We start from the raw sequence: 112,964 nt of genomic DNA, 5'->3' as shown, positions 1-112,964 counted from the left end.
TGCAAGGCTTGCTCGAGTGCCTGGGCATTCCCTACACCGGCAGCGGCATCCTTGCCTCGGCACTGGCCATGGACAAGCTGCGCACCAAGCAGGTGTGGCAGAGCCTGGGTATCCCGACCCCGCGTCACGCCGTGCTGGCCAGCGAAAGCGACTGTGTCGAGGCTGGCAAGGAACTGGGCTTCCCGCTGATCGTCAAACCGGCCCATGAAGGTTCCAGCATCGGCATGGCCAAGGTGAACAGTGTCGAAGAGCTTGTTGCCGCCTGGCAGGACGCCGCCCGCTACGACTCGCAGGTGCTGGTCGAGCAGTGGATCCATGGCCCGGAGTTCACCATTGCGGTGCTGCGCGGGCAGGTGCTGCCACCGATCGCACTGGGTACGCCGCACGTGTTCTACGACTACGACGCCAAGTACATCGCCAACGACACCCAGTACCGCATTCCCTGCGGCCTGGACGCCGGCAAGGAACAGGAACTGATGGACCTGACTGCACGCGCCTGCGATGCCATCGGCATCGAGGGCTGGGGCCGTCTGGATGTAATGCAGGACGAGCAGGGCCGGTTCTGGCTGCTCGAAGTCAACACCGCACCTGGCATGACTGATCATAGCCTGGTGCCCATGGCGGCCCGCGCGGCCGGTCTGGACTTCCAGCAACTGGTGCTGGCGATCCTGGCCGAAAGCGTAGCGACGCGAGGTTAAGAGCCATGCAAGGCGCGATGATACGTCAGCAGCAACCCGTTACCGGCCGTAGCAAGCCGGTGCCACGTGGTGCCAGCCGACTGGTGGCCGACGAGCCCGTATCGGCGCGCCTGCCACGACCCAGTTTCGGTGGGTTGAAACGCCTGCTGTGGCCGGTGCTGCTGGTCGCTGCCGGCTTCGGTGCCTATGAAGGCGCGATCCGCTTGATGCCTTACGCCGACCGGCCGATCACCAAGATCGCCGTGCAGGGTGATCTGAGCTACATCAGCCAGCAGGCGGTGCAGCAGCGTATCGCGCCTTATGTCGCCGCGAGCTTCTTCAGTGTCGACCTGCCGGCGATGCGTGCGGAGCTCGAGCAGATGCCATGGATCGCCCACGCCGAAGTGCGTCGGGTATGGCCGGACGAGGTGGTGATCCGCCTCGAGGAACAACTGCCGGTCGCGCGCTGGGGCGATGAGGCCTTGCTCAACAACCAGGGCCAGGCGTTCACCCCGCGCGAGCTGGCCAACTATGAGCATTTGCCGCAGCTGTTCGGGCCGCAGCGCGCTCAGCAACAAGTCATGCAGCAGTATCAGGTATTGAGCCAGATGCTGCGCCCCATGGGCTTCTCCATCGCTCGCCTGGAGCTGCGCGAGCGAGGCAGCTGGTTCCTGACCACTGGCGCGGGTAGCGCCGGTCCTGGCGTCGAGCTGCTGTTGGGGCGCGATCATCTGGTGGAGAAGATGCGCCGGTTCATTGCCATTTACGACAAGACACTCAAAGAGCAGATCACCAACATCGCCCGCATCGATCTGCGATACGCCAACGGATTAGCGGTTGGCTGGCGGGAACCGAATGCACCGACGACGGCCCAACCCGCCGTTGCGAAGAATTAGAGAGAGGCAGGACCATGGCAAACGCGCATAGCGGCAAAATGATCGTCGGGCTGGACATTGGCACCTCCAAGGTGGTGGCGCTGGTGGGCGAAGTGGCGGCGGACGGCACCCTGGAGATCGTCGGGATCGGGACGCATCCCTCCCGCGGCCTGAAGAAAGGCGTGGTGGTGAATATCGAGTCGACCGTGCAGTCGATCCAGCGCGCGGTGGAAGAAGCGCAGCTGATGGCCGGCTGCCGTATCCACTCGGCGTTCGTCGGTGTTGCCGGCAACCACATTCGCAGCCTGAACTCCCATGGCATCGTCGCCATCCGCGACCGTGAGGTCAGCGTCGCCGACCTCGAGCGCGTGCTCGACGCCGCCCAGGCCGTGGCCATCCCGGCCGACCAGCGCGTGCTGCACACCCTGCCGCAGGACTACGTGATCGACAATCAGGAAGGTGTGCGTGAGCCACTGGGCATGTCTGGCGTGCGTCTGGAGGCGAAAGTCCATGTGGTCACCTGCGCGGTCAACGCCGCCCAGAACATCGAGAAGTGCGTGCGCCGCTGCGGCCTCGAGATTGACGACATCATTCTCGAACAACTGGCCTCGGCTTACTCGGTGTTGACCGATGACGAGAAAGAACTGGGCGTGTGCCTGGTGGATATCGGCGGCGGCACCACCGACATCGCCATCTTCACCGAAGGCGCGATCCGCCACACCGCGGTGATCCCGATTGCTGGCGACCAGGTCACCAACGACATCGCCATGGCCCTGCGCACGCCCACGCAGTACGCCGAGGAAATCAAGATCCGCTACGCCTGCGCCCTGGCCAAGCTGGCCGGTGCCGGCGAGACCATCAAGGTGCCGAGTGTCGGCGATCGTCCGCCGCGCGAACTGTCGCGCCAGGCCCTGGCAGAAGTGGTCGAGCCGCGTTACGACGAACTCTTCACCCTGATCCAGGCCGAGTTGCGTCGCAGCGGCTACGAGGACCTGGTGCCGGCCGGCATCGTCCTTACCGGCGGTACTTCGAAGATGGAAGGCGCGGTGGAACTGGCCGAAGAAATCTTCCACATGCCGGTACGCCTCGGCGTGCCGCACAGCGTTCGGGGGCTGAGCGACGTGGTGCGCAACCCGATCTATTCAACCGGCGTGGGACTGCTCACCTACGGCCTGCAAAAGCAGACCGAGGACCTGCCCCTGACCGGCAACAGCAGCAGCAACAGCTATGGCGATGAACCTAAGGCCCCGGTGCTTGAGCGCTTCAAGCGCTGGGTCCAAGGCAACTTCTAAGTTTCAAAGCAGTAGTGGTAGGCGCAAAAACTAGAGAACTGTAAGGAGAGGGAAAATGTTCGAGCTCGTAGACAACGTCCCGCAAAGCCCGGTCATCAAAGTGATCGGTGTCGGTGGTGGTGGTGGCAACGCCGTCAACCACATGGTCAAAAGCAGCATCGAAGGTGTGGAATTCATCTGCGCCAACACCGATGCCCAGGCGCTGAAGAACATTGGCGCACGCACCATCCTGCAACTGGGGACCGGTGTGACCAAGGGCCTGGGTGCCGGTGCCAATCCGGAAGTCGGTCGTCAGGCCGCGCTGGAAGACCGTGAGCGCATCGCCGAAGTGCTGCAAGGCACCAACATGGTGTTCATCACCACCGGCATGGGCGGCGGTACCGGTACCGGTGCTGCGCCGATCATCGCCGAAGTGGCCAAGGAAATGGGCATCCTCACCGTTGCGGTGGTGACCCGTCCGTTCCCGTTCGAGGGTCGCAAGCGCATGCAGATCGCCGACGAAGGCATCCGCATGCTGGCTGAAAGCGTCGACTCGCTGATCACCATCCCCAACGAGAAGCTGCTGACCATCCTGGGCAAGGATGCAAGCCTGCTGTCTGCCTTCGCCAAGGCCGACGACGTGCTGGCTGGCGCCGTGCGCGGTATCTCCGACATCATCAAGCGTCCGGGCATGATCAACGTCGACTTCGCCGACGTACGCACCGTGATGGGCGAGATGGGCATGGCGATGATGGGCACTGGCTGCGCCAGCGGTCCGAACCGCGCTCGCGAAGCCACCGAAGCGGCGATTCGCAACCCGCTGCTCGAAGACGTCAACCTGCAGGGTGCCCGCGGTATTCTGGTAAACATCACCGCAGGTCCTGACCTGTCGCTGGGTGAGTACTCCGATGTGGGTAGCATCATCGAGGCCTTCGCCTCCGACCACGCAATGGTCAAGGTCGGCACCGTGATCGATCCTGACATGCGCGACGAGCTGCACGTCACCGTGGTTGCCACTGGCCTGGGTGCGCGCATCGAGAAGCCGGTCAAGGTCGTCGACAATACCCTGCAGACCGCACAGCAGGTGTACGAGTCCTCCAATCCGGCCCCGGTTCGCCAGGAGCAGTCGGCGGTGAACTACCGTGACCTGGAGCGTCCGACCGTGATGCGCAACCAGGCGCATGCAGGCGCTGCGGCCGCGGCTAAACTCAACCCACAGGACGATCTGGACTACCTTGACATCCCGGCCTTCCTGCGTCGCCAGGCCGATTGATGGAATTTATCAGGGGTATAAGGGTGATTGGTGTTCAGCAAAGGCCGGGTCTGCTATCATTCTCAGCCTTTGTTGATACCAATTCGCAATTAGCGCTAAAGCGGCCAATGCCATGATTAGACAACGCACCCTGAAGAATACCATTCGTGCCACAGGTGTCGGCCTGCATTCCGGAGAGAAGGTCTACCTGACTCTCAAGCCAGCACCCGTGGATACCGGCATCGTTTTCCGCCGCGCCGACCTCGACCCTGTGGTCGAAATCCCGGCGCGTGCGGCCAACGTCGGCGAGACAACCATGTCGACGACGCTGGTCAACGGTGACGTCAAGGTCGATACGGTAGAGCACCTGCTCTCCGCCATGGCGGGCCTGGGCATCGATAACGCCTACGTCGAGCTCTCCGCCTCGGAAGTGCCGATCATGGATGGCAGCGCCGGACCCTTTGTATTCCTGATTCAGTCCGCCGGCCTGGAAGAACAGGACGCCGCGAAAAAGTTCATCCGCATCCTGCGCGAAGTGAGCGTGGAGGAGGGCGACAAGCGCGCCACCTTCCTGCCTTTCGACGGGTTCAAGGTGAGCTTCGAGATCGACTTCGATCATCCGGTCCTCAAGGGCCAGACCCAGAGTGCAGTGGTTGATTTCTCCAGCACGTCGTTCGTGAAGGAAGTCAGCCGAGCACGCACCTTCGGTTTCATGCGTGACATCGAGTACCTGCGCAAGCACAACCTTGCGTTGGGCGGCAGTGTCGAGAACGCCATCGTGGTCGACGAGACCGGTGTGCTCAACGAAGACGGACTTCGCTCCGATGACGAATTCGTCAAGCACAAGATCCTCGACGCCATCGGCGACCTCTATCTGCTGGGCAACAGCCTGATCGGCGAGTTCAAGGGCTACAAGTCCGGACACGCGCTGAACAACCAGTTGCTGCGCAAGCTGATCGCGGAAACGGACGCCTGGGAAGTGGTCACTTTCGAAGATGCCAGTACGGCACCGATCTCCTACATGCGCCCTGTTGCGGCCGTGTAAGTTCGAACACTCTCTAGTTCATTGAGGCCACCTTCGGGTGGCCTTTTTTATTGGCGCGCCCATGGCAGAGCAGTGTTTGGCACTTTCGGAAATAGCGCCGGGAACTTCAGGTCTTGTCGTGGGCGTGTGCAGCAAGCCGCTCCAGCGCGGCCCGCAGTTTTTCGTCACCAATGCCTTGCGCTGTCTCGCGCAGGCTTTGTGCCGCCTGTTGCGACAACTCGGTGGTCTGTGTCGGGCGGGCGGGGGCGCCGACGGGTGGTTGCACCTGGAATCTGATGCGCTGCAGGTTGGCGAAGGCGTCCATGGCGCGCAGCGTGGTCAGCAGGCGCTTCTGCTGGTAGCGCAGACGGGTGGCCCAATGGCCGTCGGTCACCACCAGGAGCAAACAGCCATCGCGCCAGGAGGCCACATGACAGTGTGCCCGGGCAGCGGGCTGCAACTGGCTTTCCAGCAAACGCTGCAGATGCTCGAGGCGCTCGGCCTGGTTGAGCAGCAGGCGCAGCGGCCTGGCCTGGCGCAGCAAGGCGGCGGGTGGCTGGGCGGAAGGGGGTTTGTAGGCCATCTGAGTACGCATGAGGTTACAAGATTGGCAGTCTAACAGATGCCACCAGGGCCGTTGCCTGTGCCGGACGCTTTGCCGGCAGCCCGCTGCTGAGGACGGTGCAGCGCGTGTGCGCGCAGGCCTGCGCGCGAGGCGGCCCAACACGTTTCATGTCTGGCTGCCTTGAACTTGGTGAAAATGTCCCTATGTTAGAGAAGCCCCGTTAAAAGCGCTGTGCCAGCATCGTGGAAATCCACCACTTTCCTCACCAACGTTTCCGGGTAGAATGCTCGTTCGCATGCGGCCCAAGGGCTGCACGGGCGACTCACGGGGCCGCCCTCCATCCCTAAGTGTGGAAGATCCTGCCGATATGTTTGCGCCTTTGTTAAAAAAACTTTTTGGAAGCAAGAACGAGCGTGAAATCAAGCGCATGCTCAAGACGGTCAGCACCGTCAATGCCTTCGAAGAGAAGATGGTGGCCCTCTCCGACGAGCAACTGCGTGGCAAGACCGCAGAGTTCAAAGAGCGCCTGGCCAAAGGCGAAACCCTCGACCAGCTGTTGCCCGAAGCCTTCGCCGTGGCCCGTGAGGCCGGCAAGCGTGTCATGGGCATGCGCCACTTCGATGTCCAGCTCATAGGCGGCATGACCCTGCACGAGGGCATGATCGCAGAAATGCGTACCGGTGAAGGCAAGACCTTGGTCGGTACTCTGGCGGTATACCTGAACGCGCTGTCCGGCAAGGGCGTGCACGTGGTCACGGTCAACGACTACCTGGCTCGCCGTGACGCCAACTGGATGCGTCCGCTTTACGAATTCCTCGGCCTCAAGGTGGGCATCGTCTCGGCCTTCCAGCCGCCGGAGGAAAAGCGCGCCGCCTATGCTGCCGACATCACCTACGGCACCAACAACGAATTCGGTTTCGACTACCTGCGCGACAACATGGCGTTCAGCCAGGACGAGAAGTTCCAGCGTGAGCTGAACTTCGCCGTGATCGACGAAGTCGACTCCATCCTCATCGACGAAGCGCGTACCCCGCTGATCATCTCGGGCCAGGCCGAAGACAGCTCCAAGCTGTACATCGAGATCAATCGCCTGATCCCGCGCCTGAAGCAGCACATCGAAGAAGTCGAAGGCCAGGTGACTCAAGAGGGTCACTTCACCATCGACGAGAAGAGCCGCCAGGTCGAGCTCAACGAGGCAGGTCACCAGTTCATCGAAGAGATGCTCACCCAGTCCGGCCTGCTGGCCGAAGGCGAGAGCCTCTACTCGGCCCACAACCTGGGCCTGCTCACCCATGTCTACGCGGGCCTGCGTGCGCACAAGCTGTTCCACCGCAACGTCGAGTACATCGTCCAGGACGGTCAGATCCTGCTGATCGACGAGCATACCGGCCGCACCATGCCAGGCCGTCGCCTGTCCGAGGGCCTGCACCAGGCCATCGAGGCGAAGGAAAACCTGAACATCCAGGCCGAAAGCCAGACCCTGGCCTCGACCACCTTCCAGAACTACTTCCGTCTCTACACCAAGCTGTCCGGCATGACCGGTACCGCCGACACCGAAGCGTTCGAGTTTGCCCAGATCTACAGCCTCAACGTGATGGTCATTCCGCCGAACAAGCCGCTGGCTCGGAAAGACTTCAACGACCTGGTCTACCTCACCGCCGACGAGAAGTACGCAGCGATCATCGCCGACATCAAGGAAAGCATGGCCCAGGGCCGTCCTGTCCTGGTGGGTACCGCGACCATCGAGACCTCCGAGCACATGTCCAACCTTCTGCAGAAGGAAGGCATCGACCACAAGGTCCTGAACGCCAAGTATCACGAAAAGGAAGCCGAGATCATCGCCCAGGCCGGTGCGCCGGGCGCCCTGACCATCGCCACCAACATGGCCGGTCGTGGTACCGACATCCTGCTGGGCGGTAACTGGGAAGCCGAAGTCGCCGCACTGGAGAACCCGACCAGCGAGCAGATCGCGCAGATCAAGGCCGACTGGCAGAAGCGCCACCAGCAGGTTCTGGAAGCCGGTGGCCTGCACGTGATCGCCTCTGAGCGTCACGAGTCGCGTCGTATCGACAACCAGTTGCGCGGTCGTGCCGGCCGTCAGGGCGATGCCGGTTCGAGCCGTTTCTACCTGTCGCTGGAAGACAGCCTGATGCGTATCTTCGCCTCCGACCGGGTGAAGAACTTCATGAAGGCGCTGGGCATGCAATCCGGCGAGGCCATCGAGCACCGCATGGTCACCAACGCCATCGAAAAGGCGCAGCGCAAGGTCGAAGGTCGCAACTTCGACATCCGCAAGCAGCTGCTCGAATACGACGACGTGGCCAACGAGCAGCGCAAGGTGATCTACCACATGCGCAACAGCCTGCTGGCTGCCGAGAACATCGGCGACACCATCGCCGAGTTCCGCAAGGAAGTGCTCGACGCCACCATCAGCCAGCACATTCCGCCGCAGTCGCTGCCCGAGCAGTGGGACGTGGCCGGTCTTGAGGCTTCGCTGTCCAGCGACTTTGCCATGAAGCTGCCGATCCAGCAGTGGCTCGACGAGGACGATCACCTCTACGAGGAAACCCTGCGCGAGAAGCTGCTGAACGAGATCACCACCGCCTACACCGAGAAGGAAGACCAGGCCGGCATCGACGCCCTGCGCACCTTCGAGAAGCAGATTCTGCTGCGTGTGGTGGACGACCTGTGGAAAGACCACCTGTCGACCATGGACCACCTGCGTCACGGTATCCACCTGCGCGGCTACGCCCAGAAGAACCCGAAGCAGGAGTACAAGCGCGAGTCGTTCACCCTGTTCCAGGAGCTGCTGGAGTCGATCAAGCGCGACACCATCCGTGTGCTGTCGCACGTCCAGGTCCGCCGCGAAGACCCTGCCGAAGAAGAAGCCCGCCTGCGCCGCGAGGCCGAGGCGCTGGCCAGCCGCATGCAGTTCCAGCACGCCGCTGCCCCAGGTCTGGAAGGCGAGCAACTGAGCGAGGAGGGCGCCGATGTGGCAGTTGCCTCTGCGCCGGTTCGCAACGAACAGAAGCTGGGCCGCAACGAGCCGTGCTGGTGTGGTTCGGGCAAGAAATTCAAGCATTGCCATGGTCAGATCGAGTGATTCGATCCGTCACCTGACATCTACAGGGCCGCTTGACGGCCCATCGCGGCACAAGGCCGCTCCTGCAGGCATCGCACAGAACCTGTAGGAGCGGCCTTGTGCCGCGATGGGGCGCAAAGCGGCCCCGCTTTTCGCAAACCATTCATTTTCTAGGAGCGCTTCAATGGCTGTCGGTCTCGGTCCCCTGCCTACCCTGCACCCGGTTCCCGGTTTCGAACTCGGCATCGCTTCGGCGGGCATCAAGCGCCCTGGGCGCAAGGACGTGGTGGTGATGCGCTGCGCCGAAGGCTCCAGCGTTGCTGGCGTGTTCACCCTCAACGCCTTCTGCGCCGCTCCCGTGATCCTCTCCAAGCAGCGCGTGCAGGGGACCGTGCGCTACCTGCTGACCAACACCGGTAATGCCAACGCTGGTACCGGTGCGCCGGGCCTGGCCGCCGCCGAGCGCACCTGCGCCAAGCTGGCCGAGCTGACGGGCGTGCCTGCCGAGTCCGTGCTGCCATTCTCCACCGGCGTGATCGGCGAGCCGCTGCCGGTCGAGAAGATCGAAGGTGCGCTGCAGGCTGCGTTGGACAACCTTTCGGAAAACCACTGGGCCGAAGCCGCTACTGGCATCATGACCACCGACACCCTGCCCAAGGGGGCCAGCCGCCAGTTCCAGCACGACGGCGTCACCGTCACCGTCACCGGTATCAGCAAGGGTGCGGGCATGATCCGTCCGAACATGGCCACCATGCTCGGCTACATCGCCACCGACGCCAAGGTCGCCCCGGCTGTGCTCAAGGACCTGATGCTCGACGGCGCCAACAAGTCGTTCAATCGCATCACCATCGACGGCGACACTTCGACCAACGACTGCTGCATGCTGATCGCCACCGGCAAGGCCAACCTGCCGGAGGTGACCGAAGCGAGCGGCGCGCTGTTCGAGGCGCTGAAGAAGGCCGTGTTCGAGGTGTGCATGGAAGTGGCCCAGGCCATCGTCCGTGACGGCGAAGGCGCGACCAAGTTCGTCACCGTGCAGGTCAACGGTGGTGGTAATCACCAGGAATGCCTGGACGTCGGCTATGCCGTCGCTCATTCGCCGCTGATCAAGACTGCGCTGTTCGCCTCCGATCCCAACTGGGGCCGCATCCTGGCCGCTGTCGGCCGTGCAGGCGTGCCGGAGCTGGACGTCAGCCTGATCGATGTGTACCTGGACAGCGTGTGCATCGCCAGCAAGGGCGGTCGCAGCCCGAGCTACACCGAAGAGCAAGGCTCGGCGGTGATGGCCCAGGAAGAGATCACCATCCGTATCGAGCTGGGTCGCGGCCAGTGCAGCGAAACCATCTGGACCACCGACCTGTCCCACGAGTACGTAAAGATCAACGCTGAGTACCGTACCTGATCCACCCAAGGCCGCTCCCACACGCTCGCAGGCCTGTGGGAGCGGCCTTGTGCCGCGATGGGCTGCGCAGCAGCCCCGAATCCCAAGATTTAACGGAGCCGAACCATGAGCTATCACCTGATCATCGGCGACAAGCTGTATTCCTCCTGGTCGCTGCGCGGTGCCCTGGCCCTGGAGCTGGCAGGCGTCGGTTATGACGAGACACTGATCAAGCTCAACCAGCCCGATACTCGCAAGCGCCTCCTCGAATTCTCGGCCACCGGCAAGGTTCCGCTGCTCAAGACCGAGCACGGTGTGATCGCCGACTCCCTGGCCATCGCCGAATACCTCAACGAACAGCATCCCGAGGCGCAGCTGTGGCCGGCGGATGTCGCTGCGCGTGCCCAGGCGCGATCGGCTTGTGCGCAGATGCACAGCGGTTTCTTCGCCTTGCGTGGTGCGATGCCGTTCGATCTGTCGCGCGACCAGGCCCTGGACAGCGTGCCGCTCGAAGTGCAGGTCGATATCGATCGCATCGTCGCCTTGTGGGCGGAGTGCCGTCTGATGGCCAAGGACGGCGGCCCGTTCCTGTTCGGACGACCCACACTGGCCGATGCCTTCTTCGCCCCGGTGGCAGTGCGTTTGCGTACCTATCGTGTGCAAGTGCCTGCGGATGCCGCGGCCTACATCGAAACGATCTACAACTGGCAAGCCTTCCAGGCTTGGCAGAAGGCGGGCCTGCTGGAGCGTAAAGGGTGAAGCGGATTCATGTAGTTGCAGCGGTCATTCGCGGCGCCGACGGGCGCATCCTGATCGCACGTCGCGCCGACACCCAGCACCAGGGCGGCCTGTGGGAGTTCCCCGGCGGCAAGGTGGAAGAGGGCGAGGGCGTCGAGGCCGCGCTGGCCCGTGAGCTGCACGAGGAGTTGGGTATCGCCGTCAGCGCCTCTCGGCCGCTGATCAAGGTCAGCCATGACTACCCGGACAAGCAGGTGCTGCTGGACGTGCGTGAGGTGTCGGCCTTCAGCGGCGAGCCCCACGGCGCCGAGGGCCAGCCATTGGCGTGGGTTGCGCCGCGAGATCTGGAGCAGTATGCGTTTCCCGAGGCCAACAAACCGATCGTGGCGGCTACGCGCCTGCCGGACCAGTACCTGATCACCCCGGATGGGCTCGATACCCCCGTGTTGCTGCGGGGCATCCAGCAGGCAGTGGCCTCGGGTATCAGGCTTATCCAGTTGCGTGCGCCAGACATGTACGACCCCAAGTACCGCGATGTGGCGGTGGATGCGGTCGGCCTCTGTGCGGGCAAGGCCCTGCTGATGCTCAAGGGGCCACTGGAGTGGCTGGGTGACTTCCCGTCCGCGGGTTGGCACCTGACGGCGGCGCAATTGCGCAAGTACGCTGCCAAGGGGCGACCGTTTCCGCAGAATCGCTGGCTGGCGGCGTCCTGCCATGGCGCCGAGGAACTGGAGCTGGCACGGCAGATGGGCGTGGATTTTGTCACCCTGTCGCCAGTGCAGCCGACCCAGACCCACCCCGAGGCCACGCCGATGGGCTGGGAGGAGGCGCAGCGGTTGATCGCAGGCTTCAACCAGCCGGTGTTCCTGCTGGGCGGGGTCGGGCCGGGTGAGCGTGAGCGTGCCTGGGAGGCTGGCGCGCAAGGTGTTGCAGGGATTCGGGCGTTCTGGCCCGAAGTCTGAATATCTGGGGCCGCTTTGCGGCCCCGATAATTTCAGCCCTGCGGTTTCTCGGCAGGCTGCCACAGCACCTCGGCTATCCCCTGGCGTCGCCCGATGATCCGCGATGCGACAAACAGCAGGTCCGACAGCCGGTTGATGTAGGCCAACCCCACCCCTTCAAGCGGTTCGATGGCATTCAACTGCTGGCAGCGCCGCTCCGCCCCCCGCGCCTGGGCGCGGCACACATGGGCCTGGGCCACCAGTGCCGAGCCGCTGGGCAGAATGAAATTCTTCAGCGGCCCTAGCTCCTCGTTCCACCTATCGATGGCCGCTTCCAGGCGTTGTACCTCCGCTTGGTCCAGCGCCTGGTAGCTGGGCATCGCCAGCTCGCCGCCGAGGTCGAACAGACGATGCTGACAAGGCGCCAGCACCTCGCTCAGTTCATCCAGGCCGTGCTCGGCCAGCCCCGCGAGCAGCACGCCCAACTGGCTGTTGAGCATGTCCACCTCGCCGATGGCTTCGATGCGCGGATGATCCTTGGGGACGCGGCGACCGTCGCCAAGGCCGGTCTCGCCCTTGTCGCCGGTGCGGGTGTAGATCTTCGACAGGCGATAGCCCATGTCATGCCTCCGTCTTGGCCGAGGGCATGGCCCCCAGCGGGCTCAAGGGCAGGCGCAAGGTGAAGCAGGTGCCCTGGCCTGGGGTGGAATGCACCTCCATCTGCCCTTTGTGGTTGTTGGTGATGATGAAGTACGAGACCGAAAGGCCCAGGCCGGTGCCCTGGCCAATCTCCTTGGTGGTGAAGAACGGCTCGAAGGTGCGCTTGCGCACCGATTCGGGCATGCCGATGCCGTTGTCTTCCACCTGGATTTCGGCCCACGGCGGATTGAGGCGAGTGCGCAGGGTGATGCGACCGGGTTCGCTGGGTGCCGGGCGCTGATGGATGGCCTGGGCCGCGTTCTTCAGCAGGTTGAGCAGCACTTGTTCCAGCTCGTTGGCGGTGCAGGGCACGGGGCCGAGTTCGGGGTCGAACTGGCGGACGATGGCCTGGCCCTTGAAGTCGAAGCCCTCCGTCAGGTCGAAGTCGTTGCCGGCGATTTCCACCGCCTGGTCGATCAAGGCGGGCAGGTTGCAAGGCGCCAGTTGGCGGTTGCTGCGGCGGCTGAAACTGAGCATGTGGGTGACGATCTTCGCGGCCCGCGCGCCGGCTTGCTGGATGCCGTCGAGCAGTTGCGGCACTTCGCGGCCGTCCAGGTAGCGGTTGATGCTGGCCAGGTCGATGCCCAGTTCCTCGGCCTGTTCCTGATTGCGCGGTAGTTCCGGCGACAGGCGTCGACGAATGTTCTGCACGTTGTGCAGGATCGCGCCCAGCGGGTTGTTGATCTCGTGGGCCATGCCTGCCGCCAGCCCGCCGACCGAGAGCATCTTTTCCGACTGCACCATCATTTCTTCCAGCGACAGGCGCTGGGTGATGTCGTCGATGCGGATCACCACCCCGCGCCCGCCGCCGCCGGTCAGCGGGTAGAACGTGAGCGCGTAGTGGCGTGGCTCGTCGTCCTTGGGCCAAGTGACCCGCTCGACCTTCGCTACCCGGTGTTTTTCCACCGTCTCCTTGAGCTGTGGCAGGAATGGCTTGAGTGGCTCGAAAGCGATGAAGATGGGTTGGTTCAGCGCCTCGTCCAGCGGCGTTCCGGAAAGTACGGTGGCTTCCTGGTTCCATTGCGTGACGTAGAGCTGCTCGTCGAGGGCGATGAGTGCCGAAGGCATGGAGTCGATGATGCTGTTCAGGTAATTCTGGAAGCCTGTCAGCTTTTTCTCGATCTTGCTGCGTACCTGGACTTCCAGCTCCAGCTTGCGGTTGGTGTGGCGGGTCTCCTCGGCCAGGCCCTGGGCTTGGTCGAAGGCCGACTGGAACTCGTCGCGGGCACGCTTGAGCTGGTCTTCGCGCGCTTCGATACGCGACAGCATGGTGTTGAACGCCTCGGCAAGGCTGCCGATTTCGTCGTCGTTGCCACGTTGCGCACGCAGGGCGTAGCTCTCCTCGCGGGTCACCTGGCGCGAGAGCTCCTCGAGGCGGTTGATCGGCTGGGTGATCAGGCGCTTGATCTGGCGGGCGATGATCAGCCACAGCAGGATGCTGAACACCAGGATCGCCAGGCTGGCAGACAGGGTGCCGGTATAGAACGCGACCGGCAATTCGCTGCTGGCCACCAGCAGCAGGTGCGCGGGCGGGCTGCCTGGACGGGGCAGGGCGATCAGCTGGGTGCTGCGAAACTCGGTGAGGCGCCAGCCGTCGATGTTGCGGAAGCGCTTGGGCATGCTCAGTGGCTGGCCATGTTGCAGTTGGGCCAGCAGGCGCCCGTCGCTGGCATACACGGCGGCGGCGCGCAGCGGTGAATAGCTGTCGAGCTCCTTGAGCAAGGCACTGGCGGTTTCCGGGGTGTCGCTGGCGCGCGCGGAAAGCTGCGGGTTGGCGACCAATCGGCCGATGGTCTGCAGCGCCTGGGGAGCCATGCTTTCCTGGGTGATCCAGTAGGCGGCGCTGATGAAGGCCAGGTTGGCCACCAGCAGGATGGTGACCAGCAGCACCAGCAGGGCGGCCAGCAGTTTTTGCCCGACCGGGAGGTTTTCCAGGCGTTGGCGCAGGGTCATGGGCGAGGTGATGTCCGTGTCGGTGGGTGGGCAGCGTCAGTCGCTGGGCAGGTTGCGTGCCTGCAGGTTATCGACCAGGCGTTGGCGCAGGTGTTCCAGGCCAGGTGTCGCCAGGCCATGCCGGGCGGCAACGTCGCAGGCATGGCCAAGCAGGTAGTGCAGCTCGGTACGTCGGCCTGCGCGCACGTCCTGGTACATCGAAGAGTAGTTGGCCGCGGTCGCCACGATCACCCGTTGGACGTCATCGGCCAGGTTTTCGGCGGCTTGGGCTTGCCCGGCACTGCGCAGGAGGGCGGTCAGTTCCAGGCACAGCTGGTCGACTTCAAGCAGGTGACCAAGCAGCCCGCCATTCTGGCAGTCGTAAAGCACCGTCAGCGGGTTGATCGCGCAATTGAGTGCAAGCTTGCGCCACAGGCGGGTGAGTATGTCCAACGACCACTCGGCCGGGATGCCGGCCTCGCTCAGATCGCCGAACCATTCGGGGACGCCAGGATTGCCCGGATCGCCCAGCCAGTTGAAGCCCTGGCCGGCGAACCGCACCTGCCAGTCGCGCTCGCGAAACGCACCTTCGGTGCTGGAGGCGAAGATACAGCGGGCGTGGGGAGCCTGCTCGGCCACTTCATCCTGGCTGCCGAGACCGTTCTGCAGCAGGATCAGCTCAGCACCTTCGGCCAGCCGCGACGCCAGGCGCGCGACGGCAGGCCCGGCGTCGTAGGCCTTGCACGCCACCAGCAGGCGGTGGATGGGGCCTTCGCCCTCGCAGGTCTGTGCCGGGATGGCGAATTGCGTTGCCTGGTGCTGTTCGATCAGGGTCAGGCCGCCTTCGGCTTCATAATCTGACAGGCGCTGTTCGTCGCGCAGCACCAGGCGCACGGCCTTGCCCGCCCGTGCCAGGCGACAGGCCCAGAGGCTGCCGAGGCTGCCGGCGCCGAGAATATGCCAGGTGCTGCTCATCTGCGTTTCGCAACCCGTTATAATGAGCCCGCATTTTAACCATCAAACCCGACGCGCTCCATCTTCAAGCCGAGCGCGCTTTTATTTTATGGAGAACAACCATGCCTTCGTTCGACGTGGTATCGGAACTGGACAAGCACGAAGTGCAGAACGCGGTCGAAAACGCCATCAAGGAGCTCGATCGCCGCTACGACCTCAAGGGCAAGGGCAGCTTCGAGTTCAAGGACAAGGAGCAGACCGTGATGCTAACTGCCGAAGCCGAATTCCAGCTCGAGGCGATGATCGAAATCCTGCGCCTGGCGCTGGTCAAGCGCAAGATCGACGTCAAGTGCCTGGAAACCAAGGATCCCTATGCTTCCGGCAAGGAAATGAAACAGGAAGCCAAGTTCCGCGAGGGCATCGACAAGGAGCTGGCGAAGAAGATCGTCGCCCACATCAAGGATGCCAAGCTCAAGGTCCAGGCCGCCATTCAGGGCGAACAGGTGCGGGTCACCGGCAAGAAGCGCGATGACCTGCAGGAAGCCATCGCGGCCCTGCGCGCCAAGGAATTTGACATGCCGCTGCAGTTCAACAACTTCCGCGACTGATTCTGCGGGGCAGGAACCTTGATGGCACACCAATGTCCATCGCTTCCTGCGGCCGCTGAATGTCCGGCGGTCTGCTTTACTGTGCACGTGTCGTTCGACATCAGGAGATGAACATGGATTTGAACGCTGAAGTCGATCAACTGGTACGCCAGTCCGAGACTTGGATTCCCTTGATCATGGCGTACGGCAGTCGTTTGTTGCTGGCGCTGCTGACCCTGGCGATCGGCTGGTGGATCACCAACAAGATCAGTGATCGATTGGCCAGGCTCGTCGGCTTGCGGGTAGCTGACCCGGCGTTGCAGGGTTTCATCCGCACGCTATCCAACATCGTGCTCAAGGTGATGCTGGCGATCAGCGTGGCGTCGATGATCGGCATCGAAACCACCTCGTTCGTCGCGGCCATGGGTGGTGCCGTGCTGGCCATCGGCCTGGCCTTGCAGGGCAGCCTGGCAAACTTTGCCGGTGGCGTGCTGATCCTGCTGTTCCGCCCGTTCCGCATCGGCGACTGGATCGAGGCCCAGGGTGTGAGCGGCACCGTCGACAGCATCCAGATCTTCCACACCGTGCTGCGTAGCGGTGATAACAAGACGGTCATTCTGCCTAACGGCACCTTGTCCAACGGCATCATCGTCAACACCAACCGCCAGCCGACGCGCAAGGTCGTGTTCGACGTGGGCGTGGACTACGAGGCCGACCTGCAGAAGGCGCGCAACGTGCTGCTGGAGCTGGCGCAGGATCCTCGGGTGCTGCCCGACCCAGCGCCTCAGGCGGTGGTTGCAACGCTTGGTGACAGTTCGATCACCGTGTCGCTGCGCCTGTGGACCAAGACTGCCGACTACTGGGACGTGATGTTCATGCTCAATGAGCAGGCGCGGGATCGCCTGAAGGCCGAGGGGATCGACATTCCCTTCCCGCAGCGGGTGATTCGCGTGGTGCAGGAGACTGCCGCGCAGTAACCTGCACTGCAAAACAGGGCCCCTACAGGGGCCCTTGTTTTTTACGCCTTACACTTGTTCACAGCCAAAGCCGACGATTTCTGGCATATAGCCTGACCCCTCCTGTCTGCACCCGAAACGCCATCATGAAGCCATTGTTGTATATCACCCCTCTGCGGGCCCTGTTGTTTGGTCTGACCCTCGCCCTGTTCGAACTGCTGACCTACCTGGCCAGCGATGCCGTCATGCCGGCTATGCCGGTGGTGGTCGACGATCTCAGGGCCAGCCCTGAATTCATTCCCCATGCCCTGAACCTCTACCTGCTCGGTGGCGTAGTGCTGCAGTGGCTGATCGGCCCGCTGGCCGACCGCTATGGCCGCCGTCCACTGCTGCTGACCGGCTGCGCCTTCTTTGGTGTGGCATGCCTTGCGACCTTCTGGGTGCATGACATCGGCCTGTTCAATCTGCTGCGCCTGCTGCAGGGCATTGGCCTGGGCTTCGTGGTGACGGTGAGCTATCCGGCGCTCAACGAGGCGTTCAGCGAGGCCGACGCGGTGCGCATGATGGCGCTGCTGGCAAACATTGCGTTGCTTTCGCCGTTGCTCGGGCCGCTGGTGGGGACGTTGATGCTGCAGTGGCTCGACTGGCGCTGGCTGTTCGTCGCCTTCGCAGTGGGCGCGGTGCTGTGCTGGGGGCTGCTGTATCGCCTGATGCCTGAAACCCTCGGGGTCGAGCGCCGTGATGGCTCGCGCCTGGCCTTCACGCCCATTCACCTGTTGCCCTTGCTGGCCGGTTACGCGCAGTTGCTGGGCAACCGTCGTTTTGTGGCTGGCAGCGCGGCGTTGGGTTTGGTGGGCTTGCCACTGATCGGCTGGATTGGCCTGTCGCCGGTCCTGCTGATCCATGACGAGGGGCTGAGCACCCTGGAATACGCGCTGTGGCAGCTGCCGGTGTTCGGCGGGCTGATCCTCGGCAACCTGATCATCAACCGCATTGCGGATCGTTATCCGCTGCCCGCGCTGGTGCGCGGTGCCCTGTGGCCGTATCTGGCCGGGTTGTGCCTGATGGTGCTGGTGACCTGGCTGTATCCGACCGTGACCAGCGTGGTTGCCGGGATGTCGCTCTATGCAATGGGCCTGGGTGTTGCCAACGCGGTGCTGTACCGCATGACGCTGTTCTCCAGCGAGCAGAGCAAGGGGTTGGTGTCGGCGATGCTGGGGATGATCACCATCGCGCTGCTGGGGCTGGGTGGCGCGGTGTTGGCGATGTTGGGCGCAGGGGCGAGCCTGTTGCATTTTGCCTTGGGCGCAGGGATTGCCGGGGCGCTGGCGCTATGGCCGTTGTGGTTTGTGGTGGGCGGCCGGCCAGGGGAAGGGGCTATCGTTCAGTAGGCTTGAAAACGGCGTCGCTCTTTTCGCGGGCTTGCCCGCGAAAAGGACGACTCGATTGTCAGGGCTGCTCGGTCACCGAGCTTTCCGCCTGCGCCTGCTTGCCCCGTCCCACTTCCTGGCGCCAGTGCAGGGCGATCAGGATCAGTGTGGGGACACCTAGCAGGGCGGTGATCATGAAGAAGTTGTGATAGCCGAATTTCTCCACCATCACCCCCGAATAGCCGCCGATCAGCCGCGGCAGCAACAGCATGATCGAGCTGAGCAGCGCGTACTGGGTCGCCGAGAACTTCAGGTTGGTCAGGCTCGACAGGTAGGCGACGAACGCTGAGGTCGCCATGCCCGAGCTGAAGTTGTCCAGCGAGATGGTCACCACCAGCATTTCCAGGTTCGGCCCCATGTCGGCCAGCATCACGAACAGGATGTTGGTGGCCGCAGAGGCCACGCCGCCGATGAACAGGATCGGCAGTATACCGAAGCGCACGATCAGCAGACCGCCAACACCGGCGCCGACCAGGGTCATGATCAGGCCGAAGATCTTGCTGACGCTGGCGATCTGGTCCTTGGTGAAGCCCATGTCGATATAGAACACGTTGGCCATCACGCCCATCACGGTGTCCGACATCCGGTAGGTGGCAATCAGCCCCAGCAGCAGCAAGGCCTGCCAGCGGTAGCGGACGATGAAGTCGTTGACCGGCGTGAGCACCGGCGCCAGGCCGCGACGGCCCATGGAAGACAGGCAGGCCCAGGTCAGCAGTGCATAGAGGATCAGGCGCAGGAAGGCGCGGTCCTCGAGCAGCAGGTCGAGCATGGTCGAGTCGCCGAACACCACGCTGGCCCAGTCGGTGTTGAACATCTGGGTGAAGCTGGCAGGCACCGAGACCAGCAGGACGATCAGCACGAACACTGACACCAGTTGGTGCATCAGCCCGTAGCGTGCCGCTGACAGTTGGGTGCGCAGCGGCACCGCGGGCTCGCGCATCACCAGCGTGGTGAACAATGCCGGCAACATGAGGATGCCGAACAGCACGTAGGTGCCGGTCCAGGCCTTGTGCAGGTAGCTGAAACCGGTGGAACCGAACCATTCGGCGAAGAACAGTGCACCTGCAGTAGCGAGCAGCGCGGCAACCCGGTAGCCAGCCATGTAGCTGGCGGCCAGGGCGGCCTGGCGCTGGTCGTCGGCGATTTCCAGGCGATAGGCGTCGACGGCGATGTCCTGGGTGGCCGAGGCGAAGGCTACCAGCACCGCGAGGGCGATCAGCCACGACAGGTGTTTCTGTGGGTCGCACAGCCCCATGCCGATCAGCCCGATGACGACCAGGACCTGCGACAGCAGCAGCCACGAGCGACGCCGTCCCATGCCGCCGAGCAGTGGCAGGCGCCATTGGTCGAGCAGGGGCGACCAGACCCATTTGAACGCGTAGGCCAGACCGATCAGGCTGGCGTAGCCGATGGTCTCACGGGCTACACCCGCCTCGCGCAACCAGACCGAGAGCGTGGAGAACACCAGCATGTAGGGCATGCCGGCGGCGAAGCCGAGCAACAAAAGCACCAGGGTAGACGGGCTGGCATAGGCAGCGAGCGCAGCGCGCCAGGTTTTACGGGGCATGGGCCAACATCTGCCTCAAGTTTGCGAAAACAAAGCGCGCACTCTAACCGCTGTGCTCCATTGCGCGCCAGCCATGGCGCGACATATCCACTCGATTATTGGCCACATTCACGCCCTCCGCGCGCAGCCTGGCGCGTTGTTCGTCGCCCGACGGCGTACCCAGTGGCAGGCTCAGGCGGCCACCGGCCCCGAGCACCCGATGCCACGGCAGGCGCGTGTCGGCCGGCAATTGCCCCAGGGTGCGGCCGACCCAGCGTGCGGCGCGGCCAAGACCCGCCAGTTCGGCGAGCTGGCCATAGCTGACGACCTTGCCTTCCGGAATCTGGCCCAGGACCGAATAAAGCGCCATTCGTCGGGCTTCGGGATCGTCCGGGTGCGGAATCGATTGATCAGACATCAGGCAATTCCTGATCTGAAGGTGGAGATAGACAAGTTGTTGTACGAAATGAGAATTGAACTCGTAGGCATAGGCCCGGTCTGTCCTTGCTCTGGTCGTGGGTATCCGGATAATGCCCGACTTTTTTTGTCCAACCGAACGCAAATTCTGCCTATGTATTCTAGAGCCTTGCTGTGCCTGTTCGCTGCTTCCCTCTCTGCGCCCGCGCTGGCTGACACCGTCTGGATGAAGAACGGTGATCGTCTGAGTGGCAAGATCAAGGTCTTCGACGGCGGCAAGCTGCTGCTGGAAACTCCCTATGGCGGCAGTATCGCGCTGGACTGGAAACAGGTTCAGACACTCGAGAGCGATCAGGAACTGCTGGTCAAACAGGATGCCTACTCGGGCGAGAAGGCCAAGTCGCTCAAGGCCGCCGAGCCTGGCAAGGTGACCCTGGCCAACGGTGAGGCGCCCAAGACCGTGGAGCTTGCCAGCATCGAGCAGATCATGAAGCCGCGCCCGCTGGTCGAGGACTTCCTGTGGAAAGGTAATGTCGACCTGGCGCTGGACTACAAGCGTGCCGAAAACGACACCGATGACTACGATGTCAGCTTCAAGACCACCGCACGTCACGGTCGCTGGCGGCACAACGCCGAAGGCGAGTACAACCGCGAAACCAAGGATGACGTCACCACCACCAACAACTGGAGCGCCGAGTACGCGCTGGACCGTTTCCTCACCGAAAAATGGTTCTGGCAGGGACGTCTGGAATACAAGCGTGACCAGATCGAGAATCTGGCGCGCCAGCGTACCGTCGGTACTGGCCCGGGCTATCAGTTCTGGGACGACGAGCTGGGCGCGTTCTCGCTTGGTTCGCTGATCAACCGCACCGACTACGAATACCGCGACGGCGGCAAGGATAACTTCTATTCGGCAGCGGTGAAGTGGGACTACAACCGCTACCTGATCGGCAAGAAGGTCGAGTTCTTCACCACCGGGGAGCTGGGCAAGCCCTTCGGTTCGGTCGCCGATTACTCGCTGGATGCCGAGATGGGCCTGCGCTACAAGGTGACCGAGTGGGCCTCGCTCAACCTCAAGGCCGAGAAGGACCTGATCAAGGGCACCAGCGACAGCGACCTGGACAAGACCCGCTACACCGCAGGTTTCGGTGTGGCCTGGTAAGACCGCTCGGGTGGGGCTGTACAGCGCTCCTGTGGCAGGCGGCGGTGATAATGATTATCTTGTCACCCATCCAGTCCGCTGCCCCAGGAGTTTCCCGTGAGTACCAACGCCATCCGCCCCGCCCGGGAACTGCTGCTCGAAGAATACCGCGGCGTGCTCTCGACCCTGTCCAAGTCCATGCCCGGCTTCCCCTTCGGTTCGGTGGTGCCTTATTGCCTGGACGCCCACGGGCACCCGCTGATCCTCATCAGCCGTATCGCCCAGCACACCCATAACCTGCAGAAAGACCCCAAGTGCTCGCTGCTGGTGGGCGAGCGTGACGCCGAAGACGTGCAGGCGGTGGGCCGCCTGACAGTGATGGCCGAGGCGCGCAAGCTGACCGACCAAGCCGCCATCGAAGCGGCTGCTGCGCGCTACTACCGATACTTCCCGGATGCCAGCAACTACCACAAGGCCCACGATTTCGATTTCTGGGTGCTGGAACCTGTGCGCCATCGCTACATCGGTGGTTTCGGCGCAATCCACTGGCTCGATGAGGTCACCTTGGCCAACCCATTCGCCGGAGGCGCAGAAGCCAGCATGATCGAGCACATGAACAGCGATCATGCCAACGCCATCGCCCATTACGTCGAGCTCACCGGTCTGCCGCGCAGTGCACCGGCCGAGATGGTCGGCATCGACAGCGAGGGCATGCACCTGCGCATCGGCCAGGCAATTCACTGGCTGGCCTTCCCGAATACTTGCAATACGCCGACACAAGTGCGCGAGGCCTTGGTATTGCTGGCGCGCGCCGACCAGTGGCCGGCTGCGGCGAAAGTCGAGGGTTGAAATCGCGAGCAGTTGCATCCATCTGAGGTCTTATTGGAAGGTTCTCTTCCGTCGAGGAATCCTTGATGCGTGCTTTTCTACTGCTGTTCCTGATTTTTCCGGTGCTGGAGTTGTTCGTCTTCGTCAAAGTCAGCGCCGCCATCGGTTTCTTCCCGGCGCTGCTGCTGATTATCGCCGGTTCCGCCCTCGGCCTGCTGGTCATGCGCCTGGCAGGTCTTGCAACGGCGCTGCGCGCCCGTGAAAGCCTGCAGCGCGGCGAACTGCCCGCCGAGGACATGTTCCAGGGGCTGATGCTGGCTGTGGGTGGTGGCCTGCTGCTGCTGCCGGGTTTCATCAGCGACGTGCTGGGCCTGCTGTGCCTGTTGCCATTCACCCGTCATCTGGTGGCGCGCAAGTTGCGCCAACGGGCCGAGGCCCAGGCCACGCGCCAACGGGCGTTCCAGGATGATCCGTTCAACGGGCAGCCGCGCGATGGCGGCCATCGTCCGAACGTGATTGAGGGCGAGTACGAGCGCCGCGATAAATGATCGATAAATGACCCAGGGGGGCCGCTATGCGGCCCCTGCTTTTTTTCGGCCTGTGTACACAGATTAAAAAAATTCCATGGCAAGCCTTGTAATCGAATCGGGCGGCCTCATGTATGTGTCACCGCAAGGTTTCTGGTGGCGACACCAGACATGACACGCGGGGTTCGCAGGCCGCGAGCCCCCACCGGCAACGCCGGATAGCCTCAACCCGCCGGTGTCGACACCGGCCGATGAAAACCACAATTTGGGAGAGATCGACAATGAAGCTTCGTCCTCTGCATGACCGCGTCGTCATCCGTCGCAGCGAAGAAGAATCGAAAACCGCTGGCGGTATCGTCCTGCCGGGTTCGGCCGCTGAAAAACCAAACCGCGGCGAAGTCGTCGCCGTTGGCACCGGTCGCGTCCTGGACAACGGCGAAGTGCGCGCGCTGGCCGTGAAAGTGGGTGACAAAGTGGTTTTCGGCCCTTACTCGGGCAGCAACACCGTGAAAGTCGATGGCGAAGACCTGCTGGTGATGGCCGAGAACGAAATCCTCGCCGTCATCGAAGGCTGATTTCCCCGATTTCCCTGCTAAAGAATTCCAAGGATTAAACGATCATGGCTGCTAAAGACGTAAAATTCGGCGATTCCGCCCGCAAGAAAATGCTCGTTGGTGTCAACGTTCTGGCTGACGCTGTCAAGGCTACCCTCGGCCCGAAAGGCCGTAACGTTGTCCTGGCCAAGAGCTTCGGCGCTCCAACCATCACCAAAGACGGTGTTTCGGTTGCCAAGGAAATCGAACTGAAGGACGCCTTCGAGAACATGGGCGCCCAGCTGGTCAAGGAAGTTGCTTCCAAGGCCAACGATGCTGCCGGCGACGGCACCACCACCGCTACCGTTCTGGCTCAGGCCATCGTCAACGAAGGCCTGAAGGCCGTCGCTGCCGGCATGAACCCGATGGACCTCAAGCGCGGTATCGACAAGGCCACCGCTGCCGTCGTCGCCGAGCTGAAGAACCTGTCCAAGCCATGCGCCGACTCCAAGGCCATCGCTCAGGTCGGCACCATCTCTGCCAACTCCGACAGCTCCATCGGTGAAATCATCGCCGAAGCCATGGAAAAAGTCGGTAAAGAAGGCGTGATCACCGTTGAAGAAGGCTCGGGCCTGGAAAACGAACTGTCCGTCGTAGAAGGCATGCAGTTCGACCGTGGTTACCTGTCGCCGTACTTCATCAACAAGCCTGACACCATGGTTGCCGAGCTCGAAAGCCCGCTGCTGCTGCTGGTCGACAAGAAGATCTCGAACATCCGCGAACTGCTGCCGGTTCTCGAAGCCGTCGCCAAGTCGGGCCGTCCGCTGCTGATCGTCGCCGAAGACGTCGAAGGCGAAGCCCTGGCTACTCTGGTGGTCAACAACATGCGCGGCATCGTCAAGGTTGCTGCGGTCAAGGCCCCAGGCTTTGGCGACCGCCGCAAGGCCATGCTGCAGGACATCGCCGTCCTGACCGGCGGCCAGGTCATCTCCGAGGAAATCGGCCTGACCCTGGAAACCACCACCCTGGAGCACCTGGGCAACGCCAAGCGCGTCATCCTGTCCAAGGAAAACACCACCATCATCGACGGTGCTGGCGTTGACGCCGACATCGAAGCACGCGTCAAGCAGATCCGTGCCCAGATCGAAGAGACTTCCTCGGACTACGACCGTGAGAAGCTGCAAGAGCGTCTGGCCAAGCTGGCTGGCGGTGTTGCCGTGATCAAGGTCGGTGCTGGCACCGAAGTCGAGATGAAAGAGAAGAAAGCCCGCGTTGAAGACGCCCTGCACGCTACCCGTGCAGCCGTTGAAGAAGGCGTGGTGCCTGGCGGTGGTGTTGCCCTGGTTCGCGCCCTGGCAGCCATTGCCGAGCTCAAAGGCGACAACGAAGACCAGAACGTCGGTATCTCCCTGCTGCGTCGCGCTGTCGAAGCGCCGCTGCGTCAGATCACTGCCAACGCCGGCGACGAGCCAAGCGTTGTGGCCGACAAGGTCAAGCAGGGTTCGGGCAACTACGGCTACAACGCCGCGACCGGCGAGTACGGCGACATGATCGAGATGGGCATCCTGGACCCAGCCAAGGTTACCCGTTCGGCGCTGCAAGCCGCTGCTTCGATCGGTGGTCTGATGATCACCACCGAGGCCATGGTTGCTGACCTGCCGGAAGACAAGCCAGCTGCTGGCGGCATGCCAGACATGGGCGGCATGGGTGGCATGGGCGGCATGATGTAAGCCAGCCCTGGCCCCTAGCTGCATGAAAAAGCCCCGCCTTGTGCGGGGCTTTTTCATGGGCGCTTGTCAGACCTGCGTCGACTCAGGCAATGCCGCGCTCAGCCACGGTCACCCGCGCCATTCCCCTGCGATAGAGCACCAGGTAATAGCAGCCCAATCCGATCAACCAGCAGAACACTGCGGTCCAGACGTTGTGCGAGAGAAAGTGCGCACCCTGCATCATCCGGCCTATCGACAGCACCACCCCGACACCCGCCGCGAGGGCAAACACACCTCGCGCCAGGCGAGGCTTGCGGTCACGCAGCACGAAGAACAATGCGAACAGGCTGAAACCGGTCGCTGCATGGCCGCCGGGCCAGCAGAGCCCTGGTTTGTCGGTCGCTGGTCGTGCTTCGAGCAGCTTGCTGTAGGTTTCCTTGCCGCCAAACTGGGTCAGGCTCCAAGGGCACTGTACTGCAGTCAGTTGCTTTAGCGGCGTGACAAAACCCGTGGACAGGCCCAGGGCCAGCACCAGGCAACCCAGTTCGCGACGCCAGTTACCCAGCCGTGACCAGAAGAAACTGGCGATGAACGCCACCACCGCCAGCAGCCCGACACCGATCACCGCCTGCTTGACGCGGTCATGCAGGATGGTCTCGAGGAAGTAGCTATGGCGCCCGATGAACTGACCCACCGACGGATCGAACATCAGGTTGGCCACGTCCATGTCCAGCGATGTGGCCTCGAGCAGCAGCAGAACCAGCGCGGTAGCCAGGGGGATGCCAAGGTACAGCCAGGGGTTGATCGGGCGGGGGCGGGCGGTGTGCATGAAGGCTCCACAGGCAAGGGGAAGGCATGAAGGATCGGGCATTTTCGGTCCGTTGCTATGCTGTGTGCGTGAAGGATCAGTGAAAAAAGCGTCAGTTGCGCTGTTTTTCCACCAAGGCTGGCGATGCCTGGCCAATGGCCGTAAGCTGCGCCTGCCGCGCACAGCGAAGCGCCGCACAGGAGACCCCGATGCGCATTCTACTGGTTGAAGACAACCGCGATATCCTCGCCAACCTGGCTGATTACCTGGGCATGAAAGGCTATACCGTCGACTGTGCCCAGGACGGCCTGTCGGGTCTGCACCTGGCCGCGACCGAACACTATGACCTGATCGTCCTCGATATCATGCTGCCCGGTATCGATGGCTACACCCTGTGCAAGCGCCTGCGCGAAGACGCCCGCCGCGACACCCCGGTGATCATGCTGACCGCCCGCGACCAGCTTGACGATCGCCTGCAGGGCTTCCGCTCGGGGGCCGACGATTACCTGCTCAAGCCTTTCGCCCTGTCCGAGTTGGCCGCGCGCATCGAGGCGGTACTGCGTCGCGCTCAGGGCGGTGGTCGGCGTACGCTGCAGGTGGCAGACCTGAGCTACGACCTCGACACGCTGGAAGTCACCCGTCAGGGCAAACTGCTCAAACTCAACCCGGTCGGCCTGAAGTTGCTGGCGGTGCTGATGCAGAAGAGCCCGCACGTGCTGCGCCGCGAAGTGCTCGAGGAAGCCCTGTGGGGCGACGACTGCCCCGACAGCGACAGCTTGCGCAGCCATGTCCATCAACTGCGCCAGGTGATCGACAAACCGTTCGAAAAGCCCCTGCTGCATACCGTCCATGGCGTCGGCTATCGCCTCGCCGAGGGTCGCGATGGAGTTTAAGCAGAGCCTTGCCCAACGCATCATCATTGCCTTTGCACTGATGAGCGCACTGGTTGCCGGTGCGTTTGCCTTCGGTATCGTCGCCACTGTTCACCTGGTCGAAGAGCGTCTGATTTCCTCGGTGCTGGGGGGCGATCTGCAGCGCCTGCTGCGCATGGACAGCGTCAGTGACTGGAGCCATCGCCCGCGCCCTGACCAGTTGTTCTACTTCAGCGGTGGTCGCGATGATTTCGAGTTGCCCAAGGACCTGCGGCATCTCGATGCCGGGTTCCACGAAGTGTTCCGTGACCAGCTCTCCTACCACGCCATGGTCGAGGTCGTGGACGGTCGTCACTATGTACTGTTGCAGGACCAGAGCGATTTCGAGGAGCGCGAGCGGGTGCTGTTCGCCGTGGTGGTCGTGGGCTTCCTGCTCAGCCTGGTGCTGGCGGCCTTCCTCGGCTGGTTGCTGGCGCGACGGGTCATGGCGCCAGTGATTCGCCTGGCGCGGCAAGTCCGCCATCGTGACCAGTTGCTCGGGTTGGCGCCGCCGCTGGCGCCGGACTATGCCGCCGACGAAGTGGGGCAGTTGGCGGTGGCTTTCGACGACACCCTGGGCCGCTTGCGCGATGCGCTGACCCGCGAGCGACTGTTCACCAGCGATGTCAGCCATGAACTGCGCACCCCACTGATGGTGCTGGCAACCTCCTGCGAACTGCTGATGGAGAACACCGGCCTGGACAGCCGGTCACGTGCCCAGGTGGAACGGATCGCCCGCGCCACCGAGGAGATGCGCGAGCTGGTCAAGACCTTCCTCATGCTGGCCCGGGCCCAGCGTGACGAAGGCGCGGTGGCCTCGAGGGCCAGCCTGCGCGAGGTGGCTGATGACCTGATCGGCGTCTGGCGCGATACCATCGAGCAGAAGGGCCTGACGCTTTACTACGATGGCCGTGTCAGTGCCAGCCCGACCTTGTACAACGCCACCTTCCTGCAATCGGTGATGGGCAACCTGCTGCGCAACGCAGCGCATTACACCGATACCGGTTATATCCGCCTGAGCCTGGAGGCCCATGGTTTCAGTGTCGAGGACAGTGGCGTGGGCATTCCCGAGGAACAGCGCGAGGCAATGTTCAAACCTTTCGTGCGCGGTGACGAGCGGCGTGGCGAAGGGCTCGGCCTGGGGCTTTCGCTGGTGCAGCGGATCTGTGACGACCAAGGCTGGCGCGTGACCCTGACCGCCACCTCGCCCCACGGCTGCCGCTTCCAGGTGGACCTGAGCCAGGGCACCGCGCTGTCGCATGAGCAGGAAACCGATGCCACGTTGCAGTAGAAATCGGGGCAGTACTACGGCCCCGATACAGAATGTTGTGTAATGCTTCGTAAGAATTAACCCTTTCGTGTGACAGTTTTTTCACATGGCGATGACCTGATGCCAACGCTTGCCCACCTAATGTGGTCGGCATTGAGTCAGGAGATGTCCCATGCGTAGCCCTATCAAACTCGAGTTTTCCGAAAAGTACGATCAGCAGCACGCTCGTGAGTACTTCATCAAGCATCAGGATGGTCTGGCCCGTCGCCTTTCCCACACCCGTGACGAGCAGCTTGCTCGCCGCGCCCTGACGCTCGCCGGTGAGCCGGGCCTGGTACTCGACCTGCCATGCGGCGCCGGCCGTTTCTGGCCTTTGCTGGCAGAAAAACCCAACCGCGTGATCATTGGCGCCGACAATTCCGCCGCGATGATCGAGACAGCCTGTGCGTCGCAACCGCCAGCCGTGGTCGAGCGGGTACGCCCCTTGCAGACCTCAGCCTTTGCCATCGACCTGCCGGACAACTCGGTAGACAGCATTTTCTGCATGCGGTTGTTCCACCATATCGGTGATCCGGCTCATCGCAAGACAATTCTTTCGGAATTTCAAAGGGTTAGCAGAGATAGCGTTATCCTGTCGTTGTGGGTGGATGGCAATTTCAAGGCATGGCGGCGCAAGAAGCTCGAACAACGACGCAGCGCCAAGGCGGAGCAGGACAGTTACCAGAATCGCTTTGTGTTACCTGCTGCTACGGTTGAAGAAGAATTTGTGACAGCAGGCTTCAGGATTCAGGAACGTCTCGACTTCCTGCCGTTCTATGCCATGTGGCGAGTCTATGTATTGCGAAAGGGGTGAGGGATCCATGGCAACAACTCAGGGGCAGGTGTCGCAATTCGACTTCTACTGGCAACAGCAGGGGGAATGGGTCGAGGCGCCCAATCAGCGACGTGGCGGCGAAAGTGGCGTGCAACGCCTGGATGATGGCAACGGCCACCTGCTCTATGCCAAGCGCCAGGTCGGGCACATCTACCGCAGCCTGCTGCATCCCTTCGGTCGTCCCACGGTGTTGCGAGAGCTGGACGCCCTGAACAGTTTCGAGCAGTTGGGGGTTCGGGTGCCGCGCATCGTCTTTGCTGGTGCCGAGCGCGACGCCGAGCACCAATGGCGGGCACTGCTGGTCAGTGAAGCGCTGGATGGATTCGTCGATCTCGACACCTGGCACGCCCAGGGCGCCCGTGAGCATTACCCGCAGGTGCTGCATGAGCGCATGCTCAAGGACCTGGCTGACAATCTGGCGCGGATGCATCTGGGCCACTGGCAGCACGGCTGCCTGTACGGCAAGCATGTGTTCGTCAAGGTGAGCGGCGAAGGCGAGCAGGCGCGGGCCGAAGTGGCTCTGCTGGACCTGGAGAAGTGCCGCCGCCGCATCAGTTGCCAGCGCGCGGCCTACAACGACCTGCGCCAGCTGCGCCGCCATTCGTCGTTCAATGAAGCGGAGTGGCAAACCTTGCTCTACTTTTATGAGAGGGCGTTTGGCAGCGCTGTCAAAGGGTTAGGTCGATGAAACTAGAAATAGCTCGAGCTTTGTTCCTGGTGGCCGCGCTTGGCGTGACCAGCGTGGCCGTGGCGGCCTGGGAGGTGCCACGGCCGACCGTGTTCAGCAAGAGCGACGCGGCGGGGCAGTGTGCCACACCGCGGGTGACAAAGCCGGAGCAGGCGCAGGCCCAGGCTCAGCCGGATCATGACCTGCTGTTGTTCCTGTTTGGGATGCGCCAGGGGCTGCGGCCGTTTGGTTGAGCCATCGAACACAAGGCCCCGCAGAAGCGGGGCCTTGTTGTTTCTGGCTAATGGGTTTGTGGTCTTTCCGGGCGTGGGGTTGTGCCGTCCATCCCTTGGCGCTCGTCCGCCACCGTCCGATGCGCCAGCAAGGTGTACACGCAGGGCAGTACGAACAAGGTAAACAGCGTGCCGATCGACATGCCGGTGGCAATCACGATACCGATGTCGAACCGGCTCACTGCGCCGGCACCCGTCGCCAGGATCAGTGGCACCATGCCGAATACCATTGCTGCGGTGGTCATCAGCACCGGCCGTAGACGGATCGCCGCGGCTTCCTCGATCGCCTCGCGCACCCCCAGGGCCTTTTCCTCGCGCAGCTGGTTGGCGAACTCGACGATCAGGATGCCGTGCTTGCTGATCAGTCCGATCAATGTCACCAGCCCGACCTGGGTGTAGATGTTCATGCTCGAGACGCCGAGAAACAGCGGCAGCAGTGCGCCACAGATCGACAGCGGCACGGTCACCAGAATCACCAGTGGATCGCGGAAGCTTTCGAACTGTGCGGCCAGCACCAGGAAGATGATCGCCAGGGCCAGACCGAAGGTCACCCACAGGGCACTGCCTTCCTGGACGAACTGCCGCGCGGCGCCGGCATAGTCGAAGGCAAAGCCCTCCGGCGCCTCCTCGCGGGCGATGCTGCGGATGGTATCCAGCGCCTCGCCCATGCTGACCATAGGTACGCCCTGGATGATCGCCGAGTTCAACTGCTGGAACTGGTTGAGCTGGCGTGGTCGGGCACGTTCGCTGAGGGTGATCAGGGTCGACAGGGGCAATAACTGGCCCTGATCGTTCTTCACGTAATAGTTGTTCAGCCAGCCGGCGTTGTCGCGGTAGGCCCGTTCGACCTGGGCGATCACCTTGTAGCTGCGCCCTTCGAGGGTGAAACGGTTGATCTCCGCCTCGCCCAGCAGGGTGGCCAGCGTTCCCCCGAGGGTGTCCATCGACACCCCCATCTGCGCCGCCTTGGCCCGGTCGATATCGACCACCACTTCGGGCTTGTCGAAGGCCAGGTCGATGTCGAGGAAGGCGAACTTGCCCGAGGCCTGGGCGCGCTCCTTGACGCGCTGGGCCACCTCCAGCAGGGCAGGATAGTCGCCTGCGGTGTTGAGCACGAACTGGAACGGCAGGCCTTCGCCAGTACCCGGCAACGATGGCAGGTTGAAGCCGAAGATCTGCAGCCCGCCGATGTCCTCGAGCTTGGCCTGCACCAGCGGCAGCAGTTGCATCTGCGTACGTTCGCGCTCGTTCCAGGGCTTGAGCAGAAAGCCGCCAATGCCGCTTTGTACCCCATTGAAACCGTTGATCTGGAACGAGGAGTAATACTCGGGGAAGGTCTTGAACAGCGGTGTGAAACGGTCGGTGTAGGCGTTGAGGTAATCCAGGTTGGCCGGCTGCGGCGAGCTGCTCATCATGAAGATCACCCCCTGGTCTTCGTTGGGCGCCAGCTCGTTCTGGGTGAACTTGAGCAGTACCGGGATCAGGCACAGGATGATCACGGCGAAGACGATGACCACCGGGCGGCTGTCGAGGGTGCCGTGCAGCAGGCGCTGGTAACGCACTTTCAGGCGCTCGAAGATCTGGTCCAGGCGATGGGCCAGGCCTTTCTCGCTCTGCTCGGGGCGCAGCAGCAGGGCGCACATCATCGGTGACAGGGTCAGGGCCACGATTCCGGAGATCACCACCGCACCCGCCAGGGTCAGGGCGAACTCCTTGAACAGCGCGCCGGTCAGCCCGGTGAGGAAGCCGATCGGTGCGTACACCGCCGCAAGGGTGATGGTCATCGACACCACCGGCATGGCGATTTCCCGCGCGCCTTCGAGGGCGGCTTCGAACGGCGTCTTGCCCTCCTCGATATGGCGGTGGATGTTCTCCACCACGACGATCGCGTCGTCCACCACCAGGCCGATGGCCAGCACCATGGCCAGCAAGGTCAGCAGGTTCAGCGAATACCCCATCATCTGCATGAAGAACAGCACGCCGATCATCGACAGCGGGATGGTGATCACCGGGATCAGCACCGAGCGCAGCGCACCGAGGAACAGGAACACCACGACGATGACGATCAGCACCGCTTCGCCGAGGGTCTTGATCACTTCATCGATGGAGGCCTGAATGAACAGCGTGGCGTCGTAGGCGATGGAGACTTTCAGTGCCGAGGGCAACTGGCTTTGCAGGTCCGGCATGATTCGCCGCACCTCCTTGATCACCTCCAGCGGGTTGGCCGAAGGCGTGGCCTTGATGCCGATATAGACAGACGGGATGCCGTCGAAGGAACTGACCGTGTCGTAGTTCTCCGCGCCCATCTCGATGCGCGCCACATCGCCGAGCAGCACACGACTGTCGCCGACGGTCTTGACCGGCAGGGCGGCGAAGGCTTCGGCGGACTTCAGTTCGGTGGTGGCATTGACGCTGGTGACCACGTATTCGCCTTTCACCTCGCCGGCGGCAGCCAGGAAGTTGTAGCGGCGCACCGCGCTGGTGACATCGGTGGCCGAAAGGCCGAACCCGGCCAGCTTCACCGGGTCGACCCAGATGCGCATGGCGAACACCTGGTTGCCGAGGATTTCGGCTTCGGCCATGCCTGGCAGGGTCGCAAGCTTGGGCTGGATGACCCGTGACAGGTAGTCGGTGATCTGCGGGTTGCTCATCTCGCTGCTGTAGAAGCTGATGTACATCAGCGCCGAGGCATCGGCGGCTTCCTTGCTCAGGACCGGGTCTTCGGAGTCCTGCGGCAGCTTGTTGCGCACCTCGTTGGCCTTGGCCAGCAGTTGGGTGAACAGGCGATCCGTGTCGGCACCGATGCGCGCGTAGACCGAGATCACCGAAAAGTTCTGACGGCTCACCGAGGTCATGTAGTCGATGCCGTCGGCGCTGGCCAGGCTCTGCTGCAGCGGTTGGGTGATGTAGCCCTGAATGGTCTCGGCGTTGGCACCGGGGTAGGCGGTGGTTACCGTGATCAGGGCGTTTTCCATCTGCGGGTACTGGCGGATCTGTAGCTTGCTCCAGGCCTGGAAGCCGAGCAGCAGGATCAGCAGGCTGACCACGCTGGCGAGCACGGGGCGGCGGATGAACGGGTCGGTGAATGCCATGCCAGCCTCCGCGTCAATGGGTGGCAGCCGCGCCTTGGGCGTCGGCGGGCGACAGGGGCGGGTCCTGGCTGATGCGTATCGCAGCGCCGGGGCTGAGTTTGAGCTGTCCGGCAGTGACCACCTGCTCGCCGGCCTGCAGCCCCTTGCGCACCACCACCACGCCATCGCGGCGCTCGCCGGTCTGTACGGTGCGCTGTTCGGCAACCAGTTGTGTCTGGCCATCGTCGGCCTTCTTCTCGCCGACCACATACACCGAGTTGCCGTAGAGGGTGTAGGTGATCGCGCTCTCCGGCACCACCACCTGCAATTGCGGGTCGGGCAGCAGCACCAACAGGCTGGCGAACATGCCCGGTAGCAGCTTGCCGTCCGGGTTGGCCAGAGTGGCGCGCAGCAGCAGGTTGCGCGTACTTTCCTCGACCTTGGGATTGATCGCGCTGAGGCGGGCGGGGAAGGTCTGGCCGGGGAAGGCCGCCACCTGCACCAGCACCTGCTGGTCGAGGGACAACTGTGGCAGTGCCTGTTCGGGCACGTTGAAGTCGACGTAGAGGCTGGAAAGGTCCTGCAGCGTGGCAATCACCGTGCCGCTGGCCAGATAGTCGCCGACATCCACCTGGCGAATGCCGATGGTGCCGCTGAACGGCGCCTTCATGCTTTTTTTGGCCAGCGAGGCCTTGAGCTGTTCGACCACGGCCTGGTTGCGCCGGTACTGGGCGGTGAGGCGGTCGAACTCACCGCGGGAGATGGCCGAGTCGCCTACCAACTGGCTGCCGCGGCCGAAATCGACCTTGGCCAGGCCCAGGTCGGCCTGGGCGGTGCCCAGCAGCGCGGCCTCCTGTTCGCTGTCCAGTTCGAGCAGCAGTTGCCCGACCTTGACCTGTTGCCCGGAATCGAAAAGCAGGCGCTTGACCGTTCCGGCCACTTCCAGGCTGAGCTCGACGCCCTGCAGCGCCTTGAGGCTGCCGACCGCGGGCAGGCGCTCCTGCCACTGGCGTTGTTCGGCCTTGGCGGCGGCGACGCTGATCGCGGGTTTGGGAGCGGAAAAGACCTGGATCTGGCGGTAGATCGAAAAGGCCTTGATGCCCCCCAGGGCGAGCACGATCAGCAGCACCACGGCCAACATGATCAGCATGCGGCGGCGTAGCATGGTCCGGTTCCTTGGATGTGATTGTTATGGGTATGGCACGAACACGGGCGATCCTGCCCACGTGCGGATGAAGGGAAGTATTGACTGTTTTTCGGGAAGTGGGAGATGTATCGGCTGAGCTGGCCCTATCGCAGGGCGAGCCTGCTCCCACCACCCGTGGATGCCGGGCCTGTGGGAGCGGGCTCGTCCCGCGATAGGGCCGGTGTGGCCAGTGCTGAATCAGACCAGATGCAGGTGATTGTCCCAAAGCCCGGATGGCAGATTCATGGGCTGCCCGACCAGCTCTGCCTTGCGGCAGTCGTAATAGCGGCAGCGCCCCTGCCCGGAGGTGACGACGAAGCCGTCCTTGACCGCGCCGACCCCGGCGCAGTCGGGCATCGGTGCATCGAGTTTCACCGCGCCGCTGTCCAGGTCCCAGATGAACAGGCGGTTGGCCCGCGGTGCAGTCAGTGCCACCAGGCGCAGGTCACTGTGCACGGCGACGCTGGCGGTGTACTGGGCCATGGACTGCAACTGATGCTCCGGCACCGGGAACGGCTTGAATGCCTCGCCCGGGCGTTTGATCGCGAGCAGTTCGGCGGTTTCTTCAGAACCTCCCATGAACTGCTGGCAGGCAAGGACGGTGCCGTCGTTGCCCACCGCGAGATGGCGCACGCTGTTCATCTGCTGGGCCAGCGTCTCCTTGCTAAGCAGCGTGCCATCACGCTGCATCAGCACCAGGCTGGGCTCCATGGCGTCGAGGTTCATCTCTACCCGGCTTTCCGCCTCGGTGCGGATGCCACCGTTGGCCACCACCAGGGTTTCGCCGTCGGGCATCCAGGCCACCTCATGGGGGCCGACGCCATGGGTGGAGATCTCTCCGCTGTGTACCAGGCGCTGACCCTCGAAGCGGTAGACGCCGAGCACCCCGCGCCCGGGGTCGGTGGTGTCGTTTTCGGTGGCGTATAGCCATTCGCCATCCTTGTGGATGACCGCATGGCCGTAGAAGTGCCGGTTCGGTTGCGAGGTGAGCGTCTGCAGCAGACGCCCGTCGCGCAGGTCGATCAGGTAGCTTTCGGTACCCGGGCGACGGGCGACGAACAGGGCGATCGGCTGCTCGGGGTGATGGATGATCGCATGGCAACGCTGGGCCACCTGGGTGGCGAACACCTGGGTACCGTCGAGGCGGTAGCCTACGGCATGGTGGCCGCCATCGGCATCGTCACGCGCCGACAGCAGCAGGGGCTCGCTGCCCTTGTTGCGCAGCAGGGTCCAGCCGCCGAGCGTCAGGGCGCTGAGCAGCACGCTACCGAGTTTGAGGGCCTGGCGTCGCAGCATGATCAGTCACCGTCGTTGGCATTGAAGCCCAGCTGGATGTTCAACGCCTTGGCCAGCTCACCTTCGTGCAGGCGATGGACGACGTTGAGGCTGTCGTAGATCTGGTTGAGGGTCTGTTTGCCGGCATCGTCGGCGAGCAGTTCGCCCAGGGTCTTCTGGTTGTCGGCCAGCAGTTTGGCAGCGGTGGCGTAGGCATCGTCGATCTTTTGCGCCAGCGCGCTCTGATCCTTGCCCAGCAAACCGCGCAGGCCTTTGTTGTCGACGCCGGTCCAGACGGCTTCGGCAGCCTTGAGCGAAGCCTCCAGGCTCTTGAGCGAGGAGTGGCTGCGCCAGGCTTCGGCCTGCAGGGGCTGAGGGATGCCCTTGCTCTGACGGCCCATGGGGGCGCCGAGTTTCTTCTTCAGCGTGTCCAGGGCGGTAACCTGCGCGCGCAGCAGGTCGGCGATCGCTTCATGCGAATCGGCGTAGCGCTGGTTGGGGAACTTGGTCATCTGCGACAGCATGCCATCGGTGCTGTTCCAGCTCTTGAGAATGTCTTCGGCCAGGGCTTTCTGGTGTTCGGCGATGGCCACCAGCAGCGGGCAGTAGCGGGCTTTCTGCTCGGCGGTGGCGATGTCCGGCTTGCTGTCGAAGAGGATGTACTCGTAGGCCGACAGGCCACGGACCACGACGCTGGCCTTGCCGAGAGCATCGGCATCGACCGGCTTGTCGCCGCTGACCAGTTGCTCGACCTGGCGACCGACCAGGTTCTTCTTGTCGGGCCAGAACTGCACCTGCCAGGCGCGGTTGCCTTCGGCCAATGGGCCGACCAGCAGCGGCTGCAGTTCGGCCCAGGCCTTCTGCGCGTTGAGGAAGTCGGCGCGGGCGGTGTCCAGGCTCTGCTTGCCTTCGCAATAGGCCAGGGCGCTGGCGGCCAGTTGGCGGTCGGCCTCGACCCAGCGGCTGTAGGTCGGCAGGATCACCTGCTGGGCGATGGCGGCGGAGGTCACCGCCTGCTGGTCCTGCGGCGAGCAGGCGCCCAGGGCGATGGCGGCGAGGCTGGTGAACAACAGTTTGGGTCGGAACATGCCCGGCTCCTTGCGCGTTTAAAGTGAGTTCAGGAAAGCCAGCAGCGCGGCGCGTTGCTCGGCATTGAAGGTCAGTACGTGACGGCGTGCAGCCTCGGCTTCGCCACCGTGCCAGAGCACGGCCTCGAGCAGGTTGCGGGCGCGACCGTCATGGAGGAACTGGGTGTGGCCGCTGACGGTTTCGGTCAGGCCGATGCCCCACAGCGGCGGGGTCCGCCAATCCTGGCCACCGGCGGCGAACTCGCTGCGGTTGTCGGCCAGGCCCGGGCCCATGTCGTGTAACAGCAGGTCGCTGTAGGGGCGGATCACCTGGTTGGCCAGTTCTGGCTCGACGTTGTCGTTACCGGTGGTGAACTGCGGTGTGTGGCAGCCCTGGCAGCCCGCCTGGAAGAACAGGTTCTTGCCGGCCAGCACCTGCGGCGAATTCACCTCGCGGCGTGCAGGCACCGCCAGGTTGCGGGTGTAGAACGTCACCAGGCGCAGGATGTTGTCGCTGACTTCCTTTTCGCCGTTGTCACCGTCACCGTTGGGCGCGGCGCGACATTCGACCTGCGCCGGCGTGCAATCGTCCTCGGGCTTGAGGGTGCTGGTCAGGCCCATGTCGCCAGCGAAGGCGTGGACGTTCTGCTGGTTGACGTTGGGCTGCCCGGCTTTCCAGCCGAAGCGGCCGACCACGGTCTTGCCCTGGGCATCGTCCCAGACCCGGTTGGCGCGGCCGCGGATGCCGTCGTTGTTGCGATCATCCGGGTCTTCGTTGGCCAAAAGCGCAGCCTCCGGGATGGCCTCGAGCAGTCCGAGGCCGATCATGGGCGGGGCGACGCGGGCGGAGATGCGTGTGTCCGGGTGCATCGGGCCGTAGCCGAGCTGGGTGATCTCCACGGTCGGGCGGCGCAGTTCGACCTGGTGGCCATCGTTGAACCTGACCGTTTCGTGCTCATAGCTGACCCGCACCTTGCCTTCCGGCGGCACGCCTGGGATCGACATGTCTTGCAGTTGCGTGCCGTAGACCGGCTCGGGAACCACGCCGAGGCGCTCGATTTCCTTGACGAACTGCGGCTGGTCGGGGATCGACAGGCGCACCAGCATGGAGACGGCATTGCGGGCGTCGGCCTCAGGCGGATGACCACGGCCGTCGCGGATGTGGCAGTTCTGGCAGGCGTTGGTGTTGAACAGCGGGCCCAGGCCATCGCGGGCAGTGGTGGTCGAAGGCGCGATCACCCAGGGGCTGCGGAAGAAGCTGTTGCCGACGCTGAAATCCAGGCGTCGCTCGGGCGTGAGGTTGGCCGAGGGCATCGAGAAGGCGTTGCGGTCGCTGCGCAGGATCGTCGCCTTGCCGCCGGACAGCGCTTCGCCGGGCTCGGCCTGGGTGAAACGCGGAGCGTCGTCACAGGCGGCCAGGACGGTGACCAGTAGCAGAAGTGGGAGTCGGGACAGCGACGAGGACATCGAGAATCCTGGGCGTGAGCGAAAAACCGGCGTGCAAGCTTAGCAAAATGGGGATGTTTGAATAAGAGCAATTTGCAATTGCCTGCTGAATCCGCTGGCGACCCCTTCGCGGGCAAGCCCGCTCCCACAGGTACCAGTGGGAATGGGCTTGCCCGCGAAGGGGCGGGTTTGGTCAGCGCAAAGCCCGGACATGAAAAAGGCGACCCGAAGGCCGCCCCTTTCAACCCTTCACCCTGGCATCAGAACTCGTGGTCTGCGGTGTCCGGGTTCAGGTTGTCGATGCCCAGCTTGCCGGCGGCCTGCTCGATGGCACCGGTCTGCTTGACCAGTGCGGCGATGGCGTCGCGCACCACCTGGTTGCCTGCAGCGTTGTCGGCAGCGATCAGCTGGTCGTAGTGCTCGCCCTTGAGGGCGTGGTCGACGATCACCTGGATCTTCGCTTCGGTGTCCTGCAGGTCGGCCTTCAGGGTGGCGTCGGTGGCCGGGTCGACCTTGGCTACCAGCGACGACAGGCTCGGGCCGCTGACCTTGGAGCCGTCCGGACGGGTGTACTCGCCCAGGTAGACGTTGCGGATGCCCTTGGCGTCGTAGAAGTGCGACCAGTGGGTGTTGTCGCTGAAGCAGTCGTGCTCGTCTTCAGGCGAGTTGGCTTCCAGCGAGACCTTCATGCGCTCGCCCGCCAGTTCGCCCAGCGACAGGCTGCCCATACCGAACAGCATCTTGCGCAGGCCATCCTTGACCGGCTCGGCTTCCAGCGAAGCGCGGTAGTTGTCGGCGACGTTCGGTGCCCAGTTGCCGACCATCTCTTCGAGGTCGCTCACCAGCAGGTCGGTGACGGCCTTGAGGTAGGCGCGGCGACGGTCGTTGTGACCACCGGTGGCACCCTGGCCTTCGAGGTAGTCCGAAGCCGGACGGTTGCCTGCGCCTGGACCCGTGCCGTTGAGGTCCTGGCCCCAGAGCAGGAATTCGATGGCATGGTAGCCGGTGGCGACGTTGGCTTCGGAACCGCCCAGCTCGTTCAGGCTGGCCAGTTTCTCGGGAGTGATTTCCTTGACGTCGACCTTGTCTTCGCCGACCTGGATCTCAGGGTTGGCGATGATGTTGGCGTTGGCAGCCGGGTTGCCCAGGGCGTGCTCGTAGCTCTTGTCGACGTAGTCGATCAGGCCTTCGTCCAGGGGCCAGGCGTTCACCTGACCTTCCCAGTCGTCGATGATGGTGTTGCCGAAGCGGAAGGCTTCGCTCTGCAGGTAAGGAACGCGGGAAGCGACCCAGGCGTCCTTGGCGGCCTTCAGGGTTTCATCGTTGGGCTTGGCCAGGAAGGCGTCGATGGCGGTCTGCAGTTGCTTGGCGGTGCTCAGCGAGTCGCTGTACACGGCATGGACCATTTCGGCGTAGTGCTTGACCACGGCCTGGGCAGCAGCTTCATCGACAGCCCCCGGTGCGGCGGCGGTGCTGGCGGCAGGTGCCTGGGCTTGCGGAGCGGCGGCCTTGTCGTCCTTGCCTTCGCCGCAGCCGGCGAGAGCGATGGCGATGGCCAGCAGACTGGCGGAGGCCAGAGGCATTCGAATCATTGTTGGTTTCCCTGCGTCGTTTGGTTGGACCATGTGTTGGAAGCGCTGCGCCGTGGCACGCGAAACCGCAACATAATGCGAAAGATTTGCATTTGATGTAAAGGGTTGGCCGTGCTTTTCGTGCAAATGTCGTTTCCAGGGTCGTCAATGACGACCACGCTCAGAGTGCCGAGACCTGGTTGCGTTGGGCGTGCTTGAGGAAGGCGGTCAGCTCGCGCGAGGGCAGCGGCTTGCTGTAGTGGTAGCCCTGACCCTCATGGCAGCCCTGGGCGATGATGTAGGTTTCCTGCTCGGCGGTTTCCACGCCTTCGGCGATGACCTGCATGCCCAGGCTTTTGCCCAGCTGGATGATGGCACGGACGATGGTGGCATCGTCATCGTCGTCCAGCAGGTCCTGAACGAAGCTCTTGTCGATCTTGATCTTGTCCAGCGGCAGCGACTTCAGGTAACTGAGCGAGGAGTAGCCGGTGCCGAAGTCATCGATGGCGATCAGCGCCCCTGAGCGGCGCAGGCTCAGCAGGTGTTGCGCGGCGGTGCTGATGTCTTCCATCAGGCCAGTCTCGGTGACTTCCAGCTCCAGGCTGCGCGGTGGCAGACGGTAGGCCTGCAGCAGGTTGTTGACCACTCGCGGCAGCTCGTTGTGGTGCAGTTGCACGGTCGACAGGTTGACCGCCATGCGCAGCTCGCTGAAACCCAGGTCGTGCCACTCGCGCAGTTGGCGGCAGGCCTGGTCGAGCACCCATTCGCCGATGGCGATGATGTTACCGTTCTGTTCGGCCAGCGGAATGAACTGGTCCGGCGGGACCATGCCCAGCTCAGGATGCTGCCAGCGCAGCAGCGCCTCGACGCCGACCACGCGGTGGTCGCGGTAGCTGATCTGGGGTTGATACACCAGGTAGAGCTGGTTGCGCGGCAACGCCTCGCGCAGGTCTTTTTCCAGCTCGCGGCGCCGACGCATCTCGCTGTCGACGCTGGCAATATAGAACTGATAGCGGTTGCGCGAGCGGGCCTTGGCCAGGGTCATGGTCTGTTCGGCCTTTTGCAGCAGCTTCTCGGTGCTGTCGCCGTCTTCGGGGAACAGGGTGATGCCGATGGTGGCACGCAGGCGGATTTCCTGGTGGTCGAGGGCGAAGGGCACCTCCAGGTCGTCGAGAATGCTCTGGGCCAGCTCGGCGGCCTCGTAGGGCTGCTCGATGTTGGCCTGGACCAGGGCGAACTGGTCGCCACCCAGGCGAGCGAGGGCGCCGAGGCGGCCGCTGTGGGCGCGCAGGCGGTCGGCCAGGGCCAGCAGCAACTGGTCGCCGACCTGGTAGCTGAACTGTTCGTTGATGCCCTTGAAGTCGTCCAGGCCCACGCACAGTACGGCCACACGGTGCTGCAGGCGCCCGCCATCGACGAGAATCTTGTCCAGTTGCTGTTGCAACTGCTGGCGGTTGGGCAGGCCGGTAAGGAAGTCGTACTGGGCCATGCGCTGCAGGCTGTTTTCCGCCTCGTGGCGCAAATGGGTGTTGCGTTCGATGGAGGCCAGCAACTGGTTGGCGGTGTCGACCCACAAGCCGAGCTCGTTGCGTTCGTGGCCCTTGAGTTGGGGAATCTGGTGCTGGCTGGGGCGATCAGGGTTGATCTGGGTGAGGTGCTCGATGATTTTCGACAGCGGTTTGGTCAGTAGCCAGTGGTACACGAGGTAAAGCACCAGGCCCATGGCCAGGGCGCGCAGCACGCCGGAAATGAAGATGATGACCGCGTTGACCAGAAAGCCCTCGCCATAGCTGGCGGTATCGAGGGTGATGCTCAGGTCGCCGTAGTATTCGCTGTAGGGGCCGCGGCCGACCAGTTGGGTGGTGTAGGTGCGCTCCTGGCCGAGTATCAGGTCGGTCAACCAGCGCAGGGGCATGTCCTGCAGGGGGCGGGACTTCTGCGCGAGCATGGTTTCATTGGGGTGGCCGATGGAGGCCATGCGGACCGATTCGTCCTGGAACAGGCCCTCCATGACCTGCATGCCCATCTCTCGGTCGAGGCTGTAGACCGCTTGGGTGGAGGGGTCGCGGAACATGTCGAGGATGCGCTGGGCATCGTTGTTGACGGCCTGGCGGGTCTTGTAGGTGTCATAGACGATCTGCGCACAACTGAGAACGACGCCCACCGCGAGCGCCGACAGCAGCACGACCCTGAGCAACTTGACCGACAAGCTGTTCCGAAATTCCAGCTTCAATGGGGTTTCCTTAATCCATGCGCATGCCATTATTTTGCCATCAACCTTGGCAATACACTATCGACCGATTGCCGCGGCAGGCGAGGGGCCCGTCGCTGGATGCACCCTGAGTACTGTATCGGTTACGCGGCCATGCGACTTGAATGTCCTGCATCAACTTTCCAGAAGGTTGATGTTAGCGCGCTATTGGGGGGGAGCAAGAGAGGGGACGCGGGGCGCTTGAAAATAAGCGGTGGTTTTTCCGTTTCCTAGACCCTGGAGACAGAAAAACCCGGCCAGGGCCGGGTTTTTCGGAGCGCTGAACGAATCAGGCCTTGAAGGTCTTGCCTTCGAACTGCTCGGCAACGAACTTCCAGTTGACCAGGTTCCAGAACGCCTCGACGTACTTGGGACGCAGGTTGCGGTAGTCGATGTAGTAGGCGTGTTCCCAGACGTCGCAGGTCAGCAGCGGGGTGTCGCCGCTGGTCAGCGGGTTGCCGGCGCCGATGGTGCTGGCCAGGGCCAGGGAACCGTCGGCCTTCTTCACCAGCCAGCCCCAGCCGGAGCCGAAGGTGCCGACCGAAGTCTTGGTGAACTCTTCCTTGAACTTGTCGAAGGAACCGAAGGCCGCGTTGATCGCATCAGCCAGGGCGCCAGTCGGCTGGCCACCGGCGTTCGGTGCCAGGCAGTTCCAGTAGAAGGTGTGGTTCCAGACTTGAGCGGCGTTGTTGAAGATGCCGCCCGAGGAAGTCTTGACGATTTCTTCCAGCGACTTGCCTTCGAATTCGGTGCCTGGGACCAGGTTGTTCAGGTTCACGACATAGGTGTTGTGGTGCTTGTCGTGGTGAAACTCCAGGGTTTCCTTGGAGATGTGCGGCTGCAGGGCATCGTGGGCGTAGGGCAGCGGCGGCAATTCAAAAGCCATGGTGGATCTCCTGATTCAGGTCTGTTTGCGGTTTGCGCAAGGCCGATCACGGGCGGCCCGATGAGCGTCGGCGAGTTTGTACTCTTTGCGACGCAAGGGCTGGATCATAGCACCAGCCCCCGCGCATAACCACGCAACAACTATAGGGAATAGAGGTTCCAGAGCGGTTGGGCCCTGGCGACCAGTGGGGAATCAGCCGAGGATCAACTGCGCGGCCACGGCGAACATCATCACCGCCACCATCAGGTCCAGCAGCCGCCAGGTCCCGGGGCGCGCGAGCCAGGGCGCAAGCCAGGCGGCACCCAGGGCCAGGGTGAAGAACCACACCAGCGATGCGCTCGCCGCCCCGGCGACATAGGCACCGGGCACCGTCTGCTGGGCGCCGAGCGAGCCGATCAGCAGCACGGTGTCCAGGTAGACGTGGGGGTTGAGCAAGGTCACCGCCAAGGCACTGAGCAGTACGGCCCGGCGTGAACGCAGGCCCTGGCCTTGCTGCTGTTCCAGGCTCTGCTTGGAGCAGGCCCGCTGCAGGGCCTTGGCACCGTACCAGATCAGGAACACCGCGCCTCCCCAGCGTGCGGCGGCCAGCAAGGTCGGGTTGTGGGCCAGCACCGTCGCCAGGCCGAACACTCCGGCCGCCACCAGGATCGCGTCGCACAATACACACAGCAGGGCCACTGGCAGGTGATGTTCGCGGCGCAGGCTCTGGGCCAGGACAAAGGCGTTCTGGGTGCCGATGGCCATGATCAGGCCGAAGGCCACCAGCATGCCGTTCAAGTAACTCTGCCACATAGCGGGAACACTCCACGGGCGCCACCTTTGAAGGGCGACGCGGATTCACAAAGAAGATGCTGGCCATTGTGGGGAAGGGCGCTGTATAAGAAAAACAAATAGCACTCATCCGGCATTAGGAAAATCGATGTTCGACTACAAGTTGCTCGCTGCCCTCGCGGCGGTGATCGAACAAGGCGGGTTTGAGCGCGCCGCCCAGGTGCTCGGGCTTTCCCAGTCGGCTATCTCGCAACGTATAAAGCTGCTGGAGGCACGTGTCGGCCAGCCAGTGCTGGTGCGTGCCACGCCACCGAGCCCGACCGATGTCGGGCGACAGTTGCTCAACCATGTACAACAGGTGCGCCTGCTCGAACGTGACCTGCAGCGCCAGGTGCCCGCGCTGGATGAAGAGGGCATGCCCGAACGCCTGCGTATCGCCCTCAACGCTGACAGCCTGGCGACCTGGTGGGCCGGGGCGGTAGGGGATTTCTGTGCCGGGCAACGGTTGCTGCTGGACCTGGTGGTCGAAGACCAGGAAGTCGGCCTGCGGCGCATGCGTGCCGGCGAGGTGGCGGCTTGCCTGTGCGGTAGCGAGCGCCCGGTGGCAGGGGCGCGCAGCCAGCCGTTGGGGGCGATGCGGTATCGCGCGCTGGCCAGCCCGGCGTTCATGGCGCGGCATTTTCCGCAGGGGTTCGAGGTGGCGCGGCTGGCCCGCACACCGGCGGTGGTCTTTGGACCTGACGACTTCCTGCAGCACCGCTACCTGGCGTCATTGGGGATCGAGGATGGTTTTCTCCATCACCTGTGCCCGTCGTCCGAGGGTTTTTTGCGTCTGACCGAAGCCGGGCTCGGTTGGGGCCTGGTGCCCGAACTGCAGGCTCGCGAACAACTGGCCAGCGGCCAGTTGGTGGAAATCTGCAGCGATACGCCCATCGATGTACCGTTGTACTGGCATCATTGGCGCAATGGCGGGCAACTGCTCGCCCAACTGACAGAACACCTGCGCCAGGCGGCGCCAGGTTGGCTGGTGCCCTTGTAGGCACGGGCAGCGTCAACTGCATCTGTAATCTGGCAAGGCGGAGTCTTACATGCGAATTCTGGTCACCGGCGCGAGCGGCTTCATTGGCGGGCGCTTTGCGCGTTTTGCCCTGGAGCAGGGCCTGCAGGTGCGGGTCAACGGCCGCCGTGCCGAAGGCGTGGAGCACCTGGTCAAGCGCGGGGCGCAGTTCATTCCGGGCGACCTGGGCGACGCCGAGGTGGCGCGCCGTCTGTGCCAGGGCGTCGACGCCGTGGTGCATTGCGCGGGGGCGGTGGGCAACTGGGGGCGTTATCAGGATTTTCATCATGGCAACGTGGTGCTCACCGAGAACGTGGTCGAAGGTTGCCTGAAAGAACATGTGCGGCGCCTGGTGCACCTGTCGTCGCCGTCGATCTATTTCACTGGGCGCTCGCGCCTGGACATCCGCGAGGACCAGGTGCCGCGGCGTTTTCACGATCACTATGCGCTGACCAAGCACCTGGCCGAGCAGAAAGTCTTCGGTGCCCAGGAGTTCGGCCTCGAAGTGCTCGCCCTGCGCCCGCGCTTCGTCACCGGCGCAGGGGATGCGAGCATCTTCCCGCGGCTGATGCGCATGCAGGGCAAGGGACGTCTGGCGATCATCGGCAACGGCCTGAACAAGGTCGACTTCACCAGTGTGCACAACCTCAACGAGGCGCTGCTCAGCGCCCTGTTCGCCGAAGAGCAGGCGCTGGGCCAGGCCTACAACATCAGCAACGGCCAGCCTTTGCCACTGTGGGATGTGGTCAACTACGTGATGCGCCAGATGCAGTTGCCCCAGGTCACCCGCTACCGCTCCTATCGCCTCGCCTACAGCCTCGCGGCGGTCAACGAGGCGGCCTGCATGCTCTGGCCCGGGCGGCCGCAACCCACCCTGACACGCACCGCGATGCAGGTGATGAGCAAGGATTTCACCCTCGACATCAGCCGCGCCCGGCATAATCTCGACTACCGCCCCAAGGTCAGCCTGTGGACGGCGCTGGATGAATTCTGCGGCTGGTGGAAGCACCTGCCGGGCCAACAGTGAACCTGTCGGGCAGGCGGTGGTCAGCAGTGCGCCATCCCGGCGGTTTATAATATGTCTCTTTGCTATTAGTGCGGTCGAACCTACCCATGCGCAACGATGCCCACGATGATTTCGATGATGTGCCGGTCCTGAGGGCGGGTACTCCCGATGATGACGAGCTGCTCCCGGCCCATGTGGCACGTGGTCGGCAGAAAGCCGCGCGGCCGACCAGCAATGGCCCTTTGTGGGCGTTGCTGGTGGCCTCGTTCATCGCCCTGGCCGGGCTTGGCTGGTGGAGCTTCCAGCAGATTTCGCTGATGGAGCAGCAACTGGTGGCCACTCAGGAGAGCTTTGCCCGCATCAGCGAGGAAGCCGCCGGCCGCCTGCAAGCGATCAGCGGCAAGGTCGATGCCAGCGAGTCGAACAGCAGCACTGGCAGCGAAGCCCTGAAACTGCAGATTCGCCAGTTGCAGGCCAGCCTTGCCGAGCAGGGCAAGCAGCAGGAAGGCGTTGCCGGTCAGGCCGGCGATCTGGGCAAGCGCCTGGAACAGGTGCTGGCCGATACCCGCGAGCAGCAGAAGGCAGTGACCGAGCTACAGACCCAGTTGCAGGCGCAGCTCAAGGCAGTGAACACCGAGCTTGCGGCACTCAAGTCGGGCCAGGTCGATGGCGGCAAGCTCGATGGCCAGCTCAAGAGCCTGAGCAGCGAGGTGGCAGCGTTGAAGAAGCAAGGCGCTGCGCTCGAGAGCCTGGAGCAGGATGTGCTGGTGCTCAAGAGCCAGGCGGACAATCGCCCGGCAACTGCCAGTGGTGCCTCGGTGCAGGAGTTCGATGCTTTCCGTGGCCAGACCACGCGCAGCCTCAACACCCTGCAGAGCCAGATCCAGAACCTGCAGCAGCAGATCAACGCGCGGCCGTGAAAATGTAGCGTTTCAGCGCGGGTTGCAACCTTTGCGCAGATAGTCTTCCAGCGGCAGGTTCGGTCGGAACGGCTCGAGGTTCCATTCGGGCTTGTCGTGGGCGATACGCATGTGGCAGACCATCTGTTGGGTCATGCCACCCTTGTCATTATTCACCCAGCGTTGGTCTGCGCTGAATTTGTCGCGCATTTCCCGGTCAGCCGCGTTTTCCGCCTCTTCTGACGGGTTCGCTTTCACCGCCCTGGCGCAATCGGTCGGCACCAGTCCCAGCGCCCACTCCTTTTTACCCGGGTTGACGTCGCTGCGCTCGAACCAGTGGCCGGATACGAAGTAACGCTCACAGATCACGTCGCCCAGCTTTGCCTGGGAAGCTTCGACATAGTTGAAAAGAGCATCGCGATCTGCTTCTGGCAGTGTCAGTGTGATGATCGGGACGAAGGTTCCGGTTGCCTTGTAGAACTGACGTTGATCTTGCTGTGCCTTGAGCAGCCCCTGTGGACTGTCGTGCAGGTAGAAAAACGCCTGGATCGGCAGGTGAGCAGTGGGAATTCCCTCCCAGGTCTTGCCCCGCAGTTCGTTGTTCTGCTCGCCTGGCAGAAGCCCTGTGGCCTCTACCCCAGCATTGAAGCCGTTCACGGCGACCAGGCCCATCCCGTTAGCTACCGAGAAACCGCACTGCTTGGCGGGGTCATTGCCATAGTTGGCAAGCCATCCCTTGGCTGTGGTGATGTCTTGCAGATGGCAGGCGCGGCTGCTTGCGCCTCCCTCCTGTGATTCCCCGCAACCGTGGTCTGAACGCGTCCGTCGTCCACCGTCGACTGGAAAGAAGCACAGTAGCTGCAGCGTCCGACTTTCTTTCGGTTGTTGTTCTGCCGGGTAAATGATGTAGCCGTTGGTGTCGTTCAAGGCCAGATGGCTGAAGGTGGCATCTTTTGCCAGATACGTGTAGGCCGTACCGCCATTCTCGCGCTCCTCTGGTGTCGGATCCCAGCTGTTCTCCTGATTCATGTGGGTCGTGCCCTTGAGTATCACGCCTGCGCACAGGAAGCGGGGTTTGTTGGTGCTGCCACAGTTCGGGGGGCTCTGCAGGTAGCGGACACTCAGGGCATGTGCCGTTTCCGGTCCTGGCGCCGCCAGTGCTGAGTGATTGAGAACCAGACTGGCTGCAAGCAGGCTCAGCCTAAATAGGACGGGAGGCAGGTACATGGCAGCTCCATTGCAGGGTTGATGACGCTGTCCGCGCGAATTCGCTATGACAAACACTTGCTGTTTCATCGACCTTAGGCAAATACGTATATCTGAACAACTGGTAAAAATGATAGTGGCGTGCGGGCACCTGTTAATTTTGTCAGGTGTGCAGTCTTCAAGTTGTTGCTAGATTGTCATTGCAACTTCGCACTCCGGGTCAGGCTACAAGCAAGATACGGTTTCACCGTTTTTATTGTTATTGCCAGTTTCGCTCGCGTTGGGAATAACAGGCCAAATTTCATCTCTTGTAAAACATTGAAGCTGCTCGGTTGTATCCTGGCAACAGCATTCACTGTGCGACAGCGGTCGGGTCATCGTTTCGTCGGTGCCTCCAACTGGATTCGAAGTAACTCCAATTTTCGAGCACTCTGGAGCCTCGGCGGGGCCGCGTTTTCTTAAATTTTGGGGGATTTCATGAAGGGATCCAAACACGGCTATAACGTGCTTGTTCTGATGGGTACGGTGTATGTCAACTATCCCGACCTGGCCGTCGATCAGGTGGGTGGGTTGTACTGGAAAGGTGCGTTCACCTACAACCCGGCAGATCAAGGAGTGACACCATGAAAGCTCTGGCATGGATAGCCGTAGTCGGCTCGCTACAGTTAGCGCTGGTTGCCTGTGTCCCCAACGGCAAAGAAACCGCAGTACCTGAGCAGGCCGTGCGTGCGGGCTTCGATGTACCCGCACCGGTGCTGGTCGAAGCGCGTGACAGGCAGATCGGCCTCGATAGCTTCAAAGATGAGCTCAGTGTGCATGTGGACTACCCGGCGATGGCTGCAGGGCATACCGTCGGGTTGCGCTGGCAAGGCAAGAAATCCAAGTATTTGCCGGTTCAGACCGTCAAGCAGGCAGGGCCTCTGGTGTTCAAGGTGCCCAGGGAACTGGTCGAGGAAGTTGTCGGTGGTACTGCGCGACTGACCTCCAGTGTCGGGGTAAATGGCTCGAACTTGATCATTTCCGACCCACTCGTTGTAACGGTGGTGAAGTCGTTGCCGTTCGACGTTCCTGCACCGAAGCTGCTCGGCATCGACAAGAACGGCGATTATCGTCCAGGCAGCTATGTCACGACGGTTGAAGTTGACTATCCCGGCATGAAAGTGGGTGACATGGTCGGACTTCGATGGAAAGGCCGCAAAACCCGCGATCTGTCGCTCAAGGAGGTCAAGAAAGTTGCGCCGGTGTCATTCGAGGTACCGTTCGATACGGTCAGCCTCTTTACTGGAAGTGCGGTGATCATCTCCGCCAGTGTGGGTGGAGACGGAAATCCGTTGCGTATTTCCCAGGCGCTCAGTGCGCGAATACTGGAACGGATGATGATTGAGGCGCCCACAGCCGAGCAAGCCTCGAAGGGTGAACTCGACCTCAATCTGATCATGGGCAGCACGACGATCAAGGTGGATGGCCAGCAGTTGCGCAAGGGCGATACCGTCGGAATGCGCTGGCAAGGAGGGGCGCGTCTGGACCTGCCCACGCAACGATTCGGCGGTACGGGAGATATCCGCTTCCAGATCGCCAAAGACGATGTTGCCAAGGACCTAGGCAAGACCGTGAGGCTCACTGCGAGCCTGGGGCGTGGCGGCAATCCGCTGGTGATTTCCGAGCCGCTGGATTTGAAGATCGTCAAGTCCGCACTTGCTCCCGGGGAGGTCGTCGCAGCACGCTTGAACGAGCGCTACCGCAAGGTACCTGCTGCCTGTGCCGGCAATACCCCGGCGTACTACTGCAGCGGTGTGCTGGCGCGGGGCACGTACAACGAGAATTTCGATCCTTGGAACCCGAGTCCGAACGCGGTGAAGCTGGGGGGCGTGTCGTTCACATACCTGCGCATGGACTCCCATGTCACCAGCCTCGCCATAAACAGTGGCTTCATCTTCAGCGACCAGGAAACCGCCATCGCTCAGAACAAGGCCCAGGAACTGCTCTGTATCTATCCCCATAACGCAGGCACTTCGAGTAATTACAAGCAGAACGGTTGTGGATCCCGACAGGGGCTTCTGGCTGCCGATCTGAGCTCCTGTGCTGCAAAAGGTATTACCACGGCAGCGCAGTGGATCACACATGCCTCTGGTATCGCCAACAGCACCTTGCAATGTTCGCTGAGCACACAGGTACCCTCGCAGTTCCTGGCCGCGTTGGAGGCGAAGGGCACACCGCTGAGAATTTCGAGTCCCTGGAACGAGGTTCTCGTGCGGACCTGGGCGCAGAATATCGGTGAGAAACTGCCTCTCGAGGCTTTCTTCTACTTTGCCAATGTGGCCGGAGCGGACGCGAGCGCCAAGACATACCAGACAAAATTCAAAGCTCGCACCAATCTTTGGGTTCCGGTGATCAGGCTGGATCAGACCCAGTATGGCAAGGGCAATCCCTTCGAATACCGGGCTGTGGATCAGGCGGTGCAGCCATGAAGGCCCATGGCAGGTGGCGGATGAGTCACGCAGAGTAAACCGCTTCGGCATTATTGCCTGTGGGTTCTGGCCACTAAGCGGACACCAGCAGAGGATGAGCGGGTGCAGCTCATCCTCTGCCCTGCATCACAGGCGCGGGTAGTCGATGTAACCCACAGGACCCTTGCCGTAGAAGGTTTCAGGGTGCGGCTCGTTCAGCGGCGCATCGGCGGCCAGACGCGCCGGCAGGTCGGGGTTGGCGATGAACGGGATGCCGAAGGCCACGGCATCGGCCTTGCCGCTGGCCAGTGCCGCGTTGGCGGTGGCCTTGGTGAAGCGTTCGTTGACGATGTAGGGGCCGCCGAACGCCTCTTTGATCAGCGGGCCGATGCTGTCGTCGGCTTCTTTTTCCCGCGAGCAGATGAAGGCGATGCCACGCTTGCCCAGTTCACGGGCAACGTAGGTGAAGGTCTCGGCGCGGTCGGCATCGCCCATGTCGTGGGCATCGGCCCGTGGTGCCAGGTGCACGCCGACGCGCTTGGGGCCCCAGACGTCGACCACCGCGTCGGTCACTTCCAGCAGCAGGCGGGCACGGTTTTCCAGCGAGCCGCCGTATTGGTCGGTGCGCTGGTTGGTGCTGCTCTGCAGGAACTGGTCGAGCAGGTAACCATTGGCGCCATGGATTTCCACGCCGTCGAAACCAGCAGCCTTGGCGTTCTCGGCACCGGTCCGGTAAGCCTCGACGAGGTCGGCGATTTCTTCGGTTTCCAGCGCGCGGGGTGTCGGGTAGTCGCTCAGCGGGCGCACCAGGCTGACGTGGCCTTTGGGCTGGATTGCGCTTGGCGCCACCGGCAGCTCACCGTTGAGGTACGACGGGTGGGAGATGCGCCCGACGTGCCACAGTTGCAGGAAGATGCGCCCGCCAGCGCCATGCACGGCCTGGGTCACGTTGTGCCAGCCGCGGACCTGGTCGTTGGACCAGATGCCGGGGGTGTCGGGATAGCCGACGCCCATCGGTGTGACCGAGGTGGCTTCAGTCAGGATCAGGCCAGCGCTGGCGCGCTGCACGTAGTACTCGGCCATCAGTGCGTTGGGCACGCGGCCCTCGTCGGCGCGGCAACGGGTCAGCGGGGCCATGATGATGCGGTTGGGCAGCTCGAGGTCGCCCAGGGTGATCGGATCGAAAAGCGTGGTCATGTCGAAAGCCTCGCGTAGGTCAGTTGGATGCAGCGGCCAGCTCGGCATCGTTGTCGCCGCGCTGGTTGAAAGTGATCAGGGTGACGATCAGCGCCAGGACAGCCAGGGCGCCTGCGGCCAGCGGTACGCTGGTCAGGCCCAGGCCGTGGGCGATGACGCTGCCGCCAACCCAGGCGCCCAGGGCGTTGCCCAGGTTGAAGGCGCCGATGTTCAGGGTCGAGACCAGGTTCGGCGCATCCTTGCCGTAGGTGACCACGTTGACCTGCAGCGCTGGAACGGCGGCGAAGGCGGCGGTGGCCCAGAGGAACAGGGTGATTTCGGCGGGCACCAGCGCGTTGCTGGTCCAGCTGAACAGGGTGGAGACCACTGCCATGGTGGCGAACACACCCACCAGGGTGGCCGCGAGGCGGCGATCGGCGAGCTTGCCTCCGATGATGTTACCCAGCGTCAGGCCCAGGCCGATCAGGACCAGGGTCCAGGTCACGCCGCGTGGCGATACGCCGGTCACATCACCGAGCAGTGGCGCAACGTAGGTGAACAGGGCGAACACCGAGGCCGAGAACAGCACGGTCATGCTCAGCGACAACCAGATCCGGGCGCCCTTGAGGGAGGCGAGTTCAGCGCGCATGTCGACCTTTTCGGCATCCTGCTGCAGCGGCAGGAAGCGGATCAGGCCGATCAATGCGATCACGCCGATGCCGGTCACGGCCCAGAAGGTCGAGCGCCAGCCGGCGACCTGGCCCAGGGCAGTGCCCAGTGGCACACCCAGCACGTTGGCCAGGGTCAGACCTGTGAACATCAGCGCTACGGCCGAGGCGCGGCGGTTGGCTGGCACCAGACTGGCCGCCACCACCGAGCCGATACCGAAGAAGGCACCGTGGCACAGGGCGGTGACCACGCGGGCGAACATCAGCAGGTTGTAGTCGCTGGCCACTGCACACAGCAGGTTGCCGACGATGAACACGCCCATCAGCACCACCAGCGCAGCCTTGCGTGGCAGGCGGGCGGTGGCCAGGGCCATGAACGGCGCGCCGATCGCCACGCCCAGGGCGTAGCCGGTCACCAGCCATCCGGCTCCGGGAATGCTCACACCCAGGTCGCGCGCCACATCGGGCAGCAGGCCCATGATGACGAACTCGGTGGTGCCGATGGCAAAGGCGCTCAGCGCCAGGATCAACAGTGAAAGGGGCATTGCAAGGTCCTTGTCAGAGCTCTTGGCTCATCTGCTCGAGGAAGGCCTGGATGGTGTCCTCGTTGCGCTTGAAGAAATGCCACTGCCCGACCTTCTGGCTGCTGATCAGGCCTGCGCGCTGCAAGGTGGCCAGGTGGGCAGAGACGGTCGACTGCGACAGGCCGCAGCGTTGATCGATCTGCCCGGCACAGACGCCGAATTCGGTGCTGTGGTGCTGGTCGGGGAATTGCGCCGCAGGGTCCTTCAGCCAGTTGAGGATGTCTCGGCGGACCGGATGGGCCAGGGCTTTTATTATTTCGTCGAGGTCGAGAGGCATGGTTGGGCTCGTGGTGTGTAGCGGTATATCGCGATGGGGCGAAATATAAATCGGTATTTCGCGATATACAAATATGAAGAGGTTCTGAGCTCAGCCGAAATCGCTATATCGCGTTATAACGATATACGCGGCGACAGTGCTAGACTGCCGCCATGAACTACCTCGCACACCTGCACCTTGGCGGCCCGGCGCCGCAGCAACTGCTCGGCAGCCTGTACGGCGATTTCGTCAAAGGCCCGCTCGAAGGGCGCTTTGCGCCTGAGCTGGAGGCGGCGATCCGGCTGCACCGACAGATCGATCGCTACACCGACAGCCATCCGCTGGTACTGGCGGCGCTGGCGCGCTTCCCGCAGGAGCGTCGGCGGTTTGCCGGGATCGTGCTCGACGTGTTCTTCGATCACTGCCTGGCACGGCATTGGGCGGATTACGCCGAGCAGCCGCTGGCGCAGTTTACCGACACCTTTTACCGGGTGCTGTTGGCCGAGCCGCAGTTGCCGGGGCGCTTGGCACGTATTGCGCCGTTCATGGCAGCGGATGACTGGCTGGGAGCCTATGGTGATTTCGCCACGCTGGAGCAAGTGTTCGGGGGGATCGCGCGGCGGCTGTCGAAGCCGCAGGGCATGAACGGGGTGATGGCGGAGCTGGAGCGGTTGTATGAGCCGTTGCTGGCGGATTTTCGTGAGTTCTACCCGCAGTTGCAGGTGTTTGCGGCGGCGGGGCGGTGAGGTTTTGCAGTGTTTGCCAGGGCCCTATCGCGGGGCAAGCCCGCTCCCACAGGTACCGAACTGATTTTAAGTACAGCGGGGTGCCTGTGGGGGCGGGCTTGCCCCGCGATAGGGCCGCTCGCCCCACCCCAGCAATCAGGCCGCTTTTGCCTGCCGACGCGGCACCGCCACCTCGACGTCCTCGACCCCGAACAAAGCCACCTGAATCGCCTGCTGCGCCATGAAGGCCAGCGCCGCACGTTCCTTGCCCTGGCTCTCCACCGGCGCCAGCAGGTGAATCACCACCTCCCCCCGCTCCCGGCCAAACAAGCGCATCAGGTGCGAAACCATGTCGTCATCGCCGATGAACGGTGCGATCGGGTCCGGTTCGCCGTTGCGCAGGTACTGGATCGCCACTGGCTGCACGGGTGTGTCCTGATCGATGGCGCCGGCCAGCAGGCGTCCGTGGAAGGTGCGCAGGCCGCGACCGTCGGTGGTGGTGCCTTCAGGGAAAATCAACAACGGTCGGGCCTGGCCCAGTTGCTCGCTGATCTGTTCGCGCAGACGCTGGGCATCACCCCCGCCACGGCGAATGAACAAGGTGCCGGCCTTCTGCGCCAGCCAGCCGGCCAACGGCCATTGGCGTACCTCGGCCTTGGACAGGAACGACAGCGGCGTGAGCATGCCCAGCAGGGGAATGTCGGTCCATGACACGTGGTTGCTGACCCACAGCATCGAGCGCTGTGGCAGTTCACCGACGATCCGCACGTCAAAGGGCAGGGCGCCGATCAGGCGTTTCATGAACAGGCAGGTCCAACGTTGCCGCCGCTCGATGGAGGCGTGCAGCCCCAAGCGTTCGCCCAAGGCGATGACGCTGGCCATGGCGATCCCCAGCAACAGCACCAGTATCAGGCGCAGGAGGCGGGCGCAGGCCCGCAGGCCCGGCATCAGACTGCCGCCTTGAAGTGGCGGGCGTAGCGCGGGCAGAGGTCATCGCGCTTGAGCAGGATGAACACGTCGGCGACCTGGAAGTCTTGGTCCCAGCAGGGCTCCCCACAGATCTTCGCCCCCAGGCGCATGTACGCCTTGAGCAACGGTGGCATCTCGGTGATGACGTTGTTCGGCAGGGCCAGGGTGGGGAGCGGTTTTTTCGGCTCGGCGCGCAGGTGCTCGGTGCACAGGTAGCGTTCGCGCAGGCGCTGCATGATCGCGTGGGCCTGGATGCCGCCGTCCTGCATGGGGATGCTGGCGCAGCCCATCAGGTAGCTGTAGCGGCCTTCGTTGAGCACTTCGGCAAGCTCGCCCCAGAGCACGGCGATGGTGCCGCCGTTGCGGTAGTCGGGATCGACGCAGGTGCGACCCAGTTCCAGGATCGGGCCTTGCAGTTGCAGCAGCCCGTGCAGGCTGAATTCTTCTTCGCTGTAGAAGCGGCCCAGGCTGCTGGCGGCCTGGTGGTCGAGCAGGCGGGTGGTGGCGACCAATTGGCCGGTGACCAGGTCGCGCACACCGATGTGGCGGCAGTGGATATCGTAGTCATCCATGTCCAGGCCCAGTTCCGCGCCCTTGAGCTTGGCCTTGAATTCGGCGCTGAACACCTTGAAACGCAGGGCCTGTGCTTCCTGCAGGGCCGCGGCGCCGACCAGGCGTTCGGCTTGCAGACGGCGTTCAGTGCTGTTGTCGCCAGAGCGAGCGATCCGAGTCATTGCGAGTCTCCATAAGCCAGCCAAATAGGGTTGCGGCCGGTCGGCTTTGTTGTGCAAAGTCAGCCTAGGTAGGCGCGGTGTCACCTCCGTGAATCTTTGGTGATGCTTGCGTGACACCCCTCACGAGGAGCATTCGATGACCTGGTTGCAACGACTCAACGACCCGCTGCGCCAGGCGCTGGCGGCCACTCTGGGCGAGACCTATGCGGCCACGCTGGAGCGTCTGGGCGCAGTCACGCCGTTCGAACTGGCGGCGCTGGGTGGGCGCGCGATGGACACGCCGGGATTGGCCTTTCTGGTCGGTTATCAGGCCGCCTTGCGTGTGCTCTGGCCCAGCGCGCCTGCGGGGTTGGGGGCCTTGTGCGCCACCGAGCGACGCAGTGTGCGTCCGGCCGACATGCACACCCGTCTCGATGGGCTGCGGCTGAGTGGTCGCAAGGATTTCGTCACCGCCGGTCTCGACGCCGAATGGTTGCTGGTGGCGGCCCGCAGCGAAGCGCAGGGCGAGAGCGCGCGGCTGAGCCTGGCGGTGGTCTACCCCGGTGAGCCCGGCGTGACCCTCGAAGCGTTGCCGACCCTGCCGTTGATGCCTGAGGTCGGCCATGCCCGTGTCGAACTGAAGCACGCGGCCTGCGAGCTGCTGGCGGGTGATGGCTGGGAGGCCTATGTCAAACCGTTCCGCTCCCTCGAAGACCTCTATGTACTCACCGCGCTGCTCGGGTGGCTGCACGGCGTTGCCCAGGAGTGCACCTGGCCCCAGGTGTTGCGCCTGCGCCTGATTGGCCTGCTCGCTGCCTGTGCCGAGGCCAGCCGACAGTGCGCCGACAGCGTGGGCTGTCATCTGTTGCTGGCCGGCCTGTTCGCCCAGTTCCAGGCACTGCGTGGTGATATCGACGCGGCCCTGGCCAGCGGCCCCGGGCACTGGGCGCAACTTTGGCAGCGCGACCAGGGGCTGCTGGCACTGGCCGCCGCGACCCGGGAAAAACGCCTGGCCAAGGCCTGGGCTGCTGCAGGATTGTCATGAAGCCCAGGTATGCTCCGCCGATTGACCGCGCGTGAGGTATCGATGGGCAAACTGAAGGTGGTGCTGGGGATTCTCGGATTGATCGCCCTGCCGGTGTTCGCCGAGGAGTGGCCGGACAGCCAATGGCAGCAGGATCCGACGCGGTACGACTGGCAGGCTGTCGACGACTATGCCTTCGCGCTGCGCAACGATGTCGATCGCAGCGGTGTGCGCAGCGATGCACTGCTGATCATTCGTGACGGTCGCGTTCTGTACGAGCGCTACGCAGCGCCTACAGGCGTCGACACCCCGCACCTGACCTGGTCGATCAGCAAGGGCGTGCTGGCCACGTTGCTGGGTGTCGCCCGCGGCGAAGGGCGTTTCCAGCTCGATGATCCGGCCGCCCGTTACTACCCCGCCTTGCGTGAGCATCCGCAACTGCGCCTGGTCGACCTGCTGCACTGGGCCAGCGGCCTGGCCTGGCAGGAAGACTATGAATACGCGCCGCTCAAATCCTCGGTCGTGGCAATGCTCTATACCCGCGGGCGCAATGACATGGCGGCCTACACCGCTGGCATGGCCCAAGCCGAGCTGCCGGGGCAGCACTTTGCCTATTCCAGCGGCGACAGCAATCTGCTGGCCGCGGCGCTACGCGGCATGCTCGGGGCGGACCAGTACGCCGACTATCCCTGGCAGGCGCTGTTCACCCCGCTGGGTATCACGCATGCGGTGTGGGAGCGCGACGGTGTTGGCACCTATGTCGGCTCCTCCTACCTCTACCTCAGTGCCCGCGATCTTGCGCGCATCGGCCTGCTGATGCAGCGCGACGGGCGCTGGCGTGAGCAGCAACTGCTGCCTGCCGATTGGGTGGCCTTCAATCGCACCCTGTTCACCCATGCCGAGCCGGTGCCGGGCGATGCCAACCCCGGCGGGCACTGGTGGCTGAACCAGCCGCTGCCGGGCAACCCTCCGCCCTGGCCGGATGCCCCCACCGATACCTTCGCCGCCCTCGGTCACTGGGGCCAGGCGCTATATGTGCTGCCCACGCAGAAGCTGGTGATCGTACGCTACGGCGACGACCGCGACGGCAGCTACAGCCATAACGAACTGCTCAAGCGCGTGCTGGCCGTGCTGGCGAAGGCGGGTGCATGAAGCGGATCTTGCTGGTGTTGCTGCTGGTCCTGCTGGCCTGGGCATGGACCGAACGTCAGGCCCTGTCGGACTTTCCGAGCATTCTTTCGGCGTACTCGGCAAAGGAGTACTGCTCGTGCCGCTTCGTCATGGGTTTTGACGAGGCCTATTGCCGCGCCTATGTGAAGCAGTACCTGCCATTGGGGCGCCTGGAAGAGGACAGCCGCGCACGCAGCGTGCTCGCCGAAGGCCTAGGACGGCATAGCGTGGCTGTCTGGCAGGGGCCGCGCGAGGGTTGTCGCTTGCTGCCGTGAAGGCCTGCGGGGTAAGGTTGTCGGCCTTGCTTCACGAGGTTTCACATGCCCACCTTGCTCCGCCTGCTACCTGCCCTGTTACTGGCCCTGTGCCTGCCTGCCCATGCCAACTGGCACCTGGACGGTGAGTCTTCGCGCCTGTCGTTCATCACCGGCAAGAACGGCGATACTGCCGAAGTGCACCGCTTCCTGGTATTGCACGGCACCATCGACCGCAAGGGTGTGGCCGGCTTGAGCATCGAGATGGATTCGGTGAGCAGTGGTATCCCGCTGCGTGACGAGCGCATGCGTGACACCCTGTTCGAGGTCGAGCGCTTCCCCGAAGCGACGGTCAAGGCCCAGCTCGACCTGCGCCCGATCAACGACCTTGCCAACGGTGCCCAACTGGAACTGCGCCTGCCGCTGACCGTGACGCTGCATGGCCAGTCCCACAGCTACAACGCCCTGCTGCTGGCCACCCGCCTCGATGAGCGGCGATTCCAGGTGGTGACCCTCGAGCCGCTGCTGTTGCGTGCCGAAGACTATGGCTTGCTGCCAGGGCTGGAACGCCTGCGCACCTTCGCCGGGCTCAAGTCCATCAACCCGTCGGTGCCGGTGAGCGCGGTGCTGATCTTCACCGCGCGCTGACATGCCAGGGCCGGTCTTCCCCTGGCGGGATGGCAACCAGTTCGAACTGCTGATCGACGGCCCCGAATTCTTTCCCCGCATGCTCATGGCCATCGTGCGCGCCGAGCGCCAGGTCGATCTGGAACTTTACCTGGTGGAGGCGGGGGCCTGTGCCGATGCGGTGGTCGAGGCCCTGGAGTCTGCGGCCGCGCGTGGCGTGCGCGTGCGTTGCCTGTTCGACGATTATGGCGCCCTGGCCTTCCCTTCGGCCTTGCGTCAGCGTTTGCAGGCCGCCGGAGCCGAACTGCGCCTGTACAACCGTCTGCGCTGGCGCCGGGGCCTGCGCAACCTGTACCGCGATCACCGCAAGCTGCTGCTGGTGGACGAGCACTGGGCGGTGGTGGGTGGCACCGGCGTGACCGATGAATTCTGGACACCGGGCCAGGAGGCGAGTGAGTGGCATGAAGTGATGGTGCGTATGGAGGGACCGGTGGTGGCCGATTGGCAGCTGCTGTTCGACCGACAGTGGCACGCCAACCACCGTCGCACGGCCTGGCGCCCGCCGGAAAACTTCGGCCTGTCGCGCCTGCCGAAGATGCCGGCGCAGGGCGAGGGCCTGGGCCGGGTGGCCTACGCCGACGCGCGCCAGCACCGCGATATTCTGCATTCGCTGGTCCGTGCACTGAACAGTGGGCAGCGTCGCATCTGGCTGGCGACGCCGTATTTTCTGCCAACCTGGAGCGTGCGCCGGTCGCTGCGCCGGGCGGCGCAAAAGGGTATCGACGTGCGCTTGCTGCTCACGGGGCCACGCACCGACCACCCTTCGGTGCGTTACGCTGGCCATCGTTACTACCCGCGTTTGCTGCGCGCCGGGGTGCGGATCTTCGAGTACCAGCCATGTTTCCTGCACCTGAAGATGGCCGTGGTTGACGACTGGGTCAGCATTGGTTCGTGCAACTTCGACCACTGGAATCTGCGCTTCAACCTCGAAGCCAACGTCGAAGCCCTCGATCCGCCGCTGACTGCTGCGGTGCTGGCCAGTTTCACGCGGGACTTCGCCTTGAGCGAGGAGGTCGATCTGGATCACTGGAAGGCCCGGCCGCTGTGGCGGCGGGTGCAGCAGCGGATCTGGGGCTGGCTGGATCGGCTGGTGGTCAATCTGCTGGATCGTCGCAACTGAGACCTGCGCCGTATATCGTTCATCGACAAAGCGGACTATCGTGCAGTGATTGTTCCCTGCAAACGAAGGAGTGGATGCGATGACGGCGAAGAAGATTCTCATGCTGGTGGGCGACTACGTCGAAGACTATGAAGTGATGGTGCCGTTCCAGGCCTTGCAGATGGTTGGCCACACGGTGCACGCGGTGTGCCCTGAGAAGATCGCCGGGCAGACCGTGCGCACGGCCATTCACGACTTCGAGGGCGACCAGACCTACAGCGAGAAGCCTGGGCACAACTTCGCCCTCAACTTCGATTTCGTCCAGGTGCGTGCCGAGGGCTATGACGCGCTGCTGATCCCTGGTGGGCGGGCGCCGGAGTACCTGCGTCTGGACGAGCGGGTGCTGAAACTGGTCAAGGAGTTCGACCAGGCGGGCAAGCCGATCGCGGCGGTGTGCCATGGCGCACAGTTGCTGGCGGCGGCAGGGGTGCTCGAAGGGCGTGCGTGCAGCGCCTATCCGGCGTGCGCGCCGGAGGTGCGGTTGGCCGGGGGACGGTTCGTGGATATTGCCATCGACCAGGCGCATGTAGATGGCAATCTGGTGACGGCGCCCGCTTGGCCGGCGCATCCGGCCTGGTTGGCGGCGTTCCTCAAGGTGTTGGGGACGCGTATTGCCTGATCTGGCAGCGGTTCTGGAGAAATACCTGTCGCGCAGGGGAAAGGGCTCATGTCGCAGCCGATGATAGGGTTTCCCCTCAGGCCCGGCTTGGCCGGGCGCGACAGAACGACTGCTCCGCATGGAAATCCGCCTGCTTCACGGCGCTGCCATCGCGCCTTACATCGATGATATCGCTCGCCTGCGCCTGACGGTGGTCCGCGAGTTCCCCTATCTTTACGACAGCACGCCGGCGTACGAGGCTGACGGTCTTCGCCGCTATATCGACTCCGAGCGCAGCCTGGCGATCCTGGCGATGGACGAGGGGCGGGTGGTAGGCGTTTCCACCGGCATGCCGTTGGGCGACAAGCCTGAGGCTTTCCGCCAGCCGTTTTTCGAGCAGGGACGCGATCCGCGCACCGTCTATTATTTCGGCAAGTCGGTGCTGCTGCCGGCTTATCGCGGGCGAGGGCTGGGCGTGCGCTTTTTCATTGAGCGCGAATCTTATGCGCACAAGCTGGGTGGCTTTCATTACTGCGCATTCAGTGCCGTCGAACGGCCCAATGGCCATCCGCGCCGGCCAGAAGACTACAAGCCGCTACACGCCTTCTGGCGTAATCGAGGGTTTCTGCATCAGCCTTCGCTGCGTGCGTCGTGTGCGTGGCGGGATCTGGGCGAGCCGGATGAGTCGGACAAGACGCTGTCGTTCTGGCTCAAGGATCTGTTGCTGTGATCCTGTGCTGAAACAGCAGCGCCCCGTTCGCGGGCAAGCCCGCTCCTGCAAGGAGTGGGCTTGCCCGCGAACGGGGCGCCGTGATTACCGCAGTCTTACTTCACTTCAACAGCCAGGCTCTGGGCAATCTTGTTCTGCCACAGCGCAGGGCCGGTGATGTGCACCGACTCACCCTTGCTGTCCACCGCGACGGTGACCGGCATGTCCTTGACGTCGAACTCGTAGATCGCTTCCATGCCCAGCTCGGCGAAGGCCAGGACCTTCGACTTGCGGATGGCCTGGGCCACCAGGTACGCGGCGCCGCCAACGGCCATCAGGTACACGGCCTTGTTGTCCTTGATCGCCTCGATGGCGGTCGGACCACGCTCGGATTTGCCGATCATGCCCAGCAGACCGGTCTGCTCGAGGATCTGGCGGGTGAACTTGTCCATCCGCGTGGCGGTGGTCGGGCCGGCTGGGCCGACCACTTCGTCACCGACCGGATCGACCGGGCCGACGTAGTAGATGAAGCGGCCTTTCAGATCCACCGGCAGTTCTTCGCCACGGTTGAGCATCTCGACCATGCGCTTGTGCGCAGCGTCGCGGCCAGTGAGCATCTTGCCGTTGAGCAGGATGGTCTCGCCCGGTTTCCAGCTGGCGACTTCTTCCGGGGTGATCTCGTCGAGGTTGACGCGACGCGCGCTCGGGCCGGCTTCCCAGACGATTTCCGGGTAGGCATCCAGCGACGGCGCTTCCAGCTCTGCCGGGCCGGAGCCGTCGAGCACGAAGTGGGCGTGACGGGTGGCGGCGCAGTTGGGGATCATGCACACCGGCAAGGAGGCGGCGTGGGTCGGGTAGTCCATGATCTTGACGTCGAGCACGGTGGTCAGGCCGCCCAGGCCCTGGGCGCCGATGCCCAGCTGGTTGACCTTCTCGAACAGCTCCAGGCGGATCTCTTCGATGCGGTTCTGCGGGCCGCGGGCTTTCAGTTCATGGATGTCGATGGATTCCATCAACACTTCCTTGGCCATGACCGCGGCTTTTTCGGCAGTACCGCCGATGCCGATGCCCAGCATGCCAGGCGGGCACCAGCCAGCGCCCATGGTCGGGACGGTCTTGAGCACCCAGTCGACGATCGAGTCGGACGGGTTGAGCATGGCCATCTTCGACTTGTTCTCCGAACCGCCGCCCTTGGCTGCGACGTCGACTTCGACCTTGTCGCCGGGCACGATGGAGTAGTGGATCACCGCCGGGGTGTTGTCCTTGGTGTTCTTGCGGGCACCGGCCGGGTCGGCCAGGATGGAGGCGCGCAGGACGTTTTCCGGCAGGTTGTAGGCGCGGCGCACGCCCTCGTTGATCATGTCGTCCAGGCTCATGGTCGCGCCGTCCCAGCGCACGTCCATGCCGACGCGCACGAACACGGTGACGATACCGGTGTCCTGGCAGATCGGGCGGTGGCCGGTGGCGCACATGCGCGAGTTGATCAGGATCTGGGCGATGGAGTCGCGGGCAGCGGGCGATTCTTCACGCAGATAGGCTTCGTGCATCGCCTGGATGAAATCGACGGGGTGGTAATACGAGATGAATTGCAGGGCGTCGGCAACGCTCTGAATCAGGTCGTCTTGCTTGATCACGGTCATGCAGCGCGCTCCTCTTAAAGACGGGAACATTCGTAAAGGCATCGACACCGCCGACCAGCGCGTCGAAAGGCCTTGCAAGGCGCACCGGCAGGTCAGGCCGGCACAAAAAGGGCGCGGCAGTATAGCGCGGCTGCCCGTGGGAAACACCTGCGCGTGGTCTGGACCTTGGTCTGCCGCTGCCAGGCATCGTTCTTGCTGGCGTTCTGTACAATGGCAACAGACTCCAGGAGACCTTTCGTACATGCCCGATCTTCGCGTGGGCGAGCGCCGCATCAGCGTTCCGACCGGCAGCAACCTGCTCGACGCCCTCAACGGCGTCGGCCTGAACGTGCCTTACAGTTGCCGGGCCGGCAGTTGCCACGCCTGCCTGGTACGGTGCGTCGATGGCGAGCCTGAGGATGCCTTGCCCGAGGCGCTGCAGGCCGACAAGCGCGAGCAGGGCTGGCGCCTGGCTTGCCAGTGCCGGGTGACGGCTGATCTGCAGGTTATGGTGTTCGATCCGCAGCGTGATGGTGTGCCGGCGCGGGTGTGCGCGCTGGACTGGGTCGGCGATGTGCTGCGCTTGCGACTGAAGCCTGCGCGGGCGTTGCGTTATCAGGCGGGGCAGCATGTGGTGCTGTGGCTGGGCACGGTGGCCCGACCATACTCGCTGGCCAGCCTGCCGGGGGAGGATGATTTTCTCGAGTTCCATATCGACTGCCAGCGGCCGGGTGCGTTTTGCGATCTGGCTCGGGGCTTGAAGATCGGTGACTCGTTGAGTTTGGGAGAGTTCAGAGGGGGCGCGCTGCACTACGATCCCGACTGGCAGGACAGGCCGCTGTGGTTGCTGGCGGCAGGTACCGGCCTTGCCCCGCTGTGGGGTGTTGCGCGGGAGGCTTTGCGCCAAGGCCATCGGGCAGAAATAAAGGTCATGCATGTGGCACACGATGATGCCGGGCACTACCTGCAACCCGCGCTGCAACAGACGCATGGCATCGATACCGAATACGTGCTGCAGGAGCATCTCGAGGAGGCGCTTGCGAGATTGCGTCCGACCTCTCGCCAGACCATCGCCTTGCTCTGCGGGTCGCCCGTGAGTGTCGAGCGCTTCGCTCGCAGATTGTTCATCGCCGGCGTGCCAAGAAACCAGGTGCTGGCTGACGTGTTCGTCGAGCATGCCTGACTCTCTGGCAGCACCATGCCCCATCGCGGGCAACCTAAAAAAAAGACCGCTCCTGAGAGCGGTCTTTTTTGCTGACCTGAAGTCGTTGCTACAACTCAGGCATCAACCGACCAGCGGATCACCCACGTGCAGGATCTTCATGCCGTTGGTGCCACCGATGGTGTGGTAGCTGTCACCCTTGGTCAGGATCACCCAGTCGCCCTGTTCGACCAAACCACGCTTGAGCAGCTCGTCGACAGCCGCCTGGCTGACCTTGTCGGCCGGCAGCGAAGCCGGATCGAAGGCGATCGGGTAGACGCCGCGGAACATCGAGACGCGGGCCTGGGTCGCGCGGTGCGGCGACATGGCGAAGACCGGCACATGCGAGCGCAGGCGCGACATGATCAGCGGGGTGTAGCCGCTTTCGGTCAGGGCGATGATCGCCTTCACGCCAGGGAAGTGGTTGGCGGTGTACATCGCCGCCAGGGCGATGCTCTCGTCGCAGCGCTCGAAGGTGGTGTGCAGGCGATGGCTGGACTTCTGGTTGGTCGGGTGCTTTTCGGCGCCCAGGCAGATGCGCGCCATGGCTTGCACCGCTTCGATCGGGTACGAGCCGGCGGCGCTTTCGGCCGACAGCATCACCGCATCGGTGTTGTCCAGCACGGCGTTGGCCACGTCGGAGACTTCGGCGCGGGTCGGCATCGGGTTCTGGATCATCGACTCCATCATCTGGGTCGCAACGATCACCGCTTTATTGTTGCGGCGAGCGTGCTGGATGATCTTCTTCTGGATGCCGATCAGCTCGGCGTCGCCGATTTCCACGCCGAGGTCGCCACGGGCAACCATCACGGCGTCGGAAGCCGCGATCAGGCCGTCGAGGGTTTCGTCGTCGGCAACGGCTTCGGCACGCTCGATCTTGGCCACCAGCCAGGCGCTGCCGCCGGCTTCGTCACGCAGCTTGCGTGCGTATTCCATGTCCTTGGCGTCACGCGGGAAGGAGACGGCCAGGTAGTCCAGGTCCATTTCCGCGGCCAGTTTGATGTCGGCCTTGTCTTTTTCGGTCAGGGCCGGTGCAGTCAGGCCGCCACCTTTGCGGTTGATGCCCTTGTGGTCGGACAGTGGGCCACCGACGATCACCACGCAATGCAGCGCGTCGGCGGTAGCGGTTTCGACGCGCATGACCACGCGACCGTCGTCGAGCAGCAGCTCGTCACCTACACCGCAGTCCTTGACCAGGTCGGGGTAGTCGATGCCGACGATATCCTGGTTGCCTTCGGTGAGCGGGTGAGCGGTGGAGAAGGTGAACTTGTCACCGATCTTCAGTTCGATGCGCTTGTTGCTGAACTTGGCGATACGGATCTTCGGACCTTGCAGGTCGCCCAGCAGTGCGACGTGGCGGCCGTTCTTGGCGGCGATGTCGCGGATCAGGCGGGCGCGGGCCTTGTGCTCGTCCGGAGTGCCGTGGGAAAAGTTCAGACGTGCCACGTCCAGGCCGGCGAGGATCAGTTGTTCGATCACTTCCGGCGAGTTGCTGGCGGGGCCCAGGGTGGCCACGATTTTGGTACGGCGGATGGTCATGCACAGACTCCTATGTTGAAGCGCAGCGAAAGGCTACTCCTCAATTGCGCTGTAGTCATTGTTCCGTTGCACTACCTTGCAGGTTGGCGAGAGGGCGGTTGCACCGTCGGCAGCACCCTACAAGCAGGAGGTTGCAGGTAGACGCTCGGCGCCGCGCGTCAGCTGGATGAAGCGTGCATCGGCGCGCTGAAGAAATCGGGGCGCAGGCCGATATACTGGCCATCAAAGGAGAATTCCCATGCGAGCCCTGATCGTGTTAACCATGGCGGCCAGTGTCGTCGGCTGCACCCGTTGGTCCATGGACCATCACCTGAACAATGCCTACCGCGCGTACGATCGTGGCGATTGCCAGCGGGTGATGCTGGAGCTGTCGCAAGTCGATCGCACCAGCCGTGCCCGTCCGTTCATCCATCCGGAAGTGGCGATGCTGCGTGGCCAGTGCCTGGAGCGGCAGAAACTCTATGTCGATGCAGCGCAGACTTACCAGTTCCTGATCCAGCGCTACCCGCAGAACGAGTACGCCTACCGTGCCCAGGCGCGCCTGCAGACCCTGGAGCAGCTCGGCCATCTGCGCGGTGAGCCGGCGGTGACCAGCCCTGCGCCGACTACGCCTTTGCGTTAATACCAAGGTGACAATGATTTCATCCGGGCCGTCGCTCAGGCTAAGCTAGGCTGTAAAGTAGGTGTAACGCTCACCGCCAGTACCTGGTCTTCCTGGCATAAGGTACGGAGTATCATGTTCATCGAACGTCAGATCGACCGTCATCAACTGCCTTACGTGCTCAAGGTCTTCAACCGGTTGACCGATCAGGAGATTGGTTATCTGGGGAATGCCTCCGAGGATGGGCTCATGGTGATCAGCCAGCTCCCGATCATGGTCGGACCGGATTTCGATCTGCAGCTGCGTGTGCCGCTTGCAGGCGGGGGCCATCAGTTCATCAATCTCACCGCCAGTTGCCTGTGGAGCCGCGAGGACCAGACCCCGGGGCATTTCGATGCTGGCTTCATGCTATTGCAGGCGCCGCGCGAGTACGACGAGTTCGTGCGCTCGCTGCGCGACTTCTTCAGCTTCAAGCCGATGAACGAGTCGGCCTGAAGGCGTTCCTCCGGTAGACTCGTCCGCGAACTTTGTACAGGACGACACCGTGAGCTCCAGCATCTTCTGGCACGACTACGAAACCACCGGTATCAACCCGCGCTGCGACCGACCGCTGCAGGTTGCAGGCGTACGCACCGATTTCGAGCTCAACGAGATCGACGAACCGGTCAACCTGTATTGCCGCCCCTCCGACGATATCCTGCCGCACCCCGCCGCCTGCCTGGTGACGGGCATCACCCCTGAGCAACTGATGGCAAAAGGCTTGGGGGAAGCGGAGTTCATGACCCGGGTGCATGAACAGTTGTCGCGCCCCGGCACCTGTGGCGCAGGCTACAACACCTTGCGCTTCGATGATGAAGTCACCCGCTACAGCCTCTACCGCAACTTCTTCGATCCCTACGCCCGTGAGTGGCAGGGTGGCAACAGCCGCTGGGACTTGATCGACGTGGTGCGTACCGCCTATGCCCTGCGCCCGGAAGGTATCGTCTGGCCGCAGCAGGACGGACGCACCAGCCTGCGCCTGGAGTTGCTGAGCAAGGCCAACAAGATCGATCACGGCCATGCTCACGAGGCATTGTCCGATGTCCGCGCCACTATCGCGTTAGCCCGCCTGGTTCGCCAACGCCAGCCCAAACTCTATGACTGGTTGTTCCAGTTGCGTAGCAAGCACAAGGTCATGGAGCAGATTCGCCTGCTTCAGCCACTGGTGCATATCTCCGGGCGTTTCTCCAGCGAGCGTAGTTACCTGGGGGTGGTATTGCCGTTGGCCTGGCACCCGCGTAATCGCAATGCACTGATTGTGTGCGACCTGCACATGGAAAACTCGCCTTTAATAAGGGAAAGTGCCGAGGTATTGCGTTCGCGTTTGTACACGCGGCGCGAGGAATTGGCTGACGGGGAATTGCCGGTTCCGCTGAAGTTGGTGCACATCAACAAATGTCCTGTGGTTGCGCCATTGAGCGTATTGCGCCCGGCCGATCAACAGCGACTGGGTCTTGATATGTCGCTTGTTCAGTCTCGAGCCGATCAATTGATTCAGCAGCAAGACGCTTGGCGGGACAAGCTGGAGAGCCTCTACAGCGCAGATGAGTTCGCACCCAGCGAAGATCCCGAGCAACAGTTGTACGAGGGATTTCTCGGGGATCGTGATCGTCGCTTGTGTGAACAAGTTCGTTTGAGCGATCCGCGACAGTTGGGGCAGGGGCACTGGATGTTCGATGATGCGCGCATGCCTGAGCTATTGTTCCGCTACCGGGCGCGCAACTTTATCGACACCTTGAACGAACAGGAGCAACAACGCTGGCACCGCTTCTGCCAGCAGCGCCTGAGCGATCCGCGCCTGGGAGCGCCCAACACCCTGGGCGATTTCGAGCAGGCGGCGCAGGCCCGTCTGGTCGATACGGACGATGCCGGGCGGCAGGTCCTGGAGGCATGGCTTGCACATGTCCGTACACTGCGAACGCACTATGCGTTGGCAGAATAAATAAAAACGCCGGCGATGAGCCGGCGTTTTGCTGAAGCCTTAAGGCAGTTGCCGGGATCAGCCCAGCAGGGTTGCCCAGCTTTCAACCACGTCACCACCCCACTTGGCTTTCCATTCTTTCAGGGTCTTGTGGTTGCCGCCTTTGGTTTCAATCACTTCACCGTTGTGCGGGTTCTTGTACTGCTTGACCTTGCGAGCACGTTTGGTGCTGGTGGTCTTGGCGGCGCCACGGGGTGCCTTGCTCAGTTTGGATTCCGGGTCGAGCAGGGCAATCACGTCACGCAGCGACTTGGAGTATTCGCCCATCAGTGCGCGCAGTTTGCCTTCGAATTCCAGCTCTTTTTTCAGCTTGTCATCTTGCGACAGGTTGGCGAGGCGAGCTTGAAGTTCCTTGATGGCTTCTTCGGTGGCGCGGTATTCGTTGATCAGGGACATGGAGTGTTCCTTGGTGAATGTACAGAGAGACAGTGAGCCAATAATAGACAGGCGATACTCGCAAGTAAACAATTAATAAGGGGCTCAAATGTCAAATCATTTTGAAGCAACAATAACAGCGCTTCGGTAAAGAAAAATTTACATATTGCGTCTCTGTGCCTCGTCAATCCTCATCCGCCTGCTTGCGGGGGCTCAGAGTCTGCATTGAGCTGCCACGCAGGAGCGCGCAGGCCAATGGTTACTGCCTTTTTCACGGCAGATGGCTAGAATGTGCGCCTTTGCGAAGTTTTCCGGAGTCTCATCCATGCGCACCTACCGTCTGACGATTGCCTGTCCCGACCGCGTCGGCATCGTGGCAAAAGTCAGTAACTTCCTGGCCTTGTACAACGGCTGGATCAACGAAGCCAGCCACCACTCCGACGAGCAGAGCGGGTGGTTCTTCATGCGCCATGAAATCCGCGCCCAATCCCTGCCATTCGGTATCGAGGCCTTCCGCGAGGCCTTTGCGCCGATCGCCGAAGAGTTCTCCATGAGCTGGAACATCACCGACTCGGCGCAGAAGAAGCGCGTGGTGCTGATGGCCAGCCGCGAGTCGCACTGCCTGGCCGACCTGCTGCACCGCTGGCACACCGATGAACTGGACTGTGATATCCCGTGCGTGATTTCCAACCACAACGACCTGCGCAGCATGGTCGAGTGGCACGGCATTCCGTTTTTCCACGTGCCGGTCGATCCGAAAGACAAGGCCCCGGCCTTCGCCGAAGTTTCGCGCCTGGTTGCCGAGCATGGCGCTGATGTAGTGGTACTGGCGCGCTACATGCAGATCCTGCCGCCACAGCTGTGCCAGGATTACGCCGGGCGTGTGATCAACATCCACCACAGCTTCCTGCCGTCGTTCGTCGGCGCCAAGCCCTACCACCAGGCTGCATTGCGTGGTGTGAAGCTGATCGGTGCCACCTGCCACTATGTCACTGAAGAACTGGACGCAGGTCCCATCATCGAGCAGGACGTGGTGCGTGTGAACCACGCCGACAGCATCGAGGACATGGTCCGCTTCGGCCGTGACGTGGAGAAGATGGTGCTGGCCCGCGGTCTGCGCTATCACCTGGAAGACCGCGTGCTGGTACACGGCAACAAGACCGTGGTCTTCGACTGACCGGAGCCTGCACAGATGGCCGATCCGCGTGACAAGGCTGGTGCCCAGCCACCGCCGACACTCGGTGAAGGCTGCCTGGCGCGCTACGACCCCGAGGCGTTGAGCGATGAAGACGGCACCGAGTTCGAAGGTGCCGCCGAGCTTTGGGAGCAGCTCAACCCGCCTGACGCCGCCAGCGCTCCAGCAACGGACGCGCCAGCAGACAGACGAACACCGGCCCCCCGGCGAGCAGATAGAAGTAATAAGTGACGGCGCGCCAGATCAGGATCGCCGCCGCTGCTGTCGAGCTGCCCACCAGTGGCGACAGCAGGGTCGCCGACGTCAGCTCGGCGGCCCCTGCGCCGCCTGGCAGCAGGCTGAACTGGCCGGCACTGAGCGAGAGCATCTGCACCAGGAAGCTCGGAATCCACGACAGCTCTACCCCCAGCCCCCTCAATACCAGATACAGCACGCTGTAGCGCAAGCTCCAGTGCGCGCAGGTGAGGGCGAATACCAGCGCCAGCGTGCGCTTGGGCAGGCGCCAGGTGTCGGCCAGTGCCCGGGTGAAGCGTAGCAGCGTGCGCGCCCAGCGCCGCCGACGGCCGGTCGACAAACCCAGGCGTTGCAGCAGTCGACCGTTCCAGCGCATCACGCCACGCCGGTAGCGCAGCAGCACGACGATTGCCGCCAGCGCGCCACACAGCAAGGCGGCGCTGCCCAGCAGCATGCTTTCCTGGCTGCGACCCAGGCTGTGGAACAGGGCGTAGCCGGCGATTGCCAGCATGGCGCAGAAGAAGAACAGCAGGTCGTTCAACTGGTCCATGGCGAACACCGCGCCACTGCGGGCCGGGCCAATGCGTTCGCGGGCCAGCAGTGTCATCAGGGTCAAAGGACCTCCGCTACCGCCGGGGGTGGTGCAGATGGCGAACTCAGTCGCCATTACCACGCCCAGGCTGCGTACCCTGCCCAGTTGTGCACCCTGCTGGCCGAGCAGCAAGCGCAGGCGCACGGCGTTGATGATCCAGCACAGCAGGATCATGCCCAGCAGGGTCGCCATCAGCCCTGGGTCGAACGTCTGCAGGCGCGGCAGCAGTTGGCTGCCGCCCAGAATGCCCGGAACCAGCACCGCGAGCAGCAGCGTCAGCCCCAGCCAGGCGAGGCGGTTCATGGGCAGGTCCTGCGCTCCAGCCAGGCGGATTTGGTCAGAGGCTCACGCCCTTGCTCGATCAATTCACGCAGGGTGCGCAACCAATAGTTGCGTGCGCTGGCATGGCGCATATCCACCGGATGCAGGCCCAGGCGCAGGGTTTCGGCCTGGCGCCAGCGCCGGGCCTGCCAGTCACAGAGCACCCGTGACAGACCGCGGCGCCATGCACTGCGGGCGCTCCAGACCAGCCCGGGAGCTTCGATCGCGGTGAAGTCCGGCAGCCGATAAAGGTGCTGCGGTGTGCTGGTGTAGCGCAGTGGCAGGCCGCGCAGGGCCTGGCGGGTGCCTTCGCTCATCAGCCAGGCGGGCGCGACGAAGCCTGCGACTGGCCAGCCCTGGCTGGCGAACAGGGCCAGGCCCGCCTCCAGGCGTTGCAGGGCTTCGCGCTGCTCCAGCGCATAGAACTCGCCCTCATGGGTGTAGATCCGGCGCATGAAGTACTCGGCAGGCCCGCGTGGGGCAGGGCCATCGTCGGCGTGGTAGAAACCGTGCAGTGCCAGCTCGTCGCCGCGCGCCAGGCGCCTATCGAGGAGACGGCAGAAGTCCGGAGAGCGGGCCAATGCGTTGCGGTGGTGGAAGTCCGGGACCACCAGCCAGGTCATGGGCACGTCGCCCATTGCATCGACGGCTTCGACGAAGGGACGGTAGTCGGGCCAGGTTTCGGGCGCCACATCGTGCAGCACCAGCATCAGGCTACGCGAATCGGCGGGCGCTTCACGCATGGGCGCGTACCTGTGGCGACAGGCCAAGCACGGCCTGGTAGTGCAGCAACAGGCCATCGACCACGCTATCCCATGAGTAATGCTGCTCCACATGGCGACGGGCCTGGGCGCCTAGGGGGCGCACGCCGGCTTCGAAGATTTCGCGCACTGCCCCGGCCATTGCCTGGCTGTCGTTGGCCTGGCACAGGCGCCCGCACTGGTCGTTGACAATTTCGCCGAAAGCCCCGGCGCGCACGGCGACCACCGGTGTGGCGCTGGCCATGGCCTCGAGTATCACCAGGCCAAAGGTTTCCTGGTCACCGGCGTGCAGCAACAGGTCGGCACTGGCGAGCAGGCGGGCCACTTCATCGGCGGGGCAGAAGTGGTCGATCACGCTGACATTGTCCGGCACGTTGGCGGGCATGTTCGAGCCGACCAGCAACAGGTGGTAATGGCGACCCAGGTGGCCCATGCACTCGAGCAGCACTGGCAGGTTCTTCTCCCGCGAGCCGCGACCGGCGAAGACGAGCAGACGAGTGGTATCGGGAAGGCCGAGCTGGGCGCGCAGGTGCGGATCGCGCCTGTCGGGGTGGAAGGTATTCAGGTCGACTCCCAGGGGCTGTACATGCACATCGCGCACACCAAGACGGCGCAGTTTGTCGGCCATTACCTGGCTCGGCGCCAGTACCCGGTCGAAATTGCCGTAGAGCTTGCTGACATAGGCTTCGACATTGGGGGTGAACCAGTTGCCCATGCGGTTGCTGACCAGCAATGGCAGGTCGGAGTGATAGAAGCCGATCACCGGCACGTCCAGCTTGCGTCCTGCCTCAAGGGCGGCCCAGGCGGTGAGGTAGGGATCGCCAACCTCGATCAGGTCAGGCTTGAGATCGCGCAGCACGTTGCACCAGGGCGTCAGGCGTACCGGAAAACGGTAGCCCTTGCCGAACGGCAAGGGCGGGGCTGGCACCTGGTAGATGCCATTGGCATCACGGGCGCTGGGGCCGGGGATCAGAAGACTGTGGCGTACGCCGGGCATGGCGTCGAGGCGATGGTGTTTGGCATCAAGATAGGTCCGTACACCGCCGCTAGCCGGGGCGTAGAACATGGTGATGTCAGCGATGTGCACGATCAGCATCCCTCCGGGATCGTCTTCGGGTCTGTCATCCGGCGGTAACAGACCGACGGTGACGCGCCTAAAGGTTGACCTTTATGAAGGATAGTTTGTTCGATCGGGATTGGGCGGCGGGACGTCCCGCTGCGGGGGCGGGCAGTTCGGGACGAACCACCGCTCCCGCAGGGCTGCATTCAGATACGGAAACTGCCCACCAGTTGCTTGAGGCGCGCGGCCTGCTGTTCCAGGTCGGAGCAGGCGCGCAGGGTGGCCTGCAGGTTTTCCACGCCTTCCTGGTTAAGGGTGTTTATTTCGTTGATGTCCATGTTGATCGATTCCACCACCGAGGTCTGTTCCTCGGTGGCGGTGGCCACCGACTGGTTCATGCCGTCGATCTCGCCAATGCGCTGGGTCACACTGCCCAGGCGCTCGCCGGCCTGGTTGGCGATCTGTACGCCGTCCTGGCTGTGGCGTTGACTCTGGTCCATGGTCTCGACCGAGGTGCGGGCGCCGACCTGCAACTCCTCGATCATCCCCTGGACCTGCTGCGCCGATTCCTGGGTACGGTGGGCGAGGTTGCGCACCTCGTCGGCCACCACCGCGAAGCCGCGGCCCGCCTCACCGGCACGGGCGGCCTCGATGGCCGCGTTCAGCGCCAGCAGGTTGGTCTGCTGGGAGATGCTGGTGATGACCTCGAGGATCTGGCCGATGTTGACGGTCTTGTCGTTGAGGGCCTCGATATGCGCGCTGGAACTGACGATCAGTGCCGACAGGCGGTTCATCGCCTGGATATTGTGCTCGACCACTTGCTGCCCCTCTTCGGCGAGCAATCGCGCGGAGCTGGCATGTTGCGAGGCTTGTGCGGCATTGCCGGCGATTTCCTGGGCCGCGGCGCCCAGCTCGTTGATGGCCGCCGCGACGCTGTTGGTGCGGTTGGCCTGCTCGTCGGAGTTGAGCATCGAGGAGTTGGAGGCGCTGACCACCCGCAGCGCCACTTCGTTGACCTGCTCGGTGGCCGAGGAGACTTCGCGAATCGAGCTGTGCACCCGTTCGACGAAGCGGTTGAATGCGCTGCCGAGCACACCGAACTCGTCATGGTTGTGGATGTTCAGGCGCTTGGTCAGGTCGCCTTCGCCTTCGGCGATGTCTTCCATGGCGCGGGTCATGGTGTGCAGCGGTTGCATCAGTATGCGGATCAGCAGGCCGAGCAGGGCGATGATGATCACCACCGCCACCAGCGTGGCAATCACCGCCGAGTTGCGGAAGGTGCTGAGCATGCTGAAGGCCTTGTCCTTGTCCACCGACAGGCCGATGTACCAGTTGGCCGAAGGCAGGCCCTTGATGGGGGTGAAGGTGAGCAGGCGCGCCTTGCCGTCGACCTGCACTTCGGTCAGCTCGCGAGACAGTTTCGGGGTGTTCTGCGGGAAGGCCTCCGACAGCGATTTCATCACCAGGGCATTGTCCGGGTGCACCAGGATCTTGCCCTGGTCGTTGACCAGGAACGCGTAACCCATGCCGCCGAAGTTCAGCGAGTCGATGATCTGTACCAGGCCGTCCAGCGCCAGGTCGCCGCCGACCACGCCGACATCGCTGGAGACCTTGTCGAGGATGCCGATGACCATCTTGTTGGTGGTCATGTCGATGTAGGGTTCGGTGAGAAGGGGACCGCTGGCGGCCATCCCGTCCTTGTACCAGGGGCGTACGCGCGGGTCGTAGCCGTCGGGCATCTTGCTGTCGGGGCGCACGCTGAAGCCGCCGTCGACCTTGCCCAGGTAGACCGTGAGGAAGCTGGAGATCAGCGCCTGTTGGCCCATCAGGGTTTCGGCATCGGCCGGATGCTGGGCGATATTCTGCGCAAGGTTTTCCACCAGCCGGATCCGCCCTTCGAACAGGTTGCGGATCGTGGTGGAAGTGGACTGGCCCATTTCTGCCAGGTAACTCTCCAGATTGGCGCGAATGGCATTACGCTGGAGATAGTCGTTGTACAAGGTGAACAGCGCGAAGGCCAGTATCACGATCAGAGAGGCCGCCAAGAGAATCTTGTGGCTGAAACGAAGGCTTTTGTTCATGACGTCGTCGGGTCCGCTAAGGTTTTATCGGGTCGCTCGCACGAAGCACAGCAGAAAACAGTGCAACAATCCGGTTGGAGCCTTGGTCGGTTGTTTCCTGTATTTCGGGGCAATATCGCCTCTGCATATCGGCCGCTTTTAGGCAAAGCTTGAGAAGAGGATGAAATAAGATGTCGGATTCTTCGCAAATCGTTGTAGGTGCCGGTCTAGACGGCTTGCCGGTCGGTCAAGCCATGCGCTTGGCCAACCGCCATGGACTGGTCGCCGGAGCGACCGGCACCGGCAAGACCGTGACCCTGCAGCGTCTGGCCGAGGTGTTCAGCGACGCGGGGGTGGCGGTGTTCGCCGCAGACGTGAAAGGAGACCTGTGTGGCCTGGGGGCGGCGGGTTCGCCCCAGGGCAAGGTGGCAGAACGCATTGCCGGGATGCCGTGGCTCGCCCACCAGCCCAAGGCCTATCCGGTGAGCCTGTGGGATATCGCCGGGCAGAGTGGTCATCCGTTGCGCACTACCCTCAGCGAAATGGGCCCGCTGCTGCTGGGCAACCTGCTTGAACTGACCGACAGCCAGCAGGCGGCGCTCTATGCGGCGTTCAAGGTTGCCGACCGCGAGGGCCTGTTGCTGCTCGACCTGAAAGACCTCAAGGCGTTGCTTGGGCATCTGAAGGACAACCCGCAGTTGCTGGGCGAGGACAGCGCACTGATGACCACCGGTTCGACCCAGGCCTTGCAGCGACGCCTGGCAACGCTGGAGCAGCAGGGGGCCGATGCGTTGTTCGGTGAGCCGGCGCTGCAACTGGAAGATCTGCTGCGGGTCGATGGCGATGGTCGCGGGCGTATCCACCTGCTTGACGCCAGCCGCCTGGTGCATGAGGCGCCGAAGGTCTATGCGACCTTCCTCCTGTGGCTGCTGGCCGAGCTGTTCGAGCAACTGCCGGAGCGCGGCGACGCCGACAAGCCGGTGCTGGCGCTGTTTTTCGACGAAGCGCACCTGCTGTTCAACGGCACTCCCAAAGCCCTGCAGGATCGTCTGGAGCAGGTGGTGAGGCTTATCCGTTCGAAGGGGGTGGGGGTGTACTTCGTTACCCAGTCCCCGGGCGACCTGCCCGATGCCGTACTGGCGCAGCTGGGCTTGCGCATCCAGCACGGGCTGCGGGCCTTCACCGCCAAGGAGCAGAAGTCGCTCAGGGCCGTGGCTGACGGCTTTCGTCCCAATCCTGCGTTCGACACCCTGGCGGTGCTCACCGAGTTGGGGATCGGCGAGGCGTTGGTGGGCACCTTGCAGGACAAGGGGACGCCAGAGATCGTCCAGCGCGTGCTGGTGGCACCGCCGCAATCGCGGATCGGCCCGCTGACCACGGCGGAGCGCAGTGCACTGATCTCGGCATCGCCCCTGGCGGGGCGCTATGACAAACCCATCGACCGTGAGTCTGCCTACGAGCTGCTGACCCGGCGCAAGGGCGAGCCGGTGGAGCCGGTGCCTCAGCCCAAGGTTGAGACGGACAGTCTGGCTGACAAGGCGGGAGAGTTCTTGCAGAGCGCGGCAGGGCAGGCGATCAAGTCGGCGGTACGCCAGGCCGCCAACCAGCTGGGCAGGCAACTGGTGCGGGGCTTGATGGGGTCGTTGCTGGGGGGCAAGAAGCGCTGAGTTTTCCCAAGGCATGAAAAAGGCGCCGTCGCGGGCGCCTTCTTCAATGCTGCAGGTGTCAGCCGATTGCTTTGGAGGCAAGCCAGAACAGGCCGGCCGCCAAGCCCATCGAGGCTGGCAGGGTCAGCACCCAGGCCAGCAGGATGGTCTTCACCGTGCCGCCTTGCAGGCCGCTCTTGTTGGCGACCATGGTACCGGCAACACCCGACGACAGTACGTGGGTGGTCGAGACCGGCAGGCTGAACACGTTGGCCATGCCGATCGCGCAAGCCGCGGTGATCTGTGCCGACATGCCCTGGGCGTAGGTCATGCCTTGCTTGCCGATCTTCTCGCCGACAGTCAGTACCACACGCTTCCAACCGACCATCGTGCCCAGGCCCAAGGCCAGGGCGACGGCGACGATCACCCAGAACGGGGCGTATTCGGTGGTTGCAGTCAGGTCCTTGCGCAGTTTTTCCAGGTCGGCCTTCTCGCGGCCATCCAGCCCTGGCAGCTTCCCGACCTTCTTCGCGGTGTCGTCCAGGCACAGCAGGTAACGACGTACCTCCACACGCTGTTCGGCGCTCAGGTCGCGGTAGTCGGTCACGCCCTGGAGCGAGGTCTGCAGCGCGGCAATGGTCGGCTCGGTCTGTTGCGGGTTGCAGCTGAACTGCTCCGGCAGGTCGGTCGACTTGGCCTTGCCCAGCGCCAGGAACTCGCCAAGCGTGGCGGCATTGCGCTGGTAGAACTGGCTCATGTGCAGGGTGGCGTCGCGGGTACGCTCGATCTGGTAGGTGGTGCTGTTCAGGTCGAGCACGAACTTGGCCGGGACGATACCGATCAGCACCAGCATGATCAGGCCGATGCCTTTCTGGCCGTCGTTGGAGCCGTGCACGAAGCTCACGCCCATGGCCGAGATCACCAGCACCAGGCGGTTCCAGAAGGGCGGATGCTTCTTGTCGTCGAGCTTGCGGCGCTGGTCGGGGGTCTTGTGCATCTTCGACAGCGGGCGCCACCATTTCAGGCCAATCAGCACCAGTGCGGCGACGGCGAAGCCGGCCATCGGCGAGACCACCAGCGACATGGCGATGTCGATCGCTTTCTGCCAGTTCACGCCGTCACCCAGCGGGATGTCGCTGAGCAGCGCGTTGGCCAGGCCAACCCCGAGAATCGAGCCGATCAGGGTGTGCGAGCTGGACGCCGGGATACCGAAGTACCAGGTGCCCAAGTTCCAGGTAATGGCGGCGGCGAGCAGGGAGAAGACCATGGCCAGGCCGTGCCCGGTGTTCACGTTGATCAGCAGCTCGACCGGCAGCAGGTGCACGATGGCATAGGCCACCCCGACACCGCCGAGCAGAACCCCGAGGAAGTTGAACACACCCGAGAAGAACACGGCCAGGTGCGGCGGCATGGCTTTGGTATAGATGACGGTGGCTACCGCGTTGGCGGTGTCATGAAAGCCATTGATGAACTCGAATGCGAGCACGAAGGTGAGGGCGAGCACCAGGCTCACGGCTACCCAGGCATCCAGTCCGCTGAATAAATCGATCATGAAGGTTTTCTGGCGGTCGTAGGGGGGCCGGATTATGCCAGAAAACCATGGCAATCGATGCACCCGTGACAGACAGATGGCAGCTTTTCTACTGCTGCCACGACGGTTCGTCGGTAGGGAACGAAGCGGAATCGACGAACAAAAAAGCGTTAATTTCGGTTAATTACCGCGAATTGGCGATTAAAAGAAGGGTTTTTCAAGATTAAAACGGGCGTATGAAATTTGTGTAATTCCATTTCATCATCGGCTGCGGCATAAGAACGCGTGGCGCCAGGGCGTTCAGCACCGTGGCGCGCTGCGATCAGGCCCCGAGGCTCAAGGCTCTTCGGGGCGCCGTTCCTTTTCCATCTTTTCCAGTTCCTCGGAGAAGGCTTGGTCAAGGAGGCTGGCACGTTTGCGCCAGGGTTTGCGTTCCGGTTCCGGTTGGGCAGCATAGGTGGTGACTTCACCACCATAAACATCCTTGTAACGTTCTGCCTGGCGCTCGAGTTCGGCGCGCAGTTCATCTTTCGTCACAGTATCGACCTGATAAATTGAAGAGGTTCTCGGTACAGGGCTGTACCACGCGGTGCGCGTGGATCCCTTTCCCATCGTGCGTACAGACCTGAGCGCCGAATTATAACCGTCGAATCAGCAATGGCCACGGCCTTTACTCGAGCCTGATTGTGCAATGGAAAGTTGACCCGTTGTACTTGGGAAGTTGGAGACGACGTACCGAGTAAAGTTCGGATAAACAGTGCAGAAATGAAAACGGCCTCGCTGGTAAGCGAGGCCGCTGCCTTTAGTCTTCTACGGTGGGTACCTGACCAGTCTCTCCAAAGAAGCCACAAGGGCATGAGAAAGGTATAAGCAAACGTGTCGGCGGTCAATTGCGATTATCGGCCGCTTGTTCGATAATCGCACGAAGCGCCGTTTTTTTTGAGGTCTGCCGATGAACGATGAAACCAACGCTTCCACGCCCAGCGATCCGCAGCGTGCCGTCACGCCTTCCCTGGCCCCGCCGATCGTCGCATCGCCGGCCAAGCGCATCCAGGCGTTTACCGGCGACCCCGACTTCATGACCTCTCTGGCCCGGGGCCTGGCGGTGATCCAGGCCTTCCAGGAGCGCAAGCGCCACCTGACCATTGCCCAGATCAGCCACCGCACGGAAATCCCCCGCGCCGCTGTGCGCCGTTGCCTGCATACCCTGATCAAGCTCGGTTACGCCACCTCCGACGGGCGCACGTATTCGCTGTTGCCCAAGGTGCTGACGCTGGGGCACGCCTACCTCTCCTCGACGCCGCTGGCCGTCTCGGCCCAGCCCTACCTGGACCGTATCAGCGAGCAACTGCACGAAGCGGCGAACATGGCGACCCTCGAAGGCGACGACATTCTCTACATCGCCCGCTCGGCGACGGTGGAGCGCCTGATTTCGGTGGACCTGTCGGTGGGCGGGCGCCTGCCGGCGTATTGCACCTCCATGGGCCGGATTCTGCTGGCGGCACTGGACGACACCAGCCTGCGCGAGTATTTCGAGCGCGCTGATCTCAAGGCCCGGACCAGCCGCACCTTGCATGATCCCGAGTCGCTGTTCGCCTGCATCCAGCAGGTGCGCGCCCAAGGCTGGTGTGTGGTCGACCAGGAGCTGGAGCAGGGATTGCGTTCGATCGCCGTGCCGATCTACGACGCGTCAGGGCAAGTGCTGGCAGCACTGAATGTCAGCACTCACGTTGGACGGGTGACGCGCAATGAACTGGAACAGCGCTTCTTGCCCATCCTGCTGGCGGCCAGCCGTGATCTTTGCCACCAGTTGTTCGGTTGAGCGCCGGGTAGCGCGCCGTTCCGGCAGGTAGATAAGCGGTAAAACCATTCTTGTGCGATAAACGCACAATGTCGCTCCTCGTGAATTGCGCCCGCCGCAGGCGCTGATTAATGTTTCTCGCAACGGTCGGCGCTGCCGACCGGACAATAACAACACGAGACAAGCCCATGACCACTGTCCCTTCGCTGCCTTGCGCAGTTGCATCGTTACCCAGCTGATTTCAACGCCCGTACTGGTTTCTCCAGCCCTGCGCCTTACTTGTCGCAGCGGTGTACCCGCGCCCATCTTCTGGATAACAACAATGAACAAACCGCAAACTGCTGTCGGCAATTGCCTCGATGTACAGTCGTTCATCAACGACCAGCCGCTGTCCCGCTATCAATGGCGGGTGGTGATCCTGTGCTTCCTGATTGTCTTCCTCGATGGCCTGGACACCGCAGCGATGGGGTTCATCGCTCCGGCGCTGTCCCAGGAGTGGGGCATCGACCGCGCCAGCCTCGGCCCGGTGATGAGCGCCGCGCTGATCGGCATGGTCTTCGGCGCCCTGGGTTCCGGGCCGCTGGCCGACCGCTTCGGTCGCAAAGGTGTACTGGTCGGCGCGGTACTGGTGTTCGGCGGCTTCAGCCTGGCGTCGGCGTACGCCAGCAATGTCGATCAACTACTGGTGCTGCGCTTCCTGACCGGCCTTGGCCTGGGAGCTGGCATGCCCAATGCCACGACCCTGCTGTCTGAATACACCCCGGAGCGTTTGAAGTCGCTGCTGGTGACCAGCATGTTCTGTGGCTTCAACCTGGGCATGGCCGGCGGTGGCTTCATCTCTGCCAAGCTGATCCCGGCCTACGGCTGGCACAGTCTGCTGGTGCTGGGCGGCGTGCTGCCGTTGCTGCTGGCGGTAGTGTTGCTGGTGTGGTTGCCAGAGTCGGCGCGTTTTCTGGTAGTGCGCAATCGCGGCACCGACAAGGTGCGCAAGACGCTCGCTCCGATCGCTCCGGCTGTGGTAGCCCAGGCCGCGAGCTTCAGCGTACCGGAGCAGAAAGCCGTGGCTGCGCGCAATGTCTTCGCGGTCATCTTCTCCGGCACCTACGGCCTGGGCACTGTGTTGCTGTGGTTGACCTATTTCATGGGGCTGGTGATCGTCTACCTGCTGACCAGTTGGTTGCCGACGCTGATGCGCGACAGTGGCGCCAGCCTTGAAACGGCGGCCTTCATCGGTGCGCTGTTCCAGTTCGGCGGCGTACTCAGCGCCGTGGCGGTAGGCTGGGCGATGGACCGCTTCAATCCACACAAGGTCATCGGCATCTTCTACCTGCTGGCCGGGGTGTTTGCCTACGCGGTGGGTCAAAGCCTGGGCAACATCACCCTGCTGGCCATTCTGGTGCTGGTCGCGGGGATGTGCGTGAACGGGGCGCAGTCGGCGATGCCGTCGCTGGCGGCGCGCTTCTATCCGACCCAGGGCCGTGCGACAGGGGTGTCGTGGATGCTCGGCATCGGCCGTTTCGGCGCGATTCTCGGGGCCTGGAGCGGGGCGACGCTGCTGGGGCTGGGCTGGACCTTCGAGCAGGTGCTGACTGCGCTCCTGGTGCCGGCGGCGCTGGCGACCGTCGGGGTGATCGTCAAAGGCTTGGTGAGTCACGCTGACGCCACCTGATCGAGCATGGGTGGTGACCTTTTCGCGGGCAAGCCCGCTCCCACAGGGGTGGACTGCCCCCCAAGAAGTTGGACACAAATCCAACCCTTGGGGGCAGTCCAGGGATTGGGCTGGCCTTTAGGTTTGAGCAAGACAGTTGCTCCCTGGTGGGAGCGGGCTTGCCCGCGAAAAGGTCACCGCCAGTTATCAGCGATCCCTCATTCAAACCGTTCGATAACCGCACAAAAGGTCGATTATCGGATTGTTTCTCCACCCCCGGTCTCCTTAATCTGAGCCCATCGCAGCGACGCTGCACTCAAACCCGACTCAGCCTGACCAGGAGTCTCCAATGGCAGCAATCCTCTCGCTTCATGATGCCGTGAAGCAGTTCGTCCACGACGGCGACAGCGTTGCCCTCGAAGGTTTCACCCACCTGATTCCGACCGCCGCCGGTCACGAAATCATCCGCCAGGGCAAGCGCGACCTCACGCTGGTGCGCATGACTCCGGACCTGATCTACGACCAACTGATCGGTGCCGGTTGTGCGCGCAAGCTGATCTTCTCGTGGGGCGGCAATCCGGGGGTCGGCTCGCTGCATCGCCTGCGCGATGCGGTAGAGAAACAGTGGCCGCACGCGATCGAGATCGAAGAACACAGCCACGCTGACCTGGCCAACGCCTACGTTGCCGGCGCCTCCGGCCTGCCGTTCGCGGTACTGCGTGCCTACGCAGGCTCCGACCTGCCCAAGGTCAACCCGCTGATCAAGTCGGTCACTTGCCCGTTCACGGGCGAAGTGCTGGCTGCCGTGCCTTCGGTTCGCCCGGACGTCACCGTGATCCACGCACAGAAAGCCGACCGCAAGGGCAACGTGCTGCTGTGGGGCATCCTCGGGGTGCAGAAGGAAGCGGCCCTGGCCGCCAAGCGCTGCATCGTCACCGTGGAGGAAATCGTCGACGACCTGCAAGCGCCGATGAATGCCTGCGTACTGCCGACCTGGGCGCTCAGCGCGGTGTGCTTGGTGCCGGGCGGTGCGCATCCGTCCTACGCCCATGGCTACTACGAGCGTGACAACCGCTTCTACCAGGCCTGGGACCCGATCGCGCGCAACCGTGAATCCTTCACTGCCTGGATCGACACCTACATTCGCGGCACCACCGACTTCACCGAATTCAAGCGCAAGCTGGAGGCTGCACAATGAGCTACTCCACCTCCGAAATGATGACCGTGGCCGCGGCCCGTCGCCTGCGTAACGGCGCCGTCTGCTTCGTGGGGATCGGCCTGCCGTCCAAGGCCGCCAACCTGGCGCGCCTGACCTCGTCGCCCGATGTGGTGCTGATCTATGAGTCTGGTCCGATCGGTGCCAAACCGAGTGTGCTGCCGCTGTCGATCGGCGATGGCGAGCTGGCCGAGACCGCTGACACCGTGGTGCCGACCGGCGAGATCTTCCGCTACTGGCTGCAGGGCGGCCGTATCGACGTAGGCTTCCTCGGTGCCGCCCAGGTCGACCGCTTCGGCAACATCAACACCACCGTGGTCGGTGACTACCACGCGCCCAAGACCCGCCTGCCGGGTGCCGGCGGTGCGCCAGAGATCGCAGGCTCCGCCAAGCAGGTGCTGATCATCCTCAAGCAGTCGCCGCGCGCTTTCGTCGACAAGCTCGACTTCATCACTTCGGTCGGGCACGGCGAGGGCGGCGATTCGCGCAAGCGCCTGGGCCTGCCCGGCGAGGGGCCGGTGGGCATCATCACCGACCTGTGCATCATGGAGCCGGAAGCCGGCACCCACGAATTCGTGGTGACCTCCATCCACCCGGGCGTGACCCGCGAACAGATCGTCGCCGCCACCGGCTGGGCGATTCGTTTTGCCGATGACGTGCAGGTCACTGCCGAGCCGAGCGAGACGGAATTGGCCGCCCTGCGTGATCTTGAAGCCCGTACTGCGGCAGCCCATGGCCAGAGCGCAGGAGAAGCCTGATGCGTGACGTATTCATCTGCGACGCCATCCGCACCCCGATTGGCCGTTTCGGCGGCGCCTTGGCCGGTGTGCGTGCCGACGACCTGGCGGCGGTGCCAATCAAGGCGCTGGTCGAGCGCAACCCGCAGGTTCGCTGGGATCAGCTCGACGAAGTGATTCTCGGCTGTGCCAACCAGGCCGGTGAGGATAACCGCAACGTCGCGCGCATGGCGCTGCTGCTGGCGGGCCTGCCCGAGAGCATTCCCGGCGTGACCCTCAACCGCCTCTGCGCCTCGGGCATGGATGCGGTCGGCACGGCGTTTCGCGCCATCGCCAGTGGCGAGATGGAGCTGGCCATCGCCGGTGGCGTCGAGTCGATGTCGCGGGCGCCGTTCGTGATGGGCAAGGCCGAGAGAGGCTATTCGCGCAACATGAAGCTTGAAGACACCACCATCGGCTGGCGCTTCATCAACCCGTTGATGAAGGCCCAGTACGGTGTCGATGCCATGCCTGAGACCGCCGACAACGTTGCCGACGATCACCAGGTCTCGCGTGCCGACCAGGACGCCTTCGCCCTGCGCAGCCAGCAGAAGGCCGCCGCTGCCCAGGCAGCAGGTTTCTTCGCCGAAGAGATCGTGCCGGTGCGCATTGTCCACAAGAAGGGCGAAACCCTGGTCGAGCAGGATGAACACCTGCGCCCGGACACCACCCTGGAAGCGCTGGCCAGGCTCAAGCCGGTCAATGGCGCGGACAAGACCGTCACCGCTGGCAATGCGTCGGGGGTGAACGATGGCGCGGCGGCGCTGATCCTGGCCTCGGCCGATGCCGTGAAGAAACACGGCCTGACCCCACGTGCCCGTGTCCTGGGGATGGCCAGTGCCGGCGTGGCGCCGCGGGTGATGGGCATTGGCCCGGTGCCCGCGGTGCGCAAGCTGACCGAGCGCCTGGGTATCGCCGTGGCTGATTTCGATGTGATCGAACTCAACGAAGCCTTTGCCAGCCAGGGTCTGGCGGTTCTGCGCGAGCTGGGCGTGGCGGACGATGCACCGCAGGTGAACCCGAACGGCGGAGCAATTGCCCTGGGGCATCCCCTGGGCATGAGCGGCGCGCGGCTGGTGCTGACCGCGCTTCACCAGCTGGAGAAGAGCGGCGGGCGCAAGGGCCTGGCGACCATGTGTGTCGGCGTGGGGCAGGGGTTGGCGCTGGCCATCGAACGGGTTTGACCTGTGCCGGCCTCTTCGCGGGCAAGCCCGCTCACGCCATCCTGTGGGAGCGGGCTTGCCCGCGAAGAGGCCGGACCTGCAAGACAAAAGGCTAATGGCCAGACCCCAAGCGGAACGAGAGTGTTACCGGGTATGTCTAGAATTCACGGTAACCTTCGAGGAGTAAGCACGCCATGACCGCAATCCATTACACGGGCGAAGAGCGCAAAAGCCGTATCTTTGCCATCGTCGGGGCTTCTTCCGGCAACCTGGTGGAGTGGTTCGACTTTTATGTCTATGCCTTCTGCGCCATCTATTTCGCCCCGGCGTTCTTTCCCTCCGACGACCCTACCGTGCAACTGCTCAACACGGCTGGTGTGTTCGCCGCAGGCTTTCTGATGCGCCCCATCGGCGGCTGGATTTTCGGCCGCCTGGCCGACCGTCACGGTCGCAAGAATTCGTTGATGATCTCGGTATTGATGATGTGCGCAGGCTCGTTGCTGATTGCCTGCCTGCCGACCTATTCGAGCATCGGCACCTGGGCGCCGGCACTGCTGCTGTTTGCGCGGCTGGTCCAGGGCTTGTCGGTCGGCGGTGAGTACGGCACCACTGCGACCTACATGAGCGAGGTGGCCTTGCGTGGCCAGCGTGGATTCTTCGCCTCGTTCCAGTACGTCACCCTGATCGGCGGCCAGTTGCTGGCGGTGCTGGTGGTGGTGATCCTGCAGCAACTGCTCACCGAAGAAGAACTGCGCGCCTGGGGTTGGCGCATTCCGTTCGTGGTCGGCGCCGTCGCCGCGCTGATTTCGCTGATGCTGCGCCGATCGCTGAAAGAGACCAGCAATGCCGAAACTCGCCAGGATAAAGATGCCGGCAGCATCAGTGGCCTGTTCCGCAACCACGCCGCAGCCTTCATCACGGTGCTGGGCTACACCGCTGGCGGTTCGTTGATCTTCTACACCTTCACCACCTACATGCAGAAGTACCTGGTCAACACGGCCGGCATGAACGCCAAGAGTGCCAGCTTCGTGATGACTGGCGCGCTGTTTCTGTTCATGATCCTGCAGCCGCTGTTCGGCATGTTGTCCGACCGTATCGGCCGACGTAACTCGATGCTGTTGTTCGGCGCGCTGGGCACTCTGTTCACCGTGCCGCTGCTGATGGCGCTGAAGACCGTGACCAGCCCGTTCATGGCCTTCGTGCTGGTGACCCTGGCGCTGTGCATCGTCAGTTTCTATACCTCCATCAGCGGCCTGGTGAAGGCCGAGATGTTCCCACCTCAGGTCCGTGCCTTGGGTGTGGGCCTGGCCTATGCCGTGGCCAACGCGGTCTTCGGCGGTTCGGCCGAATACGTCGCCCTGGGCTTGAAGACGCTGGGGATGGAGAACACTTTCTACTGGTACGTGACCGCCATGATGGCGGTGGCCTTTCTGTTCAGCCTGCGCCTGCCCAAGCAGGCGGCGTACCTGCACCATGACCACTAAGGACGTTGCATGAGCAACCAACTGTTCGACGCCTACTTCACCGCCCCGGCCATGCGCGAGGTGTTCAGCGACCGCGGCCGCCTGCAGGGCATGCTCGACTTCGAGGCGGCCCTGGCGCACGCCGAGGCCGACGCGGGGCTGGTGCCGCACAGTGCGGTGGTGGCCATCGAGGCGGCGTGCAAGGCCGAGCGCTATGACGTGCAAGCGCTGGCGCAGGCCATTGCAGTGGCTGGCAATTCGGCGATCCCGCTGGTCAAGGCATTGGGCAAGGTGGTCGCCAGTGGCGTGCCTGAGGCCGAGCGTTATGTGCACCTGGGCGCTACCAGCCAGGATGCGATGGACACTGGCCTGGTTCTGCAACTGCGTGATGCACTGGCGTTGATCGAGGCCGACCTTGGAAAGCTCGCCGACAGCCTGGCGCGCCAGGCTCTGCTGCATGCCGACACGCCGCTGGTGGGGCGCACCTGGCTGCAGCACGCCACGCCTGTGACCCTCGGCATGAAGTTGGCCGGTGTGCTCGGGGCGTTGACCCGTCACCGCCAGCGCTTGCAGGAGCTGCGCCCGCGTTTGCTGTGCCTGCAGTTCGGTGGTGCGTCGGGCAGCTTGGCAGCGCTGGGCAGCAAGGCATTGCCGGTGGCCGAGGCGCTGGCGGCGCAACTTGGCCTCGCATTGCCTGAGCAGCCCTGGCACACCCAGCGTGACCGCCTGGTGGAGTTCGCCTCGGTGCTGGGCCTGATCGCCGGCAGCCTGGGCAAGTTCGGCCGCGATATCAGCCTGCTGATGCAGACCGAGGCTGGCGAGGTGTTCGAGCCTGCTGCGCCGGGGAAGGGCGGCTCTTCGACCATGCCGCACAAGCGCAATCCGGTGGGGGCGGCGGTGCTGATCGGCGCCGCGACCCGCGTGCCGGGGCTGCTGTCGACGTTGTTCGCCGCCATGCCCCAGGAGCACGAGCGTAGCCTGGGCCTGTGGCATGCCGAATGGGAGACCTTGCCAGACATCTGCTGCCTGGTTTCCGGCGCCCTGCGCCAGGCACAACTGATCGCCGAGGGCATGGAGGTGGACGCCGAGCGCATGCGCCGCAACCTCGAGCTCACCCAAGGCCTGGTGCTGGCCGAAGCGGTGAGCATCGTATTGGCCCAGCGCCTGGGGCGCGACAAGGCCCATCACCTGCTTGAGCAATGCTGTCAGCGCGCGGTGGCCGAACAGCGCCACCTGCGTGCCGTGCTCGGTGACGAGCCACAGGTCACCGAGCAACTGTCTGGCGAAGCGCTCGACCAGTTGCTCGATCCTGCCCATTACCTCGGCCAGGCCCGCGTCTGGGTGGCGCGCGCCGTGGCCGAACATCAACGCTTCACTGCCTGAAGGAGACCGCTGTGGCGCATTTGCAACTGGCCGATGGCGTATTGAACTACCAACTCGAAGGCCCCGAGCACGCCCCGGTGCTGGTGCTGTCCAACTCGCTGGGCACCAATCTGCACATGTGGGATACCCAGATGCCGCTGTGGACCGAACACTTTCGAGTACTGCGCTACGACACGCGTGGCCATGGCGATTCGCTGGTGACCGAAGGGCCGTACAGCATCGAACAACTGGGGCGTGATGTGCTGGCGCTGCTGGATGCCCTGCAGATCGAGCGCGCGCATTTCTGCGGGCTGTCGATGGGCGGCCTGATCGGCCAGTGGCTGGGCATCAATGCTGGCGAGCGCTTGCAGCGTCTGGTGGTATGCAACACGGCGGCGAAGATCGGCTCGCCTGAAACCTGGAATCCGCGTATCGAAATGGTCTTGCGCGACGGTGCCGAGGCCATGCGTGGGTTGCGCGATGCGTCCATCGAGCGCTGGTTCACCCCAGCGTGGTCGAGCGTGCACGCGGATCAGGTCCAGCGTATCACCGACATGCTCGCGACCACCTCGCCACAGGGCTACGCCGCCAATTGCGGCGCGGTGCGCGATGCCGATTTCCGCGATCAGCTGGGTGCGATCACTGCGCCGCTGCTGGTGATTTCCGGGGAGGCCGACGCGGTGACGCCGCCCTCGGGTGGCCTGTACATTCAGGAGCATGTGGCAGGCGCCGAGTACCAAGGCTTCCAGGCTGCGCACTTGTCCAACGTCGAGGTCGGCGAGCCGTTCAGCCGTCGCGTGCTCGATTTCCTGATGGCTCGCTGAGGACTACGCCATGGATGAGAAACAACGTTACGACGCTGGCATGCAGGTGCGTCGCGCGGTGCTGGGCGATGCCCATGTGGACCGCAGCCTGGAGAAACTCAACGACTTCAATGGCGAGTTCCAGGAGATGATCACCCGCCACGCCTGGGGCGATATCTGGACCCGCCCGGGGTTGCCACGCCACACCCGCAGCCTGATCACCATTGCCATGCTGATCGGCATGAACCGCAACGAGGAACTCAAGTTGCACCTGCGCGCGGCGGCCAACAATGGCGTGACCCGCGAAGAGATCAAGGAAGTGATCATGCAGAGCGCGATCTACTGCGGGATCCCGGCGGCCAATGCGACCTTCCACCTGGCCGAGTCGGTGTGGGATGAGCTTGGGGTCGAGTCGCGTGCCTAGGCCATAGATCGGCGCTGAATGTTTCGCGGGCAAGCCCGCCCCCACAGCTGTACCTGTGGGAGCGGCGGTTCGCCGCTGCGACTTGCCCGCGAAACATTCAGCACTGTTCCAGCGTCTACACAGCCGCCTTCTTCCCGCGCACCGCCACAGGTCCGGCATTGGCCTCCACGGCCTGCCTCAGCCCGGCACACAGCCCAAGCATGAACGCCAGTTCTGCAACCACGAACAGTGGCCCGATGATCAAGCCGCTGACATCGTCGACGAAGGCGGGCTTGCGGCCCTCGTAGGCATGCCCGACGAACTGGATGATCCAGCCCAGCACGAAGGCCCCGAGCCCGGCACTCAGCCACAGCCCTGTGCTTTGCAGCGCCAGCCATTCGCCTGCCCACAGGCACAGCCCCAGCAATATGCCCATGACCAGCCCGAAGCGCAGGTCCAGGCGCAGGTAGAACCATACCGACGCCGCCGCCACCAGCAGCGCCGGCGACAGCCAGACCCCGGCAACAGGCCAGCCGGGTCGTGACAGCAGGATGCTTACCGCCAGCACGATCAGTGGAATGCCGACGAAGTGCGTGGCGATGTTGCGCGGGTCGCGATGATAGGCCGCGTATTGACTCAGGTGTTCGACGAGGTTTTTCATTGTTGTTCCTCCATCAGGGGTAGCGACAGCTTGCCCCGTTCATCCGCCGTCGTCTGTCGCCTGGCCGACAGAGTCCGTTCAGAAGAGGTGTCATGGACAACCCCCAAGCCTGGCGTGCGCAGTTGAGCCACGGCCAGTGGTTTCGGCAGTTGCCCGCTCAGGTTCAGGATAGCCTGCTGGCACTGGCGCGTTCGCGTGAGCTGGCGGCCGGACAGTGCCTGTTCCAGCGTGGTGACCCGCCCTGCGGTCTGTATGCGGTGCTGGAGGGCGCCATGCGCGTCGGCGCGGTCAGCCGTGACGGCAAGGAAGCGCTGCTGACGCTGGTCGAGCCGCCTTACTGGTTCGGCGAGATCAGCCTGTTCGACGGCCAGCCGCGTACCCACGATGCCTTTGCCGAAGGTGTCACGCAGCTGTTGTGGATACCTCAGGCAGCGCTGCTCGACTGGTTGGCGCAGCATCCGCAGCACTGGCGCGACCTGGCCTTGCTGATGAGCCACAAGCTGCGCTGGGTGTTCGTTGCGCTTGAGCAGCAGCACCTGCTGGCCGCGGGGCCGCGTGTGGCCCATCGGCTGTTGCAGATCGCCGAAGGCTATGGCGAGCGCGATGTTGCCCAATGGCGCCTGCAGTTGTCGCAGGAGCAACTGGCGCTGATGCTGTCGCTGTCGCGCCAGACCATCAACCAGATCCTCAAGGCGCTGGAGCAGGCGGGGGTGGTGCAACTGGGCTATGGCGAAGTGCTGATCCTCGATGCGCCGAGGTTGCGGGAGATGGCTGCGCATCCAGGCTGACCAGGGTATCGATCATCGCCCGTGCTGCCGGTGACAGGCGATAGCCGCTGCGGCTGATCACCCCGCAACGCACGCTCAGCACTTCCAGCCCCGGCGGCAGGTTGCGCCAGTGCAGGCGTACCAGGCGCCCGGCGGCCAGGTCCTCGGCCACGGCTTCCTCGCTGGCGCTGCCGAGGGTATCGCTGGCCAGCACCACGCTGCGCAGCACGGCCAGGTGTTCGGTCTGCAGGTGCGGGATGAAGTCGCTGCGTCCGCTGAGGTTGGCCAGGCGCTTGCGTACACCGGGGGTGAGCAGGGCGCTGGCCAGGGGGTAGGCGAACAGGTCGTTGGTCGACAGGCTGTCCTTGGCCAACAGCGGATGGCCGGGGCGGCAGAAGAATAGGCCGGGGCGCGGGTTGAGCGGCTCAGTATGGAAGTTGGGGTCGGCCTCGAAGGGGCGGATATCGTCGACGAAGAACTCGATCTGCTCGCGGCGCAGGGCCTGGCCCAGGCGTTCGGCGTTGTCCACCTGCAGCTCGGTGCGGATCCCCGGATGCCGGGTGATGAACTGCTGCAGGGCGTCGGGCACCAGCCTTGCGGCCAGGGCCGGGCCGCTGCCGAAATGCAGCTCGCCGGCGTCGAGCTTGGTCATCTGCAGCACGTCGTTGCTCAGTTGTGCGGCCCCCTGAACCAGGCGTCGTGCATGTTGCAGCACCACCTGGCCCTCGGGTGTCGGTTGCAGCGTCTTGTTGCCGCGATCGACCAGGGCGCAGCCGAACTCCTGCTCCAGGCCCTGGATGGCGCGGCTGAACGCGGGCTGGGTAATGCCCATGGCTTCGGCAGCGTGGACGAAGCTGCGGTACTCGGTGAGGGCGATGAAATAGCGCAGTTGGCGAAGGTCCATATCGAGATTCTGCGGAGTAAAGAGGGCTCGTTTTAGACCTTGTTACTTATTCCGTCAACGATGGTTTGGTTAGCTATTTAGCTGTTTTTGTTATTTGAAAAGGGGCGGACAAGCCCGCCCCCCAAGCGCGCCGGGACTTTCACAACAGGCTGAACGGATAACTCACGATCAGCCTGTTCTCGTCGAAGGCGTTGGTGCTGAAGTCCCTGCGCATGGTGGAGTTGCGCCATTTCACCGACAGGTCCTTGAACGTACCGGACTGGATCACGTACGCCAGTTCGCTCTCGCGCGCCCATTCCTTGCCGTCGGTGATGCTGCCGACATGCACGTTGTCGCCTTTGATGTAGCGGTTCATCAGGGTCAGCCCGGGTATGCCGACGGTGGCGAAGTTGAAATCGTGGCGCAGTTGCCAGGAGCGTTCCTTGGCATTCTCGAAGCTGGCGTTGTAGCTGTCGTTGGCCAGGGTGCCGCCGCTGGTGCCGTTGACTCGCATCCACTCGTCATCGCCGCTGACCTTCTGCAGGCCGACATAGAACGTATGCCCCTGATAGCGCGCCGAAAGCATGGCCGAGGCGGTGCGGTTGTCCAGCTTGCCGGCACGCTCGGCACCGTCTTCCTTGCCGATGAAGTAACCCAGGTTCGCCCCCAGGGTCCAGTCGCCCAAGGGCTGGCTGTGCACCAGGTTGAAGTACTGCTGGCGGTAGATATCCTTGAGCTGGGCATCCCACACCCCGACCTGGGTGCGCTTGTCGTTGAAGCTGTACTCGCCGCCGGCAAAGTTGAAGCGGTCGGAGGTGAAGCCCGGGCGGCTGGACAGCGCCATATCCTCCATGCTCGCGTCGTTGCGTGGGCTGTTGCCACGGAACTGGCCGGCGTACAGGGTCAGCCCGGTGATCTCCCTGGAGGTGATCTGGCCGCCGCGGAAGGTCTGCGGCAGCGAGCGACCATCGTCAGAGCGCAGGATCGGCAGCACCGGCATCCATTCGCCGATCTTGAGTTCGGTCTGCGAAATCCTGGTCTTGAGTGCAACACCCAGGCGACCGAAGTCGTCGGCGGGACGGCCATCGTCGTGCACCGGCAACAGTTGCGTGCCGGCTGTCCCCTTGCCGCCATCGAGCTTGACCGAATACAGCCCCAGCACATCGACGCCAAAGCCGACGGTGCCCTGGGTGAACCCGGAGCGGGCGTCGAGGATGAAGCTTTGCGTCCATTCCTCGGCCTTGCCCTGGGCCTTGGCCGGGTCGACGAAGTTACGGTTGATGTAGAAGTTGCGCAGGTTGAGGGTGGCCTTGGCGTCTTCCATGAAGCCGCCGTCGGCAGCGAGGACGGGCAGGGCGCAGGACATGGCCAGCAGGCCCGGCAGCAGCGGGCGGGTGGGTTGCAGAATGCTCATCTGTCGTGGATCTCTTGTTTTTATGGGCGAGTCGGAGCGCTGCAGGGTACGAGCCTGCAGGTCGACGCTTTTTTTTGGGATGAACTGTGCAACGTTGCGCAAGCGATGGTGCGCGGAAGGGCGGTGGAGTGGCAATTCGTTGCAAACGGTTGCGGGCGATAATCGAACGCAATGTTCCGGGTGGTTAATTGGGTGGCGGTGTTGGCCCTATCGTCGGGCAATCATCGGCACCGCCAAACAAAAAGCCCACCGCGAAGGGTGGGCTCGATGCTGCTGCCAGGCCAATCAGCCTTTCGGTGTGGCCACCGACGCCTGCTGGTTGGTCTGCTCGTACCAGCCACCGCCAAGCGCCTTGTACAGGTTGACCTCGCTGGTCAGCTGCGACAGGCGATCACTGATCAGCGCCTGCTGGGCACTGAACAGGTTGCGCTGGGCGTCGAGGAAGGTCAGGTTGCTGTCGATACCGATGCGGTAGCGACGCTCGGCCAGACGGTAGTAATCCTGGTTGGCGGCAACCAGGTCACGCTGGGCCTGCAACTGCTCCTCGAAGGTCTTGCGCGCGGCCAGGCCATCGGAGACTTCCTGGAAGGCGGTCTGGATGGTCTTTTCGTACTTGGCGACGTTGATGTCCTTCTGGATCTTCGAGTAGTCCAGGCTCGCCCGCAGGCTGCCGGCGTTGAAGATCGGCAGGTTGATCTGCGGCTGGAACAGCCAGGTCCCCGAACCACCCTTGAACAGCCCGCCCATGTCCGGGCTCAGGGTACCGGCGTTGGCGGTCAGGCTGATGCTCGGGAAGAACGCGGCTCGGGCCGCGCCGATGTTGGCGTTGGCAGCCTTGAGCAGGTGCTCGGCTTCCTGGATGTCCGGACGCCGCTGCAGCAGGTCGGACGGCAGGCCCGCCGGCACGTCGGCCAGCTGGTCGGCGTCGAGCTTCAGCGGCGCCGGCAGGTCGGCCGGTACACCGGTTCCCAGCAGCACGGTGAGGCTGTTCAGGTCCTGCGCCACCAGGCGCTGGTACTGCGACAGCTTGACCCGCGCGCCTTCGACGGCGGTGCGCGCCTGGCTCAGGTCGAGCGCGGAAGCCACACCGACCTCGTTGCTGCGGCGGGTCAGGTTGTAGCTTTCCTCGTAGGTCTTGAGCGTTTCTTCGGTCAGCTTCAGCAGCGCCTGGTCGGCCTGCCAGGTGTAGTAGGCGTTGGCCACGCTGGCCACCAGGCTGATCTGCGTGGAGCGACGCGCCTGCTCGCTGGAGAGGTAGGTCTCCAGGGCCTGCTCGCTCAGGCTGCGCACGCGGCCGAACAGGTCCAGCTCGTACGCGCTGACACCCAGCGTTGCCGAGTACTGGCTGGTGATGTTCGCCTCACCGGTCTGCGACAGGTTGGCCGGAACCCGCTGGCGGCTGCCGCTGCCGGTGGCCGAGACCGCCGGGAACAGGTCGGCGCGCTGGATGCGGTACTGCGCGCGGTAGGCGTCGATGTTCAACGCGGCGACCCGCAGGTCGCGGTTGTTGACCAGCGAGGTCTGGATCAGTTTCTGCAGTGCCGGGTCGTGGAAGAACTGGCGCCAGCCCTGTTCGGCGGCGGCCACGTCGGCCGACTGGGTCGGCGAGTACGCAGGGCCTTGCGGCCACTGCGCGGCCACCGGTGCTTCCGGGGTCTGGTAGTCGGGAATCAGCGAGCAGCCGCCGAGAATGAAAGCGGTTACCGCCAGGGACAACAAAGACTTGGTCATTGCCCAGCCTCATTACGTGGAGTTTCAGGGGTGGCGTCTGCTTTCGGCTCTTTGCTGCCGAACAGCGACGACACTGCTACGAAGAACAGCGGTACCCAGAAGATCGCCAGCACAGTCGCACTGATCATGCCGCCGATCACCCCGGTGCCGATCGCGTGCTGGCTTCCGGCGCCCGCGCCGCTGGCGATGGTCAACGGTACCACGCCGAGGATGAAGGCCAGCGAGGTCATGATGATCGGGCGCAGACGCATCCGGCACGCCTCGATCGTCGCATCGAACAGGCTCTTGCCCTGTTCGTGCAGCTCTTTGGCGAACTCGACGATCAGAATGGCGTTTTTCGCCGCCAGGCCGATGGTCGTCAGCAGGCCGACGAGGAAGTACACGTCATTCGACAGCCCGCGCATGCTGGTGGCGATCAGTGCACCGATGATACCCAGCGGCACCACCAGCACGACGGCGATCGGGATCGACCAGCTTTCGTACAGCGCTGCCAGGCAGAGGAACACGAACAGCAGCGAAAGGGCGAACAGCGCCGGCATCTGCGAACCGGAGAGCTTCTCCTCGTAGGACATGCCGGTCCAGGAGTAGCCGATGCCCGACGGCAGTTCGCCGACGATGCGTTCGACCTCGGCCATGGCCTCACCGGTACTGTAGCCCGGCGCCGGGGCACCGAGGATCTCGACTGCTTCCACGCCGTTGTAACGCGACAGCTTCGGCGAGCCGTAGGTCCATTCACCGGAGGCGAAGGAGGAGAACGGCACCATCTCGCCCTGGCCGTTGCGCACGTACCACTTCTGCAAGTCTTCGGGGCTCATGCGGGCACTGGATTCGCCCTGGATGTACACCTTCTTGACCCGGCCACGATCGATGAAGTCGTTGACGTAGCTGCCACCCAGTGCGATCGACAGGGTGTTGTTGATGTCGGCAATGGTGACGCCCAGGGCACTGGCGCGCTCATCGTCGACGATCAGCTGGTACTGCGGCTCGTCGTTCAGGCCGTTGGGGCGCACCGCAGAGAGGATCTTGCTCTGCGAGGCCTTGGCCAGGAACTGGTTGCGCGCTTCCATGAGCTTCTCGTGGCCGACGCCGGCACGGTCCTGGAGGAACACGTCGAAGCCGGTGGCGTTACCCAGTTCGAGCACTGCCGGCGGTGCGAAGGCGAACACCATCGCATCGCGGAAGCTGAAGAAGTGCTGCTGGGCGCGGGCCGAGAGATTGAACACGCTGTTCTCGGCCGAACGCTCGCCCCAAGGTTTGAGCATGATGAACGCCATGCCCGAGCTCTGGCCACGACCGGCGAAGTTGAAACCGGTCACGGTGAACACCGACGACACGGTGTCGGCTTCGTCCTTGAGAAGGTATTCGCGCATCTTGTCGACGACCACCTGGGTGCGTTCGGCACTGGAACCGGCCGGGGTCTGCACCTGGGCGAAGAGTACGCCCTGGTCTTCTTCAGGCAGGAACGCGGTGGGGATGCGACTGAACAGCCAGATCATGCCCACCACGATCAGCGCATAGGCCAGCAGGAACGGGATCTTGTTGCGCAGGATGGTGCCGACACTGCGCTCGTAGCCCTTTACGCTGCGGTCGAAGTTACGGTTGAACCAGCCGAAGAAGCCGCCCTTGGCCGTGTGGTGCTCGCCCTTCTTCAAGGGCTTGAGCATGGTCGCGCAAAGGGCCGGGGTGAAGATCAGCGCTACCAGTACCGACAGGCCCATGGCCGAGACGATGGTGATGGAGAACTGGCGGTAGATCACGCCGGTGGAGCCGCCGAAGAAGGCCATTGGCAGCAGTACCGCCGACAGCACCAGGGCGATACCGACCAGCGCGCCCTGAATCTGCTCCATCGAGCGCTTGGTGGCTTCCTTGGGCGGTAGTCCTTCCTCGGACATGACCCGCTCGACGTTCTCCACCACGACGATGGCGTCGTCCACCAACAGGCCGATGGCCAGGACCATGGCGAACATGGTCAGGGTGTTGATGCTGAAACCCGCTGCGGCAAGGATGCCGAAGGTACCCAGCAACACCACCGGAACGGTCATGGTGGTGATGATGGTGGCGCGGAAGTTCTGCAGGAACAGGTACATCACCAGGAACACCAGGACCACGGCCTCGATCAGGGTGTGGATCACTCCGCTGATCGATTCGGTGACGACCGGCGTGGTGTCATACGGGAACACCGCTTTCACGCCCGGCGGGAAGAACGGTTCCAGGTCGCTGATGGTCTTGCGCAGCGCCTTGGCGGTATCCAGGGCGTTGGCACCGGTCGCCAGCTTGACCGCCAGGCCCGATGCCGGCTTGCCGTTGAACTGCGCGCTGACCGCGTAGTTCTCGCCACCCAGGCCGACCTTGGCGACGTCGCGCAGGCGTACCTGCGAGCCATCGTTGTTGACCTTGAGCAGGATCTTCTCGAATTGCTCGGCGGTCTGCAGGCGGGTCTTGCCGATGATGGTGGCGTTGAGTTGGGTACCCGGCATGGCGGGCAGGCCACCGAGCTGGCCGGAGGAGACCTGCACGTTCTGCGCGGTGACTGCGGTACGCACATCGACCGGGGTCAACTGGTACTTGTTGAGCTTGGCCGGGTCGAGCCAGATACGCATGGCGTACTGGGCACCGAACACCTGGAAGTCACCGACACCTGCGGTACGCGAGATCGGGTCCTGCATGTTGGAGACGATGTAGTTGGCCAGGTCGTCCTTGGTCATGCTGCCATCTTCGGAGACCAGGCCGATCACCAGCAGGAAGTTCTTCACGGCTTTGGTGACGCGAATACCTTGCTGCTGTACTTCCTGTGGAAGCAGCGGGGTGGCCAGGTTGAGCTTGTTCTGCACCTGGACCTGCGCCGTGTCGGCGTTGGTGCCCTGCTCGAAGGTCGCAGTGATGGTCATGCTGCCGTCGGAGTTGCTTTCCGACGATACATAACGCAGGTTGTCGATACCATTGAGCTGCTGCTCGATGACCTGCACCACGGTGTCCTGCACGGTCTGCGCGGAGGCACCCGGGTAGGTGACGGCAATGGCGATGGCCGGCGGCGCAATGCTTGGGTACTGGTTGATCGGCAGCTTCAGGATCGACAAGGCCCCGACCAGCATGATCACCAAGGCGATCACCCAGGCGAAGATCGGGCGATCGATAAAGAACTTCGACATGGTTTACTCCGCTTTGGCGTCTGCTTTCGCTGCGCTGGCCTGTTCAGGGCTGGCCGGCTTCTTGACGTTGGTGGCTTCGCTGACCTTTACCTCGGCACCCGGGCGCACATATTGCAGCCCTTCGGTGATCAGGCGGTCGCCCGCGTTGAGGCCTTCCTCGACCAGCCACTCGTTGCCCAGCGTGCGGCTGGCCTTGAGCTGACGCAGTTCCACCTTGTTATCCTTGTTCACCACCAGTGCCGTGGGCGCGCCCTTGAGGTCGCGGGTCACACCTTGTTGCGGGGCGAGGATGGCGTTGGCATTGACCCCTGCCTGCAGGCGGGCATGCACGAACATGCCGGGCAGCAGGGTGTGGTCGGGGTTGGGGAAGACGGCGCGCAGGGTCACGGAACCGGTGGTCTCGTCGACCGAGACTTCGGAAAACTCCAGGCGACCTTCGCCGGCGAACTTGCTGCCGTCTTCGAGGACCAACTGGACCTTCGCAGCGTTGTCGCCGGCCTTCTGCAACTTGCCGCTTTCCAGGTCACGGCGCAGCTTGAGCAGCTCGGCGGTGGACTGGGTCACGTCGACGTAGATCGGGTCGAGCTGCTGGATGGTTGCCATGGCATTGGTCTGGCCGTTGCTCACCAGCGCGCCTTCGGTGACCGAGGAGCGACCGATACGACCGCTGATCGGTGCCAGCACCTTGGTGTAGCGCAGGTCGATCTGCGCGCTCTTGAGCGATGCCTCGGCCTGCAATCGTTTGGCATTGGCGTCGTCGTATTCCTGCTTGGAGACGGCTTGCTCGTCGATCAGTTGCTTGTAGCGCTCGGCCAGCGATCGGGTGGCCTGCAGGTTGGCCTGGGCGTTGGCCAGGTTGGCCTCGTAGACGGCAGGGTCGATCTGGTAGAGCTGCTGCCCTTCCTTGACGTCGCTGCCTTCCTTGAACAGGCGCTTGAGAATGATGCCGTTGACCTGTGGCCGGACTTCGGCGATGCGGTAGGCGCTGGTGCGCCCCGGCAGTTCCGAGGTCAGGGTGAAGGCCTGCGGCTGCAGGGTGACGACGCCGACCAGAGGAGCCTGCGCTGCGGGCGCGGCTTCTTCTTTCTTGCAGCCACTGAGCAGGGTTGCCAGGGCGACGGCGGAAACCAGGGCGGTAACGGCTGGCTTGAATTGCATGAGGATCCTCGGGTCGCAGGAGCAGGGGGAGCTCAAGAATAGTGGAAGAGTCTTTTAAGAAAAATCGCTATCCGGTGGATTAGTAGCTTACTAACGAATATACTTACATTCATGGTTGTTTGTAAATACCGCGTGGTGGTACCAGGCTACTACCGCAAAACGTGATTAATGCACCCGGGAGCCGCCCTGCAGAGGTGAACCCGGATTAAAGCCCGTGCGATCTTGTGCCGGGCTCAGATGAGGTTGAGCTGCCATGGTCCGTCGAACCAAAGAGGAAGCCCAGGAAACCCGCGCCCAGATCATCGAGGCGGCGGAAAAGGCTTTCTACAAGCGCGGAGTTGCGCGAACCACCTTGGCCGATATCGCCGAGATCGCGGGGGTCACCCGTGGTGCGATCTACTGGCATTTTAGTAACAAGGCCGAGTTGGTCCAGGCGCTGCTCGACAGTTTGCACGAGACCCATGACCACCTCGCGCGTGCCAGCGAAAGCGAGGACGAACTCGACCCGCTCGGCTGCATGCGCAAGCTGCTGTTGCAAGTGCTCAATGAGCTGGTACTGGACGCCAGGACCCGGCGTATCAATGAAATCCTGCATCATAAGTGCGAGTTCACCGATGAGATGTGTGAGATCCGCCAGCAGCGACAAGGCGCCATCGTCGAATGCCACGAGGGCATTTCCCGTGCCCTGGCCAATGCAGTACGCCGTGGCCAGTTGCCCGCCGACCTGGATGTCGAGCGTGCGGCCATCGCCATGTTCGCCTATGTCGACGGCCTGATCGGGCGCTGGCTGCTGCTGCCGGACAGCTTCGACCTGCTGCGCGATGCGGAAAAATGGGTCGACACAGGGTTGGATATGCTGCGCTTGAGCCCGGCCCTGCGCAAATGACACTTTGTTAAGGATTGTGAGGAAGTCTTTCCCGGCCGGATTAAGTCGGGGTTAAAAAGGGGCCGCGTTGCGGCCCTGGTCTTTTCAATGCCCGCGTAATTGCCGGTCCGGCAACGCCAGTGCTGCCAGCAGCCCCAGCAGTGCTGCGCCGGCACTGGCCAGCAGCAGGTATCGGAACGTCACCAGCAGGTGTGCCTGGGTCGCCGGGTCCGTCTCGCCGCCCTTCAGGCTGCCCAGCAGCGGGTTGCCCAGCACCTCCAGCCCTCCGACATGCAGCAGCGCCAGCAGCAGGCTGGACATGCAGGCCACACCCATCGCCCCGCCCAGGGAGCGAAACAGGTTGGTGGTGCTGGTGGCTACGCCGATATCCTTCATGTCCACTGCGCTCTGTGTCCCCACCAGCGAAGTCGGGAACTGCAGCCCGCAGGCGATGCCGGTCAGCAGCATGAACAGCCCGCCCAGCCAGGCTGATTGCGGCGGAGTTAGGGCCATGCCGAGGATCGCCAGCGGCATCAGCAGCGCGCCCGCCAGGATCTGTGGTTTGTAGCGCCCGGTGAAGGTGGTCAGGCGGCCTGCGCTGAAGGCGCCCAGCGGCAACCCCATCGCCAACGGCAGCAGGTGCAGCGCGGCGCTGTCGGCGCCGGCACCGGTGATGCTCTGGAAGCGCAGCGGCATGAGCATGGTCAGCGAGATCGACTGGAAGCTGGCGAAGAAGATCACGCACCAGCACAGCACGGCGACCCGGTTGCCGAACAGCTTCAGTGGCAACAGCGGTTCCTGGCAGCGGCGTTCGTGGGCGACGAACAGCGCCAGGCCCAGCACCGCGCAGGCAATCAGGGCCAGCACCGGCGGCGCGGTCCAGGCATGGCCCTGGCCGACCAGGGTGATGCCCAGCAACAAACTGCCCAGGCCCAGGATCAGCAGCAATGCACCGAGATAGTCGACCTGCGCTTCCCGGCGTTGGACCGGCATGCCCATCAGCGCGCGGCGGATCACCCACCAGGCGCAAAGCCCCAGCGGCAGGTTGATCCAGAACACCCAGCGCCACGACAGGTACTCGGTCAGCCACCCGCCGAGCACCGGGCCAGCCACGCTGGCCAGCGCGTACATGCTGCTGAAATATCCCTGGTAGCGTCCACGCTCGCGAGGCGGGACGAAGTCGCCGATGATTGCCTGGCTGACCGAGACCATGCCACCCGCGCCGATACCTTGCAGCACCCGCGCCAGCACCAGTTGTTCCATGTTCTGGGCCAGGGCGCAGAAGATCGAGGCCAGGGTGAACAGTGCGGTGCCGGTGAGGATCATGCGCCGACGGCCATAAAGGTCGCCCAGCTTGCCGTAGATCGGCACGGCCACGGTCATGGCCACCATATAGCCGGAGATGACCCAGGCCAGCAGGCCGACATCGTTGAACTGGGCGGAAATCGCTGGCATGGAGACGGCGACGATGGTCTGGTCGAGGGCACCAAGAAGAATCGCCAGCATCAGCGCGCTGAGCACGCTGCGCAAGACGGCGGGAGGCAGGGCGGCGGTCACGGGGTCACACCTTGTGGTCGGAGGTCGTGAAATTGTGCTGTTCGTCGGCGGCCCGTGGCGAGTGAAATGGCTGCAAACGCGATGAGGATTGTAACCTGAGTTAGGTAGCTTCCTATGTACTGTCTGCATCGCCTATGCGCGATCGGCATAAGCGCTTTCACACGAACGCGCATGGCTGCGTGATATCGTGCAAGTTCATAGCAGCCGAAATACACTGGTTTGCACCCATTTGGTGCATTGTGACCCAGGTTTCCGCATCGCTGTAATCCCCCACTTCTCTTCCACTCTCTGCATGTCATGTCTATGACAGGGCGGAGGGTCCCGGTTCAGGGGCGGTAGTCAGCCAGTTCGATTTTTCACGTTTATGCGGAGTGATCATGCCCAAGGCTTCCCACCAAGATCTGCGTTTTGCCTTCCGCGAACTGCTCGCGTCGGGTTCGTGCTATCACACAGCTTCAGTCTTCGACCCGATGTCGGCGCGCATCGCCGCAGACCTGGGCTTTGAAGTCGGTATCCTCGGCGGCTCGGTCGCGTCCCTGCAGGTGCTCGCCGCCCCGGACTTCGCCCTGATCACCCTGAGCGAATTCGTCGAGCAGGCCACACGCATTGGCCGCGTCGCCCAGTTGCCGTTCATTGCCGATGCCGACCATGGCTATGGCAATGCGCTGAACGTCATGCGTACGGTGATCGAGCTGGAGCGCGCCGGCGTGGCGGCGCTGACCATCGAAGACACCCTGCTGCCGGCCCAGTTCGGTCGCAAGTCCACCGACCTGATCTCGGTGGAAGAGGGCGTCGGCAAGATCCGTGCAGCGCTGGAGGCACGTGTCGATTCGTCGCTGTCGATCATTGCCCGCACCAACGCCGGCGTACTGACCACCGAGGAAATCATCGTCCGCACCCAGAGCTACCAGAAGGCCGGTGCCGACGGTATCTGCATGGTGGGGGTGAAGGATTTCGAGCAACTGGAGCAGATCACCGAGCACCTGAACGTGCCGCTGATGCTGGTCAGCTACGGCAATCCGAACCTGCGTGACGACGAACGCCTGGCGCGCCTGGGCGTGCGCATCGTGGTCGATGGCCATGCAGCGTACTTCGCCGCGATCAAGGCCACCTACGACTGCCTGCGTCTGCAGCGCGGGCAGCAGAACAAGTCCGAGAACCTCAGCGCCACCGAGCTTTCGCACACCTACACCCAGCCTGAGGATTACATCCGCTGGGCCAAGGAGTACATGAGCGTCGAGGAGTGACCGACAGGCGTTGTCGGGCTACCTGAGAGCGCTCAGCGTTGCAGTGTGCGGGACGCAGTGCTCGTGTGCGCAACTGGCCGCGGTACTTGGCTGGCTGCGCAGCAGCTCGACGCGCCAGCAGGCCGAACCGTAGAGTCCGGCCACGGCGACCAGGGCCAGGACGATCGCGCAGCGTCTGGATTTGATGCCCATGTTGCCTACCTCCTGCTGTGACCACAGGTGATGCCTGTAAGCATAGGTCAGGGCGCAGCAATTGCCTGGAGCGAGCATCGAGATCGGTGTGATTTCCGTAGCAGCGGCGCGCTAATCCATCTCCCGATCCCACAGCGGTTCTTCACTGAACCGCTGGGCAAGAAAGTCCAGCATGCTGCGCAAGGTTGCCGGCATGTGTTTGCGTGAGGTGTAGACCGCATTGAGGTTCAGCTCCCGTGGTCGGGCCATGGGCAGTAACTTCACCAGCTCGCCGCGACGCACTGCGCAAGCGGCCTGGTAGGTCGGCAGCATGGCGATTCCGGCACCGGCCAGGGCAGCCTTCTGCAAGGTCAGGGCCTCGTTGGCGCTGATGTTGCCCTGCACGGGCACCGCGACCTGTTCACCGGCCACCTCGAAATGCCACAGGCTGTGGCCGAAGTAGGCGTGGGTCAGGCAGTTGTGCTGGGTCAAGTCCTCGACTCGCTGCGGCGTGCCGTACTCGTGCAAGTAGGCGGGGCTGGCGCAGACCACCGAACGGCAGACGCTCAGGCGCCGGGCAATCAGGTTCGGGTCCAGGTCGTTGCTGGTGCGGATCGCCAGGTCGATGCGCTCGTCAACCAGGTTGACCGTGCGATCGAGCATCTGCAACTCCACCTTCACTCCCGGATAGCGCTTCACGTACTCCGCCACCGCATCCACCAACTGCGCCTGACCGAACGAGGTGCTCACGCTGATGCGCAGCTCGCCGCGCGGTGCGTCTTCAGGCGCACGCACCGCTGTCTGCAGGTCGCAGGCCAGTTCCAGCATCTGTCGGCAGCGTGGCAGGGTGTCCAGGCCCGCGGCCGTCAGGCTCAGCTTGCGCGTGGTGCGCTGCATCAAGCGTGCGCCGACCCACTCTTCAAGCTCGGCGAGGTAGCGCGATACCACAGGCCTGGAAAGCTCCAGGTGATCTGCCGCGGCCGACTGGCTGCCCAGGTCGACGACGGTGACGAACACGCGCATGGCGTTAAGACGATCCATGATTTGCCCGATTTCAGAAACAAACTATGTTCAAGCATCGCATTTTTTGTGACGGATCGGGCAACTAAGCTGTGTTCCATCGTCCCGCTTTCAGGAATCTCTCCATGTCGATTTTCACTCCACTGCGCAGTCTGATGCTGGCCTGTGTTGCCCTGACGGGCCAGGCAATGGCGGCCGATCCGCTGCACCTGGATGTCTACAACCCAGGCCATGACGCACTGTTCCCGGTCAGTTCGGTCATCGTCAGTGGCGAGCGGGAGGCCGTGCTGGTGGATGCGCAGTTCGGCAAGACCCAGGCCGAGCAGGTGGCCGAGCGCCTGCGCGCCAGCGGCAAGCGGCTGACCACCATCTACATCAGCCATGGCGATCCGGACTACTACTTCGGCCTCGACACCCTGACCCAGGCGTTTCCAGACGCCAAGGTGGTTGCCTCCGCTGCCACCGTGGCGCACATCCGCCAGACCATGGACGCCAAGCTGGCCTACTGGGGCCCGCAGATGGGCGCCGACAAGCCCACGAAACTGGTCGTGCCCCAGGTGTTGGCCGGTAACCGCCTGGAGCTGGAAGGGCAGACGCTGGAAGTCGTTGGCCTGGACGGCCCGCAGCCCGACCGCAGCTTCGTCTGGATTCCCTCGATCAAGGCGGTGGTCGGTGGTGTTGTGGTTTCCGAGAACATTCACGTATGGATGGCTGACACCCAGTCGGCCCAGTCCCACACCGACTGGCTGGCAACCCTTGCCCACATCGAAAAACTGGCCCCGCGCACAGTGATCCCGGGTCACTACCTGGGCCAGAGCAGCCGTTCGCTGGACGCCGTGCGCTTTACCGCAGGCTACATCCGTGCCTTTGACAGCGAGACGGCCAAGGCCCGCGATGCGGCGGCGCTGATTGCTGCAATGAGCAAGCGTTATCCGAACCTGGCCGATGAAAGCTCGCTGGAGCTCGGTGCCAAGGTCGCAAAAGGCGAAATGAAGTGGTAACCCCCTACAACCCTGATGGAGTGTTTCCCATGAGCAAGATCGCAATCATCGGTGCCACCGGCCGCGCTGGCAGCCAGTTGCTGGAAGAGGCCCTGCGCCGTGGCCACAGCGTGGTCGCCATCGCCCGCGATCCGTCTTCGCTGCAGGGCCGTGAAGGTGTCACGGTCAAGGCGCTGGATGCCAGGGACAGCGCTGCGCTGCAGGCGGCTGTCACGGGCGTGGATGCTGTGCTGAGCGCTGCACACTTCTCCACCCTCGAGCCGCAGGCAATCATCGAGCCGGTCAAGGGCGCCGGGGTCAAGCGCCTGCTGGTGGTTGGTGGTGCCGGCAGCCTGCTGCTGCCGTCGGGGCAACGGGTGATCGACAGCCCGGACTTCCCTGAGGCCTACAAGGCCGAGGCCAGCGCCGGCGTGCGTTTTCTCGATACCTTGCGCCAGGAGCCGACCTTGGACTGGACCTTCCTCTCGCCTTCGGCCGAGTTCGTCGAGGGTGAGCGCAGCGGGCGCTATACGCTGGGCAAGGATCACCTGCTGATCGGGGCCGACGGCAAGAGCTGGATCACCTTCGCCGACTATGCCATTGCCTTGATCGACGAGCTTGAAAAGCCTGCCCATACGCGCCAGCGCTTCACTGTCGGGTACTGATGTCGCGCATCGGCTGTAGCAGCAACGGGCTTGTTCAAAAGCCAAAGGCCAGTCCAGTCCGCTCCGTTCCTACAGGCCGGCGCGTGCCTGCAGCCAGTCCAGCAACTCGCCGAGCCCCGGTGGCAGGCTCTTCGACGGGCAGACCAGGTAGTAACCTTTGCCCGTCATCACCTTCAGCGCGAAGGGCATGCATAACCGCCCACTGCGCAGGTCATCGCCGATCAGCGCCCAGTCGCCGATGGCCACGCCGGTTCCCTGCGAGGCCATGGCCATCGCCATGTCCAGTGTCTCGAAATGCTGGCGTCGGCCCTGCGGCTCGAACGCAGCGCCAGCCGCCTGCAGCCACAGGCGCCAGTCATGTTCGTCGCGCGAGGGGTGCAGCAGCATGTGCTGCGCCAGGTCCTCCACTCGCTCCAGAGGCACCCCGCCTTGCAGCAACGACGGTGCGCACACCGGCGTCAGTTGCTCGTCGAACAGCTTGAGCACCAGCGAGCCATGGGCGGGCGGGCTGCCATACACCACTGCAGCATCGAAACCTTCATGACGAAAATCCACGCCGTGCTGCACGGTGGTGGTCAGCTCCACCGGCACATCCGGGCGCAGCGCCTGCCACTCCATCAGCCTCGGCAGCAGCCAACGCATCACGCAGGTGGGCGCCTTGAGCTGCAAGGTCGCGGTGCGCGCGCCGACCTCGCGTACGCCCTGTTCGATCAGGGCGAACACCTGCTGCACCCGCGGCAGCCAGTCCTGGCCTTCACGGGTCAGGCTCAGGCCACGGGCCTGGCGCTGAAACAGGGGATAGCCGAGCTGCTCCTCGAGCCCGGCGATCTGCCGGCTGACAGCGCCCTGGGTGATGTGCAACTGCTGGGCGGCACGGGTGAAGTTGCAGTGCTGGGCGGTGACCAGGAAGGTGTGCAGCGCGGGCAGGGGAGGGAGTCGTTTCATCGTGGCGAGCCATGATCTGGAGACATGGCTAGTATGTGTTTTTTTGCATTGTCGCGGTAGCCGCGGCTTGGTTCCATGGGCACTGATTTCAACAAGAATCAGGGTAACGATGATGGCAACCTGTGGCGAAGTACTGGTCAAACTCCTCGAAGGCTATGGCGTAGATCATGTGTTCGGGATTCCCGGCGTGCATACCGTAGAGCTCTACCGCGGGCTTGCGCGCTCGTCGATCCGTCATGTCACGCCGCGCCACGAGCAGGGCGCCGGCTTCATGGCCGATGGATACGCGCGCACGCGTGGCAAGCCGGGGGTGTGCTTCATCATCACCGGCCCCGGCATGACCAACATCACCACGGCCATGGGCCAGGCTTATGCCGACTCGATCCCGATGCTGGTGATCTCCAGCGTGCAGTCGCGCAATGCACTGGGCGGTGGGCGCGGCAAACTGCACGAGTTGCCGAACCAGTCTGCGTTGGTGGCCGGCGTTGCCGCGTTCTCCCAGACCTTGATGAGCGCCGATGACCTGCCCCAGGTACTGGCCCGTGCCTTCGCCGTGTTCGACGGTGCCCGGCCACGCCCTGTGCATATCGAGATCCCGCTGGATGTGCTGGTCGAGCCAGCCGACCACCTGCTGCAGGCTCGACCGGTACGCACCAGCCGTGCGGGCGCCGCGCCACAGGTCGTGGCGCAGATGGCTGAGCGCCTGGCCAAGGCCCAGCGCCCGCTGATTCTCGCCGGTGGTGGGGCGCTGGCGGCAGGCGATGCCCTGGCGCAGTTGGCCGAGCAGCTCCAGGCACCGGTGGCCCTGACCATCAATGCCAAGGGCCTGCTGCCGGCTGCCCATCCGTTGCAGATCGGTTCGACCCAATCGCTGCCCGCAACCCGCGCCCTGGTTGCCGAGGCCGACGTGGTTCTGGCCATTGGCACCGAGCTTGCCGAAACCGACTACGACGTGACCTTCAAGGGCGGTTTCGAGATCCCTGGCGGCCTGCTGCGCATCGACATCGATCCGGACCAGACCGTACGCAACTACCTGCCTGAGCTGGCGCTGGTCGCCGATGCCAAGCTGGCTGCCGAAGCCCTGGTTGCGGCGCTGGCCGAGCAGCCTGCGGTGCGTGACCAGCGCTGGGGCGCTGCCCGTGCCGAGCGTCTGCGCAACGACCTGGCCGCTGGCTGGGACCAACCGACCCTGAGCCAGACCCGCCTGCTTGCCGCGGTGCTGGAAACCTTGCCCGATGCCGTGCTGGTGGGCGACTCGACCCAGCCGGTCTACACCGGCAACCTCACCCTCGACCTGGACCGTCCGCGTCGCTGGTTCAACGCTTCGACCGGCTACGGCACGCTCGGTTATGCCTTGCCGGCGGCGATGGGCGCCTGGCTTGGCAGCGCCGAAGTGATGGCTGAACGGGCCCCGTCGGTATGCCTGATCGGTGACGGTGGCCTGCAGTTCACCCTGCCGGAGCTGGCCAGTGCAGTGGAGGCACAGGTGCCGCTGATCGTCCTGCTGTGGAACAACCAAGGCTACGAAGAGATCAAGAAGTACATGGTCAATCGCGCCATCGAGCCCGTGGGCGTGGACATCCACACCCCGGACTTCATCACCGTTGCGCAGGGGCTGGGTGCGGCGGCCGAACATGTCGGCGATGTGGCGCAGTTGCAGGCCGCGCTGGCGCTGGCGGTGGAGCGCAAGGGGCCGACCCTGATCCAGGTGGACCAGGCTCAGTGGCAGGCAGCGGTGGCTGGCTGAGGTACTCGCGCGGGGTCAACCCGCGCTTGAGCGCAGGCGCGCCATGTCACGAATCGGCGGCGCGCCGTACAGCCGACTGTACTCCCGGCTGAACTGCGACGGGCTTTCATAGCCCACCCGATACCCCGCCACCGCAGCCTCCAAACCATCGTTGAGCATCAGCCGCCGGGCTTCCTGCAGGCGCAGTTGCTTCTGGTACTGCAACGGGCTCATGGACGTCACGGCCTTGAACCTGTGGTGCAAGGTCGAGGTGCTCAGGTTCACTTCCCGGGCCAGCTCTTCGATGCGCAGCGGCAGGTGAAAATGCTTGTTGAGCCAGGTGATCGCCTGGCTCACCCGGTGCGTCTGGCTGTTGGCCAGGGCAATCTCGTACAGGCGATGCCCCTGCGGCCCGCGCAGCAGGCGGTAGAGGATTTCGCGGCGAAACAGCGGGGCCAGCATCGGGATGTCGCGCGGGGTATCGAGCAAGCGGACCAGGCGCAGCAAGGCATCGAGCAGGTGGGCATCGGTCTTTTCCACATACAGCCCAAGCCCGGACTGCACGTTGGGCACCAGCATCGGGCCGCTTTCGGCAATCAACTGGCTGATCTCCGCCGCGTCCAGGTCGATCCGCAGCCCAAGCACAGGGTTTTCCGGGCTGGCGTCGAGCCTCACCCGACTGATCGGCATGGTCACCGACACCACCATGTAGTGCAGCGGGTCGTAGGCATACTGCTGATCGCCCAGGAACAAGCTCTTGCTGCCCTGGGCCATGACGCAGAGAGCCGGCAGGGCCAGGCCCGGCTTCGAACGGATGTTGTCTTCGTAACGCGACAGGTATAGCTGCTCGATGGCCGTCGGTGGTCCGTGGGGGTCGCCTGCGTGCCTCAGGATCAGGTCAGCGAGTTCCAGGCGCTGGTTTTCCAGGGTCGGGTCGAGAGCGGCAAGGGCAGTGGTCATGATCGAATTCCTTCAGGGACCGGGCCAGCATAGATTTGGGCAACATCCGGCGCTAGCCAAATGCTGCCGACCGATTGCCTGATCCTGCATTGCGACAGGATCAGGCAATCGGCAGACAGAAATGGCCTAACGCAGGGTGCGGGCGAGCACCTAATCTTGGCAGCCTGGCTTTTCCGTCCCGCCTGCTTCAAGGAGATCGTTCATGACCTTGCATCAACCGGTCACACACTTGGCTTTCATCCGTGCCAGCAGCGGTCGTTCGGTGGAACTCGGCATGCGCCTGCGCGACCTGCTCGAGCCTTCACTGCGCAGCCCCGGCTGCCTGGCATTCACCGTCCAGCGCTCCCAGGTTGACGCCGACCTGTGGCTGCTCAGTGGTAGCTGGCAGGACCAGCAGGCCCTGCGCGGTTACTTCGCCTCACCGACGCTCGAGGTGTTCGGCGATCTGGTGCAGGAGCGGGTGGTGGCGAGCATGGACCTGCAGACCTTTGATTGAGGGTTGGTTGGGGGGCTTTTTCGCGGGCACGCTTGCCCACGAAAAGGCCACTACCGTAACGCCTGCTGCAGTAGAATCCCGCCCCTCGATCAACAGCTGGAGCACAGCAATGGCACGCAGAGAATTCCCGGGCTTCGAAGCCGTTTCGGCGATGGTCCCGGTCGAAGGCGGCGGCTACCACGCGGCAATCGCGGTCAAGGCCCTGCACATGGGTGGGGCACCGCGCTTTCACAAAGTTCTGGAGGGGCAGGTGTTCAAGTCGGCACTGGCCGCTGACGAGGCGGCCTGTGCCGAGCTCGAACGCCTGCAGGGCGTCGGTGAAGAGGGCGAGCTGGCCTGGTGATCAGGCCAGCGGGCGGCGCATCTTGAACAGGTTGCCCAGCTCGAAGTAATCCGCCGGGCCACCGCCACGAAGGATCGGCTCGGCGGCAGCCGTGTCGTAGATACCCTCCTTGAGCAGGTGGTCGGCGATATGCACGGCCACCACCTCACCCAGGATCAGCCAGCTGGGCACCAGCTCCTGATCGGCGCGCTTGAGCTGAATGATCTGGCTCACCTTGCACTCGAAGTTCACCGGGCTTTCGCCCACCCGCGGCACGCTGACCACTTTCGAGGGGCTCGGCGTCAGCCCGCTCAGCTCGAATTCGTCGATATCCGCAGCCACTGCCGCGCAGCTCTGGTTCATCTGCTCGGCCAGCGGGCGCGTGGCCAGGTTCCAGACGAACTCGCCGGTCTGTTCGATGTTGTTCAGGCTGTCTTTGCGCCCGACGCTGCAGAAACCGATGATCGGCGGAATGTAGTTGAAGGCGTTGAAGAAGCTATAGGGCGCCAGGTTCAGGCGACCTTCGCGATCATGCGAGGAGATCCAGCCGATGGGCCGGGGGCCGACGATGGCGTTGAACGGGTCGTGGGGCAGGCCGTGGCCTTGGGCGGGTTCGTAGTAGTACATCTGCGCAGGGCCTTGGCCCTTCCTCTGGGACGGACGAGGCGCCTAGTGTGCCAAGCCTTGGGCTGGCTGGGAATGATCAAGCCCGGCCAAAGCCGGGCTGGGTGACACGCATCAGTGATCAGCTGATGCGGTGGGCGTTGGTGCGGTCAAAGCCGTCTTCGGCGAAGCGTTGGCCGCCAGTGCGGTCGAAGCCATCTTCGGCGAAGCGTTGGCCACCGGTGCGGTCAAAGCCATCTTCGGCGAAGCGTTGGCCGCCGGTGCGGTCGAAGCCGTCTTCGGCGAAGCGTTGGCCACCGGTGCGGTCAAAGCCATCTTCGGCGAAGCGTTGGCCACCGGTGCGGTCGAAACCGTCTTCGGCGAAGCGTTGGCCGCCAGTGCGGTCGAAACCGTCTTCGGCGAAGCGTTGGCCGCCAGTGCGGTCGAAACCATCTTCGGCGTAGCTGGCCGATTGGCTTTGTACAGCGGTGAAGGTGTGGGCGTTAGTGCGGTCAAAGCCGTCTTCTGCGAAGGCGCCTGCGGCGAAGACGGAAAGGGCCAGGGTCAGGATCAGTTGGTTTTTCATGATTGTTGCTCCAGTAGATTCAAGGGGGGTTTGTTCTTGCTATGGATCTCATGCTACGCCGATTAATTTGATTAAAAAGCGCAAAAAACTGCATTTATGAATCGAATTTATCGATGTGTTTGTGGTGGTGAAACCTTGAGCTCATCAGGCTTCAGCCCTGCGGGTTCGCACGGGTGGCAAAGGTTTCTTTCAGTGTTGCCAGGATGCATCTGGCCAATTAATGGTGGGTTAAAGGATTGACCGTTCGTCGTCCCTACCTGGAGGATGTGGTGGTAAACGCCCCAACTGCGGATTTATTCCCCGATCGAGTGCTTGACCTCTAGCTGACTTGAGGTTGCATTGCTGTCGTGATGGCAGTGCTGTCGGCACCGGTCGTCGCTCGTACCGATAGCCGGAAGGTTTTCATCGATTGAACGATCGGTCAGGCGCTTACAAAAAAAGGGGCGCCCCGTTATCCGGAGCGCCCCTTTTTGCTGTGCCGCGAACGCAGAATCAATCAGTGGTGATGCGCGAGTGCTGCTTGGTGTCCTTCATGGTCGCGTAGACCAGCAGCGAGCAGGCGATGCAGCCGGTGACGTACCAGTAGAAACCGGTTTCCATGCCGATGCTCTTGAACCACAGAGCCACGTACTCGGCAGTGCCACCGAAGATCGACACGGTCAGGGCGTAGGGCAGGCCGACGCCCAGGGCGCGGATTTCGGTGGGGAACAGCTCGGCCTTCACCACGGCATTGATCGAGGTATAGCCGCTGACGATGATCAGCGCCGCCATGATCAGGAAGAACGCACCCCACCAGGTCTGGATGGTGTGCAGGGTGCTGAGGATCGGTACGGTGAACAGGGTGCCCAGCACGCCGAAGGCGATCAGGATCGGGCGCCGGCCGATCTTGTCGGACAGCCCGCCGATCACCGGTTGCAGGCACATGAACAGGAACAGGGTGGCCGCCGAGATGGTGGTCGAGTCACTGATGCTCATGCCCACGGTGTTGACCAGGTACTTCTGCATGTAGGTGGTGTAGGTGTAGAAGGCCAGGGTGCCGCCCATGGTCAGGCCGACCACGGTCATCAGCTCCTTGGGATGGCGCATCAGGGTGCGCATCAGGCTTTCCTTGGACTTCTCTTTCTTGGTGAAGGAGGCAGTCTCTTCCATGCCGCGGCGCAGGTACAGCGCAACCACCGCGCACAGCGCGCCGATCACGAAGGGAACACGCCAGCCCCAGGCATACAGTTCTTCGGTGGTCAGCACATTCTGCAGGATGATCAGCACCGCCAGGGCGATGAGCTGGCCGGAGATCAGGGTGACGTACTGGAAGCTGGAGAAGAAGCCACGGCGTTCCTTGCTGGCCATCTCGCTGAGGTAGGTGGCCGAGGTGCCATATTCACCGCCAACCGACAGGCCCTGCATCAGGCGTGCGATCACCAGCAACACTGGCGCGGCGACACCGATGGTTTCATAGCCAGGGGTCAGGGCGATGACCAGCGAGCCTGCACACATCAGCAGTACCGAAGCCATCAGCGCAGCCTTGCGGCCCTTGCGGTCGGCGTACAGCCCCATCAGCCAGCCGCCGATCGGGCGCATCAGGAAGCCCACGGCGAAGATCGCGGCGGTGTTGAGCAGTTGTGCGGTGGTGTCGCCAGCGGGGAAGAAGGCTTTGGCGAAGTACAGCGAGAATGCGGCGTAGACGTACCAGTCGTACCATTCGACCATGTTGCCGATCGAACCGCTGAAGATCGACTTGAGACGACTGGCGGTGGTTTTTTCCGCGGCGGGCGCAGTGGCCGCCCCGGCGGGCAGGGTGGTGGCGTTATCCATCAGGGATACCTTCTCGTTGTTTTTGTGAGGCGCGCGGGACCGCGGCTTGAGAAGGGTTTTGCAGAAGGTGTGCCAAATGAGGGCGCAACGATCCGAATGAGGTGTCGGCTGCCCCATTCACGGGCACGCCAGCGCCACAGAAGCGCGATGGATCAAGGCCTGCACTGTATCCGTAGGAGCGGGCTGGCCCGCGAACAGCCGCGCTGCTCATCCCGGCCGAGTGCAGGCCATATGAGCGGTAACCCGCCTATTGGCAGCTTTTGATCGGCAAGATTCCGCTCATTCGCGCTCGATAAAGTCCTCGCGCATCAGGCCATGGCGCTGCATTTTCTCGTTCAGTGTCCGCCGCGGCAGTTGCAGCGTTTCCATGACCCCTTTGATCTCGCCCTTGTGCTGGCGCAGCGCCGCACGCAGGCACTGCAGCTCGAACGCCTCCATCTGCTCGCTCAGCGACTGACCGCCCGGCGCCACCTCGATGCTCGATGAATCCAGCCCCAGCGCATGGCGCTCGGCGGCATTGGCCAGCTCGCGCACATTGCCCGGCCAGTCATGGGCCAGCAGTTGCGCCAGCTGCGCACCTGAAAGCGGCGGGGTGCTGCTGCGCCCCAGGCGCTCGGCGGCGGTACGGGCGAAATGTTCGAACAGCAGCGGAATGTCCTCGCGCCGCTCGCGCAGCGGCGCCAGACGCAGTTCGGCGACATTCAGACGGTACGCCAGGTCTTCGCGAAACCGCCCGGCGCGGGCCTCGTCGAGCAGATCGGGTTTGGTCGCGGCGATGATGCGCAAGTCGACACTGATGCTCTGGTTGGCACCCAGGCGTTCGAGCTTGTGCTCCTGAATAACCCGCAGCAACTTGGCCTGCTGGGCCAGCGGCATGCTCTCGATCTCGTCGAGAAACACTGTGCCGCCGTTGGCATATTCCAGCTTGCCGATGCGCTTGCCCTGGGCACCTGTGAAGGCGCCGCTCTCATGGCCGAACAGCTCGGCCTCGAACAGGGCTTCGGGGATAGCCGCGCAATTGAGGGCGACGAAGGGTTTGTCGGCGCGCGGGCCGAAGTCGTGCAGGCAGCGCGCCACGCGCTCCTTGCCGCTGCCGGTCTCACCGCGAATCAGCACATTGACTGGCAATCCCGCCAG

105 protein-coding genes (2 of these 105 cut by a window edge) are annotated in these 112,964 nt (G+C 63.5%); 59 read left to right on the top strand and 46 right to left on the bottom strand.

The features are described from left to right. The 5 genes from AC2CGW_RS04300 to lpxC all read left to right on the top strand — a co-directional run. Positions 1-698: the 3' portion of a D-alanine--D-alanine ligase gene (locus tag AC2CGW_RS04300; protein ID WP_186668037.1), read on the top strand. It extends 259 nt beyond the left edge of the window; only the last 698 of its 957 coding nucleotides appear in the window; its start codon lies beyond the left edge, outside the window; its stop codon occupies positions 696-698. Positions 699-703: 5 nt separating this feature from the next. Then, positions 704-1,573, top strand: a complete 870-nt coding sequence (locus tag AC2CGW_RS04295; protein WP_186668035.1) for a cell division protein FtsQ/DivIB — start codon at positions 704-706, stop codon at positions 1,571-1,573. A gap of 14 nt (positions 1,574-1,587) precedes the next feature. Next, on the top strand, positions 1,588-2,844 hold the full coding sequence (gene ftsA, locus AC2CGW_RS04290) for a cell division protein FtsA (RefSeq protein WP_054894012.1): 1,257 nt from the start codon (positions 1,588-1,590) through the stop codon (positions 2,842-2,844). 55 nt (positions 2,845-2,899) lie between these two features. After that, complete coding sequence (gene ftsZ / locus AC2CGW_RS04285; protein WP_054894013.1) at positions 2,900-4,096, top strand: cell division protein FtsZ; 1,197 nt, start codon at positions 2,900-2,902, stop codon at positions 4,094-4,096. A gap of 112 nt (positions 4,097-4,208) precedes the next feature. Further along, positions 4,209-5,120 (top strand): UDP-3-O-acyl-N-acetylglucosamine deacetylase, encoded by a 912-nt coding sequence (lpxC, locus tag AC2CGW_RS04280; protein WP_054894014.1) that lies wholly within the window; start codon positions 4,209-4,211, stop codon positions 5,118-5,120. Between the two features lie 106 nt (positions 5,121-5,226). Here the strand turns inward: lpxC and AC2CGW_RS04275 are convergent, their stop codons facing one another. Further along, on the bottom strand, positions 5,227-5,682 hold the full coding sequence (locus AC2CGW_RS04275) for a DUF721 domain-containing protein (protein WP_186668033.1): 456 nt from the start codon (positions 5,680-5,682) through the stop codon (positions 5,227-5,229). 349 nt (positions 5,683-6,031) lie between these two features. Here AC2CGW_RS04275 and secA point away from each other — a divergent pair, with 349 nt between their 5' ends. The 4 genes from secA to AC2CGW_RS04255 all read left to right on the top strand — a co-directional run bounded on the left by secA (position 6,032) and on the right by AC2CGW_RS04255 (position 11,827). Continuing rightward, positions 6,032-8,767: a preprotein translocase subunit SecA gene (gene secA / locus AC2CGW_RS04270; RefSeq protein WP_186710312.1), complete on the top strand. Its 2,736-nt coding sequence runs from the start codon at positions 6,032-6,034 to the stop codon at positions 8,765-8,767. 163 nt (positions 8,768-8,930) lie between these two features. Then, complete coding sequence (gene argJ, locus AC2CGW_RS04265) at positions 8,931-10,148, top strand: bifunctional glutamate N-acetyltransferase/amino-acid acetyltransferase ArgJ (RefSeq protein WP_186668030.1); 1,218 nt, start codon at positions 8,931-8,933, stop codon at positions 10,146-10,148. A 105-nt stretch (positions 10,149-10,253) separates the two neighbouring features. After that, a complete protein-coding gene (locus tag AC2CGW_RS04260; RefSeq protein WP_186668028.1) occupies positions 10,254-10,886 on the top strand; it encodes a glutathione S-transferase family protein in 633 nt (210 codons plus the stop codon). Further along, on the top strand, positions 10,883-11,827 hold the full coding sequence (locus AC2CGW_RS04255; RefSeq protein ID WP_186710313.1) for a Nudix family hydrolase: 945 nt from the start codon (positions 10,883-10,885) through the stop codon (positions 11,825-11,827). Before AC2CGW_RS04260 ends, AC2CGW_RS04255 begins: the two co-directional genes overlap by 4 nt. A gap of 32 nt (positions 11,828-11,859) precedes the next feature. Here AC2CGW_RS04255 and AC2CGW_RS04250 read toward each other — a convergent pair whose 3' ends face one another. Genes AC2CGW_RS04250 through AC2CGW_RS04240 form a run of 3 tightly spaced genes read right to left on the bottom strand, consistent with a single transcriptional unit; the run spans position 11,860 to position 15,412 of the window. Beyond that, positions 11,860-12,426: a cob(I)yrinic acid a,c-diamide adenosyltransferase gene (locus tag AC2CGW_RS04250; protein ID WP_186668024.1), complete on the bottom strand. Its 567-nt coding sequence runs from the start codon at positions 12,424-12,426 to the stop codon at positions 11,860-11,862. Between the two features lies 1 nt (position 12,427). Next, positions 12,428-14,458, bottom strand: coding sequence for an ATP-binding protein (locus AC2CGW_RS04245; RefSeq protein WP_186718773.1), 2,031 nt, complete (start codon positions 14,456-14,458; stop codon positions 12,428-12,430). Positions 14,459-14,494: 36 nt separating this feature from the next. After that, entirely contained in the window at positions 14,495-15,412 is a 918-nt protein-coding gene (locus tag AC2CGW_RS04240; RefSeq protein ID WP_186718775.1) for a putative 2-dehydropantoate 2-reductase, read from the bottom strand. Between the two features lie 101 nt (positions 15,413-15,513). On the opposite strand from AC2CGW_RS04240, the gene AC2CGW_RS04235 reads away from it, so the two are divergent. The 3 genes from AC2CGW_RS04235 to AC2CGW_RS04225 all read left to right on the top strand — a co-directional run bounded on the left by AC2CGW_RS04235 (position 15,514) and on the right by AC2CGW_RS04225 (position 18,325). Next, a complete protein-coding gene (locus AC2CGW_RS04235) occupies positions 15,514-15,999 on the top strand; it encodes a YajQ family cyclic di-GMP-binding protein (protein WP_054894023.1) in 486 nt (161 codons plus the stop codon). 113 nt (positions 16,000-16,112) lie between these two features. Then, on the top strand, positions 16,113-16,955 hold the full coding sequence (locus tag AC2CGW_RS04230; protein ID WP_054894024.1) for a mechanosensitive ion channel family protein: 843 nt from the start codon (positions 16,113-16,115) through the stop codon (positions 16,953-16,955). Between the two features lie 125 nt (positions 16,956-17,080). Then, the gene (locus AC2CGW_RS04225; protein ID WP_484573576.1) at positions 17,081-18,325 is read left to right on the top strand and encodes an MFS transporter; all 1,245 of its coding nucleotides are present in this window, start codon (positions 17,081-17,083) and stop codon (positions 18,323-18,325) included. 58 nt (positions 18,326-18,383) lie between these two features. Here the strand turns inward: AC2CGW_RS04225 and AC2CGW_RS04220 are convergent, their stop codons facing one another. Together AC2CGW_RS04220 and AC2CGW_RS04215 are read right to left on the bottom strand one after the other, a co-directional pair. Then, on the bottom strand, positions 18,384-19,931 hold the full coding sequence (locus AC2CGW_RS04220) for an AmpG family muropeptide MFS transporter (protein WP_186667337.1): 1,548 nt from the start codon (positions 19,929-19,931) through the stop codon (positions 18,384-18,386). A 43-nt stretch (positions 19,932-19,974) separates the two neighbouring features. Then, positions 19,975-20,328 (bottom strand): MGMT family protein, encoded by a 354-nt coding sequence (locus AC2CGW_RS04215; RefSeq protein WP_426351561.1) that lies wholly within the window; start codon positions 20,326-20,328, stop codon positions 19,975-19,977. 153 nt (positions 20,329-20,481) lie between these two features. On the opposite strand from AC2CGW_RS04215, the gene AC2CGW_RS04210 reads away from it, so the two are divergent. From AC2CGW_RS04210 to groL, 5 genes are all read left to right on the top strand, one after another. Continuing rightward, positions 20,482-21,489, top strand: a complete 1,008-nt coding sequence (locus tag AC2CGW_RS04210) for a DUF481 domain-containing protein (protein WP_186667335.1) — start codon at positions 20,482-20,484, stop codon at positions 21,487-21,489. A 96-nt stretch (positions 21,490-21,585) separates the two neighbouring features. After that, positions 21,586-22,317, top strand: a complete 732-nt coding sequence (locus AC2CGW_RS04205; protein WP_484573575.1) for a HugZ family pyridoxamine 5'-phosphate oxidase — start codon at positions 21,586-21,588, stop codon at positions 22,315-22,317. A 65-nt stretch (positions 22,318-22,382) separates the two neighbouring features. Then, positions 22,383-22,844 carry an FxsA family protein gene (locus AC2CGW_RS04200; protein WP_186667333.1) on the top strand — a complete coding sequence of 154 codons (462 nt, stop codon included), beginning with the start codon at positions 22,383-22,385 and terminating at the stop codon, positions 22,842-22,844. 260 nt (positions 22,845-23,104) lie between these two features. Then, positions 23,105-23,398: a co-chaperone GroES gene (locus AC2CGW_RS04195; RefSeq protein WP_029614823.1), complete on the top strand. Its 294-nt coding sequence runs from the start codon at positions 23,105-23,107 to the stop codon at positions 23,396-23,398. Positions 23,399-23,442: 44 nt separating this feature from the next. Then, a complete protein-coding gene (groL, locus tag AC2CGW_RS04190) occupies positions 23,443-25,086 on the top strand; it encodes a chaperonin GroEL (RefSeq protein ID WP_186667332.1) in 1,644 nt (547 codons plus the stop codon). Between the two features lie 82 nt (positions 25,087-25,168). On the opposite strand, the gene AC2CGW_RS04185 is transcribed toward groL, so the two are convergent. After that, on the bottom strand, positions 25,169-25,894 hold the full coding sequence (locus AC2CGW_RS04185; RefSeq protein ID WP_484573574.1) for a phosphatase PAP2 family protein: 726 nt from the start codon (positions 25,892-25,894) through the stop codon (positions 25,169-25,171). A gap of 188 nt (positions 25,895-26,082) precedes the next feature. Between AC2CGW_RS04185 and colR the strand changes: the two genes are divergently transcribed. The 5 genes from colR to AC2CGW_RS04160 all read left to right on the top strand — a co-directional run bounded on the left by colR (position 26,083) and on the right by AC2CGW_RS04160 (position 29,849). Continuing rightward, positions 26,083-26,766 carry a two-component system response regulator ColR gene (gene colR, locus AC2CGW_RS04180; protein WP_054893830.1) on the top strand — a complete coding sequence of 228 codons (684 nt, stop codon included), beginning with the start codon at positions 26,083-26,085 and terminating at the stop codon, positions 26,764-26,766. Further along, the gene (locus AC2CGW_RS04175; RefSeq protein ID WP_186710949.1) at positions 26,756-28,075 is read left to right on the top strand and encodes a sensor histidine kinase; all 1,320 of its coding nucleotides are present in this window, start codon (positions 26,756-26,758) and stop codon (positions 28,073-28,075) included. The genes colR and AC2CGW_RS04175 overlap by 11 nt, the downstream gene beginning before the upstream one ends. 151 nt (positions 28,076-28,226) lie before the next feature. Further along, positions 28,227-28,907, top strand: a complete 681-nt coding sequence (locus AC2CGW_RS04170) for a class I SAM-dependent methyltransferase (RefSeq protein WP_112899077.1) — start codon at positions 28,227-28,229, stop codon at positions 28,905-28,907. 7 nt (positions 28,908-28,914) lie between these two features. Beyond that, positions 28,915-29,616, top strand: coding sequence for a lipopolysaccharide kinase InaA family protein (locus AC2CGW_RS04165; RefSeq protein WP_484573573.1), 702 nt, complete (start codon positions 28,915-28,917; stop codon positions 29,614-29,616). Further along, entirely contained in the window at positions 29,613-29,849 is a 237-nt protein-coding gene (locus AC2CGW_RS04160) for a hypothetical protein (RefSeq protein ID WP_054893826.1), read from the top strand. The genes AC2CGW_RS04165 and AC2CGW_RS04160 overlap by 4 nt, the downstream gene beginning before the upstream one ends. A gap of 47 nt (positions 29,850-29,896) precedes the next feature. On the opposite strand, the gene AC2CGW_RS04155 is transcribed toward AC2CGW_RS04160, so the two are convergent. The 9 genes from AC2CGW_RS04155 to AC2CGW_RS04115 form a co-directional block, all read right to left on the bottom strand. Beyond that, a complete protein-coding gene (locus AC2CGW_RS04155; RefSeq protein WP_484573572.1) occupies positions 29,897-32,980 on the bottom strand; it encodes a multidrug efflux RND transporter permease subunit in 3,084 nt (1,027 codons plus the stop codon). Between the two features lie 13 nt (positions 32,981-32,993). Then, a complete protein-coding gene (locus tag AC2CGW_RS04150; RefSeq protein ID WP_484573571.1) occupies positions 32,994-34,124 on the bottom strand; it encodes an efflux RND transporter periplasmic adaptor subunit in 1,131 nt (376 codons plus the stop codon). A 219-nt stretch (positions 34,125-34,343) separates the two neighbouring features. Then, complete coding sequence (locus AC2CGW_RS04145) at positions 34,344-35,441, bottom strand: DUF1513 domain-containing protein (protein WP_186667326.1); 1,098 nt, start codon at positions 35,439-35,441, stop codon at positions 34,344-34,346. Between the two features lie 2 nt (positions 35,442-35,443). Beyond that, positions 35,444-36,508: an imelysin family protein gene (locus AC2CGW_RS04140; protein WP_186667325.1), complete on the bottom strand. Its 1,065-nt coding sequence runs from the start codon at positions 36,506-36,508 to the stop codon at positions 35,444-35,446. Positions 36,509-36,526: 18 nt separating this feature from the next. Beyond that, a complete protein-coding gene (locus AC2CGW_RS04135; RefSeq protein WP_186667324.1) occupies positions 36,527-37,954 on the bottom strand; it encodes a di-heme oxidoreductase family protein in 1,428 nt (475 codons plus the stop codon). 239 nt (positions 37,955-38,193) lie between these two features. After that, positions 38,194-39,525 carry an imelysin family protein gene (locus tag AC2CGW_RS04130; RefSeq protein ID WP_186718790.1) on the bottom strand — a complete coding sequence of 444 codons (1,332 nt, stop codon included), beginning with the start codon at positions 39,523-39,525 and terminating at the stop codon, positions 38,194-38,196. A 160-nt stretch (positions 39,526-39,685) separates the two neighbouring features. Continuing rightward, entirely contained in the window at positions 39,686-41,737 is a 2,052-nt protein-coding gene (locus tag AC2CGW_RS04125) for a putative bifunctional diguanylate cyclase/phosphodiesterase (protein ID WP_411383172.1), read from the bottom strand. Positions 41,738-42,044: 307 nt separating this feature from the next. Further along, positions 42,045-42,641: a superoxide dismutase gene (locus tag AC2CGW_RS04120; RefSeq protein WP_186710808.1), complete on the bottom strand. Its 597-nt coding sequence runs from the start codon at positions 42,639-42,641 to the stop codon at positions 42,045-42,047. A gap of 192 nt (positions 42,642-42,833) precedes the next feature. Beyond that, positions 42,834-43,433 carry a LysE/ArgO family amino acid transporter gene (locus tag AC2CGW_RS04115; protein WP_186667320.1) on the bottom strand — a complete coding sequence of 200 codons (600 nt, stop codon included), beginning with the start codon at positions 43,431-43,433 and terminating at the stop codon, positions 42,834-42,836. 127 nt (positions 43,434-43,560) lie between these two features. On the opposite strand from AC2CGW_RS04115, the gene AC2CGW_RS04110 reads away from it, so the two are divergent. The 3 genes from AC2CGW_RS04110 (at position 43,561) to AC2CGW_RS04100 (ending at position 46,395) form a co-directional block, all read left to right on the top strand. Next, on the top strand, positions 43,561-44,451 hold the full coding sequence (locus AC2CGW_RS04110; RefSeq protein WP_186667319.1) for a LysR family transcriptional regulator ArgP: 891 nt from the start codon (positions 43,561-43,563) through the stop codon (positions 44,449-44,451). Between the two features lie 49 nt (positions 44,452-44,500). Continuing rightward, positions 44,501-45,496 carry an NAD-dependent epimerase/dehydratase family protein gene (locus AC2CGW_RS04105; RefSeq protein WP_054893815.1) on the top strand — a complete coding sequence of 332 codons (996 nt, stop codon included), beginning with the start codon at positions 44,501-44,503 and terminating at the stop codon, positions 45,494-45,496. Positions 45,497-45,582: 86 nt separating this feature from the next. After that, complete coding sequence (locus tag AC2CGW_RS04100) at positions 45,583-46,395, top strand: ATPase (RefSeq protein WP_484573570.1); 813 nt, start codon at positions 45,583-45,585, stop codon at positions 46,393-46,395. Between the two features lie 12 nt (positions 46,396-46,407). Here the strand turns inward: AC2CGW_RS04100 and AC2CGW_RS04095 are convergent, their stop codons facing one another. Beyond that, entirely contained in the window at positions 46,408-47,601 is a 1,194-nt protein-coding gene (locus AC2CGW_RS04095) for a DUF2599 domain-containing protein (protein ID WP_186710814.1), read from the bottom strand. A gap of 456 nt (positions 47,602-48,057) precedes the next feature. Between AC2CGW_RS04095 and AC2CGW_RS04090 the strand changes: the two genes are divergently transcribed. Beyond that, entirely contained in the window at positions 48,058-48,207 is a 150-nt protein-coding gene (locus tag AC2CGW_RS04090; protein WP_484573569.1) for a hypothetical protein, read from the top strand. Next, positions 48,204-50,048 (top strand): hypothetical protein, encoded by a 1,845-nt coding sequence (locus tag AC2CGW_RS04085; protein ID WP_484573568.1) that lies wholly within the window; start codon positions 48,204-48,206, stop codon positions 50,046-50,048. Before AC2CGW_RS04090 ends, AC2CGW_RS04085 begins: the two co-directional genes overlap by 4 nt. 126 nt (positions 50,049-50,174) lie before the next feature. Here the strand turns inward: AC2CGW_RS04085 and AC2CGW_RS04080 are convergent, their stop codons facing one another. The 3 genes from AC2CGW_RS04080 to AC2CGW_RS04070 are packed head-to-tail and all read right to left on the bottom strand — an operon-like array spanning position 50,175 to position 52,732. Then, positions 50,175-51,224 carry an alkene reductase gene (locus AC2CGW_RS04080; RefSeq protein ID WP_186667315.1) on the bottom strand — a complete coding sequence of 350 codons (1,050 nt, stop codon included), beginning with the start codon at positions 51,222-51,224 and terminating at the stop codon, positions 50,175-50,177. Between the two features lie 19 nt (positions 51,225-51,243). Beyond that, positions 51,244-52,416 carry an MFS transporter gene (locus AC2CGW_RS04075; protein ID WP_186667314.1) on the bottom strand — a complete coding sequence of 391 codons (1,173 nt, stop codon included), beginning with the start codon at positions 52,414-52,416 and terminating at the stop codon, positions 51,244-51,246. A 13-nt stretch (positions 52,417-52,429) separates the two neighbouring features. Then, positions 52,430-52,732 (bottom strand): ArsR/SmtB family transcription factor, encoded by a 303-nt coding sequence (locus AC2CGW_RS04070; protein WP_186667313.1) that lies wholly within the window; start codon positions 52,730-52,732, stop codon positions 52,430-52,432. A gap of 152 nt (positions 52,733-52,884) precedes the next feature. Between AC2CGW_RS04070 and AC2CGW_RS04065 the strand changes: the two genes are divergently transcribed. After that, the gene (locus AC2CGW_RS04065; protein ID WP_186710817.1) at positions 52,885-53,457 is read left to right on the top strand and encodes an acyl carrier protein phosphodiesterase; all 573 of its coding nucleotides are present in this window, start codon (positions 52,885-52,887) and stop codon (positions 53,455-53,457) included. Between the two features lie 135 nt (positions 53,458-53,592). Here the strand turns inward: AC2CGW_RS04065 and AC2CGW_RS04060 are convergent, their stop codons facing one another. Next, positions 53,593-54,384, bottom strand: a complete 792-nt coding sequence (locus tag AC2CGW_RS04060; RefSeq protein ID WP_484573567.1) for a lysophospholipid acyltransferase family protein — start codon at positions 54,382-54,384, stop codon at positions 53,593-53,595. Continuing rightward, entirely contained in the window at positions 54,384-55,139 is a 756-nt protein-coding gene (olsB, locus tag AC2CGW_RS04055) for an L-ornithine N(alpha)-acyltransferase (protein WP_484573566.1), read from the bottom strand. Before olsB ends, AC2CGW_RS04060 begins: the two co-directional genes overlap by 1 nt. A gap of 136 nt (positions 55,140-55,275) precedes the next feature. Between olsB and AC2CGW_RS04050 the strand changes: the two genes are divergently transcribed. The 7 genes from AC2CGW_RS04050 to AC2CGW_RS04020 all read left to right on the top strand — a co-directional run bounded on the left by AC2CGW_RS04050 (position 55,276) and on the right by AC2CGW_RS04020 (position 60,740). Continuing rightward, complete coding sequence (locus tag AC2CGW_RS04050) at positions 55,276-56,163, top strand: acyl-CoA dehydrogenase middle domain-containing protein (protein ID WP_411383165.1); 888 nt, start codon at positions 55,276-55,278, stop codon at positions 56,161-56,163. Between the two features lie 42 nt (positions 56,164-56,205). Continuing rightward, entirely contained in the window at positions 56,206-57,294 is a 1,089-nt protein-coding gene (locus AC2CGW_RS04045) for a serine hydrolase domain-containing protein (protein WP_484573686.1), read from the top strand. Next, entirely contained in the window at positions 57,291-57,587 is a 297-nt protein-coding gene (locus AC2CGW_RS04040; protein ID WP_186667308.1) for an amidase, read from the top strand. Before AC2CGW_RS04045 ends, AC2CGW_RS04040 begins: the two co-directional genes overlap by 4 nt. Before the next feature lie 45 nt (positions 57,588-57,632). After that, complete coding sequence (locus tag AC2CGW_RS04035) at positions 57,633-58,214, top strand: YceI family protein (RefSeq protein WP_186667307.1); 582 nt, start codon at positions 57,633-57,635, stop codon at positions 58,212-58,214. 1 nt (position 58,215) lies between these two features. Continuing rightward, a complete protein-coding gene (locus tag AC2CGW_RS04030) occupies positions 58,216-59,373 on the top strand; it encodes a phospholipase D-like domain-containing protein (RefSeq protein ID WP_186710823.1) in 1,158 nt (385 codons plus the stop codon). Positions 59,374-59,452: 79 nt separating this feature from the next. Continuing rightward, entirely contained in the window at positions 59,453-60,031 is a 579-nt protein-coding gene (locus AC2CGW_RS04025; RefSeq protein WP_186667305.1) for a DJ-1/PfpI family protein, read from the top strand. Positions 60,032-60,149: 118 nt separating this feature from the next. Next, the gene (locus AC2CGW_RS04020) at positions 60,150-60,740 is read left to right on the top strand and encodes a GNAT family N-acetyltransferase (protein ID WP_186667304.1); all 591 of its coding nucleotides are present in this window, start codon (positions 60,150-60,152) and stop codon (positions 60,738-60,740) included. A gap of 95 nt (positions 60,741-60,835) precedes the next feature. Here the strand turns inward: AC2CGW_RS04020 and AC2CGW_RS04015 are convergent, their stop codons facing one another. Next, the gene (locus AC2CGW_RS04015) at positions 60,836-62,359 is read right to left on the bottom strand and encodes a fumarate hydratase (protein WP_065864229.1); all 1,524 of its coding nucleotides are present in this window, start codon (positions 62,357-62,359) and stop codon (positions 60,836-60,838) included. A gap of 241 nt (positions 62,360-62,600) precedes the next feature. Here AC2CGW_RS04015 and AC2CGW_RS04010 point away from each other — a divergent pair, with 241 nt between their 5' ends. Further along, positions 62,601-63,521, top strand: coding sequence for an iron-sulfur-binding ferredoxin reductase (locus AC2CGW_RS04010; protein ID WP_484573565.1), 921 nt, complete (start codon positions 62,601-62,603; stop codon positions 63,519-63,521). Positions 63,522-63,623: 102 nt separating this feature from the next. Here the strand turns inward: AC2CGW_RS04010 and pyk are convergent, their stop codons facing one another. Then, positions 63,624-65,078, bottom strand: a complete 1,455-nt coding sequence (pyk, locus tag AC2CGW_RS04005; RefSeq protein ID WP_054893799.1) for a pyruvate kinase — start codon at positions 65,076-65,078, stop codon at positions 63,624-63,626. A 238-nt stretch (positions 65,079-65,316) separates the two neighbouring features. On the opposite strand from pyk, the gene AC2CGW_RS04000 reads away from it, so the two are divergent. From AC2CGW_RS04000 to sbcB, 3 genes are all read left to right on the top strand, one after another. Then, complete coding sequence (locus AC2CGW_RS04000) at positions 65,317-65,700, top strand: tol-pal system YbgF family protein (RefSeq protein ID WP_186667302.1); 384 nt, start codon at positions 65,317-65,319, stop codon at positions 65,698-65,700. Between the two features lie 114 nt (positions 65,701-65,814). After that, positions 65,815-66,174 (top strand): PilZ domain-containing protein, encoded by a 360-nt coding sequence (locus AC2CGW_RS03995; protein WP_186667301.1) that lies wholly within the window; start codon positions 65,815-65,817, stop codon positions 66,172-66,174. Between the two features lie 49 nt (positions 66,175-66,223). Next, a complete protein-coding gene (sbcB, locus tag AC2CGW_RS03990) occupies positions 66,224-67,660 on the top strand; it encodes an exodeoxyribonuclease I (protein WP_186718804.1) in 1,437 nt (478 codons plus the stop codon). Between the two features lie 57 nt (positions 67,661-67,717). On the opposite strand, the gene mvaT is transcribed toward sbcB, so the two are convergent. Next, entirely contained in the window at positions 67,718-68,095 is a 378-nt protein-coding gene (gene mvaT / locus AC2CGW_RS03985) for a histone-like nucleoid-structuring protein MvaT (RefSeq protein ID WP_186667299.1), read from the bottom strand. A 304-nt stretch (positions 68,096-68,399) separates the two neighbouring features. Between mvaT and purU the strand changes: the two genes are divergently transcribed. Both purU and AC2CGW_RS03975 read left to right on the top strand, forming a co-directional pair. Further along, complete coding sequence (purU, locus tag AC2CGW_RS03980; RefSeq protein WP_186667298.1) at positions 68,400-69,251, top strand: formyltetrahydrofolate deformylase; 852 nt, start codon at positions 68,400-68,402, stop codon at positions 69,249-69,251. A gap of 15 nt (positions 69,252-69,266) precedes the next feature. Further along, positions 69,267-69,500 carry a hypothetical protein gene (locus AC2CGW_RS03975; RefSeq protein ID WP_238343260.1) on the top strand — a complete coding sequence of 78 codons (234 nt, stop codon included), beginning with the start codon at positions 69,267-69,269 and terminating at the stop codon, positions 69,498-69,500. Here the strand turns inward: AC2CGW_RS03975 and gpgF are convergent. From gpgF to AC2CGW_RS03955, 4 genes are all read right to left on the bottom strand, one after another. Then, positions 69,406-70,398: a glucosaminyl phosphatidylglycerol flippase gene (gene gpgF / locus AC2CGW_RS03970; protein ID WP_186718805.1), complete on the bottom strand. Its 993-nt coding sequence runs from the start codon at positions 70,396-70,398 to the stop codon at positions 69,406-69,408. The two genes, AC2CGW_RS03975 and gpgF, sit on opposite strands and share 95 nt — an antisense overlap. Then, positions 70,395-71,159 carry an N-acetylglucosaminyl phosphatidylglycerol deacetylase gene (gene gpgD / locus AC2CGW_RS03965; protein WP_186718806.1) on the bottom strand — a complete coding sequence of 255 codons (765 nt, stop codon included), beginning with the start codon at positions 71,157-71,159 and terminating at the stop codon, positions 70,395-70,397. Before gpgD ends, gpgF begins: the two co-directional genes overlap by 4 nt. Then, on the bottom strand, positions 71,152-72,273 hold the full coding sequence (gene gpgS / locus AC2CGW_RS03960; protein ID WP_186667295.1) for an N-acetylglucosaminyl phosphatidylglycerol synthase: 1,122 nt from the start codon (positions 72,271-72,273) through the stop codon (positions 71,152-71,154). The genes gpgD and gpgS overlap by 8 nt, the downstream gene beginning before the upstream one ends. 170 nt (positions 72,274-72,443) lie before the next feature. Continuing rightward, positions 72,444-74,318 carry a methyl-accepting chemotaxis protein gene (locus AC2CGW_RS03955; RefSeq protein WP_186667294.1) on the bottom strand — a complete coding sequence of 625 codons (1,875 nt, stop codon included), beginning with the start codon at positions 74,316-74,318 and terminating at the stop codon, positions 72,444-72,446. A gap of 170 nt (positions 74,319-74,488) precedes the next feature. Between AC2CGW_RS03955 and AC2CGW_RS03950 the strand changes: the two genes are divergently transcribed. Beyond that, positions 74,489-75,964, top strand: coding sequence for a helicase HerA-like domain-containing protein (locus tag AC2CGW_RS03950; RefSeq protein ID WP_484573564.1), 1,476 nt, complete (start codon positions 74,489-74,491; stop codon positions 75,962-75,964). A gap of 58 nt (positions 75,965-76,022) precedes the next feature. On the opposite strand, the gene AC2CGW_RS03945 is transcribed toward AC2CGW_RS03950, so the two are convergent. Continuing rightward, positions 76,023-77,495, bottom strand: a complete 1,473-nt coding sequence (locus AC2CGW_RS03945) for an inorganic phosphate transporter (protein ID WP_484573563.1) — start codon at positions 77,493-77,495, stop codon at positions 76,023-76,025. A gap of 315 nt (positions 77,496-77,810) precedes the next feature. After that, the gene (locus AC2CGW_RS03940; protein ID WP_081255307.1) at positions 77,811-78,011 is read right to left on the bottom strand and encodes a hypothetical protein; all 201 of its coding nucleotides are present in this window, start codon (positions 78,009-78,011) and stop codon (positions 77,811-77,813) included. A gap of 415 nt (positions 78,012-78,426) precedes the next feature. Between AC2CGW_RS03940 and pcaR the strand changes: the two genes are divergently transcribed. The 9 genes from pcaR (at position 78,427) to pcaC (ending at position 88,130) form a co-directional block, all read left to right on the top strand. Next, complete coding sequence (pcaR, locus tag AC2CGW_RS03935; RefSeq protein WP_186667291.1) at positions 78,427-79,296, top strand: pca regulon transcriptional regulator PcaR; 870 nt, start codon at positions 78,427-78,429, stop codon at positions 79,294-79,296. Between the two features lie 301 nt (positions 79,297-79,597). Next, positions 79,598-80,944: a 4-hydroxybenzoate transporter PcaK gene (pcaK, locus tag AC2CGW_RS03930; RefSeq protein ID WP_063545964.1), complete on the top strand. Its 1,347-nt coding sequence runs from the start codon at positions 79,598-79,600 to the stop codon at positions 80,942-80,944. A 328-nt stretch (positions 80,945-81,272) separates the two neighbouring features. Continuing rightward, positions 81,273-82,121, top strand: coding sequence for a CoA transferase subunit A (locus AC2CGW_RS03925; protein ID WP_186667290.1), 849 nt, complete (start codon positions 81,273-81,275; stop codon positions 82,119-82,121). Beyond that, the gene (locus AC2CGW_RS03920; protein WP_186667289.1) at positions 82,118-82,897 is read left to right on the top strand and encodes a CoA-transferase subunit beta; all 780 of its coding nucleotides are present in this window, start codon (positions 82,118-82,120) and stop codon (positions 82,895-82,897) included. The genes AC2CGW_RS03925 and AC2CGW_RS03920 overlap by 4 nt, the downstream gene beginning before the upstream one ends. Next, positions 82,894-84,099, top strand: coding sequence for a 3-oxoadipyl-CoA thiolase (gene pcaF, locus AC2CGW_RS03915; protein WP_484573685.1), 1,206 nt, complete (start codon positions 82,894-82,896; stop codon positions 84,097-84,099). Before AC2CGW_RS03920 ends, pcaF begins: the two co-directional genes overlap by 4 nt. 173 nt (positions 84,100-84,272) lie before the next feature. After that, a complete protein-coding gene (locus tag AC2CGW_RS03910; RefSeq protein WP_186711881.1) occupies positions 84,273-85,562 on the top strand; it encodes an MFS family transporter in 1,290 nt (429 codons plus the stop codon). A gap of 9 nt (positions 85,563-85,571) precedes the next feature. Continuing rightward, positions 85,572-86,924, top strand: a complete 1,353-nt coding sequence (locus tag AC2CGW_RS03905) for a 3-carboxy-cis,cis-muconate cycloisomerase (RefSeq protein ID WP_186718809.1) — start codon at positions 85,572-85,574, stop codon at positions 86,922-86,924. Positions 86,925-86,935: 11 nt separating this feature from the next. Beyond that, positions 86,936-87,727: a 3-oxoadipate enol-lactonase gene (gene pcaD, locus AC2CGW_RS03900; protein ID WP_288374722.1), complete on the top strand. Its 792-nt coding sequence runs from the start codon at positions 86,936-86,938 to the stop codon at positions 87,725-87,727. A 10-nt stretch (positions 87,728-87,737) separates the two neighbouring features. Further along, positions 87,738-88,130 carry a 4-carboxymuconolactone decarboxylase gene (gene pcaC, locus AC2CGW_RS03895; RefSeq protein ID WP_112899050.1) on the top strand — a complete coding sequence of 131 codons (393 nt, stop codon included), beginning with the start codon at positions 87,738-87,740 and terminating at the stop codon, positions 88,128-88,130. A 115-nt stretch (positions 88,131-88,245) separates the two neighbouring features. On the opposite strand, the gene AC2CGW_RS03890 is transcribed toward pcaC, so the two are convergent. Then, positions 88,246-88,770 carry an Mpo1 family 2-hydroxy fatty acid dioxygenase gene (locus tag AC2CGW_RS03890; RefSeq protein ID WP_186718814.1) on the bottom strand — a complete coding sequence of 175 codons (525 nt, stop codon included), beginning with the start codon at positions 88,768-88,770 and terminating at the stop codon, positions 88,246-88,248. Positions 88,771-88,862: 92 nt separating this feature from the next. On the opposite strand from AC2CGW_RS03890, the gene AC2CGW_RS03885 reads away from it, so the two are divergent. Continuing rightward, the gene (locus AC2CGW_RS03885) at positions 88,863-89,558 is read left to right on the top strand and encodes a Crp/Fnr family transcriptional regulator (protein WP_186667284.1); all 696 of its coding nucleotides are present in this window, start codon (positions 88,863-88,865) and stop codon (positions 89,556-89,558) included. On the opposite strand, the gene AC2CGW_RS03880 is transcribed toward AC2CGW_RS03885, so the two are convergent. The 5 genes from AC2CGW_RS03880 to AC2CGW_RS03860 form a co-directional block, all read right to left on the bottom strand. Further along, positions 89,458-90,441, bottom strand: coding sequence for a LysR family transcriptional regulator (locus AC2CGW_RS03880; RefSeq protein WP_484573562.1), 984 nt, complete (start codon positions 90,439-90,441; stop codon positions 89,458-89,460). The genes AC2CGW_RS03885 and AC2CGW_RS03880 overlap by 101 nt on opposite strands. 139 nt (positions 90,442-90,580) lie before the next feature. Then, positions 90,581-91,834, bottom strand: coding sequence for an OprD family porin (locus AC2CGW_RS03875; RefSeq protein ID WP_484573561.1), 1,254 nt, complete (start codon positions 91,832-91,834; stop codon positions 90,581-90,583). A 285-nt stretch (positions 91,835-92,119) separates the two neighbouring features. Next, on the bottom strand, positions 92,120-93,565 hold the full coding sequence (locus tag AC2CGW_RS03870) for an AdeC/AdeK/OprM family multidrug efflux complex outer membrane factor (protein ID WP_186667281.1): 1,446 nt from the start codon (positions 93,563-93,565) through the stop codon (positions 92,120-92,122). Beyond that, positions 93,562-96,714: a multidrug efflux RND transporter permease subunit TtgB gene (ttgB, locus tag AC2CGW_RS03865; RefSeq protein WP_186667280.1), complete on the bottom strand. Its 3,153-nt coding sequence runs from the start codon at positions 96,712-96,714 to the stop codon at positions 93,562-93,564. Before ttgB ends, AC2CGW_RS03870 begins: the two co-directional genes overlap by 4 nt. Positions 96,715-96,717: 3 nt before the next feature. Beyond that, positions 96,718-97,872, bottom strand: coding sequence for an efflux RND transporter periplasmic adaptor subunit (locus AC2CGW_RS03860; protein WP_186667279.1), 1,155 nt, complete (start codon positions 97,870-97,872; stop codon positions 96,718-96,720). A 253-nt stretch (positions 97,873-98,125) separates the two neighbouring features. Between AC2CGW_RS03860 and AC2CGW_RS03855 the strand changes: the two genes are divergently transcribed. Then, positions 98,126-98,758: a TetR family transcriptional regulator gene (locus tag AC2CGW_RS03855; RefSeq protein ID WP_186667278.1), complete on the top strand. Its 633-nt coding sequence runs from the start codon at positions 98,126-98,128 to the stop codon at positions 98,756-98,758. Positions 98,759-98,842: 84 nt separating this feature from the next. Here the strand turns inward: AC2CGW_RS03855 and AC2CGW_RS03850 are convergent, their stop codons facing one another. Next, on the bottom strand, positions 98,843-100,294 hold the full coding sequence (locus AC2CGW_RS03850) for an MDR family MFS transporter (protein WP_186667277.1): 1,452 nt from the start codon (positions 100,292-100,294) through the stop codon (positions 98,843-98,845). A 377-nt stretch (positions 100,295-100,671) separates the two neighbouring features. Between AC2CGW_RS03850 and AC2CGW_RS03845 the strand changes: the two genes are divergently transcribed. Next, entirely contained in the window at positions 100,672-101,541 is an 870-nt protein-coding gene (locus tag AC2CGW_RS03845; RefSeq protein WP_054894495.1) for an isocitrate lyase/PEP mutase family protein, read from the top strand. An 18-nt stretch (positions 101,542-101,559) separates the two neighbouring features. Here the strand turns inward: AC2CGW_RS03845 and AC2CGW_RS03840 are convergent, their stop codons facing one another. Both AC2CGW_RS03840 and AC2CGW_RS03835 read right to left on the bottom strand, forming a co-directional pair. Beyond that, positions 101,560-101,733, bottom strand: a complete 174-nt coding sequence (locus tag AC2CGW_RS03840; protein ID WP_186667276.1) for a hypothetical protein — start codon at positions 101,731-101,733, stop codon at positions 101,560-101,562. Between the two features lie 111 nt (positions 101,734-101,844). Continuing rightward, entirely contained in the window at positions 101,845-102,753 is a 909-nt protein-coding gene (locus AC2CGW_RS03835) for a LysR family transcriptional regulator (protein ID WP_186667275.1), read from the bottom strand. A gap of 104 nt (positions 102,754-102,857) precedes the next feature. Between AC2CGW_RS03835 and AC2CGW_RS03830 the strand changes: the two genes are divergently transcribed. Both AC2CGW_RS03830 and AC2CGW_RS03825 read left to right on the top strand, forming a co-directional pair. Beyond that, positions 102,858-103,733, top strand: a complete 876-nt coding sequence (locus AC2CGW_RS03830) for an MBL fold metallo-hydrolase (RefSeq protein ID WP_186667274.1) — start codon at positions 102,858-102,860, stop codon at positions 103,731-103,733. A 29-nt stretch (positions 103,734-103,762) separates the two neighbouring features. After that, entirely contained in the window at positions 103,763-104,377 is a 615-nt protein-coding gene (locus AC2CGW_RS03825) for an NAD(P)-dependent oxidoreductase (RefSeq protein WP_186709304.1), read from the top strand. Positions 104,378-104,446: 69 nt separating this feature from the next. On the opposite strand, the gene AC2CGW_RS03820 is transcribed toward AC2CGW_RS03825, so the two are convergent. After that, entirely contained in the window at positions 104,447-105,322 is an 876-nt protein-coding gene (locus AC2CGW_RS03820; RefSeq protein WP_484573560.1) for a LysR substrate-binding domain-containing protein, read from the bottom strand. Between the two features lie 112 nt (positions 105,323-105,434). Here AC2CGW_RS03820 and AC2CGW_RS03815 point away from each other — a divergent pair, with 112 nt between their 5' ends. Next, positions 105,435-107,069 (top strand): 5-guanidino-2-oxopentanoate decarboxylase, encoded by a 1,635-nt coding sequence (locus AC2CGW_RS03815; protein WP_186667346.1) that lies wholly within the window; start codon positions 105,435-105,437, stop codon positions 107,067-107,069. Between the two features lie 15 nt (positions 107,070-107,084). Here the strand turns inward: AC2CGW_RS03815 and AC2CGW_RS03810 are convergent, their stop codons facing one another. Next, complete coding sequence (locus AC2CGW_RS03810; RefSeq protein ID WP_186667271.1) at positions 107,085-108,008, bottom strand: AraC family transcriptional regulator; 924 nt, start codon at positions 108,006-108,008, stop codon at positions 107,085-107,087. A gap of 202 nt (positions 108,009-108,210) precedes the next feature. On the opposite strand from AC2CGW_RS03810, the gene AC2CGW_RS03805 reads away from it, so the two are divergent. Next, positions 108,211-108,504 carry a putative quinol monooxygenase gene (locus AC2CGW_RS03805; RefSeq protein WP_186667270.1) on the top strand — a complete coding sequence of 98 codons (294 nt, stop codon included), beginning with the start codon at positions 108,211-108,213 and terminating at the stop codon, positions 108,502-108,504. Positions 108,505-108,613: 109 nt separating this feature from the next. Beyond that, positions 108,614-108,847, top strand: a complete 234-nt coding sequence (locus AC2CGW_RS03800; RefSeq protein ID WP_065862393.1) for a hypothetical protein — start codon at positions 108,614-108,616, stop codon at positions 108,845-108,847. On the opposite strand, the gene AC2CGW_RS03795 is transcribed toward AC2CGW_RS03800, so the two are convergent. The 4 genes from AC2CGW_RS03795 to AC2CGW_RS03780 form a co-directional block, all read right to left on the bottom strand. Next, on the bottom strand, positions 108,848-109,453 hold the full coding sequence (locus AC2CGW_RS03795) for a flavin reductase family protein (protein ID WP_186667269.1): 606 nt from the start codon (positions 109,451-109,453) through the stop codon (positions 108,848-108,850). It lies immediately after the preceding gene. Positions 109,454-109,571: 118 nt separating this feature from the next. Continuing rightward, complete coding sequence (locus AC2CGW_RS03790) at positions 109,572-110,015, bottom strand: heme utilization protein (RefSeq protein ID WP_484573559.1); 444 nt, start codon at positions 110,013-110,015, stop codon at positions 109,572-109,574. Between the two features lie 492 nt (positions 110,016-110,507). Then, entirely contained in the window at positions 110,508-111,827 is a 1,320-nt protein-coding gene (locus AC2CGW_RS03785; protein WP_186667267.1) for an MFS transporter, read from the bottom strand. Between the two features lie 279 nt (positions 111,828-112,106). After that, a protein-coding gene (locus AC2CGW_RS03780; protein WP_186667266.1) for a sigma-54-dependent transcriptional regulator crosses the window boundary here: on the bottom strand, positions 112,107-112,964 show its 3' portion. The gene runs 480 nt beyond the window's last position; the window shows 858 of its 1,338 coding nt (coding positions 481-1,338); the start codon falls outside the window, past its right edge; it ends in the stop codon at positions 112,107-112,109.

Source organism: Pseudomonas sp. SYWMCR5, assembly GCF_057197165.1.
The sequence above is the reverse complement of the archived record's forward strand: the minus strand, read 5'-3'. Positions and strand labels throughout refer to the sequence as shown.

Coding starts and splice junctions, on each gene's coding strand:
- AC2CGW_RS04295 (WP_186668035.1), top strand. CDS start 704: ATGCAAGGCGCGATGATACGTCAGCAGCAACCCGTTACCGGCCGTAGC.
- ftsA (WP_054894012.1), top strand. CDS start 1,588: ATGGCAAACGCGCATAGCGGCAAAATGATCGTCGGGCTGGACATTGGC.
- ftsZ (WP_054894013.1), top strand. CDS start 2,900: ATGTTCGAGCTCGTAGACAACGTCCCGCAAAGCCCGGTCATCAAAGTG.
- lpxC (WP_054894014.1), top strand. CDS start 4,209: ATGATTAGACAACGCACCCTGAAGAATACCATTCGTGCCACAGGTGTC.
- AC2CGW_RS04275 (WP_186668033.1), bottom strand. CDS start 5,682: ATGGCCTACAAACCCCCTTCCGCCCAGCCACCCGCCGCCTTGCTGCGC.
- secA (WP_186710312.1), top strand. CDS start 6,032: ATGTTTGCGCCTTTGTTAAAAAAACTTTTTGGAAGCAAGAACGAGCGT.
- argJ (WP_186668030.1), top strand. CDS start 8,931: ATGGCTGTCGGTCTCGGTCCCCTGCCTACCCTGCACCCGGTTCCCGGT.
- AC2CGW_RS04260 (WP_186668028.1), top strand. CDS start 10,254: ATGAGCTATCACCTGATCATCGGCGACAAGCTGTATTCCTCCTGGTCG.
- AC2CGW_RS04250 (WP_186668024.1), bottom strand. CDS start 12,426: ATGGGCTATCGCCTGTCGAAGATCTACACCCGCACCGGCGACAAGGGC.
- AC2CGW_RS04245 (WP_186718773.1), bottom strand. CDS start 14,458: ATGACCCTGCGCCAACGCCTGGAAAACCTCCCGGTCGGGCAAAAACTG.
- AC2CGW_RS04240 (WP_186718775.1), bottom strand. CDS start 15,412: ATGAGCAGCACCTGGCATATTCTCGGCGCCGGCAGCCTCGGCAGCCTC.
- AC2CGW_RS04235 (WP_054894023.1), top strand. CDS start 15,514: ATGCCTTCGTTCGACGTGGTATCGGAACTGGACAAGCACGAAGTGCAG.
- AC2CGW_RS04230 (WP_054894024.1), top strand. CDS start 16,113: ATGGATTTGAACGCTGAAGTCGATCAACTGGTACGCCAGTCCGAGACT.
- AC2CGW_RS04225 (WP_484573576.1), top strand. CDS start 17,081: ATGAAGCCATTGTTGTATATCACCCCTCTGCGGGCCCTGTTGTTTGGT.
- AC2CGW_RS04220 (WP_186667337.1), bottom strand. CDS start 19,931: ATGCCCCGTAAAACCTGGCGCGCTGCGCTCGCTGCCTATGCCAGCCCG.
- AC2CGW_RS04215 (WP_426351561.1), bottom strand. CDS start 20,328: ATGTCTGATCAATCGATTCCGCACCCGGACGATCCCGAAGCCCGACGA.
- AC2CGW_RS04210 (WP_186667335.1), top strand. CDS start 20,482: ATGTATTCTAGAGCCTTGCTGTGCCTGTTCGCTGCTTCCCTCTCTGCG.
- AC2CGW_RS04200 (WP_186667333.1), top strand. CDS start 22,383: ATGCGTGCTTTTCTACTGCTGTTCCTGATTTTTCCGGTGCTGGAGTTG.
- AC2CGW_RS04195 (WP_029614823.1), top strand. CDS start 23,105: ATGAAGCTTCGTCCTCTGCATGACCGCGTCGTCATCCGTCGCAGCGAA.
- groL (WP_186667332.1), top strand. CDS start 23,443: ATGGCTGCTAAAGACGTAAAATTCGGCGATTCCGCCCGCAAGAAAATG.
- AC2CGW_RS04185 (WP_484573574.1), bottom strand. CDS start 25,894: ATGCACACCGCCCGCCCCCGCCCGATCAACCCCTGGCTGTACCTTGGC.
- colR (WP_054893830.1), top strand. CDS start 26,083: ATGCGCATTCTACTGGTTGAAGACAACCGCGATATCCTCGCCAACCTG.
- AC2CGW_RS04175 (WP_186710949.1), top strand. CDS start 26,756: ATGGAGTTTAAGCAGAGCCTTGCCCAACGCATCATCATTGCCTTTGCA.
- AC2CGW_RS04170 (WP_112899077.1), top strand. CDS start 28,227: ATGCGTAGCCCTATCAAACTCGAGTTTTCCGAAAAGTACGATCAGCAG.
- AC2CGW_RS04165 (WP_484573573.1), top strand. CDS start 28,915: ATGGCAACAACTCAGGGGCAGGTGTCGCAATTCGACTTCTACTGGCAA.
- AC2CGW_RS04160 (WP_054893826.1), top strand. CDS start 29,613: ATGAAACTAGAAATAGCTCGAGCTTTGTTCCTGGTGGCCGCGCTTGGC.
- AC2CGW_RS04155 (WP_484573572.1), bottom strand. CDS start 32,980: ATGGCATTCACCGACCCGTTCATCCGCCGCCCCGTGCTCGCCAGCGTG.
- AC2CGW_RS04150 (WP_484573571.1), bottom strand. CDS start 34,124: ATGCTACGCCGCCGCATGCTGATCATGTTGGCCGTGGTGCTGCTGATC.
- AC2CGW_RS04145 (WP_186667326.1), bottom strand. CDS start 35,441: ATGCTGCGACGCCAGGCCCTCAAACTCGGTAGCGTGCTGCTCAGCGCC.
- AC2CGW_RS04140 (WP_186667325.1), bottom strand. CDS start 36,508: ATGTTCCGACCCAAACTGTTGTTCACCAGCCTCGCCGCCATCGCCCTG.
- AC2CGW_RS04135 (WP_186667324.1), bottom strand. CDS start 37,954: ATGTCCTCGTCGCTGTCCCGACTCCCACTTCTGCTACTGGTCACCGTC.
- AC2CGW_RS04130 (WP_186718790.1), bottom strand. CDS start 39,525: ATGATTCGAATGCCTCTGGCCTCCGCCAGTCTGCTGGCCATCGCCATC.
- AC2CGW_RS04120 (WP_186710808.1), bottom strand. CDS start 42,641: ATGGCTTTTGAATTGCCGCCGCTGCCCTACGCCCACGATGCCCTGCAG.
- AC2CGW_RS04115 (WP_186667320.1), bottom strand. CDS start 43,433: ATGTGGCAGAGTTACTTGAACGGCATGCTGGTGGCCTTCGGCCTGATC.
- AC2CGW_RS04110 (WP_186667319.1), top strand. CDS start 43,561: ATGTTCGACTACAAGTTGCTCGCTGCCCTCGCGGCGGTGATCGAACAA.
- AC2CGW_RS04105 (WP_054893815.1), top strand. CDS start 44,501: ATGCGAATTCTGGTCACCGGCGCGAGCGGCTTCATTGGCGGGCGCTTT.
- AC2CGW_RS04100 (WP_484573570.1), top strand. CDS start 45,583: ATGCGCAACGATGCCCACGATGATTTCGATGATGTGCCGGTCCTGAGG.
- AC2CGW_RS04095 (WP_186710814.1), bottom strand. CDS start 47,601: ATGTACCTGCCTCCCGTCCTATTTAGGCTGAGCCTGCTTGCAGCCAGT.
- AC2CGW_RS04090 (WP_484573569.1), top strand. CDS start 48,058: ATGAAGGGATCCAAACACGGCTATAACGTGCTTGTTCTGATGGGTACG.
- AC2CGW_RS04085 (WP_484573568.1), top strand. CDS start 48,204: ATGAAAGCTCTGGCATGGATAGCCGTAGTCGGCTCGCTACAGTTAGCG.
- AC2CGW_RS04080 (WP_186667315.1), bottom strand. CDS start 51,224: ATGACCACGCTTTTCGATCCGATCACCCTGGGCGACCTCGAGCTGCCC.
- AC2CGW_RS04075 (WP_186667314.1), bottom strand. CDS start 52,416: ATGCCCCTTTCACTGTTGATCCTGGCGCTGAGCGCCTTTGCCATCGGC.
- AC2CGW_RS04070 (WP_186667313.1), bottom strand. CDS start 52,732: ATGCCTCTCGACCTCGACGAAATAATAAAAGCCCTGGCCCATCCGGTC.
- AC2CGW_RS04065 (WP_186710817.1), top strand. CDS start 52,885: ATGAACTACCTCGCACACCTGCACCTTGGCGGCCCGGCGCCGCAGCAA.
- AC2CGW_RS04060 (WP_484573567.1), bottom strand. CDS start 54,384: ATGCCGGGCCTGCGGGCCTGCGCCCGCCTCCTGCGCCTGATACTGGTG.
- olsB (WP_484573566.1), bottom strand. CDS start 55,139: ATGACTCGGATCGCTCGCTCTGGCGACAACAGCACTGAACGCCGTCTG.
- AC2CGW_RS04050 (WP_411383165.1), top strand. CDS start 55,276: ATGACCTGGTTGCAACGACTCAACGACCCGCTGCGCCAGGCGCTGGCG.
- AC2CGW_RS04045 (WP_484573686.1), top strand. CDS start 56,206: ATGGGCAAACTGAAGGTGGTGCTGGGGATTCTCGGATTGATCGCCCTG.
- AC2CGW_RS04040 (WP_186667308.1), top strand. CDS start 57,291: ATGAAGCGGATCTTGCTGGTGTTGCTGCTGGTCCTGCTGGCCTGGGCA.
- AC2CGW_RS04035 (WP_186667307.1), top strand. CDS start 57,633: ATGCCCACCTTGCTCCGCCTGCTACCTGCCCTGTTACTGGCCCTGTGC.
- AC2CGW_RS04030 (WP_186710823.1), top strand. CDS start 58,216: ATGCCAGGGCCGGTCTTCCCCTGGCGGGATGGCAACCAGTTCGAACTG.
- AC2CGW_RS04025 (WP_186667305.1), top strand. CDS start 59,453: ATGACGGCGAAGAAGATTCTCATGCTGGTGGGCGACTACGTCGAAGAC.
- AC2CGW_RS04020 (WP_186667304.1), top strand. CDS start 60,150: ATGGAAATCCGCCTGCTTCACGGCGCTGCCATCGCGCCTTACATCGAT.
- AC2CGW_RS04015 (WP_065864229.1), bottom strand. CDS start 62,359: ATGACCGTGATCAAGCAAGACGACCTGATTCAGAGCGTTGCCGACGCC.
- AC2CGW_RS04010 (WP_484573565.1), top strand. CDS start 62,601: ATGCCCGATCTTCGCGTGGGCGAGCGCCGCATCAGCGTTCCGACCGGC.
- pyk (WP_054893799.1), bottom strand. CDS start 65,078: ATGACCATCCGCCGTACCAAAATCGTGGCCACCCTGGGCCCCGCCAGC.
- AC2CGW_RS04000 (WP_186667302.1), top strand. CDS start 65,317: ATGCGAGCCCTGATCGTGTTAACCATGGCGGCCAGTGTCGTCGGCTGC.
- AC2CGW_RS03995 (WP_186667301.1), top strand. CDS start 65,815: ATGTTCATCGAACGTCAGATCGACCGTCATCAACTGCCTTACGTGCTC.
- mvaT (WP_186667299.1), bottom strand. CDS start 68,095: ATGTCCCTGATCAACGAATACCGCGCCACCGAAGAAGCCATCAAGGAA.
- purU (WP_186667298.1), top strand. CDS start 68,400: ATGCGCACCTACCGTCTGACGATTGCCTGTCCCGACCGCGTCGGCATC.
- AC2CGW_RS03975 (WP_238343260.1), top strand. CDS start 69,267: ATGGCCGATCCGCGTGACAAGGCTGGTGCCCAGCCACCGCCGACACTC.
- gpgF (WP_186718805.1), bottom strand. CDS start 70,398: ATGAACCGCCTCGCCTGGCTGGGGCTGACGCTGCTGCTCGCGGTGCTG.
- gpgD (WP_186718806.1), bottom strand. CDS start 71,159: ATGCGTGAAGCGCCCGCCGATTCGCGTAGCCTGATGCTGGTGCTGCAC.
- gpgS (WP_186667295.1), bottom strand. CDS start 72,273: ATGCTGATCGTGCACATCGCTGACATCACCATGTTCTACGCCCCGGCT.
- AC2CGW_RS03955 (WP_186667294.1), bottom strand. CDS start 74,318: ATGAACAAAAGCCTTCGTTTCAGCCACAAGATTCTCTTGGCGGCCTCT.
- AC2CGW_RS03950 (WP_484573564.1), top strand. CDS start 74,489: ATGTCGGATTCTTCGCAAATCGTTGTAGGTGCCGGTCTAGACGGCTTG.
- AC2CGW_RS03945 (WP_484573563.1), bottom strand. CDS start 77,495: ATGATCGATTTATTCAGCGGACTGGATGCCTGGGTAGCCGTGAGCCTG.
- pcaR (WP_186667291.1), top strand. CDS start 78,427: ATGAACGATGAAACCAACGCTTCCACGCCCAGCGATCCGCAGCGTGCC.
- pcaK (WP_063545964.1), top strand. CDS start 79,598: ATGAACAAACCGCAAACTGCTGTCGGCAATTGCCTCGATGTACAGTCG.
- AC2CGW_RS03925 (WP_186667290.1), top strand. CDS start 81,273: ATGGCAGCAATCCTCTCGCTTCATGATGCCGTGAAGCAGTTCGTCCAC.
- AC2CGW_RS03920 (WP_186667289.1), top strand. CDS start 82,118: ATGAGCTACTCCACCTCCGAAATGATGACCGTGGCCGCGGCCCGTCGC.
- AC2CGW_RS03910 (WP_186711881.1), top strand. CDS start 84,273: ATGACCGCAATCCATTACACGGGCGAAGAGCGCAAAAGCCGTATCTTT.
- AC2CGW_RS03905 (WP_186718809.1), top strand. CDS start 85,572: ATGAGCAACCAACTGTTCGACGCCTACTTCACCGCCCCGGCCATGCGC.
- pcaC (WP_112899050.1), top strand. CDS start 87,738: ATGGATGAGAAACAACGTTACGACGCTGGCATGCAGGTGCGTCGCGCG.
- AC2CGW_RS03890 (WP_186718814.1), bottom strand. CDS start 88,770: ATGAAAAACCTCGTCGAACACCTGAGTCAATACGCGGCCTATCATCGC.
- AC2CGW_RS03885 (WP_186667284.1), top strand. CDS start 88,863: ATGGACAACCCCCAAGCCTGGCGTGCGCAGTTGAGCCACGGCCAGTGG.
- AC2CGW_RS03880 (WP_484573562.1), bottom strand. CDS start 90,441: ATGGACCTTCGCCAACTGCGCTATTTCATCGCCCTCACCGAGTACCGC.
- AC2CGW_RS03875 (WP_484573561.1), bottom strand. CDS start 91,834: ATGAGCATTCTGCAACCCACCCGCCCGCTGCTGCCGGGCCTGCTGGCC.
- AC2CGW_RS03870 (WP_186667281.1), bottom strand. CDS start 93,565: ATGACCAAGTCTTTGTTGTCCCTGGCGGTAACCGCTTTCATTCTCGGC.
- ttgB (WP_186667280.1), bottom strand. CDS start 96,714: ATGTCGAAGTTCTTTATCGATCGCCCGATCTTCGCCTGGGTGATCGCC.
- AC2CGW_RS03860 (WP_186667279.1), bottom strand. CDS start 97,872: ATGCAATTCAAGCCAGCCGTTACCGCCCTGGTTTCCGCCGTCGCCCTG.
- AC2CGW_RS03855 (WP_186667278.1), top strand. CDS start 98,126: ATGGTCCGTCGAACCAAAGAGGAAGCCCAGGAAACCCGCGCCCAGATC.
- AC2CGW_RS03845 (WP_054894495.1), top strand. CDS start 100,672: ATGCCCAAGGCTTCCCACCAAGATCTGCGTTTTGCCTTCCGCGAACTG.
- AC2CGW_RS03840 (WP_186667276.1), bottom strand. CDS start 101,733: ATGGGCATCAAATCCAGACGCTGCGCGATCGTCCTGGCCCTGGTCGCC.
- AC2CGW_RS03835 (WP_186667275.1), bottom strand. CDS start 102,753: ATGGATCGTCTTAACGCCATGCGCGTGTTCGTCACCGTCGTCGACCTG.
- AC2CGW_RS03830 (WP_186667274.1), top strand. CDS start 102,858: ATGTCGATTTTCACTCCACTGCGCAGTCTGATGCTGGCCTGTGTTGCC.
- AC2CGW_RS03825 (WP_186709304.1), top strand. CDS start 103,763: ATGAGCAAGATCGCAATCATCGGTGCCACCGGCCGCGCTGGCAGCCAG.
- AC2CGW_RS03820 (WP_484573560.1), bottom strand. CDS start 105,322: ATGAAACGACTCCCTCCCCTGCCCGCGCTGCACACCTTCCTGGTCACC.
- AC2CGW_RS03815 (WP_186667346.1), top strand. CDS start 105,435: ATGGCAACCTGTGGCGAAGTACTGGTCAAACTCCTCGAAGGCTATGGC.
- AC2CGW_RS03810 (WP_186667271.1), bottom strand. CDS start 108,008: ATGACCACTGCCCTTGCCGCTCTCGACCCGACCCTGGAAAACCAGCGC.
- AC2CGW_RS03805 (WP_186667270.1), top strand. CDS start 108,211: ATGACCTTGCATCAACCGGTCACACACTTGGCTTTCATCCGTGCCAGC.
- AC2CGW_RS03800 (WP_065862393.1), top strand. CDS start 108,614: ATGGCACGCAGAGAATTCCCGGGCTTCGAAGCCGTTTCGGCGATGGTC.
- AC2CGW_RS03795 (WP_186667269.1), bottom strand. CDS start 109,453: ATGTACTACTACGAACCCGCCCAAGGCCACGGCCTGCCCCACGACCCG.
- AC2CGW_RS03790 (WP_484573559.1), bottom strand. CDS start 110,015: ATGAAAAACCAACTGATCCTGACCCTGGCCCTTTCCGTCTTCGCCGCA.
- AC2CGW_RS03785 (WP_186667267.1), bottom strand. CDS start 111,827: ATGGATAACGCCACCACCCTGCCCGCCGGGGCGGCCACTGCGCCCGCC.